122 protein-coding genes (2 of these 122 running past the window's edge) are annotated in these 112,182 nt (G+C 65.0%); 67 read left to right on the top strand and 55 right to left on the bottom strand.

From position 1 onward, the window contains the following. The 4 genes from CH283_RS13955 to CH283_RS13940 form a co-directional block, all read left to right on the top strand. On the top strand, positions 1-664 hold the 3' portion of the coding sequence (locus CH283_RS13955) for an NCS2 family permease (protein WP_068048478.1). The gene continues 779 nt to the left of window position 1, outside the view; only the last 664 of its 1,443 coding nucleotides appear in the window; its start codon lies beyond the left edge, outside the window; it ends in the stop codon at positions 662-664. Position 665: 1 nt separating this feature from the next. Then, a complete protein-coding gene (locus CH283_RS13950) occupies positions 666-1,748 on the top strand; it encodes an XdhC family protein (protein WP_217901107.1) in 1,083 nt (360 codons plus the stop codon). An 86-nt stretch (positions 1,749-1,834) separates the two neighbouring features. Continuing rightward, positions 1,835-2,164 (top strand): hypothetical protein, encoded by a 330-nt coding sequence (locus CH283_RS13945; protein ID WP_094640506.1) that lies wholly within the window; start codon positions 1,835-1,837, stop codon positions 2,162-2,164. A 147-nt stretch (positions 2,165-2,311) separates the two neighbouring features. After that, positions 2,312-4,630 (top strand): HNH endonuclease signature motif containing protein, encoded by a 2,319-nt coding sequence (locus CH283_RS13940; protein ID WP_094653727.1) that lies wholly within the window; start codon positions 2,312-2,314, stop codon positions 4,628-4,630. A gap of 4 nt (positions 4,631-4,634) precedes the next feature. On the opposite strand, the gene allB is transcribed toward CH283_RS13940, so the two are convergent. From allB to CH283_RS13905, 7 genes are read right to left on the bottom strand one after another with little or no spacing between them, the layout of a single operon-like run. Further along, on the bottom strand, positions 4,635-6,008 hold the full coding sequence (gene allB, locus CH283_RS13935) for an allantoinase AllB (protein ID WP_094638534.1): 1,374 nt from the start codon (positions 6,006-6,008) through the stop codon (positions 4,635-4,637). Beyond that, entirely contained in the window at positions 5,959-7,002 is a 1,044-nt protein-coding gene (gene alc / locus CH283_RS13930) for an allantoicase (RefSeq protein WP_094638276.1), read from the bottom strand. The genes allB and alc overlap by 50 nt, the downstream gene beginning before the upstream one ends. Beyond that, entirely contained in the window at positions 6,999-8,132 is a 1,134-nt protein-coding gene (locus CH283_RS13925) for a glycerate kinase (RefSeq protein ID WP_094638278.1), read from the bottom strand. Before CH283_RS13925 ends, alc begins: the two co-directional genes overlap by 4 nt. Before the next feature lie 2 nt (positions 8,133-8,134). Then, entirely contained in the window at positions 8,135-9,934 is a 1,800-nt protein-coding gene (gcl, locus tag CH283_RS13920; RefSeq protein WP_068049491.1) for a glyoxylate carboligase, read from the bottom strand. Between the two features lies 1 nt (position 9,935). Beyond that, the gene (locus CH283_RS13915) at positions 9,936-10,832 is read right to left on the bottom strand and encodes a 2-hydroxy-3-oxopropionate reductase (RefSeq protein ID WP_094638280.1); all 897 of its coding nucleotides are present in this window, start codon (positions 10,830-10,832) and stop codon (positions 9,936-9,938) included. Positions 10,833-10,841: 9 nt separating this feature from the next. Beyond that, entirely contained in the window at positions 10,842-11,666 is an 825-nt protein-coding gene (locus CH283_RS13910) for a hydroxypyruvate isomerase family protein (protein WP_094638281.1), read from the bottom strand. Positions 11,667-11,678: 12 nt separating this feature from the next. Continuing rightward, a complete protein-coding gene (locus CH283_RS13905; protein ID WP_032385160.1) occupies positions 11,679-12,074 on the bottom strand; it encodes an allophanate hydrolase-related protein in 396 nt (131 codons plus the stop codon). Positions 12,075-12,351: 277 nt separating this feature from the next. Here CH283_RS13905 and uraD point away from each other — a divergent pair, with 277 nt between their 5' ends. Genes uraD through CH283_RS13880 form a run of 5 tightly spaced genes read left to right on the top strand, consistent with a single transcriptional unit; the run spans position 12,352 to position 16,318 of the window. Further along, entirely contained in the window at positions 12,352-12,837 is a 486-nt protein-coding gene (uraD, locus tag CH283_RS13900) for a 2-oxo-4-hydroxy-4-carboxy-5-ureidoimidazoline decarboxylase (RefSeq protein ID WP_255183206.1), read from the top strand. Continuing rightward, positions 12,830-13,168, top strand: a complete 339-nt coding sequence (uraH, locus tag CH283_RS13895; protein ID WP_068049484.1) for a hydroxyisourate hydrolase — start codon at positions 12,830-12,832, stop codon at positions 13,166-13,168. The genes uraD and uraH overlap by 8 nt, the downstream gene beginning before the upstream one ends. Before the next feature lie 5 nt (positions 13,169-13,173). Then, on the top strand, positions 13,174-14,097 hold the full coding sequence (gene pucL, locus CH283_RS13890; RefSeq protein WP_094638285.1) for a factor-independent urate hydroxylase: 924 nt from the start codon (positions 13,174-13,176) through the stop codon (positions 14,095-14,097). Between the two features lie 12 nt (positions 14,098-14,109). Then, complete coding sequence (locus CH283_RS13885) at positions 14,110-15,510, top strand: nucleobase:cation symporter-2 family protein (RefSeq protein ID WP_094638287.1); 1,401 nt, start codon at positions 14,110-14,112, stop codon at positions 15,508-15,510. A gap of 31 nt (positions 15,511-15,541) precedes the next feature. Continuing rightward, complete coding sequence (locus CH283_RS13880; protein WP_176460452.1) at positions 15,542-16,318, top strand: IclR family transcriptional regulator; 777 nt, start codon at positions 15,542-15,544, stop codon at positions 16,316-16,318. On the opposite strand, the gene CH283_RS13875 is transcribed toward CH283_RS13880, so the two are convergent. From CH283_RS13875 to CH283_RS13860, 4 genes are read right to left on the bottom strand one after another with little or no spacing between them, the layout of a single operon-like run. Further along, positions 16,315-17,139, bottom strand: coding sequence for a spermidine synthase (locus CH283_RS13875; protein ID WP_094638291.1), 825 nt, complete (start codon positions 17,137-17,139; stop codon positions 16,315-16,317). The two genes, CH283_RS13880 and CH283_RS13875, sit on opposite strands and share 4 nt — an antisense overlap. Next, the gene (locus tag CH283_RS13870; protein WP_094638293.1) at positions 17,132-17,572 is read right to left on the bottom strand and encodes a cupin domain-containing protein; all 441 of its coding nucleotides are present in this window, start codon (positions 17,570-17,572) and stop codon (positions 17,132-17,134) included. Before CH283_RS13870 ends, CH283_RS13875 begins: the two co-directional genes overlap by 8 nt. Before the next feature lie 10 nt (positions 17,573-17,582). Further along, on the bottom strand, positions 17,583-18,248 hold the full coding sequence (locus CH283_RS13865; protein WP_094638295.1) for an SDR family NAD(P)-dependent oxidoreductase: 666 nt from the start codon (positions 18,246-18,248) through the stop codon (positions 17,583-17,585). Further along, positions 18,245-18,946, bottom strand: coding sequence for a TetR/AcrR family transcriptional regulator (locus CH283_RS13860; protein ID WP_094638297.1), 702 nt, complete (start codon positions 18,944-18,946; stop codon positions 18,245-18,247). The genes CH283_RS13865 and CH283_RS13860 overlap by 4 nt, the downstream gene beginning before the upstream one ends. A gap of 188 nt (positions 18,947-19,134) precedes the next feature. On the opposite strand from CH283_RS13860, the gene CH283_RS13855 reads away from it, so the two are divergent. From CH283_RS13855 to atzF, 5 genes are read left to right on the top strand one after another with little or no spacing between them, the layout of a single operon-like run. After that, entirely contained in the window at positions 19,135-20,682 is a 1,548-nt protein-coding gene (locus tag CH283_RS13855) for an amino acid permease (RefSeq protein ID WP_094638298.1), read from the top strand. A gap of 6 nt (positions 20,683-20,688) precedes the next feature. After that, complete coding sequence (locus tag CH283_RS13850; RefSeq protein WP_094638300.1) at positions 20,689-21,477, top strand: urea amidolyase associated protein UAAP1; 789 nt, start codon at positions 20,689-20,691, stop codon at positions 21,475-21,477. Further along, positions 21,474-22,115 carry an urea amidolyase associated protein UAAP2 gene (locus CH283_RS13845; protein WP_068049469.1) on the top strand — a complete coding sequence of 214 codons (642 nt, stop codon included), beginning with the start codon at positions 21,474-21,476 and terminating at the stop codon, positions 22,113-22,115. The genes CH283_RS13850 and CH283_RS13845 overlap by 4 nt, the downstream gene beginning before the upstream one ends. Further along, positions 22,112-24,124 (top strand): 5-oxoprolinase/urea amidolyase family protein, encoded by a 2,013-nt coding sequence (locus CH283_RS13840; RefSeq protein ID WP_094638301.1) that lies wholly within the window; start codon positions 22,112-22,114, stop codon positions 24,122-24,124. Before CH283_RS13845 ends, CH283_RS13840 begins: the two co-directional genes overlap by 4 nt. Then, positions 24,114-25,874: an allophanate hydrolase gene (atzF, locus tag CH283_RS13835; protein ID WP_094638302.1), complete on the top strand. Its 1,761-nt coding sequence runs from the start codon at positions 24,114-24,116 to the stop codon at positions 25,872-25,874. Before CH283_RS13840 ends, atzF begins: the two co-directional genes overlap by 11 nt. Here atzF and CH283_RS13830 read toward each other — a convergent pair. Then, positions 25,799-26,440: a LysE family translocator gene (locus tag CH283_RS13830; RefSeq protein ID WP_094638303.1), complete on the bottom strand. Its 642-nt coding sequence runs from the start codon at positions 26,438-26,440 to the stop codon at positions 25,799-25,801. The two genes, atzF and CH283_RS13830, sit on opposite strands and share 76 nt — an antisense overlap. Positions 26,441-26,503: 63 nt before the next feature. Further along, positions 26,504-27,397 carry an SGNH/GDSL hydrolase family protein gene (locus tag CH283_RS13825; protein ID WP_255183205.1) on the bottom strand — a complete coding sequence of 298 codons (894 nt, stop codon included), beginning with the start codon at positions 27,395-27,397 and terminating at the stop codon, positions 26,504-26,506. 254 nt (positions 27,398-27,651) lie between these two features. Between CH283_RS13825 and CH283_RS28295 the strand changes: the two genes are divergently transcribed. Then, positions 27,652-27,807, top strand: coding sequence for a hypothetical protein (locus tag CH283_RS28295; protein ID WP_176460451.1), 156 nt, complete (start codon positions 27,652-27,654; stop codon positions 27,805-27,807). Here the strand turns inward: CH283_RS28295 and CH283_RS13820 are convergent. After that, positions 27,804-28,046: a hypothetical protein gene (locus tag CH283_RS13820; protein ID WP_255183204.1), complete on the bottom strand. Its 243-nt coding sequence runs from the start codon at positions 28,044-28,046 to the stop codon at positions 27,804-27,806. The genes CH283_RS28295 and CH283_RS13820 overlap by 4 nt on opposite strands. A gap of 237 nt (positions 28,047-28,283) precedes the next feature. Between CH283_RS13820 and CH283_RS13815 the strand changes: the two genes are divergently transcribed. The 3 genes from CH283_RS13815 (at position 28,284) to ggt (ending at position 33,609) form a co-directional block, all read left to right on the top strand. After that, the gene (locus CH283_RS13815; protein ID WP_068049462.1) at positions 28,284-29,258 is read left to right on the top strand and encodes an NAD(P)/FAD-dependent oxidoreductase; all 975 of its coding nucleotides are present in this window, start codon (positions 28,284-28,286) and stop codon (positions 29,256-29,258) included. A gap of 166 nt (positions 29,259-29,424) precedes the next feature. Further along, positions 29,425-31,656 (top strand): putative bifunctional diguanylate cyclase/phosphodiesterase, encoded by a 2,232-nt coding sequence (locus CH283_RS13810; RefSeq protein WP_094638306.1) that lies wholly within the window; start codon positions 29,425-29,427, stop codon positions 31,654-31,656. Positions 31,657-31,677: 21 nt separating this feature from the next. Next, complete coding sequence (gene ggt, locus CH283_RS13805) at positions 31,678-33,609, top strand: gamma-glutamyltransferase (RefSeq protein WP_094638308.1); 1,932 nt, start codon at positions 31,678-31,680, stop codon at positions 33,607-33,609. 12 nt (positions 33,610-33,621) lie between these two features. On the opposite strand, the gene CH283_RS13800 is transcribed toward ggt, so the two are convergent. The 8 genes from CH283_RS13800 to CH283_RS13765 form a co-directional block, all read right to left on the bottom strand. Then, on the bottom strand, positions 33,622-34,299 hold the full coding sequence (locus tag CH283_RS13800) for a response regulator (protein WP_094638309.1): 678 nt from the start codon (positions 34,297-34,299) through the stop codon (positions 33,622-33,624). Continuing rightward, the gene (locus tag CH283_RS13795; protein WP_068049452.1) at positions 34,296-36,749 is read right to left on the bottom strand and encodes a sensor histidine kinase; all 2,454 of its coding nucleotides are present in this window, start codon (positions 36,747-36,749) and stop codon (positions 34,296-34,298) included. The genes CH283_RS13800 and CH283_RS13795 overlap by 4 nt, the downstream gene beginning before the upstream one ends. Beyond that, the gene (locus tag CH283_RS13790) at positions 36,733-37,389 is read right to left on the bottom strand and encodes a potassium-transporting ATPase subunit C (RefSeq protein WP_094638310.1); all 657 of its coding nucleotides are present in this window, start codon (positions 37,387-37,389) and stop codon (positions 36,733-36,735) included. Before CH283_RS13790 ends, CH283_RS13795 begins: the two co-directional genes overlap by 17 nt. A gap of 2 nt (positions 37,390-37,391) precedes the next feature. Beyond that, entirely contained in the window at positions 37,392-39,392 is a 2,001-nt protein-coding gene (kdpB, locus tag CH283_RS13785; RefSeq protein WP_094638311.1) for a potassium-transporting ATPase subunit KdpB, read from the bottom strand. Next, positions 39,389-41,053: a potassium-transporting ATPase subunit KdpA gene (gene kdpA, locus CH283_RS13780; RefSeq protein ID WP_094638312.1), complete on the bottom strand. Its 1,665-nt coding sequence runs from the start codon at positions 41,051-41,053 to the stop codon at positions 39,389-39,391. Before kdpA ends, kdpB begins: the two co-directional genes overlap by 4 nt. A gap of 7 nt (positions 41,054-41,060) precedes the next feature. Further along, positions 41,061-41,144, bottom strand: a complete 84-nt coding sequence (locus CH283_RS13775; RefSeq protein ID WP_082898670.1) for a potassium-transporting ATPase subunit F — start codon at positions 41,142-41,144, stop codon at positions 41,061-41,063. Positions 41,145-41,267: 123 nt separating this feature from the next. Beyond that, positions 41,268-41,726, bottom strand: coding sequence for a hypothetical protein (locus CH283_RS13770; RefSeq protein ID WP_068049445.1), 459 nt, complete (start codon positions 41,724-41,726; stop codon positions 41,268-41,270). Then, positions 41,711-42,298 (bottom strand): RNA polymerase sigma factor, encoded by a 588-nt coding sequence (locus CH283_RS13765; protein ID WP_082898669.1) that lies wholly within the window; start codon positions 42,296-42,298, stop codon positions 41,711-41,713. Before CH283_RS13765 ends, CH283_RS13770 begins: the two co-directional genes overlap by 16 nt. A 149-nt stretch (positions 42,299-42,447) precedes the next feature. On the opposite strand from CH283_RS13765, the gene CH283_RS13760 reads away from it, so the two are divergent. Genes CH283_RS13760 through CH283_RS13730 form a run of 7 tightly spaced genes read left to right on the top strand, consistent with a single transcriptional unit; the run spans position 42,448 to position 45,197 of the window. Continuing rightward, positions 42,448-42,939 (top strand): Asp23/Gls24 family envelope stress response protein, encoded by a 492-nt coding sequence (locus tag CH283_RS13760; RefSeq protein WP_068049443.1) that lies wholly within the window; start codon positions 42,448-42,450, stop codon positions 42,937-42,939. An 11-nt stretch (positions 42,940-42,950) separates the two neighbouring features. Further along, a complete protein-coding gene (locus tag CH283_RS13755; protein ID WP_068049455.1) occupies positions 42,951-43,226 on the top strand; it encodes an Asp23/Gls24 family envelope stress response protein in 276 nt (91 codons plus the stop codon). Positions 43,227-43,230: 4 nt separating this feature from the next. Further along, on the top strand, positions 43,231-43,515 hold the full coding sequence (locus tag CH283_RS13750) for a hypothetical protein (RefSeq protein ID WP_068049442.1): 285 nt from the start codon (positions 43,231-43,233) through the stop codon (positions 43,513-43,515). 15 nt (positions 43,516-43,530) lie between these two features. Continuing rightward, positions 43,531-43,710 (top strand): hypothetical protein, encoded by a 180-nt coding sequence (locus CH283_RS13745; RefSeq protein WP_027495126.1) that lies wholly within the window; start codon positions 43,531-43,533, stop codon positions 43,708-43,710. Beyond that, complete coding sequence (locus tag CH283_RS13740) at positions 43,703-44,083, top strand: Asp23/Gls24 family envelope stress response protein (RefSeq protein WP_068049453.1); 381 nt, start codon at positions 43,703-43,705, stop codon at positions 44,081-44,083. The genes CH283_RS13745 and CH283_RS13740 overlap by 8 nt, the downstream gene beginning before the upstream one ends. Then, positions 44,080-44,622, top strand: a complete 543-nt coding sequence (locus CH283_RS13735) for a DUF6286 domain-containing protein (protein ID WP_094638314.1) — start codon at positions 44,080-44,082, stop codon at positions 44,620-44,622. Before CH283_RS13740 ends, CH283_RS13735 begins: the two co-directional genes overlap by 4 nt. Beyond that, positions 44,619-45,197: a hypothetical protein gene (locus CH283_RS13730; RefSeq protein WP_094638315.1), complete on the top strand. Its 579-nt coding sequence runs from the start codon at positions 44,619-44,621 to the stop codon at positions 45,195-45,197. Before CH283_RS13735 ends, CH283_RS13730 begins: the two co-directional genes overlap by 4 nt. Before the next feature lie 15 nt (positions 45,198-45,212). On the opposite strand, the gene CH283_RS13725 is transcribed toward CH283_RS13730, so the two are convergent. From CH283_RS13725 to CH283_RS13715, 3 genes are read right to left on the bottom strand one after another with little or no spacing between them, the layout of a single operon-like run. After that, complete coding sequence (locus CH283_RS13725) at positions 45,213-46,184, bottom strand: endonuclease/exonuclease/phosphatase family protein (RefSeq protein WP_094638316.1); 972 nt, start codon at positions 46,182-46,184, stop codon at positions 45,213-45,215. Between the two features lie 14 nt (positions 46,185-46,198). After that, positions 46,199-47,497 carry a lipase family protein gene (locus tag CH283_RS13720; RefSeq protein WP_094638317.1) on the bottom strand — a complete coding sequence of 433 codons (1,299 nt, stop codon included), beginning with the start codon at positions 47,495-47,497 and terminating at the stop codon, positions 46,199-46,201. Positions 47,498-47,557: 60 nt separating this feature from the next. Then, a complete protein-coding gene (locus CH283_RS13715; RefSeq protein WP_176460450.1) occupies positions 47,558-48,841 on the bottom strand; it encodes an HNH endonuclease in 1,284 nt (427 codons plus the stop codon). A gap of 236 nt (positions 48,842-49,077) precedes the next feature. Between CH283_RS13715 and CH283_RS13710 the strand changes: the two genes are divergently transcribed. After that, a complete protein-coding gene (locus CH283_RS13710) occupies positions 49,078-50,322 on the top strand; it encodes a molybdopterin-dependent oxidoreductase (protein ID WP_094638320.1) in 1,245 nt (414 codons plus the stop codon). 96 nt (positions 50,323-50,418) lie between these two features. Continuing rightward, positions 50,419-51,045, top strand: a complete 627-nt coding sequence (gene lppU / locus CH283_RS28290) for an LppU family putative lipoprotein (protein ID WP_179275563.1) — start codon at positions 50,419-50,421, stop codon at positions 51,043-51,045. Here the strand turns inward: lppU and CH283_RS13700 are convergent. After that, positions 51,042-51,803, bottom strand: coding sequence for a class I SAM-dependent methyltransferase (locus CH283_RS13700; RefSeq protein ID WP_094638322.1), 762 nt, complete (start codon positions 51,801-51,803; stop codon positions 51,042-51,044). The two genes, lppU and CH283_RS13700, sit on opposite strands and share 4 nt — an antisense overlap. 97 nt (positions 51,804-51,900) lie before the next feature. On the opposite strand from CH283_RS13700, the gene CH283_RS13695 reads away from it, so the two are divergent. Further along, a complete protein-coding gene (locus CH283_RS13695; RefSeq protein WP_068049426.1) occupies positions 51,901-53,151 on the top strand; it encodes an Nramp family divalent metal transporter in 1,251 nt (416 codons plus the stop codon). Here CH283_RS13695 and CH283_RS13690 read toward each other — a convergent pair. Further along, entirely contained in the window at positions 53,148-53,591 is a 444-nt protein-coding gene (locus CH283_RS13690) for an SRPBCC family protein (RefSeq protein ID WP_082898666.1), read from the bottom strand. The two genes, CH283_RS13695 and CH283_RS13690, sit on opposite strands and share 4 nt — an antisense overlap. A 53-nt stretch (positions 53,592-53,644) precedes the next feature. Continuing rightward, on the bottom strand, positions 53,645-54,595 hold the full coding sequence (locus CH283_RS13685; RefSeq protein WP_094648576.1) for a D-2-hydroxyacid dehydrogenase: 951 nt from the start codon (positions 54,593-54,595) through the stop codon (positions 53,645-53,647). Between the two features lie 32 nt (positions 54,596-54,627). On the opposite strand from CH283_RS13685, the gene CH283_RS13680 reads away from it, so the two are divergent. Together CH283_RS13680 and CH283_RS13675 are read left to right on the top strand one after the other, a co-directional pair. Beyond that, positions 54,628-55,134, top strand: coding sequence for a GNAT family N-acetyltransferase (locus tag CH283_RS13680; protein ID WP_094638325.1), 507 nt, complete (start codon positions 54,628-54,630; stop codon positions 55,132-55,134). Positions 55,135-55,144: 10 nt separating this feature from the next. Continuing rightward, complete coding sequence (locus CH283_RS13675) at positions 55,145-55,705, top strand: sugar O-acetyltransferase (RefSeq protein ID WP_094638326.1); 561 nt, start codon at positions 55,145-55,147, stop codon at positions 55,703-55,705. On the opposite strand, the gene CH283_RS13670 is transcribed toward CH283_RS13675, so the two are convergent. Further along, the gene (locus CH283_RS13670) at positions 55,697-57,280 is read right to left on the bottom strand and encodes an ABC transporter permease (RefSeq protein ID WP_094638328.1); all 1,584 of its coding nucleotides are present in this window, start codon (positions 57,278-57,280) and stop codon (positions 55,697-55,699) included. The two genes, CH283_RS13675 and CH283_RS13670, sit on opposite strands and share 9 nt — an antisense overlap. Then, complete coding sequence (locus CH283_RS13665) at positions 57,277-58,077, bottom strand: ABC transporter ATP-binding protein (protein WP_094638329.1); 801 nt, start codon at positions 58,075-58,077, stop codon at positions 57,277-57,279. Before CH283_RS13665 ends, CH283_RS13670 begins: the two co-directional genes overlap by 4 nt. Before the next feature lie 35 nt (positions 58,078-58,112). Here CH283_RS13665 and CH283_RS13660 point away from each other — a divergent pair, with 35 nt between their 5' ends. Next, entirely contained in the window at positions 58,113-58,916 is an 804-nt protein-coding gene (locus CH283_RS13660) for an SDR family oxidoreductase (RefSeq protein WP_094638331.1), read from the top strand. A 6-nt stretch (positions 58,917-58,922) separates the two neighbouring features. On the opposite strand, the gene CH283_RS13655 is transcribed toward CH283_RS13660, so the two are convergent. Beyond that, positions 58,923-59,705, bottom strand: a complete 783-nt coding sequence (locus CH283_RS13655) for a pirin family protein (protein ID WP_094638333.1) — start codon at positions 59,703-59,705, stop codon at positions 58,923-58,925. 29 nt (positions 59,706-59,734) lie between these two features. After that, entirely contained in the window at positions 59,735-60,226 is a 492-nt protein-coding gene (locus CH283_RS13650; RefSeq protein WP_068049417.1) for a VOC family protein, read from the bottom strand. 85 nt (positions 60,227-60,311) lie between these two features. Between CH283_RS13650 and CH283_RS13645 the strand changes: the two genes are divergently transcribed. Genes CH283_RS13645 through CH283_RS13635 form a run of 3 tightly spaced genes read left to right on the top strand, consistent with a single transcriptional unit; the run spans position 60,312 to position 62,306 of the window. Further along, positions 60,312-60,764, top strand: a complete 453-nt coding sequence (locus CH283_RS13645) for a MarR family winged helix-turn-helix transcriptional regulator (protein ID WP_094638334.1) — start codon at positions 60,312-60,314, stop codon at positions 60,762-60,764. After that, the gene (locus CH283_RS13640; RefSeq protein WP_094638336.1) at positions 60,761-61,483 is read left to right on the top strand and encodes a pirin family protein; all 723 of its coding nucleotides are present in this window, start codon (positions 60,761-60,763) and stop codon (positions 61,481-61,483) included. The genes CH283_RS13645 and CH283_RS13640 overlap by 4 nt, the downstream gene beginning before the upstream one ends. 13 nt (positions 61,484-61,496) lie before the next feature. Next, a complete protein-coding gene (locus CH283_RS13635) occupies positions 61,497-62,306 on the top strand; it encodes an alpha/beta fold hydrolase (protein WP_094638337.1) in 810 nt (269 codons plus the stop codon). 2 nt (positions 62,307-62,308) lie between these two features. Here CH283_RS13635 and CH283_RS13630 read toward each other — a convergent pair whose 3' ends face one another. After that, the gene (locus tag CH283_RS13630) at positions 62,309-62,743 is read right to left on the bottom strand and encodes a MarR family winged helix-turn-helix transcriptional regulator (RefSeq protein ID WP_068049409.1); all 435 of its coding nucleotides are present in this window, start codon (positions 62,741-62,743) and stop codon (positions 62,309-62,311) included. 63 nt (positions 62,744-62,806) lie between these two features. Between CH283_RS13630 and CH283_RS13625 the strand changes: the two genes are divergently transcribed. The 3 genes from CH283_RS13625 (at position 62,807) to CH283_RS13615 (ending at position 64,035) form a co-directional block, all read left to right on the top strand. Beyond that, positions 62,807-63,178 carry a VOC family protein gene (locus tag CH283_RS13625; protein ID WP_094638338.1) on the top strand — a complete coding sequence of 124 codons (372 nt, stop codon included), beginning with the start codon at positions 62,807-62,809 and terminating at the stop codon, positions 63,176-63,178. 93 nt (positions 63,179-63,271) lie between these two features. Then, complete coding sequence (locus CH283_RS13620) at positions 63,272-63,814, top strand: ArsR/SmtB family transcription factor (protein ID WP_094638339.1); 543 nt, start codon at positions 63,272-63,274, stop codon at positions 63,812-63,814. Positions 63,815-63,822: 8 nt separating this feature from the next. Next, positions 63,823-64,035: a hypothetical protein gene (locus CH283_RS13615; protein WP_094638340.1), complete on the top strand. Its 213-nt coding sequence runs from the start codon at positions 63,823-63,825 to the stop codon at positions 64,033-64,035. 12 nt (positions 64,036-64,047) lie between these two features. Here CH283_RS13615 and CH283_RS13610 read toward each other — a convergent pair whose 3' ends face one another. The 4 genes from CH283_RS13610 to CH283_RS13595 form a co-directional block, all read right to left on the bottom strand. Next, on the bottom strand, positions 64,048-64,989 hold the full coding sequence (locus CH283_RS13610; protein WP_094638341.1) for a DUF808 domain-containing protein: 942 nt from the start codon (positions 64,987-64,989) through the stop codon (positions 64,048-64,050). Between the two features lie 110 nt (positions 64,990-65,099). Further along, a complete protein-coding gene (locus CH283_RS13605) occupies positions 65,100-66,263 on the bottom strand; it encodes an NADH:flavin oxidoreductase/NADH oxidase (RefSeq protein WP_094638342.1) in 1,164 nt (387 codons plus the stop codon). Positions 66,264-66,424: 161 nt separating this feature from the next. Next, positions 66,425-67,645, bottom strand: coding sequence for a pyridoxal phosphate-dependent aminotransferase (locus tag CH283_RS13600; RefSeq protein WP_094638343.1), 1,221 nt, complete (start codon positions 67,643-67,645; stop codon positions 66,425-66,427). Beyond that, entirely contained in the window at positions 67,642-68,583 is a 942-nt protein-coding gene (locus tag CH283_RS13595) for a DMT family transporter (RefSeq protein ID WP_176460448.1), read from the bottom strand. Before CH283_RS13595 ends, CH283_RS13600 begins: the two co-directional genes overlap by 4 nt. Between CH283_RS13595 and CH283_RS13590 the strand changes: the two genes are divergently transcribed. Next, a complete protein-coding gene (locus tag CH283_RS13590; RefSeq protein ID WP_094638344.1) occupies positions 68,582-69,976 on the top strand; it encodes an aminotransferase-like domain-containing protein in 1,395 nt (464 codons plus the stop codon). The genes CH283_RS13595 and CH283_RS13590 overlap by 2 nt on opposite strands. On the opposite strand, the gene CH283_RS13585 is transcribed toward CH283_RS13590, so the two are convergent. Then, positions 69,969-70,244, bottom strand: a complete 276-nt coding sequence (locus CH283_RS13585) for a PLD nuclease N-terminal domain-containing protein (protein WP_094638345.1) — start codon at positions 70,242-70,244, stop codon at positions 69,969-69,971. The two genes, CH283_RS13590 and CH283_RS13585, sit on opposite strands and share 8 nt — an antisense overlap. Positions 70,245-70,521: 277 nt before the next feature. Between CH283_RS13585 and CH283_RS13580 the strand changes: the two genes are divergently transcribed. The 3 genes from CH283_RS13580 to CH283_RS13570 all read left to right on the top strand — a co-directional run bounded on the left by CH283_RS13580 (position 70,522) and on the right by CH283_RS13570 (position 72,323). Next, on the top strand, positions 70,522-71,100 hold the full coding sequence (locus tag CH283_RS13580; protein ID WP_176460447.1) for a hypothetical protein: 579 nt from the start codon (positions 70,522-70,524) through the stop codon (positions 71,098-71,100). A 64-nt stretch (positions 71,101-71,164) separates the two neighbouring features. Next, entirely contained in the window at positions 71,165-71,788 is a 624-nt protein-coding gene (locus CH283_RS13575) for a luciferase domain-containing protein (protein WP_094638346.1), read from the top strand. A 76-nt stretch (positions 71,789-71,864) separates the two neighbouring features. After that, positions 71,865-72,323: a DUF6194 family protein gene (locus CH283_RS13570; protein ID WP_068049266.1), complete on the top strand. Its 459-nt coding sequence runs from the start codon at positions 71,865-71,867 to the stop codon at positions 72,321-72,323. Here the strand turns inward: CH283_RS13570 and CH283_RS13565 are convergent, their stop codons facing one another. Both CH283_RS13565 and CH283_RS13560 read right to left on the bottom strand, forming a co-directional pair. Then, positions 72,324-73,223 (bottom strand): transketolase family protein, encoded by a 900-nt coding sequence (locus CH283_RS13565; protein ID WP_094638347.1) that lies wholly within the window; start codon positions 73,221-73,223, stop codon positions 72,324-72,326. Beyond that, positions 73,223-73,903: a thiamine pyrophosphate-dependent enzyme gene (locus CH283_RS13560; RefSeq protein ID WP_094638348.1), complete on the bottom strand. Its 681-nt coding sequence runs from the start codon at positions 73,901-73,903 to the stop codon at positions 73,223-73,225. The genes CH283_RS13565 and CH283_RS13560 overlap by 1 nt, the downstream gene beginning before the upstream one ends. A gap of 148 nt (positions 73,904-74,051) precedes the next feature. Between CH283_RS13560 and CH283_RS13555 the strand changes: the two genes are divergently transcribed. From CH283_RS13555 to CH283_RS13530, 6 genes are all read left to right on the top strand, one after another. Further along, positions 74,052-74,423 (top strand): VOC family protein, encoded by a 372-nt coding sequence (locus tag CH283_RS13555; protein WP_094638349.1) that lies wholly within the window; start codon positions 74,052-74,054, stop codon positions 74,421-74,423. A 66-nt stretch (positions 74,424-74,489) separates the two neighbouring features. Then, positions 74,490-74,825: a hypothetical protein gene (locus tag CH283_RS13550; RefSeq protein WP_094638350.1), complete on the top strand. Its 336-nt coding sequence runs from the start codon at positions 74,490-74,492 to the stop codon at positions 74,823-74,825. A 14-nt stretch (positions 74,826-74,839) separates the two neighbouring features. Then, positions 74,840-75,313, top strand: coding sequence for a GNAT family N-acetyltransferase (locus CH283_RS13545; RefSeq protein WP_094638351.1), 474 nt, complete (start codon positions 74,840-74,842; stop codon positions 75,311-75,313). Positions 75,314-75,336: 23 nt separating this feature from the next. Continuing rightward, entirely contained in the window at positions 75,337-76,092 is a 756-nt protein-coding gene (locus tag CH283_RS13540; protein ID WP_094638352.1) for a class I SAM-dependent methyltransferase, read from the top strand. Positions 76,093-76,183: 91 nt separating this feature from the next. After that, on the top strand, positions 76,184-76,468 hold the full coding sequence (locus tag CH283_RS13535) for a DUF1490 family protein (RefSeq protein WP_068049254.1): 285 nt from the start codon (positions 76,184-76,186) through the stop codon (positions 76,466-76,468). Positions 76,469-76,487: 19 nt separating this feature from the next. Then, positions 76,488-78,668: a heavy metal translocating P-type ATPase gene (locus CH283_RS13530; protein ID WP_094638353.1), complete on the top strand. Its 2,181-nt coding sequence runs from the start codon at positions 76,488-76,490 to the stop codon at positions 78,666-78,668. A gap of 46 nt (positions 78,669-78,714) precedes the next feature. Here the strand turns inward: CH283_RS13530 and CH283_RS13525 are convergent, their stop codons facing one another. Next, entirely contained in the window at positions 78,715-78,972 is a 258-nt protein-coding gene (locus CH283_RS13525) for a DUF3297 family protein (protein WP_094638354.1), read from the bottom strand. A gap of 162 nt (positions 78,973-79,134) precedes the next feature. Beyond that, positions 79,135-79,365, bottom strand: coding sequence for a hypothetical protein (locus CH283_RS13520; RefSeq protein WP_094638355.1), 231 nt, complete (start codon positions 79,363-79,365; stop codon positions 79,135-79,137). 163 nt (positions 79,366-79,528) lie between these two features. Between CH283_RS13520 and CH283_RS13515 the strand changes: the two genes are divergently transcribed. Continuing rightward, positions 79,529-80,065 carry a hypothetical protein gene (locus CH283_RS13515; RefSeq protein ID WP_094638356.1) on the top strand — a complete coding sequence of 179 codons (537 nt, stop codon included), beginning with the start codon at positions 79,529-79,531 and terminating at the stop codon, positions 80,063-80,065. Here CH283_RS13515 and dnaB read toward each other — a convergent pair. From dnaB to rpsF, 6 genes are all read right to left on the bottom strand, one after another. Next, positions 80,062-81,456, bottom strand: coding sequence for a replicative DNA helicase (gene dnaB, locus CH283_RS13510; protein WP_032396923.1), 1,395 nt, complete (start codon positions 81,454-81,456; stop codon positions 80,062-80,064). The genes CH283_RS13515 and dnaB overlap by 4 nt on opposite strands. 521 nt (positions 81,457-81,977) lie before the next feature. Next, the gene (locus CH283_RS13505; RefSeq protein ID WP_068048787.1) at positions 81,978-84,257 is read right to left on the bottom strand and encodes a SulP family inorganic anion transporter; all 2,280 of its coding nucleotides are present in this window, start codon (positions 84,255-84,257) and stop codon (positions 81,978-81,980) included. A gap of 234 nt (positions 84,258-84,491) precedes the next feature. Next, the gene (rplI, locus tag CH283_RS13500) at positions 84,492-84,947 is read right to left on the bottom strand and encodes a 50S ribosomal protein L9 (protein ID WP_032378698.1); all 456 of its coding nucleotides are present in this window, start codon (positions 84,945-84,947) and stop codon (positions 84,492-84,494) included. 14 nt (positions 84,948-84,961) lie between these two features. Further along, positions 84,962-85,204 carry a 30S ribosomal protein S18 gene (rpsR, locus tag CH283_RS13495; protein WP_032396926.1) on the bottom strand — a complete coding sequence of 81 codons (243 nt, stop codon included), beginning with the start codon at positions 85,202-85,204 and terminating at the stop codon, positions 84,962-84,964. A gap of 42 nt (positions 85,205-85,246) precedes the next feature. Continuing rightward, a complete protein-coding gene (locus tag CH283_RS13490; protein WP_037195207.1) occupies positions 85,247-85,798 on the bottom strand; it encodes a single-stranded DNA-binding protein in 552 nt (183 codons plus the stop codon). 57 nt (positions 85,799-85,855) lie between these two features. Then, on the bottom strand, positions 85,856-86,143 hold the full coding sequence (gene rpsF, locus CH283_RS13485; protein WP_008711385.1) for a 30S ribosomal protein S6: 288 nt from the start codon (positions 86,141-86,143) through the stop codon (positions 85,856-85,858). 162 nt (positions 86,144-86,305) lie between these two features. On the opposite strand from rpsF, the gene CH283_RS13480 reads away from it, so the two are divergent. From CH283_RS13480 to CH283_RS13460, 5 genes are all read left to right on the top strand, one after another. Further along, a complete protein-coding gene (locus tag CH283_RS13480) occupies positions 86,306-87,709 on the top strand; it encodes a hypothetical protein (protein WP_082898661.1) in 1,404 nt (467 codons plus the stop codon). Between the two features lie 21 nt (positions 87,710-87,730). Beyond that, positions 87,731-88,429 carry a response regulator transcription factor gene (locus CH283_RS13475; protein ID WP_068048783.1) on the top strand — a complete coding sequence of 233 codons (699 nt, stop codon included), beginning with the start codon at positions 87,731-87,733 and terminating at the stop codon, positions 88,427-88,429. Beyond that, entirely contained in the window at positions 88,429-89,610 is a 1,182-nt protein-coding gene (locus CH283_RS13470) for a sensor histidine kinase (RefSeq protein ID WP_094638357.1), read from the top strand. The genes CH283_RS13475 and CH283_RS13470 overlap by 1 nt, the downstream gene beginning before the upstream one ends. Further along, positions 89,607-90,650, top strand: coding sequence for a hypothetical protein (locus tag CH283_RS13465; protein WP_094638358.1), 1,044 nt, complete (start codon positions 89,607-89,609; stop codon positions 90,648-90,650). The genes CH283_RS13470 and CH283_RS13465 overlap by 4 nt, the downstream gene beginning before the upstream one ends. A gap of 127 nt (positions 90,651-90,777) precedes the next feature. Beyond that, positions 90,778-91,143 (top strand): helix-turn-helix transcriptional regulator, encoded by a 366-nt coding sequence (locus CH283_RS13460; RefSeq protein ID WP_094638359.1) that lies wholly within the window; start codon positions 90,778-90,780, stop codon positions 91,141-91,143. A gap of 24 nt (positions 91,144-91,167) precedes the next feature. Here the strand turns inward: CH283_RS13460 and CH283_RS13455 are convergent, their stop codons facing one another. After that, entirely contained in the window at positions 91,168-92,265 is a 1,098-nt protein-coding gene (locus CH283_RS13455; protein WP_068048447.1) for a DUF475 domain-containing protein, read from the bottom strand. Between the two features lie 93 nt (positions 92,266-92,358). After that, complete coding sequence (locus CH283_RS13450; protein ID WP_032396932.1) at positions 92,359-92,934, bottom strand: TerD family protein; 576 nt, start codon at positions 92,932-92,934, stop codon at positions 92,359-92,361. A 219-nt stretch (positions 92,935-93,153) separates the two neighbouring features. On the opposite strand from CH283_RS13450, the gene CH283_RS13445 reads away from it, so the two are divergent. From CH283_RS13445 to CH283_RS13405, 9 genes are all read left to right on the top strand, one after another. Then, entirely contained in the window at positions 93,154-94,239 is a 1,086-nt protein-coding gene (locus CH283_RS13445; protein WP_068048460.1) for a hypothetical protein, read from the top strand. A 23-nt stretch (positions 94,240-94,262) separates the two neighbouring features. Continuing rightward, entirely contained in the window at positions 94,263-95,411 is a 1,149-nt protein-coding gene (locus CH283_RS13440) for an HpcH/HpaI aldolase/citrate lyase family protein (protein WP_094638539.1), read from the top strand. After that, positions 95,408-97,741, top strand: coding sequence for a phosphoribosyltransferase (locus CH283_RS13435; protein ID WP_094638360.1), 2,334 nt, complete (start codon positions 95,408-95,410; stop codon positions 97,739-97,741). The genes CH283_RS13440 and CH283_RS13435 overlap by 4 nt, the downstream gene beginning before the upstream one ends. Next, a complete protein-coding gene (locus CH283_RS13430; protein WP_094638361.1) occupies positions 97,738-98,541 on the top strand; it encodes an HAD family hydrolase in 804 nt (267 codons plus the stop codon). Before CH283_RS13435 ends, CH283_RS13430 begins: the two co-directional genes overlap by 4 nt. 39 nt (positions 98,542-98,580) lie before the next feature. Beyond that, complete coding sequence (locus CH283_RS28285; RefSeq protein ID WP_094638362.1) at positions 98,581-99,966, top strand: PPE domain-containing protein; 1,386 nt, start codon at positions 98,581-98,583, stop codon at positions 99,964-99,966. Positions 99,967-99,968: 2 nt separating this feature from the next. Beyond that, complete coding sequence (locus CH283_RS13420; RefSeq protein WP_094638363.1) at positions 99,969-100,715, top strand: ESX secretion-associated protein EspG; 747 nt, start codon at positions 99,969-99,971, stop codon at positions 100,713-100,715. Between the two features lie 84 nt (positions 100,716-100,799). Continuing rightward, positions 100,800-101,399 carry a DUF2975 domain-containing protein gene (locus tag CH283_RS13415; protein ID WP_255183203.1) on the top strand — a complete coding sequence of 200 codons (600 nt, stop codon included), beginning with the start codon at positions 100,800-100,802 and terminating at the stop codon, positions 101,397-101,399. Beyond that, positions 101,399-101,626 (top strand): helix-turn-helix domain-containing protein, encoded by a 228-nt coding sequence (locus tag CH283_RS13410; RefSeq protein ID WP_068047485.1) that lies wholly within the window; start codon positions 101,399-101,401, stop codon positions 101,624-101,626. Before CH283_RS13415 ends, CH283_RS13410 begins: the two co-directional genes overlap by 1 nt. A gap of 90 nt (positions 101,627-101,716) precedes the next feature. Then, positions 101,717-102,949, top strand: coding sequence for a TerD family protein (locus CH283_RS13405; protein WP_255183202.1), 1,233 nt, complete (start codon positions 101,717-101,719; stop codon positions 102,947-102,949). Here the strand turns inward: CH283_RS13405 and CH283_RS13400 are convergent. The 3 genes from CH283_RS13400 to CH283_RS13390 form a co-directional block, all read right to left on the bottom strand. Beyond that, complete coding sequence (locus CH283_RS13400; protein WP_068047521.1) at positions 102,924-104,375, bottom strand: glycosyltransferase family 87 protein; 1,452 nt, start codon at positions 104,373-104,375, stop codon at positions 102,924-102,926. The genes CH283_RS13405 and CH283_RS13400 overlap by 26 nt on opposite strands. A 112-nt stretch (positions 104,376-104,487) precedes the next feature. Continuing rightward, positions 104,488-107,055, bottom strand: coding sequence for a transglycosylase domain-containing protein (locus CH283_RS13395; protein WP_373557621.1), 2,568 nt, complete (start codon positions 107,053-107,055; stop codon positions 104,488-104,490). Positions 107,056-107,298: 243 nt separating this feature from the next. Continuing rightward, a complete protein-coding gene (locus CH283_RS13390) occupies positions 107,299-107,730 on the bottom strand; it encodes a DUF5318 domain-containing protein (RefSeq protein ID WP_170944655.1) in 432 nt (143 codons plus the stop codon). A gap of 191 nt (positions 107,731-107,921) precedes the next feature. On the opposite strand from CH283_RS13390, the gene CH283_RS13385 reads away from it, so the two are divergent. After that, positions 107,922-108,452, top strand: a complete 531-nt coding sequence (locus CH283_RS13385) for a GNAT family N-acetyltransferase (RefSeq protein ID WP_068047494.1) — start codon at positions 107,922-107,924, stop codon at positions 108,450-108,452. Positions 108,453-108,487: 35 nt separating this feature from the next. On the opposite strand, the gene CH283_RS13380 is transcribed toward CH283_RS13385, so the two are convergent. Then, entirely contained in the window at positions 108,488-108,895 is a 408-nt protein-coding gene (locus CH283_RS13380; RefSeq protein ID WP_094638365.1) for a hypothetical protein, read from the bottom strand. A 121-nt stretch (positions 108,896-109,016) separates the two neighbouring features. Between CH283_RS13380 and CH283_RS13375 the strand changes: the two genes are divergently transcribed. Continuing rightward, positions 109,017-109,607 carry a PadR family transcriptional regulator gene (locus CH283_RS13375; RefSeq protein ID WP_068047497.1) on the top strand — a complete coding sequence of 197 codons (591 nt, stop codon included), beginning with the start codon at positions 109,017-109,019 and terminating at the stop codon, positions 109,605-109,607. After that, positions 109,600-110,682: an inositol-3-phosphate synthase gene (locus tag CH283_RS13370; protein WP_032396939.1), complete on the top strand. Its 1,083-nt coding sequence runs from the start codon at positions 109,600-109,602 to the stop codon at positions 110,680-110,682. Before CH283_RS13375 ends, CH283_RS13370 begins: the two co-directional genes overlap by 8 nt. Before the next feature lie 141 nt (positions 110,683-110,823). On the opposite strand, the gene CH283_RS13365 is transcribed toward CH283_RS13370, so the two are convergent. Next, on the bottom strand, positions 110,824-111,174 hold the full coding sequence (locus CH283_RS13365) for a nuclear transport factor 2 family protein (protein ID WP_068047527.1): 351 nt from the start codon (positions 111,172-111,174) through the stop codon (positions 110,824-110,826). Between the two features lie 108 nt (positions 111,175-111,282). On the opposite strand from CH283_RS13365, the gene CH283_RS13360 reads away from it, so the two are divergent. Continuing rightward, positions 111,283-111,702, top strand: a complete 420-nt coding sequence (locus tag CH283_RS13360) for an MmcQ/YjbR family DNA-binding protein (protein WP_306437429.1) — start codon at positions 111,283-111,285, stop codon at positions 111,700-111,702. Beyond that, positions 111,693-112,182, top strand: the 5' portion of a protein-coding gene (locus CH283_RS13355; RefSeq protein ID WP_094638367.1) for a LysR family transcriptional regulator. Its footprint extends 398 nt past the window's final position; the window shows 490 of its 888 coding nt (coding positions 1-490); its start codon is at positions 111,693-111,695; its stop codon lies off the right edge, out of view. Before CH283_RS13360 ends, CH283_RS13355 begins: the two co-directional genes overlap by 10 nt.

Below are 112,182 nucleotides of genomic sequence, written 5' to 3'. Positions count from 1 at the left end.
ACAATTCGACCTGCTGTTCAACGTCGACCTGTTCGGCGGCTTCGCTCGGGCCGGAATCGTCACGGCGTCGGTCGTCCTGTTCACGCTCGTTCTCTCGGGCTTCTTCGACGCGATGGGCACCATCCTCGGAGTCGGCGAGGAAGCGGGTCTGGTCGACAAGCAAGGCAGGATGCCCGGACTGAGCCGCATCCTCACCGTCGACGGCATCGGTGCCATCGTCGGAGGCGCAATCAACGGCTCCGCCAACACCGCCGTGGTGGAATCTGCGGCCGGCGTCACCGAGGGTGCCCGAACCGGTCTCGCCAGCGTCGTCACAGGCGGGTTGCTGACCAGCTTGATCTTCTTCACTCCGTTGGCCGGGGTGGTTCCCGTCGGTGCAGCTGCGCCGGCCCTGGTTCTGGTGGGCGCGCTGATGATGACGCACGTACGCAAGATCGACTGGGAGAACACCGAAATCGCGATCCCCGCCTTCCTGACCATCGTGCTGATGCCCTTCACCTACTCCATCACCGTCGGTGTTGCGGCCGGTGTCATCTCGTACACCCTCGTTCGTCTGGCCAAAGGCAAAGCACGCCAGACGCATTGGCTGCTGTACCTGATGTCGGGTATATTCTTGGTCTACTTCGCCCTGCACCCGATCGAAGAAGCGTTGGGAATCTCGTAACGTGAAAGAGATCGTCGATCGTCTGTCCGCCTGGGACCGCGCTGGCATTCCCTATGCGGTAGCGACTGTCATTGCGGTATCCGGAAGTGCCCCAAGGCTTCCGGGTGCCGCGATGGCGGTCTGCGCCGACGGTGAAGCAGTGGGCAGCGTCTCCGGTGGCTGCGTCGAAGGCGCCGTGTACGAGCTGTGCCGCGAGGTTCTCGAGACCGGTGAGTCCAAGCGAGAATCGTTCGGCTACAGCGACGTCGACGCTTTCGCTGTCGGTCTGACCTGCGGGGGAGTGATCGAGGTGTTCGTCCGCCTCGGACCTCCGCGTGCCGTGCTCGCGGCCATCGCGTCGGACTCGGCGGTGGCCACGGTGACGATGCTCTCCGGGTCAGGGGAATCGCTTGCAGTGTCCTCCTCGGCCACTATCGGCAGCACCGGGTTCTCCGACGTCGACGCCGTGGTCGTCGGTGAGGCGCTGGCGATGCTGGACTCCGGCGGTACCGGTATCCGGTCGGTGCGGTGCCGGCCTGATCTCGACGTGTTCGTGCAGTCCTACGCCACGGCCCCGCGGCTGCTGATCTTCGGGGCAATCGACTACGCCGGCGCACTCGCCCGCGTGGGTAAGTTCCTCGGGTATCACGTGACGGTCTGTGACGCGAGACCGGTATTCGCCACTGCTGCACGGTTTCCCGACGCCGACGAGGTGGTCACCGAATGGCCGCACAGCTACCTGGCGCGGACGGCCGTCGATGCCCGCACGGTGATTTGCGTCCTGACGCACGACGCCAAATTCGATGTGCCGCTGCTCGAGGTGGCCCTACGACTGCCCGTCGCATTCGTCGGGGCGATGGGATCACGCAGGACTCACGACGATCGCGCCGTCCGGTTGCGTGACGTCGGGTTGACCGAGCAGGAGCTCGCACGCTTGAAGTCGCCGATCGGCTTGGACTTGGGAGCAAGAACTCCCGAGGAGACCGCGCTGGCCATCGCTGCGGAATTCGTCGCAGTGCGACGCGGGGGTAGCGCTCTGCCACTGACACATACAGCGGGTCCGATCCACCACGACGGGGCGGCGGGGGATGCGAAGTACGCGTAACTACCCTGGGTACGGGATGTCCACCTCTCTGCCGTGAAGGGATTCAGTTGATTCGCGACCTACCTCGGTATCGACGACTGAACCTGTTGAGCGTTGCCCTTCTCGGCACCATGGCTGCAGTCGCCACGACCCAGGTACTCGACCTGTCCAATTTCGGCCGGGGACTCGCGCACGCGGCAATTCTCATCTGTGCGGTTGCGGCCGTTGTGTACGGAGTCTTCCGCGCAGCCCGCAAGCCCACGTGGCTGCTTCCTCGCATGGCGCTCGTCTTCTTCACGCTCGGATCCGTGGCGTCACTCATCGGAGGGAGTTATCTCCCCGCAGCCAGCGGCGCGATCATGGCTGCCACTCTCCCGATGTTCTCGACTGATGAACGGTGGGACAGGCTCTTCGGGTACCGCGCGACCGCGAATTGAACCAAGACTTCGGGCAATCGATAGTCGCAGCGCAGACGGATTCACGCCGCCCTCGATTCCGTCCACGAGTTCTTGTCGGTGGGTCGAGATAGTCTTCATCTTGTTCGAACAGGCGTTCTTGTTTCGGCTCACCGGGGGGTGAAAAAAATGGGTGCAATACCGACCGTGTCGCTGGAGGCGTTGACCACTGCCGCGCGTGAAGAGAATCGACAGGCCGCCCGCAAGATCACCGCCTGCTACCGCGTGCACTGCGACTGGATCACCCGCGACACCAAACACAAGCATTACAGCCGGTACGGGCGCACCGAAATGTCCGTGGCGTTGGGCTGCTCGGCGACCGTCGCCGAAGCGTATGTCTCGGTCGGTGTTGCCCTGCACACCCGGATGCCGCTGCTGCGGGCAGCGTTCGAGACCGGTGAGATCGACCTTCCCCGCGTGCGGACGGTATGCCGGATCCTCGACAACCTCTCCGACGACATCGTCACCCGCGTCGAAGCCGAGGTCGTCGAGGCGGCGCGGAGATCGTCCCCGGGCCCGCTCGAACAGGCGATCTGGGACATCCTGCTGCGCGTCGCACCCGAGGAAGCCGCCGCGTTGCGGGAGTTCGCGAAGAAATTCCGCACCGTCACCTACAGTCCCGCCGGCGAACTCGCCCGCATCCGAGCCGAGCTGACCGCCCCCGAAGCCGCCGCCGCGTGGCAGCTCCTCGAGGAGATGGCCGATACTCTCTGCCCGAAAGATCCGCGCGGGAAGAAAGAACGCCTGTGCGATGCATTCATGGCCCGCATGCACGGCGAACCCCGACTGGCATGCCTGTGCCAACGCACCGACTGCCCGAAGAAAGACACAGCGTTGCCGGATCGACGGGTGCCGCTCACGATGATCACCGTCGACATCGCCACCCTCATCGGACTACTCGCCAACCCCGCCTATCTGGCCGGGCACGGTTCCATCGACCCCGACCTCGCGCGAGAGTTGGCACGCAACAGTCAGTGGCAGATCCTGCTCACCGAAGCAGTGACCCTGGCCGAGAAACTCGGACTCGCAGTGCAGAACCCGGAGACCGGACAATGGGAACGACGCCCGGACAGCGAGAAGACATCGGCTGCAACAGAACCCGAGACGGGAACAGCGACGGAGACAGACGCGGGCTTGGGCTTCGCTGCAGACTCGGCTGCGGATGCGGATGCGGATGCGGATGCGGGAACTGGGTCGGGCGCGGACTCGAGGCCTGCGACAGATTCCTCGACCGAACCGACCCCGGCCAGTTCACCTGCACCTGCACCTGCACCTGCACCTGCACCTGCACCTGCACCGGGAAATACCTCGACACCAGCACCGACGCCCGCAGCACCGGCAGATGAGGTCGACGAGACCGGGGAGACCGGCGAGACCGGCGATGCCGAGGAGAACGACGAATCCGCACCCGTACCTGCGACCGCCCTTCCAGCTCAAGCAACGTCGGCCACCGGCCCTGAAGTCGCGGCTTCGCCTGCACCGGCGTCAGCGTCAGCATCACCACCACCTGCGGAACAGACACCGCCGATGCCTGCTATCACACCGAACTGTTCGGAATCACGCTCTTCCACAACACCATCCGACTCCACGACATCCGGGACGACATCAGCCCGAGGCCCGGAACCAGGAACAGGACCGACTGACGCTGTCGCTGCCGCTGCCGCCAGCGACAACCCACGCCAGCGTCGCCTCGGATCACTGACCTCCGCCGCAGCCCTGTTCTGCACCCACACACCCCTCGCCCGGGGCACACGGCACAGCTCTGCCCTCGACCTGGACGACATCAGACACCCCGCCCACAACATGAGAGCACTCGACCTACGCTCGGCAATCCGGCTGGACAACCCAACGACCCCCACTGCAGGCCACACACCCGCAAACCGCACGTCCTCAGGCATCTACCTCGGAAACGCGTCCCTCGCCGCAGCGCTCGAAGCCGCCATCGCCGCCGACCCCACCCTCGGCACATCCATCCCCCGCGACCCACTCACCGACCGCGCCCTGATCTACCGACCCGACACCCTCACCACAGCAGCCGTCCGACTGCGCGACAAACACTGCCGATTCCCCGGCTGCCACCGACCCGCCGCACGCTGCCAACTCGACCACATCGTCCCCTTCGACCACGCCAACCCACGCGGCGGCGGCTGGACCACCGTCAACAACCTCCAATGCCTCTGCGACTATCACCACACCGTCAAAACCGCCGGCTACTGGACCGCCACCATGCTCCCCGGCGGAGCCATCCTCTGGAGATCCACCTCGAAAACCACACGAATCACCCTGCCCACCAACGCAACATCCGTACCCATCCTCGGCAACGACCTCAGACCACACATCCCCACCACACCGAAACGATCCGGCCACATCGCCTACCCCAACCCACCCGACAACCACGACCCCGAAACAAAACCCATAGCCGAAGACTCCGCAGAGCCACCGTTCTAGAAGGTCAGCGCTGAAGCCGCAACAACTGTCCGGTCGACGACTCCGAGCCCGCGATCCATGACCGTCGCACCACACCCGACAAGCCCACCCGGTCGTACGCAGTCACCGGGTTACGGTGGTACAGCTGCGCGACGTCGACGGTGAACTTCTCATCCGGAGCGAAGACCACGAGATCTGCAGCACAACCGATCTCGATGCGTCCACGATCTGCCATACCCACCTGGTCGGCGGTGTTGGTGGCCATCCACCGCACGATGTCGGTCAGTGCGAAGCCGCGAGAACGCGCCTCAGTCCACACCGCTGCAAGTGACACCTGCAGCGACGCAATCCCACCCCAGGCATCACCGAAGTCTCCGGTGTCGAACCTCTTCAGATCGGGAGTACAGGGGGAGTGGTCGGTGACAATCGTGTCGATGGTGCCGTCGGACAAACCCTGCCACAACAACTCGCGGTTGCCGGCCTCGCGGATCGGCGGGCAGCACTTGAACTGTGTCGCGCCAGCCGGCACGGCCTCGGCGTCGAAACACAGGTAGTGCGGACAGGTTTCGACGGTCACCCGCACACCGTCGCGCTTGGCCGCCGCAATCATCGGCAACGCATCGGCGCTCGACAGATGCAGAATGTGCACCCGACACCCCGTCCGCCGAGACAGCTCGATCACCTGCTCGATGGCCCGGTTCTCGGCCGCGCGTGGTCGCGATTCGAGAAACCCGCAGTACTCGCGGCCCGACGCCGACGGTGCCTCGGCGATGACCTCGGCGTTCTCCGCGTGGACGATCATCAGCCCGTCGAACGATGCGATCTCGATCAGAGCCTTCTCGAGCTCCGGAATCGTCAGCGGCGGAAACTCGTCCACGCCCGACGCCAGCAGGAAGCACTTGAAGCCGAAAACACCCGCATCGTGCAGTGGCCGCAGCTGATCGACGTTCCCCGGCACGGCACCGCCCCAGAACCCGACGTTCACGACCGACTGATCCGCTGCCACCCGCCGCTTGATCTCCAACGCCGCAACGTCCACCGTCGGCGGGATGCTGTTGAGCGGCATGTCGACGATGGTGGTGATGCCACCAGCCGCGGCAGCCCGGGTGGCGCTGGCGAACCCTTCCCACTCGGTGCGCCCCGGCTCGTTGACGTGAACATGCGTGTCCACCAAACCCGGCAGCAACACCTCGTCCGAGCCGAGCTCGACCACGGTGCCGGCGAGCACCGCACCACCAGCATCATAGGAGTCGATCGCCACGATCCGGCCGTCCACCACCGAGACCGAAGCGGCGACCTCCCGTCCGCCGATCACCGCCCGCGAAGCGCGAACGACCAGATCGATCGAATCAGATTGCACTGGAGGCACTCTGAAGCTCGGACGACTTCCATGCAACATCAGCCGCATCGAGAGCCTCGGCGTCGAGTTCACCGAACAATCTCAATCGGGACAGTCCGCCGTCGGGGTACACGTCCAGTCGCAGGTGCGTGTACGCATCGGCCTCGTTCAGCAGGAAGCGATGACGCGTGTCCGGCTGAACGGCGGTACGGGGCAGAATCTCGCTCCATGCGGTCGGGTCCGTGATGTGTCGGCGACGAGAATCGATGGCGCTGAGTCGAATCCACCCCGGCGCGTTTCCGACGTAGTAGCTGGTGTCGACCTCCACGTGTCGCGGAGCACCGGGTGAAGCGAGGGCGAAGACCGCGAAGTCGTTGCCGCCGTGGCGTCGTCGCGAGTTTTCCCAACCCTCGCCCATGTTGCGAGCCCGCCCGGGCAGGATGATGTTGGCCGGGGAGGAGTAGAACGCGTCGGAGCAGTCGATCAGCCGAGCTCCGTTCTCGGCGGCCAGCAGATCGACGGTGCCGGCGAGGAACCGCGGATCCTGAACCACCTGGCCGTGCACACGGAACCGGGCAACGCCGCCGTCGGGGTAGATCGACAGACGCACATGCGTCCACCGGTGCCGATCGTCCACCGCATACATGTTCGCAGTGTCACCGGCTGCGGGGGACTTGTCGACGATGCTGTGCCATTCCGCATTCTGCACGTCCTCGATGGACGGGTAGCCCTCGATCGACGCAGCCTCGACGGAGACGAACGGCGGGTAGTTGCCAGTGAAGTGAGCGGTGTCGACCACGACGCCGTGCACGATGCCAGGGGAACCCAACCGCACGATCGCCCAGTCGTGGCCACCCTCGTCACGGCGACGCCGAGTCTCCCAGCCGTCGTATACCTTTCCCTTGTGTCCGAAGTCCGCGGGATCGAACAGCGGAGCGTCCGGCTTGATCAGGTTCTCGCGCTGGGCGAACAGCTCGTCGTTCGCTGCGGAGACGCTGCCGCCGAGCGCCCGAGAGGCAAGGTCGGTCAGCGTGGTGAAATCGGTTCCGGTCATGAAGTTCCTTCCAAAATGTGTGTGGTGGCCAACGTTCGACCTACCTCGTGCAACAACCGAGCCGCGTCACGCATGGAGATCTGCGGGTCCGGCTCCAGGTCGGTCAGCGAATAGGAGGCGGTGATTCCGTAGGGGCGCAATCGATCCAAGCCGACGATGCTGCGTCCCGCCACGGTGATCACCGGGACCCCCGCCGCGCATGCTGCATGGGCGACTCCGATCGGTGCCTTGCCGTGCAGGCTCTGCTCGTCCAGCGAACCCTCACCGGTGACGACAAGGTCGGCCGACGCCAGAGCGCTGCCGAAGTCGATCAGCTCGAGCACGGTGTCGATCCCCGGCTTGGCCGCAGCACCGAGTACAGCCATGGCACCGAAGGCGGATCCGCCGGCCGCCCCGGTGCCGGCGAGACCGCTCAAGTCGCGGCCGATTGCGTTGCGTACCAGATGCGCCCACTGCCGCATCCCATGTTCCAGATACAGCAACTCCTGCGGTCCTGCACCCTTCTGTGGGCCGTAGACAGCCGCGGCTCCGGTGACACCGAGCAACGGATTGTCGACGTCGCAGGCCAGCTCGAACACCGCATTCCGGGCCGACTGCAACAGGCCGCTCAGGTCGAGTTGGACTGCACCCCGCAGCGGACCGCCGCCGAGCGCGACGTCGTTGCCTTCGGCATCGAGGATGCGGGCACCCAGCGCGCTGAGCATTCCTGCGCCGCCGTCGGTGGATGCGCTGCCCCCGAGTCCGACGACGAGACGCCGCGCACCTGCCTCCAGAGCGTGCCCGATGACGGTACCGAGACCGAACGTACTGGCCCCCAGCGCAGCCGGCTGTCCATTCGGCAGCAGCTCGAGCCCTACCGCCGAGGCCAACTCGACGACCGCCGTATCACCACGACGGGCATACGACGTATCGACCGGCTCACCGGTCGGTCCCGAGCAGGTCACTGCCACTCGATCCCACCCGGCGGTGACGGCAGCATCGACGGTGCCGTCACCGCCATCGGCGACGGGTAGGCATACCGTCTCGAGCGACGAGTCGACCGAGAGCATTCCCTCGGCCAGCGCCTGCGCGACCTCCGCTGCCGACAGCGAACCCTTGAACTTGTCGGGAGCGAGCAGAATCCGCGTCATCTCTAGTCCAGCAGGAGCAGCGCAGTGGGGGCGTCGGCCGACGTATTGGCCAGCTCCTCGAACTCGCCGACGTTGTCGATTTCGGTGCCCATCGAGATGTTGGTGACCCGCTCGAGGATGATCTCCACGACGACGGGAACCTTGTGCTCGGACGCCAACGTCCTGGCCCGCACCAACGTCTCGCCGATGAGGTCGGGCTCGGTGACTCGAAGCGCTTTGCAGCCCAGCCCTTCTGCCACCTGCACATGGTCGACGCCGTAGCCCTTGGGGATACCGGGCTGAGCGTCCAAGGTCTCCTGATGGTTGATGTTGTCGAATCCCAGCTGCACACAGAAATCCATGTCGAAGGCGCGCTGCGCCTGCCGAATCAGCCCGAGGTACGAGTTGTTCACCACCACATGCACGTACGGCAGATTGAACTGCGCACCGACGGCCAACTCCTCGATCATGAATTGGAAATCGTAATCACCGGACAGTGCAACGACATTCGCCGACGGATCGGCAGCCACCGCTCCCAGTGCCGCGGGAATGGTCCAGCCCAGCGGGCCGGCCTGACCGCAGTTGATCCAGTTGCGGGGAGAGTAGACGTGCAGGAACTGCCCGCCCGCGATCTGCGAAAGTCCGATGGTGCTGATGTAGCGGGTGTCGCGGTCGAAGACCTTGTTCATCTCCTCGTAGACGCGCTGCGGCTTGATCGGCACGTTGTCGAAGTGCGTGCGCCGATGCATCGTGCGCTTGCGCGTCGCGCAGTCCTCCACCCAGCCCGACAGATCACGCAGCGTGCCTGCCGCCCGGCGCTCCTCGGCGACGGCGACGAACTGCTCGAGGGCCGCCTTGGCGTCGGAGATGATGCCGTAGTCGGGTGCGAAGACACGTCCGATCTGGGTCGGCTCGATGTCGACGTGGACGAACTTGCGTCCCTTGCGGTAGGTCTCCAGCCCGCCGGTATGCCGATTGGCCCAACGGTTTCCGATGCCGAGAACGAAGTCCGAGGCCAACATCGTCGCGTTGCCGTAGCGGTGCGCGGTCTGCAAGCCGACCATGCCAGCGGCGAGACGGTGATCGTCGGGTATGGTGCCCCAGCCCATCAGGGTCGGGATGACCGGAACGTCGAGGATCTCGGCGAGCTGGACGAGCAGGTCGGAGGCGTCGGCGTTGATGATTCCGCCGCCGGCCACGATCAACGGGCGCTCGGCAGCCAGGAGCATGTCGATGGCCTTCTCGGCCTGAGCGCGCGAGGCAACGGGCTTGTGCACGGGCAGCGACTGGTAGGTGTCGGGATCGAAGTCGATCTCGGCCAGCTGCACGTCGATGGGCAGATCGATCAGCACCGGGCCGGGACGTCCGGAGCGCATCAGGTGGAACGCCTGCGCGAACGCACCGGGAACCTGGGCCGGTTCGAGCACGGTCATCGCCATCTTGGTCACCGGTGCGGCGATCGACGCGATGTCGACGGCCTGGAAGTCTTCCTTGTGCAGCCGCGCGACGGGGGCCTGGCCGGTGATGGCGAGGATCGGAATCGAGTCGGCCATGGCCGAATACAGCCCGGTGATCATGTCGGTGCCGGCCGGGCCGGAGGTTCCGATACAGATGCCGATGTTGCCCGGAGCAGCCCGCGTGAATCCCTCGGCCATGTGCGAGGCACCTTCGACGTGGCGGGCCAGCACGTGGCGGATGCCCCCGTGGTTGCGCATTGCGGCGTAGAACGGATTGATCGCGGCACCGGGCAGACCGAATGCAGTTGTTGCACCTTCGAGTTCGAGGATCTTCACTGCGGCATCGGCCGCGCGCATCTTGGCCATGTCAGTTGTCCTTGCTCGAGATCGGGGAGCCCGAGAGCCGAGCGACACCGCGGTACAGCGCCGAATGGTCGAGACCGCCATCGCCGTTGGCACGGGCCGAGGCCATCAGCTGCGCCAGCACGGCGCCCATGGGGATCACGACGCCCGCTTCACGTGCAGCGGAGGTGACGATGCCGAGATCCTTGTGGTGCAGGTCGATACGGAAGCCGGGCTCGAACGAGCGGTCCAGCATCTTCTGCGCCTTCTGGTTGAGCACGGCCGAACCGGCGAGGCCGCCGCCGAGAACCTCGACCGACGCTGCCAGATCGACGCCGTAGGCCTCGAGGAACGCGATCGCCTCGGCCAGCACCTGGATGTTGCCGGCCACGATCAGCTGGTTGGCTGCCTTGACCGTCTGCCCGGAGCCACTGGGACCCACGTGCGCGACGGTCTTGCCCACGACGTCGAGAATCGGCTTGGCCGCGGCGAAGTCGTCCGCGCTGCCACCGACCATGATCGACAGCGTCGCGTTCTCGGCACCGGCCTGCCCGCCGGAGACCGGGGCATCGAGGATACGGAAGCCGCGCGAGATTGCGTCGGCAGCCAACGTGGCGGTGACGTCGGGACGGATGCTGGAGAAGTCGATGATCAGCGCGTCGCGTCGAGCATTGTCGAACACCCCGCCCTCACCGGCGAGAACCTCCTGCACATCCGGAGAATCGGGGACCATGATCGCGATGACGTCGGCGTCGTGAACGGCCTTGGCGATGGAATCGGCTGCGGTGCCGCCTGCCTCGACCAAAGGACCTGTGCGATCTGGGGTCAGGTTGTAGCCGACCACCTGATGGCCCGCCTTGGCGAGATGAACGGACATGGGACTGCCCATGATTCCGAGGCCGATGAATGCAATGGTGCTCATGAGAAATCCCTACTTGGTAGTGGTGGCCAGTTCGAGCCACGCGAACGGGTCCGGCTGGGTGGCTTTGTATTCGAGTCCGACGTAACCGTCGTAACCCCGTGCGGCGAGGCCGGCGAGTTGTCCGCCGAGGTCGAGTGAGCCGGTGCCCGGTTCTCCGCGGCCCGGTGAGTCGGCGATCTGCACGTGCCCGATCAGATCGTGGTGGGCATCGAGCGCCGCGGGCACGTCGTCTCCGTTGACGGCGAGGTGGTACAGGTCGGCAAGCAGACGCAGGTTGTGTACGTTCTGCTCACGTGCGACGCGGCGGATGGTGGCGACGGCACCGGCAGCGGACTTGATCGGGTAGGCGGGCGCGCCGCTGACGGGTTCCACCAGCACGACGGCGCCGATGCTGGCTGCGGCCTTCCCGGCGGCGGCCAAGTTCTCGATCGCGACCTCGTCCTGGTCGAGCGGATCGACGCCGTCGATGCGATTTCCGTAGAGGGCGTTGAACGCTGTGGTGCCGAGTTGTTCGCCGATGCCGACGGTGGCGGCGATGTTGTCTCGGAAGGCCTGCTTCTGCGCTGGATCGGACAGAATCCCACGATCGCCTGCAGGCATGTCGCCGGCCGCGAAGTTCAGCCCGGTCAGCTGTACCCCGGCATCGCGAATGGCGGACACGAATGCGGTGACATCGGCGTCCGAGGGCACCGGGCCCCCGAACGGCCACCAGAATTCGACGGCGTCGAATCCGGCATCTCGCGCGCGCTGCGGTCGATCGAGCAGAGGCACGTCGGTGAAGAGGATGGAACAGTTGACGGTGTATCGGAGTCGAGAATCAGCAAAGATATTCATGCACAGTGCCTTTCAGTTCTGAGGTTGCGGCAGTCCGCGGTATCTACGCCAGCTGCCTGCGTAGGTGATGTCGGTCAGCTCGTCCGGTTGCGCATCGAGCACCCCTGGCCGCAGGCCGACGCCCAGGACCGAGCGCCCATCCTCGAGCGCCACCACGGTGAGCTCGAGCTCCGGCGGTTCGTCCGGCAGGAACGCCGTCCGGATGTCGTCGAGCGGAATGTCGTACAGCTCGCCTTCGATGGCCGCGCCGGCAGTGTGGTCGAGCAACAGTGCCGGGAACTCGTCACGCACCGAGAAGAAGCGGTAGTTCGGGGTGGTGCGCACTGTCCCCACGAACGGGTGGGACGAGACGTTGTGGTGCAGGCTGCCGCCACGCATCGCACCACCGTTGCAGAAGAGCTCCGTCATGAAGTCGTTCCTCTCGGGCTCGAAGGGTCGGACTCAAAGTCCGTATTGTGGAATATGTATTCCGTTTGATGAACCGAGTGTGGCGTGCGCCACGTGGATCTGTCAAGACCCGAGTGCACGGACCGCGCGACCGAAGTGCCCAATAGCGCAGTGCAGCAACGCCGAACGGATCGACATGGATGCCTCGAGATCGACCCTTGACACTGCATGTGATCGGTGTCACGCTCACTTGGTGGAATCAACATTTCGTATTGCGGAATCGGATACAGTCGTCGACTTGAACACGGCCTCCGAGGCCGACGCGGCACGCACACTCTCGCTGTGCCTCGACGTGCCTCGCTGGGTTCGGGAAGTTCTGAGCGCCCGGCCGTTCACCGACGTGCAGGCCCTGCGCCACGCCATCCATCGCGCTGCGGCACCACTGACAGCCGAGGAAGTGCACCGTGCACTCGCCGTGCACCCGCGCATCGGCGAGAGACCCGACGGAGACGATGCCAGCGCTCGGCACGCGAGTACCGAGCAATCCGGCGTCGACATCTCCGACGCCAGCGTCGAACAACGCCTGAGAGCGGGAAACGTGGCCTACGAGAGGCGGTTCGGCCAGGTGTTTCTGATCAGGGCCGCCGGCCGGGATGCTCACGCAGTTCTCGATGCTCTGCACAGCAGGCTCGGCAACGACCCCGAGACCGAGGCCGCCGTCGTCGAACACGAGCTGCGGGAGATCGCCGAGTTTCGTGCGACAGGAAGTCTCGGCAATGCCTGACGCGAAAAGTCAGGTGACCGCTCACGTGCTCGATGCGGCAAGAGGCGTTCCCGCACAGGGTGTCTCGATCGTGCTTGCCGATCACCACGGCACCCCGGTCGCCGACGCAATCACCGATGAGCAGGGCCGGGTCTCGTCGCTCGGTCCCACCGAACTCGAACCGGGCATCTACCGCCTCACCTTCGCAACCGGTGCGTACTTCGCGTCCCAACACACCGAATGCTTCCACCCGGAGGTCGTCGTCGCCTTCGAGATCACTGCACCAGACCAGCACTACCACATCCCACTTCTGTTGAGCCCGTTCGCTTTCACCACCTATCGAGGGAGCTAGAACCCATGACCATCGTGCTCGGAACAAACCAGTACGGCAAAGCCGAATGCAGACTCGTCCGCATCGACCGCGAGACTCCTCGCCACCGCATCACCGACGTCAGCGTCACCTCGCAGCTGCGCGGCGACCTCGAGGCCGTCCACACCGAGGGTGACAACGCCCACGTCGTCGCGACCGACACCCAGAAGAACACCGTGTACGCCTTCGCGCGGGACGGCATCGGCGCGATCGAGAACTTCGCGCTCCGGCTCGGAAAGCACTTCACCGGCAACTTCGACTGGATCACCGGTGGCCGCTGGGAAATCGAGCAGTACTCCTGGTCGCGGATCCCGAACGGAAGTGCAGGAGTGGAGCCTGCGGAACGACCCGGCCAGGAAGGCTACGACCACTCGTTCGTCAAGGCCGGCGACGAGAAGCGGAACACGATCGTCACGATCGACGGAGACGACATCTCCATCGTCTCGGGCATCAGCGACCTCGTGGTGCTCAATTCGACGGCGTCGGAATTCTGGGGCTACCCGAAGGACCGGTACACCACACTGAAGGAGACCACGGACCGCATCCTGGCCACGTCGGTCAGCGCCCGCTGGCGGTACCTCACCACCGAGCTGGACTTCGACAAGACCTTCGACGACGTCCGTTCCATCATGCTCGACGCCTTCGCGTCCACTCACTCTCTTGCGTTGCAGCAGAGCCTGTTCCAGATGGGTAAGCAGGTTCTCGAAGCCCACCCGGAGATCGGTGAGATCAAGTTCTCCATGCCCAACATCCATCACTTCCTCGTCGATCTCGAGCCGTTCGGACTCGATAACCCCGGTGAGGTCTTCTACGTCGCGGATCGTCCCTACGGCCTGATCGAGGCCACGGTGCAGCGCGACGATGCCCCGGACGCGGGCCGCGCCTGGGATACCGTGCCCGGATTCTGCTAGGAGCGAGCCGACATGAAGCTGACGAAGCGCAAGCCGAACAACAACCGTGCGCCGCATGACCCCGCCCGTCCCGAGGACGAGCGATTGTCGATCGGCAGGTCGTACGTCTATGGATTGCAGCACATCCTGACGATGTACGGCGGAGTCATCGCACCGCCCCTGATCGTTGGCGGCGCAGCGGGATTGACCGGAACCGAGATCGCGCTGCTGGTCTCGGCCGCGTTGTTCGTCAGTGGAGCGGCCACCTTGCTGCAAACCCTCGGAGTGCCGTACTTCGGGGCGAAGTTGCCGCTGGTGCAGGGAATTTCGTTCGCCTCGGTGTCGACGATGGTGGCCATCGCGAGCGGGCCGGGTGGCTTGAACTCGGTGTTCGGTGCCATCATCGCGGCCGGTGCCATCGGCATCCTCATCACCCCGTTCTTCAGCAAGATCGTGCGATTCTTCCCACCGGTGGTGACCGGCACGATCATCACCGTCATCGGTATATCGCTACTGCCCGTTGCGGTTCGGTGGGCGATGGGCGGTGATCAGCAGGCCGCCGACTGGGGCTCGATGTCCAACATCGGGCTCGCGGCCTTCAGCCTCGTGGTGGTGTTGCTGGTGAGCAGGCTGGTGCAGGGCACGCTCTCGCGCCTGTCGATCCTGATCGGCATCATCGTCGGCACGGTGTTCGCCGTTCTCGTCGGCAAGGCCGATTTCTCCGGCGTGGGCGACGGTGCCATCTTCAGCCTCCCCGAACCGTTCGCGTTCGGAGCCCCGACCTTCCAGATCGCGGCGATCTTGTCGATGGTGGTGGTCATTCTCGTCATCATGACCGAGACCACCGCGGACATCCTGGCCGTCGGCGAGATCGTCGGTACCGATGTCGATGCTCGACGCGTCGGCGACGGACTGCGCGCGGACATGGTCGCCACCACCATCGCTCCCGTGTTCGGCACCTTCCCGGCCAGTGCGTTCGCCCAGAACGTCGGTCTGGTGGCGGTCACCGGAATCAAGAGTCGCTACGTCGTCGCGGCCGGCGGCTCGGTACTGCTGTTCCTCGGGCTCTTCCCCGTCCTCGGACTGGTGGTCGCCTCGGTGCCGCTGCCGGTACTCGGCGGTGCGGGCATCGTGCTGTTCGGCTCGGTGGCGGCCAGCGGCATCCGGACACTGTCCAAAGTGGAGTTCGACGGCAACCTGAACCTCGTCATCGTGGCGGTGGCCATCGGCTTCGGCGTCATCCCCATCGCCGTGCCGGGCTTCTACGCGGCATTCCCGGACTGGGTCCACGTGGTGCTCGACTCCGGCATCAGCGCCGCGAGCATCGTCGCCGTCGTGCTGAACATCGCGTTCAACGTTGTCACGATCGGCCAGAAACCCTCGCCCTCGGTGGTCACCGCTGCACCGCCGGTGGCGACACGGCATCACCAGTAGTGTTCTATCGAGATCGGTAGAAGCTACGAGCATGCGAGGTGGGACTGTGGCGGCAGGTGGCGGGGTGCAGTCCGTGGAGCGTGCGTTCGAGTTGCTCGACATCATGGCTGCCTCGGGCGGATCCATCGGGATCAGCGAACTGGCCGAGGGTACCGATCTGCCGATGCCGACGGTGCACCGTCTGATCGGAACCCTCGTCTCGCTCGGCTACGTCCGCCGGCTGCCGTCCCGCCGATACGCACTGGGCACCAAGCTCATTCGTCTGGGCGACAGCGCTTCGAAGTTGATCGGCGGATGGGCCAAGCCGTATCTGGCGGAACTGGTCCGGATCACGCACGAGACGTCGAACATGGCGTTTCTCGAGGACGACATGGCGGTGTACGTCGCGCAGGTCCCGTCCGAACACGCGATGCGGATGTTCAACGAGGTGGGTCAGCGTGTGTTGCCGCATTCCACCGGCGTCGGCAAGGCGCTGCTCTCGCAGTTGGACGACGATGCCGTCCGCGCGATCGTCGGCAGGCTCGGCATGGCTCCCCGCACCGTCAACACCATCACCACGCTCGACGCGTTGCTCGAGGACCTCGCAGTGATCCGCGAACGCGGCTATGCCATCGACGACGGTGAGCAGGAAGTGGGCGTGCGCTGCTTCGCCGTACCGGTACTCGGTGCCCCGACGCTGACGGCGATGTCGATCGCCGGGCCCACTGCCCGGGTCACGCTGGAGTCGGCCGAGCAGTTCGTGCCCCTGCTGATCTCGGCCGCCGAGCGACTGGCGAAAGACCTCGCCGGGAATGCCCCAGCACCCTAGTCCCGCAACACCTTCGCATCACGTGCGAAAGTTGTGACCTCCTCGGTCAGCCACACGTGCGCCGGAACTGCCCCGCCGAGTAGCTCCCGAGCCAGCGAGGGCGAATCCCCGATCGGAACGTCGCTGCCCGCAATGATGATGTTGCCGTAGCGCCTGCCTTTGAGCATCGCCGGATCGGCGACGATCGCGAGGTGCGGAAAGACACTGCGAAGAGTCGACGCCTCCTGCTTCGCCAGCGAGAGATCGCGTCGATCACCGCAATTGACCACGTACATGCCGCCGGGGGAGAGGACGCGTCGAACATGCTCGGTGAACTCGGCCGTGAGCAGCGGGGCAGGAGTGACCGCTCCCGCGAACACATCTCGCACGATGAGGTCGCGACTGTTCTCGTTCAGCGTCTCGGTGACCGCCCGAGCTTCGCCGACGCGGATGCGCAGCAACGGTGCCCGCGGTAGGTCGAACCATTCGCGTACCAATTCCGAGAGCTTGCCGTCGAGCTCCACCACCACCTGACGCGCCCCGGGATATTCCGCGGTGAACGAGCGCGCCAGGGTGCACGCCCCGCCCCCGAGGTGCAGCGCCCGCAGCGGAAAGCTCGAATCCCATTGCGCACGAACGAGGCCCGAGATCCAGCGCATGTACTCGAACTCGAGCACGGTGGGGTCGTTCATGTCGATGTGCGAACTAGGGACGTCGTTGACGTTGACGACCCACCCGTCGTCGGAGAACGCGTCACGAACCAATTCACAGGTGCCCGAATCGATTTCGAACACTCCGGGCTGGAGGGAGCCGACCGGTGCCGACGCCCGTTTCCTACCCACGTTGGCCTTCGAGCCGGAAGTCCTCGAAATCGAAACCGGGGGTGACGGTGCAGCTGACCAGACTCGGTTCGTTACCCATCGGACGCGCCCGCTGCCACACCGACGGCGGCACGATCTGCTGCGGCGAATCGGGCCCGACCAGTAGCGAGGTCACCGCCCCCGGATCGGCCCCGGCACCGCCGAGCTCCAGCTGCACGGGACTACCCCGGTGGTACAACCACATCTCGGTGCCGCGGACGGTGTGCCACGCCGACTGCTGACCGGGCATGAGCAGGAACAGGATTGCCGTGCCCGCCGCGCGCGGGCCGGGGTAACCGTCGGGCAGGAACTCCTGCGGGATGGTGACCTCGCTGCGCCAAGTCTCGCGGAACCAACCACCCTCGGGGTGGGGTGCGAGGTCGAGGCTCAGGGCCCAGTCGGGCAGCGACGTCATGGACGCAACCCTAATCCGTGGCGACCTGAACCCGGAATTTGTCGCGTTCGGTGTGCAGGCTCCACAGCTGCTCGGCGAGCGCCTCGGGGCTCTTCCTCGGATCGCTACCGTCGATGGCGCCACCGATGATCAACTGCGACACCTGGATTCCCTCGGCGGCCGACTCCTCGTTGAGCAGCTGCGCGTAGGCGGCCTGGCCTGCGAACGCGATGGACGTACCGGTGACCGTACGCCCGGGCTTGACCGCGGAGCCGCCGTTGACGAACAGAATCGTGCCCTTGTTCTCGCCGAGGAACCGCATGCCCGGCAACACCTGGTGGACGGCGGCGATCGGTCCGTAGATGGAGAACTCGACCGGCCCGACCATGTCGGCCGGGGTGGTCTCGAGCACGGGTCGCATGAAGTCCTTCTGCGGAAGCGGGCTGTACTGCAGTACCTCGATGGGTCCGAGTGTTTCGGTGACCTGCTCCAACGCCGACGCGATCGAGGCCGGGTCGCGCACATCGGCGACGAAGCCCTTGGCGGAGATACCGTCGGCAGCGAGCTGATCGGCGAGAGCGTCGACACGGGCCTGATTGCGGGAGATGAGGCCGACCGAGAAGCCCTGCGCGCCGAACTTGCGCGCGACTGCTGCTCCGAGACCTGCACCTGCTCCGACTATTGCTATCGATGTCATGTCGAATGCAAGGACCGAGACTCGAAGACTATTCCGACGACCGTCCCGAGCAGGGCCTCCGCAGTCCGATGCAACGCGGTGACATCCCCGGTCCAGCCGAGTACTCGCAGAGCGGCCTCGGCGATTCCGGCCGCGTCCGCCGTCGCGTCCTGGCGGCCGTTCTCCCGATCGGCCCGCGCGTTCACCACGGTCTCCACCAGCCGAAACGGCAGGTCCTCGGTACCCGGCCTGCGCTCGGAATCGAGCTGGACCAACGTGTCCGACGCAATGGCCGCATACAGACTCATCAGCGTGTACCGATGGTCGCGGAAGGTCTCGAAGCGCTCGCTGCGCAGTTCGGGCAGTAGATAGAGCGCGCCGAGATTCCAGGTGGACGCGCCGAGCTGTCCGGCGTCGAAGTAGGCCAGTGCGTACATCTGGGTCGCCGCGTCGGCCGAGGAGTCCCGGATGCGCAGCGCGACGGCCAGCGGCGCATCGACCGTGCCGCTGAGCAGCGCGTCGAGTATGTCGTCCTTGGTGGCGAAGTGGTGATAGAGCGAGGCCTGACGCAAACCGACGGCGTCGGCTATGACGCGGGTGGAGGTGTTGGTGAATCCGCGAGTGGTGAAGAGCTCGGCCGAGGCGTCGAGAATTTCCTCGCGAGCGGTGTCGCCCGGCCGCTTCTTCGTGCTCAGCCTTGGCCTGCCTGCTCCGGTCATGACTGCATCTTGTCAGGTCTCCGTGACGGTGAGATTTCTGTCATCTGATCGAAATAGACGAAACGAGGTTGTTTCACGACGGACACCGCCAGGGAACGGCAGTGCCGAAAACTATCAACTGACAGAAACCCGCCTCGGCGATGCAGCGGGCGGTCACTCACCACCCACCTCGCCCGTAGGAGACTTCCATGAGCTCGACAACACTGCCGGCCCCGGGCTCGGGTTCGGAACCCTCGCCCACCACCGACCATTCCGATCTGGCTTCCCTCGGCTACGACCAGCAGCTGCACCGCAGCCTCGGCAAGTACGCGTCCTTCGCCGCCGGCTTCTCGTTCGTCTCGATTCTCACCACCATCTTCCAGCTCTTCGGACTCGGCTTCAGCTTCGGTGGCCCGGCCTTCTTCCTCACCTGGCCGCTCGTGTTTCTCGGGCAGTTCATGGTGGCCCTGAACTTCGCCGAACTCGCTGCCCGCTATCCCATCTCGGGCGCGATCTACCACTGGTCCAGGCGTATGGGCGGTGAGCTGGTCGGGTGGTTCGCCGGGTGGTTCATGATCATCGCGCAGATCGTCACCGCCTCCGCAGCCGCGATCGCACTGCAGGTCGTCCTCCCCAGCATCTGGGGCGGGTTCCAGCTGATCGGCGAGGACACCGCGCTCACCTCGCCGAGCGGAGCCGCGAATGCCGTTGTGCTGGGCTCGATTCTGCTGGTGCTCACCACCACGATCAACTGCATCGGCGTGAACTGGATGTCGCGCATCAACAGCATCGGCGTCACCTGTGAGATCGTCGGCGTCATCGCGCTGGTGCTGGTGTTCTTCACCCACGCCGAGCGCGGACCACAGGTGGTCTTCGATACCGGAAGTGCCGGAGCCGATCCCGGATACATCGGTGCCTGGATCGTCTCGGGCCTGATGGCGGCCTACGTCATGGTCGGCTTCGGCTCGGCAGGCGAACTCGCCGAGGAAACCCGCAATCCCCGACGCGTCGCGCCGCGCACCATCCGGCTCGCACTGTCGGCATCGGCACTGGGCGGTGGCCTGATGATCGTCGGCGCACTGATGGCCGCACCGAGCCTCACCGACGGCCAGCTCGCGACGCAGGGGCTTCCGTACGTCATCGACTCGATCCTCACCTCGCCGTGGGGCAAGGTCCTGCTGGTCGACGTCGCCATCGCGGTGTTCATCTGCACCCTCGCCATCCAGACCGCGGCATCGCGGCTGATGTTCTCCATGGCCCGCGACGGACGACTGCCCGCCTCGACGGCTCTCGCGAAGGTCAACTCGCGCAGCGGAACCCCCATCGCACCCTCGGTCCTTATCGGTCTGGCCTGCGTGGCGATCCTGGCCGTCAACGTCGGCAACTCCGCGATCTTCACCACGCTCTCCAGCGTCTGCATCGTGCTGATCTACCTCGCGTACATGATGGTCACCGTCCCGCTGCTGATCCAGCGACTCAAGGGCTGGCCGCACGGCGGCGTGCAGCACGACTCCGACGGCCAGAAGCTCTTCACCCTCGGCCGTCTCGGCCTGCCGGTCAACATCGCCGCCGTTCTCTACGGCGGCCTGATGGTGGTCAACCTGTCGTGGCCGCGAGCCGAGATCTTCGACCCCACCGGCGAATTCCCACTGCTGCGCTGGGCCGCACCCCTGACCGTCCTGGCCGTGATCGTCGTAGGTATCGCCTGCCTACCCCGCGGCAAAGCCCACCCCAAGCCCGTCACGATCGGAGCCTGAACCAGCATGACCACGGCAACTGCAACCACCCACTCCGCCAAGGAACACGCACGCTCCCAGGCGACGGTCGCACCGGCACCCACTGCACCGGAGGGCATCTCGGAGCTCACCTGGGCAGAATCGGTCCCCGGCGGCAGCTACACCACCAAGGTCCTCGCTCGCGGAACCCGGCTACGCCTCGTCGACGTCGACGGTGATGCCTGCGCCAACCTGCTGCTCTACCGCGCCGACGCCCCATGGGAGCGACTCAACACCGCCGACACCGTCAAGGTGCCGTGGCAGGCGTATCTGAGTGCCGGCCATCCTCTGCTCTCGGATCAGGGGCGCGTTCTGGCGACCATCGTCGACGACACCTCCGGCCACCACGACGCCCTGTGCGGCACCACCTCCGCTGCTACCAACACCGCGAAATACGGAGTCAGCGGACCACATTCGTCGGCTCCCGCAGGCCGCGAACTGTTCACTCTGGCCGCAGCAAAGCACGGACTGGAACCACGCGACGTCGCACCGTCCCTGTCCTTCTTTCACGGCGTGAGAGTCGACGCCGACGGGGCTCTGGTCGGCACCGGCTCGGCGGGCGCGGGGAAGTCGGTGGATCTGCTGATCCATCTGCCGGTGATCGTGTTGCTGGCCAACACCGCTCACCCGCTCGACCCGAGGTCCGAGTACCCCACAACGGCCCTCGACGTGCTGGCGTGGCGAGCACCCGAAGAGCTGCTCGCTCTCGGCAACACCGAACCCGAGTACCAGCGCGCAGTGCAGAACACCGAGGACGCATGGAAGGCAGCACAATGACCACAGGAACACTCGAGACCACGATCGTTCGTGACGAGATCGCCCCCGCATTCGGCCCGTGGTCCGCCGTCGTCGAAGCCGGTGACGTACTGACGATCGTCGATCTGTACGGCAATCAAGCCGTCGACACCCTGATGTACGGCGCGCACGATCACTCGATCCGTTACTCCGCCCCCGCCACCGTCACCGCACAGCAGAACTTGTTCCTGACCACCGGAACCGTTCTGCGCAGCGATGATTCGACTCCGATCATGACGATCGTCGACGACGAGGTCGGCAACCACGACACCGTCGGCGGTGCGTGCTCCAAGGAATCGAACACCCTGCGCTACGGCCACCACACCCAGCATCAGCACGCGTGCGTCGAGAACTTCCTCATCGAGGGATCCAAGTGGGGACTCGGCAAACGGGACCTGGTGCCCAACATCAACTTCTTCATGAACGTCCCCGTCGACGCCGACGGCACGCTCGGCATCGTCGACGGTCTGTCGGCTCCCGGAAAGAAGCTTTCCTTGCGTGCCGAGATCGACACGCTGGTCCTGGTGTCCAACTGCCCGCAGATCAACAACCCCTGCAACGGATTCGACCCCACCGCGGTGCGGATGATCGTGACGCGAGAGCCGGGCGGTCGAGCATGAACGCGACCAAGATGACCGTCCAGCGACCCGGCATGATCACCACCGTGCAGGACTGGCCGGGTCGCATCGGGTACTGGAAGGTGGGCGTACCGCCGTCGGGGCCGATGGACGACCTGTCGTTCCGGCTCGGCAACGTCGCGCTCGGCAACCCCGAGGGTGCCCCGGGCCTCGAATCCACCATGGCCGGGCCGGCATTGACGTTCGACGCCGACACCTACGTCTGCGTCACCGGCGCAGCGGTACCGGTGCGCATCGACGGCCGATCGGCCGCGCAGTGGAAGCCGGTGCTGGTTCCCGCCGGCGCCACCCTCGATGTCGGCACCACCACCGGGCACGGGCTACGGGTCTACGTTCTGATCCAGGGCAGCCTCGACGTCGACGACTATCTCGGCAGCGCAGCAACGTTCACTCTCGGTAAGTTCGGCGGACATCGTGGCGGCACCCTCGGTGAGGGCGACGTCATCGGCCTGGCCGGACGCTCGGACAACTCCCAGATCCTCGGTCCGATACCGATGGAACACCTGCCGGTGCTGACATCGAGCTGGGACATCGCCGTCACCGAGGGCCCCCACGGCGCGCCGGAGTTCTTCACCCGCGAGGACATCGACACCCTCTACGCCACCCGCTACGAGGTGCACTTCAACTCCGATCGCACCGGGGTCCGGCTCATCGGGCCGAAGCCGCAGTGGGCCAGGACCGACGGCGGCGAAGCCGGACTGCACCCGTCCAACATTCACGACAACGCCTACAGCGTCGGCGCACTGGACTTCACCGGCGACACCCCGATTCTGCTAGGACCGGACGGCCCGAGTCTGGGCGGATTCGTCTGCCCCGTCACCGTTGTCGCCGCCGAGCGGTGGAAGCTCGGCCAGCTCCGCCCCGGGGACACCATCCGCTTCGTTCCGGTGCGAGCCGCGGCCACCGCCCCACTGGGATCACTCGGTCTTTCCCGGCGCGCATCTCTGCCTGCAGTGTTCTCCGCAGGCGGCGACGGGGACGACGGCGTTCTTGCTCGACGCGACGCCGACACGTGCGTCACCTACCGGCGCTCGGGAGACGACAACGTCCTCGTCGAGTACGGCGACATGAAACTCGACCTGGCCCTGCGTGCGCGAGTCCACGCCCTGCACCAGCGCGTCGAGGCACTCGCCCCGCGCGGGTTGGTGGACCTGACCCCGGGCATCCGCTCGTTGCAGGTGAAGGTGAATCCCGATGTGCTGTCGATCGATTCGTTGATGGGTCTGCTGTCCGAGGTCGAGGACGATCTTCCCGCGGCCTCGGAGCTCGTGGTGCCCAGCCGCCGGGTTCGGCTCCCGCTCTCGTGGGACGACCCCTCGACCCGCGAGGCGATCCAGCGGTACATGCACGGTGTGCGCGCCGACGCTCCATGGTGCCCCTGGAACATCGAGTTCATCCGACGCATGAACGGACTCGACTCGGTGGCAGACGTGTTCGACACCGTCTTCGCCGCCGACTACATGGTGCTCGGACTCGGTGACGTGTATCTGGGCGCTCCGGTGGCGACACCACTCGACCCCCGACACCGCCTGGTGACAACCAAGTACAACCCGGCGCGAACCTGGACGCCGGAGAACGCCGTCGGCATCGGTGGGGCATATCTATGCATTTACGGCATGGAGGGTCCCGGCGGATACCAGTTCGTGGGTCGAACCACGCAGGTGTGGAACCACAGCGCCGCCTACAGTGACGGCCCCTTCGAGGAGGGCACCCCGTGGTTGCTCCGGTTCTTCGACCGAATCTCCTGGTACTCGGTCGAACCCGAGGAACTGATGGATCTGCGCGCAGATCTGGCAGCAGGCCGCGGCGGCGGAGTGGACATCACCGACGGTGAATTCTCGCTGGCCGAGCACGAGAACTTCCTCGAGACCAACGCGGACTCCATCGCCGAGTTCCGCGCGACGCAAGCCGTTGCCTTCGGTGCCGAGCGCGACGCGTGGTCGGCAGCAGGCGAATTCGATACGACGAAGGGCAAGACCGATGCAGCCTGAGGTACGAGAGCGAGTTCTGCAGGCCTACAAGCGGATCGCCGAGGTGGATCGGCCCGAGGTCTGGATCACCCTGCGTGACGAGAACGACGTGCTGGCCGAGGCAGTCGCCCTCGAGGAGGCACTCGCGGCCGGTGCCGATCTACCGCTCGCGGGCTCACTGGTCGCGGTCAAGGACAACATCGACGTGGCCGGGCTGCCCACCACCGCGGCCTGCCCCGAGTTCGCCTACACCCCCGAGGTATCCGCCGTCGCCATCGAACGACTGACCAGCCAGGGCGCACTGATACTGGGCAAGACCAACCTCGACCAGTTCGCCACCGGTTTGGTCGGCACTCGCAGCCCCTACGGCGCGGTGCGGTGTGCCTGGGATCCCACGCTGGTCTCGGGAGGCTCGAGTTCCGGGTCCGCCGTCGCGGTGGCACTGGGCATCGCGGACATCGGAATCGGAACCGACACAGCAGGATCGGGTCGAGTACCCGCAGCCTTCCACGGCATCGTGGGCATCAAGACCTCACTGGGTATCGTGCCGAACACCGGTGTCGTTCCCGCCTGCGCCGACTACGACTGCGTCACCGTTCTCGCCCGTGATCTCGACAGTGCCACTGCGGCCATGAAAGTCATGACCGGCCCGACCGCCACCGATCCACGCAGCCGGGCCTGGCCCGCCGACGCCCGACTGGCCGCATCCCCACAGCCCCGTGTCGCCGTCCCACGAGGTGAGGATCTGACGTCGCTCAGCCCGGCGTACCGTCGGGCATTCGAGGAGACGGTCGCCGGCCTGGCCGACAAGGGCATGTCCCACGCCGAGGTCGACATCTCGGCGCTGCTCGACGCTGCAACACTGCTGTACGACGGAGCGATTGTGGCGCAGCGCTATTCGGCCGTCGGAGAGTTCCTCGACACCGCGCCTGCCGGTGCCGATCCCACGGTGGCCGCGATCGTTCGATCGGCCGCAGGGCCGTCCGCGCATCGATACGTGGACGATCTCGACACCCTTGCGCGAGCGAAGACAGCAGCCCGCACACTCCTCAGCGAGTTCGACGGCCTGCTGTTACCCACCACCACCGAGCATCCCACTATTGCTGCGGTGCAGTCGGATCCGATGAGCATCAACCGGCGGCTGGGTACGTTCACCAACTTCTGCAACCTGCTCGACATGGCCGCGGTGGCCGTTCCCGGAGCCCCGACGCCGGATGGCACTCCGTTCGGGGTCATGGTCGTCGTACCTGCGTTCGAGGATCAGATCGCAATCGACCTGGCGGCACAGTTGAGCGGAATCGAGTCACCGTCGTTGATCGACGACGGCATCGAGGTACTGGCCGTCGGCGCACATCTGCGCGGTTTTCCGGTGCATCACCAGTTGACCGATCGCGGTGCGCGATTCAGCGGCGAGGTGACGACCACGGCGGACTACCGGCTGGTGGATCTGCACACCACCCCGCCCAAGCCCGGCCTGATACGGCGGGCTGGCGACGGCGCACCCATCTCCGGAGAGCTCTATCGCATGTCCGCTGCCGCGCTCGGAACCTTCCTCGCCGGGCTCCCGTCACCGATGGGTCTGGGTCCGGTCGAATTGTCCGACGGCCGCTGGGTCACCGGATTCTGCTGTGCGCACGACGCCGCCGAGTCGGGAACCGACATCACCGAATTCGGCGGCTGGCGCGCGTACAGAGCTCACGCCGGGACCGGTTTGCCCCCATCGGTCGCCACTCGCACCGCGAGGAGCCCGAGCACCGTGCCCATGACGTAGCGCTGCACCCGCAGCCACGTCGGGCGAACGGCGAGGAACTGCGCGATCGATCCGGCGAGCACCACGATCGCCAGGTTGACCGCTACGGCCACGGCGATCTGCACCCCGCCGAGCGTGAATCCATGCAGCAGAATGTGTCCCGCTGCAGGGTCGACGAACTGCGGGATGACCGAAATGTACATGATCGCGATCTTCGGGTTCAGCAGGTTGGTCGCCAAGCCCATCGTGAACAGCCGGCGGTTCGAATCCTGTTGCAGCTCGGTCGGTTCGAATGCCGACACCGTCCCCCGCACGGCCTGCACCGCCAACCAGGCGAGGTAGGCCGCGCCGGCGAGCTTGACCGCCGTGTACAGCGCGGGCACGGCCGTGAACACCGCGGCCAGGCCGAGATTGGTGGCCGTCAGATAGATCAGGAAGCCGATCGCGACTCCGGAAAGCGACACCATTCCCGCTCGTCGCCCCTGCGAAATGCTGCGCGAGACAAGGTAGATCATGTTGGGTCCCGGAGTCAGCACCAACGCGAGAGCCACTGCGAACACACCGAGAACTGCGGAATACGAGACCATGCGGTCAAGACTTCACGTCGACCGGCCCGCAGGAGAAGAGCCAGTTACGGTGTCGTGGTTCCCTTATCCGGCACGCACTGCCGAGGCCACCGCGGCACCGATCGCCGCCATTCCCGCCGCCGTCGGATGCAGGGGTGCGGCAGGATTCTGCGGGACGACCCCCTCGAAGTACCGCTGATCGGCAGCCACGCACACGTCGTGGCCTACACTCAGCGCCTCGGTGTCGACGAACTCTGCACCGTGCTCGTCCGCCTGCTGCTTCAGTGCCTCGTTCATGGCGGTGATGCTGCCCTGGATGTAGTCGGCGTCCTCCGGCAGCATCGGTTGCGTGGGGAAGCAGCCACCGTCGGGCAGATAGGTGCCGTAACCGACCACCAGAATCCGCGCGTCGGGCGCACGTTCGGCCACCGCGTCGAGCATCGCTCCCCAGCTCGGTGCAGCGTCCTCGACGGCCGCGGCCACGGAGTCGACGCCCCCTGCGGTGAGCCGGTCCCTGCAGACGTTGGTGGCCGAGGTGTCCGCGAACGTCAGGCACTGCACTGCCGTCGAGACCAGCCCGATGTCGTTGCCGCCGATCGTGACGGTCACCAGATCGGTCTCGGGGGTCAGCGCATCGAGTTGCACGGGCACCTCGCCGCTGGATGTTCCCTGCGCAGTGGAGACGATGTTCTCGGTGACCGCACCCGAGCAGGTGACGTCGACGAACGAGCCGACTGCCAAGTCCTCGGCGAGTACGTGTGGGTAGTTGGAATCGGACTGCTGGCATCCCGGTGCGCCGACCTGATCGGGGATCCGCGGGCCCGATGCGGCCGAGTCACCCAGCGCGACGTAATTCAGCGGAACGGACGCGTCCTCCGACGACCCAGCAGGCGCTTCCGACACCGACGAGTCCGACGAACAGCCCGCCAGTACGCAGGCGGACACAGCAAGACAGACGAGAATTCCCTGGCTCCTCACAGCTTCGACGCTACAGATGCCGGTAATCTCGACCGGGTTGTCCAGGACAGACGTCCATCGCATCGAACAGAGGAATTTTCATGATCACCGCGTTCATCAACCAGATCCTCAGCGGCTTCGGCTCCATTTCCGCTGGCAGCAGTGGCTTCGAGCTGGCACCGGGAACGCTGCCCTTCGGGCTGTAGAGACCACCGCATACTCACCCGCGCGGTGGCCGACGATTGCTTCTTCCGCCGCGCGGGTAGTCCGGCATCATGACTACCCACGACAACGACTCGAAGACCCCCGACGCCGAGAAGGACGTGACGTCCGATCCGGCCGCGGCTGCAGAAGACAACGATTGGTCGAGCGAAGGCGGAGCGATCGAAACCGGTCCCGCGACCGACGACGAGCGAACCGACAGCAACTAACCGATCAGACGGCGGGGAGCGGCCCGCAGCGTGCGGACGTCGCCGTCGGCGACGATGTGCTCCACAGTCTCACCTCGGGTGCGCGTCGAATCGCCGACGGTGAACCTCACGCGAGCGTCACCGAGCCAGTCGACTCCGACGACGATTCCCACGGTGCCCTTCGGTATCCCGCTGCGCCACCGCAGTTGCCCCAGATTGCGTACCGTGATCACGGTCTCGCCGATCTCGAAATGCCCCATACGCCCCCCCGGCTCGATTCTTACCGACCAGTAGACCTCGAGTGAACGCCCTGTTCAACCGGTAGATCCGCGCTTACTTCGCCCGCTGACAGCCTCGGTGCCAGTCGGCACGATCACAATTCGGCAATTGGCCCATTTGCGGCCATCAACCCGGACCTGGGGTATCTTCCGCTTCTACCATTTGCTGTCCTGGCAAGAATTATTGCCAACTTCCGGACCGTGTCGGACACTCTTCCAATGACTACAGACACCGATCGACACACTCCGGTCGACGCGATCATCGTCGGCGGCGGAGTCGCCGGACTCAGCGCCGCCGTGGCCCTCGGCCGTTCCCGACGATCCGTCGCGATCATCGACGCGGGCGATCCCCGCAACGCTCCGGCAGCGCATTCACACAACTACCTCACCCGCGACGGGGAATCGCCTCTCGAGCTGGTACGCCTCGGCCGAGACGAGGCGCGACACTACGGCGCACGCATCGTCGAGGGTGTCGCGACGTCCGCGAGTCGAACCGAAGCCGGGTTCGAGGTGACTCTCGCCGACGGTTCCGTCGTCCGCGGCCGCCGCCTCCTGGTCACCACCGGCCTCACCGATGTACTGCCCGACATCCCCGGCCTCGCCGATCGGTGGGGGCGCGACGTACTGCACTGCCCTTACTGCCACGGCTGGGAGGTACGCGATCGCAGGATCGGCATCATCGGCAGCGCCATGGTCGGGCATCAGGCACAGATGTGGCGTCAGCTCACCGAGCACGTCACGGTGTTCGCGCACACGGCACCGAATTCGGCCGAAGAGGACCTCGAACGACTCGCCGCACGTGGCATCGAGGTCGTCGACGGGGAGATCGCTCGGGTCGATGTCGACGGCGACGCAATCGTCGGAGTGACACTCGCGAGCGGCACGCAGATCCCGCTCGACGCGTTGGTCGTCGGACCCAACTTCACCTCCCGCGCAGACGTCCTGTTGTCGCTGGGGCTCGCCACGACCGAGATGGTCATGAACGACCACGTCCTCGGCACGTACGTCGAGGCCGATCCCGTCGGCGCCACCTCCGTTCCCGGCGTGTGGGTTGCAGGCAACGTGTCCGCACCGATGGACACCGTCGTGGCGGCGTCCGCGGCCGGAGTGAAGGCAGGCGCGGCTATCAACGGTGACCTGATCGAGGAGGAGGTTCGCATCGCCGTCGAACGGGCAAAGGCCATCGCTTCGTAGATGCCCGGAGACCGACACCCGTGAGCTGTCACAACATCTGTTGAGCTTTTCCCACCTACAGGCCGGCTTCGGCTCCGTGTGCGCTGCGCAAAGACGTATATTCACCCATGGAGGCGTCGCGAACAGCCATGCGAACGCTACGAGCGAGAAGGAAGTAGGTCCTTCGATGAATACGAAGGTCGCTGCGCCCTTCACCATGCACACCGTACGAACCGTCGGTCTGGGTGCCGTGGTCGTCGTCGCGAGCACCGTCTTCGTTCTCGGCGACGCCGGAATACGGGCCGGCGTGCTCGCCACCGTCGCAGTCGGATCGGTGCTGGCCATCAGCGCCGCTATCCGTCGATACCGTCCCGACGACTCTCGGTGCTGGTGGGCACTGTTCGGTGCCTCGGTGCTGTTCATGTTCGGGGTCTCGCTCCGCAGCGATCCCACCGCACTGAACCATTCGTTCCCGCTGCTGCCGGATCTGTTCACCCTGACCGGGTACGCCCTCGTAGGGTACGCACTGTCGCGGTGGATCCGAGATCGACAGTCGATCGACGACATCACTCCGCTCGTCGATGCAGGCCTGATCTTCCTCGGCACCCTGTTCCTGTCGTGGTTGCTGTTCATCTCCCCGGCCCTCGAATCTCCCCGGTCGTCGGCATCGACCGTGGTCAACGGGCTGTATCCGGCGATCGACGCAGCACTGATCACCCTGACCACCTACCTGCTGTTCTCGTCCAAACCCCGCACCCCCGCGCTGCAGTGGGCTCTGCTCGCGCTCGTCGCGACACTCGTCGGCGACATCTCGTACGCGTTCGCGGCCACAACCGACGACGCGCCGTCCTCGGGATTGCTCGACGGCATCTACCTGTTCGCGTATCTCGCCCTGGCGATGGCCGCCCTGGATCCGTCGATGCGTACCGTCTCCCAGCGGCAGACTCCTGCACCGGCGCACAGCAACCGCCGCGTCGTGTTCGTGGTGATGCTGCTGGTCGTCTGCGCCACGGTCCCGCTGCTGGGCTCGGCCGTGTCCACCGGAGATCTGATCGTCCGATCCCTGTTGCTCGCCTCGATTCTGGTGGGGGCCTTCCTGCGCGGCGAACGCGCGCTGACCCGCGTGCAGGTCGGTGAGGAGCACGCGAAATACCTGGCCGCTCACGATCTGTTGACCGGCCTACCGAACCGCACGATGCTCGACGAGGAATTCACCCGGCTCGAGCGCACCCAGACTCCGGGGCGCACGTGCGTCCTGTTCGTCGACCTCGACAACTTCAAGATGGTCAACGACTCGTACGGTCACCGCGTCGGTGACGAACTCATCGTGGCCGCAGCGCGACGCATCCGCGCCGCCGTCGGTGCCGCCGACACCGTGGTCAGGTACGCCGGTGACGAGTTCGTCGTGTTGACCCGCCGCGATCGCGGCGGAGCAGAAGCATTGGCCCGCCGCATCATCGATCGAACGAACGAGCCGTTCCCTCTGAGCGCCGCAACGGCATACGTCACGGCCTCGGTGGGAATCGCGGACGCGGACCGACTGCACGACGCCATCCGCGAGGCCGACACCGCGATGTATCACGCGAAATCTCTCGGCGCGGCGCGCTACGCGTTCTTCGACGAGTCCCTGCGTGCGCGAGCCACATCCGCGATCGAGACCGCCACCGCGCTGCGCGGTGCAATCAGACGCGGCGAGCTCGAGGTGTACTACCAGCCGATCATCGAGACCACCTCGCGCACCACCGTCGTCTACGAGGCACTTCTGCGCTGGAACTGGCAGGGGCGAGTGCGTACCCCCAACGAGTTCATCCCGATCGCCGAATCCACCAACCTCATCAAGGAAATCGGCGAATGGGTGCTGCGCACCGCGATGTCGGATCTGGTGACACTGCGTTCCGACGGGCAGGACGTCACCATGTCGGTGAACGTGTCCCCGATGCAGTTGCGTGACGATTCGTTGCCGGTGATCGTCGGGAGACTGCTCGACACGTACGGCCTCCAAGGAGCGGATCTGGCCCTCGAGATCACCGAGAGCGTGCTGATCGACGACATGGGTACGGCGAAAAGCGTTCTCGACCGACTCGCTGCGATGGGTGTGCTCATCGTTCTCGACGACTTCGGTATCGGCTACTCCTCGTTGAGCAGGCTGCGCGCGATGCCGATCGCACTGCTCAAGATCGACAAGTCGTTCGTCCACCAGATCGGCACTTCGGAATCCGACACGCAGCTGATTCGCGCGATCGTCGCCATGGCGTCGGCGCTGCCGGTGGCCACGGTGGCCGAGGGCGTCGAGACCGAGGAGCAGGCCGCGATCATCGAGGCTCTCGAATGCCGCTTCGCGCAGGGCTTTCTGTTCGGTAGACCGGCACCCGTCGCACATTGGCTTCTCGAATCTGCCGAGACCCGTGCCGGCAGGTGAGCCGGGTGTTAGCGTCGGGCGGTGTCTGTAATCGGAGTGCACCGCTCGACTGTCCTTGCGTGTGCCCTACTGCTGGTGCCGCTCGCCGCGTGCAGTAGCAGCGAGAGCACCGATCCCGACCCCGCGTCCGAGAACAGCTGTGTTCTCGGTGCCAGCGGCGGCACCCCGGTAGAGGGGACGCCGAATGCGAGTTCGGGTGACATCTCCACCAATCCCGAAGTGGCGACCGGGTATCGATCCGACATGGCTCCGGTGGAGACGGCCTCGTACTCCGTCTCGACGGCCAACCCGGTTTCCACCGAGGCCGCGTGCGCGGTCCTGCGTGACGGTGGCACCGCGGCCGACGCGCTGATCGTGGCGCAGACGATGCTCGGTCTCGTCGAGCCGCAGTCCTCCGGCATCGGCGGCGGGGCCTTCCTGATGTACTACGACGCGGCCACCGGTGAAGTACAGAGCTACGACGGCCGCGAGACCGCCCCGATGAGTGCGACCGGCGACTACCTGCGGTACATCGACGACGTCGATCGCACTCTGCCTCAACCCGATGCCCGTTCGAGCGGTCGATCGATCGGCGTCCCCGGGGTGCTGCGGATGCTCGAGCAAGCCCACGACGATCACGGCACCAAGCAGTGGGGGGAGCTGTTCGAACCCGCAATCGGTCTCGCCGACAACGGAATCGAGATCAGCCCGCGCATGGCATCGTCCATTGCCGACTCGGCCCCGAAGCTCGCCCTCGACCCCGCGTCCAAGGATTACTTCCTGCAGCCGGACGGCACCGGCAAGCCGGCCGGGACGGTGCTGAACAACCCGGCGATGTCGAAGACGCTGTCCGCCATCGCAACCGACGGGGCAGACGCCTTCTACACCGGTGACATCGCGCAGGCCATCGTCGACGCGACCGCGGACACCACCGCCGGCCGTACCCCCGGACAGATCACGCTGGAGGATCTCGCCGCGTACGAACCCAAGACCCGCACGGCCGTCTGCACCGAGTATCGCGATCACGACATCTGCGGTATGCCCGGCCCGTCCTCGGGCGGTATCGCGGTGGCGTCGGCGATGGGGATTCTGTCGAATTTCGATCTCGCGCAATACGCCCCGACGGGAATGGACGCCAACGGCGGAACCCCGACGGCCGAAGGCGTGCACCTGATCGCCGAGGCCGAGCGCCTGGCCTACGCCGACCGCGACAAGTACGTCGCCGATCCGGACTTCGTACCACTGCCCGGTGGATCCCCCGATGCACTGCTCGATCCCGAATATCTCAGTGAGCGAGCGGGACTGATCGACGAGGGCAGATCCATGGGCACAGCACAGCCCGGCGACTTCGGCCCGGTGCAGTTCGCGTCGTCCACCGATCCCGAGTTCGGCACCAGCCACATCTCCGTCGTAGACAGCCAGGGCAATGCCGCCTCGATGACGACGACCGTCGAGTCGGCTTTCGGCTCGTTCCACATGGTCGACGGCTTCCTGCTCAACAATCAGCTCACCGACTTCTCGGCATCGCCGGTGGCCGAGGACGGTACGCCGGTGGCCAATCGCGTCGAGCCGGGGAAGCGTCCACGCAGCTCGATGGCACCGACCCTGGTCTTCGACCGAAACGAAGACGGCACGCGCGGAGATCTGGCGCTCGTCGCCGGCTCTCCCGGCGGTTCGGTGATCATCCAGTTCGTCGTCAAAACACTGGTGGGACTGCTCGATTGGGGCATGGATCCGCAGCAGGCGGTGTCGATGGTCGACTTCGGTGCGGCCAACACCCCGTCGACCAACTACGGCGGCGAACACCCGAACGTGATGGGCGAGAACGATCCTGTGGTCGCGGCGCTCCGCGAGATGGGCCACCAGGTCTCGGTCGCCGACCAGTCCAGCGGCCTGAGTGCACTGCAACGAACCGACGGCGGTTGGATCGGGGGAGCGGACCCACGCCGCGAGGGTGAGGTACTCGGTGGATAGGTGCGAGCGCGGTCAACTCACAAACCGGTAGCCCATACCGGTTTCGGTGATCAGATGCACCGGGGAGGCCGGATCTCGTTCGAGCTTCTGTCGCAGTTGGCCGAGATAGATTCGCAGATAATGTGTTTCGCGCTCATGCCCGGGTCCCCAGACTGTGCGCAGTATGTCCTTCTGCGACACCAGCTTGCCCTCGTTGCGCACCAGTAGTTCGAGAACCCCCCATTCGGTACGGGTCAGGTGCACGCTCACACCATCTCGCACAACGGTTTTCGTGGCGAGGTCGACGGTGAAGTCCTCGGTGACAACAACGGGGTCGGCGACGGAGTGCGGTCCACGGCGCAGGGCGGCGCGCAATCGGGCCAGCAACTCGTCCATGCCGAAGGGCTTGGTGACGAAGTCGTCGGCACCGGCGTCGAGTGCCTCGACGGTATCGGCCGAATCGGTGCGAGCCGAGAGCACCAGGATCGGTACGTCGGTCCAGCCGCGCAGACCGGCGATGACGTCGATTCCGTCGATGTCGGGCAGCCCGAGGTCGAGAATCACGATGTCCGGGTGGAAGTTCGCGGCCACCCGCAGCGCCTCTCCGCCGCTCGCCGCGCTGACCACCTCGAACCCACGCACGTTGAGGTTGATTCGCAGCGCCCGCACGATCTGCGGCTCGTCGTCGACGACGAGCACCCGCACCTTCACCTACTCGCCGCCTTCAACTCGACCGTCATCGTCAGCCCGCCGCCCACGGTGTTCGATGCCGTGACGGTACCGCCCATCGCCCGTACGAATCCTCGCACCACCGACAACCCGAGCCCGACGCCCACCGAGTTGTCGCGATCCCCGAGGCGTTGGAACGCGTCGAACATCGTCTCCTCGGCTCCCTCGGAGATGCCGGGTCCGTGGTCGGCGACGGAGATACTCGCCCACTCGCCGTGCACCGCCGCACTGACGATGATGTCCCCGGTGGGAGCGTAGCGGGCACTGTTGTGCACCAGGTTCGCCAGTACCCGCTCGAGCAGTCCCGGGTCCGCCAGCACTTCTACATCGCCCACGTCCACACGAACCCGATCGTCGGCTCCGATCAATGCGCCGCCCAACACGTCGTCGACGAAAACGGGTCGCAGACTGGGCTGAACCACGCCGGCCTGCAGCCGCGAGGAGTCGAGCAAGTTACTCACCAACGCGGTCAGCTGATCGGCCGATTCGTCGATGGTGGCGAGCAATTCGTCGGTGTCCTCGGGCGAGAACTGAACGTCGGTGCTGCGCAGCGACGAGGACGCCGCCTTGACCGCCGACAGTGGCGTCCGCAGATCGTGGCTCACGGCCGAGAGCAATGCTCGACGCAACGCGTCGGCCTCGGCGAGCGCGTTGGCTCGGCTGGCTTCCTCGGCGAGACGCGCCTGACGGACCATGCCGGCCGCTTGGTTGGCCACCGCCGCGAGTACCCGCCGATCGTGCGCGCGGGTACGTTCGCCGACGAGCAGCAACGTGAAGTCGCCCGCGTCGACCTCGGTGTCGGCTGCGGCACGATCGACAGGAGCCTGCGCGCCGGCGCTGCCCACGATGGATCCGGACTGGTTGTCCCACAGCGCAACGCCCGTCTGCCGATAGGTCTCACGGGCGCGTTCGAGGAGTGCGGTCAGATCCGCTCCGCGGAGTACCGATCCGGCGAACAGCGTCAACAGCTCGGCTTCCTGGGTGGCCCGGCGTGCCTGACGCGTCCGCCGGGCGGCGGCGTCGACGAGGGCGGCGACGGCAACGGCGACGAGGAGCAGCACGACGGTGACGACGAAGTTGTCGGGCTCGGCGATCGTCAGGCTGTACCGGGGTGTGGTGAAGAAGTAGTTGAGCAGGAAGCCCGCGATCAATGCCGAGAGTGCTGCCGGCGCAACCCCTCCCAGCAGCGCGACGCACAGCACCACCATGAAGAACAGGGCGCTCTCACCGCTGGAGTCGAAGTCCGGTCCGACCGTGCTCAGTACGGCGGCGGCCAGGCACGGCACCAGGACGGCGGCGACCCACGCGATGATCCGTCGACGACCCGAATCGACCTGCATGCCCCTGCGGGTGGCTTGCTCGGCGTGGGTGACCATGTGTACGTCGATCTTTCCCGAGTTCTGCACCACCGCCGCGCCGATGCCCTCGTCGAGGATGCGGGCGGCACGTGACCGTCTCGAGGTGCCGATCACCAGCTGCGTCGCATTCACCCCGCGGGCGAAGTCGAGCAGCGTCGTCGGCACGTCGTCGCCGACGACACTGTGCACGCTGGCACCCAGCCCGGCGGCCAGCTTGCGCACCGAACCCATCTGCGGTGCCGAGACACCCATGAGCCCGTCGCCGCGGACGATGTGCAGCACCATCAGCTCGGCACTGGACTTCGAGGCGATGCGACTGGCGCGGCGCAGCAACGTTTCCGATTCCGGGCCACCGGTCACCGCCACCACCACGCGCTCGCGGGCCTCCCACGTGTCGGTGATGCGATTGTCCTTGCGGTACTTCACCAGTGCCGCGTCGACCTGATCGGCGATCCACAGCAGCGCCAGCTCGCGCAAGGCAGTGAGGTTGCCGCCGCGGAAGTAGTTGCTCAGTGCGGCGTCGACCTTCTCGGCGGCGTAGACGTTGCCGTGCCGCAATCTGCTGCGCAGCGCCTCGGGGGTGATGTCGACCAACTCGACCTCGTCAGCGGCTCGAACGACGCTGTCGGGCACAGTCTCTCGCTGCGGCACTCCGGTGATCTGCTGCACCACGTCGTTGAGCGATTCGAGATGCTGGACGTTGAGGGTGGAGATGACGTCGATGCCTGCGTCGAGCAGCACTTCGACGTCCTGCCACCGCTTGCCGTGCACGCTGCCCGGGGTGTTGGTGTGCGCCAGTTCGTCGACGAGCACCACCTGCGGCTTTCGGGCCAGGACGGCGTCGAGATCGAGTTCCTGCGCCGAGGACCCGCGGTACTCGACGGTCGCCATCGGCAGCACTTCGATGCCGTCGAGCGCGTCGATCGTTCGCGCTCGGCCGTGTGTCTCGACCACGGCCGCCACGACGTCGCAGCCCCGGCTGCGCAGTCGATGCGCCTCGCCGAGCATGGCGAAGGTCTTGCCGACGCCGGGTGCTGCGCCGAGGTAGATCCGCAGCTCACCCCTGTCCGCCACAGCCTGTCTCCTCACCCGGCCGGTATGTGTCCCGTAGTGCCAGGTTCAACTCCGGAACGTTCACCGCTTCGGCACCGAGTACACCGTACTGCGGCCCGTGCGTGTACTCGGCGACCAGAGCCTCGACGTCGCTCACCGAGGCTCCGTTCACCTGAGCGACTCGCGCGATCTGGATGGCCGCGTAGGCGGGACTGATGTCGGGATCGATCCCCGAACCGGACCCGGTGACGGCATCGGCCGGTACCGCAGCCGGATCGACGTTCTCCCGGGCCGCGATGGCAGCGCGGCGCTGCTCGACGAACGACGCCAGCACCTCGCTCGACGGCCCCTGGTTGGTCGGCAGGGCCGCGGCCGGATCCCCCGGAGCGAACGCGTCGTCGTCGGACACCGACCCGGTGACGCGGGTGTGGAAGAACGGATCCGGCTCTCCCTGAGCCACCTGCGGGTCGACGCCGATCAACGAGCTTCCGACGACGCAGCCCCGGGCGTCGCGCAGCGGCGAACCCTCGGCGGAGTCGGTCCCGATACGGCTGATGCCCCAGACCACGGCCGGGTAGCCGATGCCGAGCACGACCGTCAATGCCAGCAGCACTGCGAAGCCGGCAACAACCTGGCGAAGAAATCCCTGTACGAAGCGCATGATCAGCCAATCCCTGGAATGTGTCGAACGAGGAGGTCGATGAGCCAGATGCCGACGAACGGGCTGATGACGCCGCCGACGCCGTACACCAGCAGGTTCCGGCGCAGCAACGCTGCCGCCGGTGCCGGGGTGTAGCGAACACCTTTGAGCGCCAACGGGATCAGCGCGACGATCACCAGTGCATTGAAGATCACCGCAGACAGGATCGCCGATTCCGGCGTCGCCAGACGCATGATGTTCAGCCCACCGAACTGCGGATAGACGGTGGAGAACATCGCCGGCAGAATCGCGAAGTACTTCGCCAGATCGTTGGCCAGCGAGAACGTCGTCAGCGCGCCGCGGGTGATGAGGAGCTGCTTGCCGATCTCGACGATCTCGATCAACTTGGTCGGGTCGGAATCGAGGTCGACCATGTTGCCGGCTTCCTTGGCGGCCGAGGTGCCGGTGTTCATCGCGACACCGACGTCGGCCTGGGCGAGAGCCGGGGCGTCGTTGGTCCCGTCGCCTGTCATCGCGACCAGCCTGCCGCCCTCCTGTTCCTGCCGGATCAGCGTGAGCTTGTCCTCGGGCGTCGCCTCGGCGAGGTAATCGTCGACCCCGGCCTCGGCGGCGATGGCCTTGGCGGTGAGCGGGTTGTCGCCGGTCACCATGACCGTCCGAATTCCCATGGCGCGCAGCTGTGCGAACCGCTCGGCGATGCCCGGCTTGACCACGTCGGAGAGCTCCACGACACCGAGAGCACGAGCAGCAGAACCGGTTTCGCGTACCGCCACCACCAGCGGCGTACCGCCGTTCTGGGCGATGTCGTGCACGGTGGCGTCGAGATCCGCCGTGCCGCCGCCCTCACGGATCCAACTGTAGACCGAATCCGCTGCACCCTTACGGATCTCCATGCCCGGAAGGTCCAGCCCGCTCATCCGAGTCTGCGCCGTGAAGGCCACGAACTCGCCGCGCTCGGATTCGCCTTCTGCCATCGAAGATTCGAAGTCACGCTCGACCAGTTCGACGATGCTGCGGCCCTCGGGGGTGCCGTCGGCGAGTGAGGACAGTCGAGCTGCCCGAGCCAGTTCGACGGCGTCGACGCCTGTGGCCGGGTGCAGTCCGGTCGCGCGTCGATTTCCGAAGGTGATGGTGCCGGTCTTGTCCATCAGCAACGTGTCGATGTCGCCTGCCGCTTCCACTGCGCGTCCGGACATCGCCAGCACGTTGCGCTGCACCAGGCGGTCCATGCCCGCGATGCCGATCGCCGAGAGCAGCGCGCCGATCGTGGTGGGGATGAGGCAGACCAACAGTGCGATCAGCTGGATCGGATCCTGTTGCTGCCCCGCGTAGTTCGACATCGGACCGATGGCGACGACGGCGAAGAGGAACACGATCGTCAGGGACGCAAGAAGAATGTTGAGCGCGATCTCGTTCGGTGTCTTCTGCCGAGCCGCGCCCTCGACGAGTGCAATCATTCGATCGACGAAGGTCTCACCCTGCGCTGCAGTGATTTTCACGACGATCTCGTCCGAGAGCACGATGGTTCCGCCGGTCACCGCCGATCGGTCGCCGCCGGACTCGCGCACCACGGGAGCCGATTCTCCGGTGATCGCCGACTCGTCGACGGTGGCGATGCCCTCGATGACGTCGCCGTCACCGGGAATGACCTCACCTGCCGAGACGATCACCTCGTCGCCGACGAGCAATTCGGCACCGGCGACCTCTTCCACTCCGGATGCTGTGCGCCGTCGGGCAACAGTGTCCTGCTTGACCTTTCGCAGGCTGGCGGCCTGGGCCTTGCCGCGGCCCTCGGCCACGGATTCGGCGAGGTTGGCGAACAGCACCGTGAACCAGAGCCATCCGGTGACGAACCAGGCGAACACCGACGGCTGGGCGATCGAGAGGACGGTGGTGACGATGGAGCCGAGGAAGACGACGAACATGACCGGGTTGCGGGCCAGGTGCCGCGGGTCGAGTTTGCGGAACGCGCCGGGTACGGCCGTTCTCAGTGACAGGTTCATTGCATGGCCTCTGCTATGGGTCCGAGAGCAAGTGCGGGGAAGAACGTGAGGGCGGCGACGAGAATCGCGGTGCCGATCAGCAATGTGCCGAACAGCGGCCCGTCGGTGGGGAGGGTGCCTGCGTTGGGTGCGCTGCGTTTGGTCGTCGCCAGCGATCCGGCCAGGGCCAGCACGAAGACGATCGGCAGGAAGCGGCCGAGCAGCATCGCGACACCGAGGGAGATCTGGAACCAGTCGCTCGTCACCGTCAGTCCACCGAAGGCGCTGCCGTTGTTGTTGGAGGCCGACGCGTAGGCGTAGAGCACCTCGGTGAAGCCGTGGATGCCGGGATTGCCCTGATAGCTGGTCGTCGATTCGAGCATCACGGTGATGGACGTGCCGACGAGCACGAGGATCGGCATCACCAGTACCGACAGTGCGGCCATCGTGATGGCGCGTCGACCCAGCTTCTTGCCGAGGAACTCGGGAGTGCGGCCGACGAGCAGGCCACCGACGAACACGGCGATGACCGCGAGCACGAGCAATCCGTACAGGCCGGTGCCGACGCCGCCGGGTGCGATCTCGCCGAACAGCATGTTCAGCAGTACTGTTCCGCCGCCGAGTGCAGACATACTGTCGTGTGCGGAATTGACTGCACCGGTCGATGTTCCGGTGGTGGACACGGCGAACAGCGCCGACGCCGGAATGCCGAAGCGGACTTCCTTGCCTTCCATCATCGCGCCCGCAGCGGTGGCTGCGACGCCCCGGGTTCCGGACTCGGCGAACAGCGTGACCGTCAGCAGCGTGGCCCAGAGCGTCGCCATGACCGCCAGCAGCGTCAGGCCCTGCTTGCGGTTGCCGATCATGGTGCCGAACGTGCGGGTGAGCGCGACCGGGATCAACAGCAGCGAGATGATCTGCACGATGTTGGTCAGCGGGGTCGGGTTCTCGAACGGATGCGCCGAGTTGGCTGCGAGGATGCCGCCGCCGTTGGTGCCGATTTCCTTGATCGCCTCCTGAGAGGCAACGGGCGCAAGCGCATTGGTGACCGTCTGCCCGTCCAGTCCGGTGGAGGTGAATCCGGTCGAGAACGACATGATGGTGCCCTGAGTCAGCATGATCACGGCCACCAGCAGCGCCAGCGGCAACAGAATGCGCAGTGTTCCGCGAGTGAGGTCGATCCAGAAGTTGCCGAGCTCACCGCCGGTGGAGACACGCACGAAGCCACGGATGACGGCGATCGCAACCGCGAGACCGACTGCGGCAGAGACGAAGTTCTGCACCGCGAGACCCAGCGGCTGCGTCAGGTTGGACAGCGTGGTCTCGGGGACGTACGACTGCCAGTTGGTGTTGGTGACGAACGACGCGGCGGTGTTGAACGCCATCGCCGGGCTGACCCCGGACAGGCCCCCGTTCAGCGGCAGCACACCCTGAATTCGCTGCAGTACGAACAGGAACACGACGCCGGCGAACGAGAACCCCAGCAGACTGGTGGAGTAACCCACCCACGTCTGTTCGGAGGCGGAGTTCACCCGAGCCACCCGATAGAGCAGACGTTCGACGCGCGTGTCGTGGGACGAGTCGAACACTCGGGCCATGTAGTCGCCGAGCGGTACGTACGCCGCAGCCAGCACGACGATCACCACCGCGATCTGCAGGCCCGCGACAAGAGCAGGATTCATGGCGGCGTCAGAACCTCTCCGGATCGAGGAGAGCGACGAACAGGTACACCGCAACACATGCGGCAACCACGAGACAGAGCAATTCGGTCATTGCTCGATCCTGAATCCCGCGACCGAGCCGAACCGCGTTCCTTACGCTTTCTTACGCCGTCGACCAGCGGTCATGACGCAGTTTTTACGTCAGCGCCAGCGCTCCACCGACCATGGCGATCCGCTAGCGCTCCTCGATGTCGTCGACGCGGATCTCCACGACATCGCGTTCGAGGGTGGTGCCCAGCAGATCCGACACGGTATCGATCGCGATGGTCGCGAGCTCTTCTCCCGCGGCCTGCAGGTCGTCGCCGTACACCCCGATCACCGCGACGAACAGGCCGATACAGGCATGGTCGTCGAGGTCGAGGTCGATCTCGGTCGGTTGCGCGCCGCGTACACCTGCGAGTGCACGCCGGAGCGTCGTCTTGACGATGTGATCGCTGATCCGCAGCGAGTCCGCCGGTCCCGCCGTGGAGCCGAGCGGATACGCGCTGTCGATAGGCCACGTACGCCTGGTGGTGTTACGTACCTTCGTGAGGATGGACGCGCTGATGTCCACCCAATTCGGTTCCTGCGGTGCGTCCCGAAGTTCGGTGGCAGCACGCGCGAGAACCGAATCCGGCTCTACTGGGTTCGCCATGTTGCCAACCTTTCGCTCAATGTTGCTCGTGCTCTGGTCAACTGACCACGTACTGCGCCTGCGGACAACGTCATGATCGCGCCGATCTCGGGATGCGTCAGGCCCTCGACCTCGCGAAGCAACCAACAGGCCCGCTGGCGGTACGGCAGCTCCGACAGCGCGACGCCCAGCTCGGTCATGAAGCTGTCGGCCTCGACATCGGCCTCTGGATTGCTGCCCGCGCCGGTGCTCTTGCGCTCGAACAACCAATCTTCGGCGGGTGGAACGCTGCGCTTGCGGCGATGGTCGATCACCTTGTGCGAGACCAACGAGAACAACCATGTTCGCAGAGCCGAGTCCCCACGGAAATTGTCGAGGCCCTTCCACGCTGCCACAAAAGCGTCCTGCACCACCTCCTCGGCGGCACCTTGATCGGACAGCATGTTGCGCGCATAGCGGAACATCTCCGGGCCGTAGCGCCGGACGATCTCCTCGAACGCATCGGTCTCGCCCAGCGCCGCAGCGCCGACGAGAACGCGGTCCGACGCGTCAACCCACTCCATCGGGCCCCCAGTTCGCTTCATCGTGGTCATCGATCACGCAAGTCTTTCGATACCGGTTTACCAGTGGACGTAATCTATGACGTAGGTCACTTTATTCGGACGTGCGTTTCACCGATCGAGCTACGACCAACTCCTGTCACACACTCTGCACCGAAGACACACAACGAAGAGAGGCATTCATGAGCTCCACGACGGACACCAAGGCAACCGTATCCGCAGCAGGCGAAGGAAAGACCGACATCACCACCAAGTCGGACTCCGTGCTCGTCAGCTCGCAGGGCCGCACCACCATTGCCGATACCGTCGTCTCCAAGATCGCCGGCATCGCCACCCGTGAGGTCCAGGGAGTGCACGCCGTCGGCGGCGGAGCCAGCCGCGCAATCGGCGCTCTCCGCGAGCGCATCCCCGGTGCCCGCGTCAACCAGTCGCAGGGCGTGTCGGTCGAGGTCGGCGAGCGTCAGGCAGCGGTCGACATCGACATCGTCGCCGACTACGGCGTTTCCATCGCAGACCTCGCAGCGGGCATCCGTCGCAACGTCATCAACGCCGTCGAGCGCATGACCGGCCTCGAGGTCACCGAGGTCAACATCGTCGTTCACGACATCTACCTCGACGACGGCTCGGACGACGAAGACACCACCAGCGAGCCCGCCACCACCCGAGTGCAGTGACCGACCCGCACATGACGGAACGTGACAGGTCCGAGGACATCGCCGACGCCGTACTGGCGATCGACGGTGTCGTCGGGCTGCACGGCGGCATGTTCGGTGAGGCCGCTACGTATCTGCCCGGGCGTCGTATCGCCGGCATCCGAATCGGTGAGGACGGGACCGAGGTCCACGTATCGCTGGAGTTCGGAGTCGCAGTCCGCGAGACGGCCGATGCAGTACGACGCACAGTGGCGACGATGGTCGACGGGCCCGTGCACGTCACCGTCGAGGACATTGTGCGAGTCTGACCAGGTGAACCAGCACGCAGCGCACGACCGAGCCGCCGAGTACAAGGCGGCTCGGCGCGCTGTGGCACGCGAACACCACCCCGACATCGGCGGCGACCCGGCCCGGTACATGGCCGCACTCGCAGATGTCGACCGAAGATTCGCGGTGCTGCCCTCGGCCCCTGTCAACGCAGCGAGCACACCGACGGCATTCCGTGCATCCTCGATTCCGTCCCCGCTACGCACACTTCCCAAGCGGATCGCTCGTATCCGCAAACGCGTCACCAGGCGCAACTACTTCGAACTCTGAGTGGAGATCAAGACCATGACCACTGCAACCATCGGTTTGTTCGTGGGACTTCTGCTGGCCATCGCCGCAGCGGCAGGCGGCTTCACCGGCTTCCTCATCGCCATCGTTCTCGGCGGCCTCGGATTCTTCGTCGGCCGCTACATCGACGGCGAACTGGACCTGAACTCGATCATGCGTGGTCGCGGTCGTGACTGAGACAGCTGCGACCGACACCCCCGAGGACGCCGGCGAACGCGGATCACTCGAGATCAAGCACAAGGCCGTCGAGCGCCTGGCAGTACTCGCTGCCCGCAGCACCGACGCCGTTGCCGATCCTCAGCCGGGCCTGCGCGTCCTCGGTGGGCGTGACCTACCCAAGGCCGACGTGACGATCAACGGCTCCCGCGTTCGCGCCCAGGTCGCGGTGGCGGTCACCTGGCCATCGCCGCTGGCGAAGGTGGCCGCTGACGTTCGTGCCGCCGTGGCCCGGGATCTGTCCGAGCTGGGCATCTACACCGTCGATCGAGTCGACGTCACCGTCCAATGCGTACCCGCCGAAGCCACCGTCGAAGAAGGGAGAGTGCAATGACCGCGAAAGCGACGAAGAAGCCGGTAGCCAACCCCGCCGCCGCCGTACCCGCAATCCTGTTCGCACTCGTCCTCATCGGAGCCGGTGTGGTCCTCGGCCGAGAAGCGTTGCTGAACCTGGGTGCCATCGACGGCCCCGAGTGGGTCGGTCCCGCTGCCACGAACCTGGACGGGCTCACCGCGCAGAGTTGGATGCTGCCGGCCGGGATTGCCGCTGTCGTCGTCGGATTCATCCTCGTCCTGCTCGCCGTCAAGCCACGCCGGCGGACCCACCGTGCCCTCACCGAGCAGGACGTCTGGCTCCGCAAGGGTGACGTCGCCGCTGTTGCTCGCACCGCCGCTCTCGACAACGCCGGAGTCGACTCCGCGACGGCCAAGGCCGGCAACAAGAAGGTCACCGTCGCCGCGTCGACCGTGACGGGCACCGACACCGCAGCGCTGAAATCGTCGATCGCCACCTCCGTCGACGACGCTCTCCGCCCACTCGCGCCGGCACCGAAAGTCCGCACGCGAGTGCGAACGACAGGACAACCATCGTGAAACGCGCAACTGCCTCGGTCGACCGAACCAGTACGGCGGTCGTCGGACTCGCACTGATCGCCCTCGGCGGCGGAGCGATCGCGTGGGAACGTGGCCAGTTCCCTGGCCGCGAGCGCATCGATGCCGCGTTCGTCGACACCACCGTCGACGCCGGGTGGTGGCCCTGGGCTCTCGGAGCAGCCGCGATCGTTCTCGTTCTTCTCGGATTGTGGTGGTTGCTCGCGCACCTGCCCCGCCGTTCGGTCGGCACCGTCGCGTTTTCGTCCACTGCAGACTCGGATGTCGACGGCAGGCTCAGTGTCGATCTGACCACCGCCGCCAAGAGTGCTGCCAAGTCCCTGGCAGCCCACGAGGGCGTCGTGTCTGCACACGGCCGATCGGTGTCGGACCGCGGTCAGCGAGTCGTCGAGATCACCGCGACCATCGACCCGGCCGTGACGACACTCGACAAGGTCTCCGCGGTTGCGGCACAGACGCGCAACGACATCGTGACGTCACTGGACGGTACTCCCGCCGCAGTGCGGATCCTGTTGCAGTGCGGAAAGTCTCGAAAGCAGTCCGTTCGCGTGAGCTGACTTCCGCTCGAACGCTCAGGAGAACTCGATCTCCCCGATCAGGCCGTGATGGTCCGATCCGGGGAGATCGATTCTTTCCAGCGACCGCGCATGGCCGGAGTTGGTGAGGATGTGGTCGATCCCGACGACAGCGGGCGTGCCCTTGTCCGTGGGATAGGTCGGGATCAGGCCCTTGCCCAATTGCGCTGCGGCGTCCGAGTATCCGACGTCGAGCAGGTTGCGGAACTTCTTGTGCGAGTACGTGGTGTTGAAGTCCCCGCTGACGATCACCCGGCCGGTGCCTGCCACCGCCTCCAAATCGTTTCGCAGCGTGTCCAATTCAGCGGTCCAGATGTCCGCCGGGGTGATGTAGGCGGGACCGGGATGCACGGCCAGCAGCGTGACCGGCTCGGAACCGGGGACCTCGACCTCGGTGGCGAGATTGACCGGGCCGTATCCGTCGAGCTGCCGGTTGTCCGAGATCGGGAATCGGCTGTAGATTCCGGCTCCGCCGCCACCTGTCGCGTACGGCTCGAGGTAGCTGTAGGGGAAAAGTTCGTCCATACCGGCGTCACGGAGACCGACCACCGACGCGTCGGTCAGTTCCTGGATCGTGACGACATCGACGGCACTGTCGCGGGCCTGACCGACCACGGCATTGGGATCGGCCAGCCCGACCATCAGATTCGCCTGCATGACGCGCAACCGCACGCCCTCGCTGCCCGTCGCGTCCTCGGGTGCCGCGTCCGCCACGTAGAGCGGTGCGTAGGCCACTGCGCCTGCAGCGAGAACCAGGGCGGAGACTCCCGCCAGAACCCAGCGCCGACCGATCAACGCCACCAGGGCACCGACCACCACGGCGATGAACATCAGCGGAACGAACGACGCGAGCGCGATCAGAACGTTGACCCGGGTGTCGGTGTAGTAGACGCCCAGTGCCACGAGCCCGGTGGCGATGCCCAGAATGGCGATCGAGCCGATGAGTATTCGTATCCAGGTTCGCTGCATCCGCCCTAGAGTAGCTACGCTCGCACGCCGCCGACCAACGCTCGGATGGTCGTCCAGGTCATCGACAACAAACCGCGAACCGCCGCGAACGAGAACGCAATGGACCACACCGTTCGTGTCGACGGTTCTTCGACCGGCACTCCGGCGAATCGATCGGACAACCAGTCCAAGGTCAGCGGCGCACCGATCGGGTGCAGCGACAGGTGTTCGCTCAGCCGATCCCGCAGATAGGTCACGTGGGCTCCGGCCTCGATGTACCGATCCACCTGTCCGTCGACGTCGTCGACGGCGATGATCTGATCGTGCACCGATTGAATGACCAGCAGCGGTGCCGTCGGCGCGGTGCGCCCGGGCTGAATATCCAGGAACACCTGCACGATCTCGGGCAGTGCCAACAGATCGGCCAGCGGAACGTCGATGTAGTGGTCCAGGTCGTGCCTGGCCAGTTTGGTCACGGCGCGCACTGTCGTCATCGACTCCACGGAATCGAGAATGCGCATTCCGTCCTCGTTGACGTGCTGACGGATGACACGATCGAGCTCGGGGTAGGTCCGCCGCAGGCCGGCCACCACCAGTGTCGGCAATGCTGCGTGCAGCGTCGCATTGAGCCGGGTGAACGCCGAACCCGGATCTCCGACGGGGGAGCCGAGCGCGGCACCGACCAGCTCGATCTCCGGTGCGTATTCCGGTGCCATCTCCGCTGCCCAGGATGTTGCGAGCCCGCCTCCCGAGTAGCCCCACAGCGCGACCGGCGTGCTGTAGTTCAATTCGAGCGGCTCGAACGACAACGCCGCGCGGATGGCGTCGAGCGTGCAGAAACCGGGTTCCTGCGGCGAACCCCAGTGGCCGTCGGGTCCCTCGTGATCCGGGATCGAGATGGTCCACCCTCGGCGCAGGGCGTGCAGTACCAGCAGGAACTCGAACTGTGGGACCGCGCCGAAAGCCCGCGAGCCACGCCGAAGCGCGTAGGACGGGAAGCACGAGGACGCGACGCCGTCGATCGCACACTGATAAGACAGAAGTACCGGCTCCGCGTCCCGCGGGCGCAGCACCGTCGTGACGCTGGCCTGGGGATACCCGCCGAGATCAGCGGTGCGATAGAGCAGCTGCCACGCATCGACTCGCTGGCGCACACGACCGAACATCGCGACCTCGACCGGCCGCACCTTGAGAATCGTCCCCGGTGGAGCCGCTTCGTACCCATCGGGCGCGGCGTAGAAGGGGTCGTCCTCCGGCCTGGTCGCGTCGCTCCGGCTCGGTGCTCGTTCCACCGGCCAGGGCTGTTCGTCTTCTATCGATCTGTCGACGCTCATGTCCCACCGCTTCTTGTCCGAGTCTCGCCGTCACACTAACTTGCCCTCAACGACCCCATTTCATGCAGCCTGCTGCCAATTGGTGATCAGGACATCGGTCGCGTAGCTGAGGTCGAGGCCCTCCCCACCCCAGTTCGGGATTATGGCGTCGGGCGCGATGCCTTTGTGTCGCCGCCGGAGTTCGTCCGCGTCGCCGGACATCGTCGGTGCGTGAATCATCTCGATTCCCGAAGGATGGTGAAACGAGAAGCGTTGATCGTCGAGGGCTTCGATGAAGAAGTACCCGTCGTGCAGCGCTCGATGGTGTTCGCCGCACAGCAGGACCAGGTTGTCGAGCGTGGTCTTGCCTCCCCGTGAGCGGTAGGTGACGTGATGGGCATGCAGAAATCGAGTGCGCCCACATCCGGGCACCGTGCAGCATCGATCTCGAATGATCAACTGCCGCAATTGGGTTCGGCTCGGCGCTTTCGCAGTCGAACTCCACCGCACAGTCTTGCCGAGGCGGCCGTGGCCGACCGATCGCATGACCGCAGAACACAGCACCTGAGCCAACGTTTCGTCGTCCAGACCCGGGCCGTCGTCGAAATGGGCATGATCGTGACCCGCCTCGTCGATGCCGCCGAGGTGGACCAACACTTCCGCCGCCGGTGAGACAACCGGTGAATCCATTCCGGCACAGACCATCTCGGCCATGGCAATCATCGCCGGCACCGGATTGGACGGTGCCGGAGCCGCCCGGTCACCCTCGGATTCGCCCTCGGTTCGGGTGCGCTCGTACTCCGCCCTGGTCAATGCAGCCAGAAACCGCTTGCCATCCTCGGGCCGAAAACGCGCCGTCAGCACGAGCGAGCCGTCGTCCTCGTCCCAGCGCCACCGCCCCACGGACGGATCGGCATCGACTCCGTTTCCCCTGGTCGGACGCATCGCTTTCTTCAGGCCACGGCACAGACGCTCGATGTGGGCGGCGGGTGCATCGAGCGCCTTCTGCAGCAGCGACGCCTCGTTGTCGACCGTGGCCACCCTCGTCATCGCCCGAACCTTGGAGTACGAGACCGTGCCGCTCAGGTACGCCGAGGTGATCAGCGGCAACTCCCGCATCGCCTTGGCCACCCGCACCTGCTCACGAGCCGTGTGCAGGTCGACTCCCGCACGCCACGACAACCAGTGCGCACAGGATCGTACTTCCCATCCCGCCCATCCGCGTCGAGCATCGAACTCACCCACCAGAATCAGATACTGCGCTGACGCGGCAACGATCTGACCGGCCAGAGCGCAGATCTCGGTCTCGATTTCTCTCGTCTCGATCCGGCCCGCCTCGGATCCTGCTTCTTGCATGTCGCTCATGAACGCCCCCATTCATCGAATGCATGTTCGACGAAGCGTACGACGCGGTACCGACAAGAACTTCTCGACGAGGTCCGACGCGTCCCCGCGGGGACGTTCAGAGCTTGCTTTCTCGCTGTCCGGCCCGATACTGACACCGGATGCTGGTTCCGAGCGGAGGGCGGTAGGCGCACGTGAGCGACGACCCGCCGGTACCCGAGCAGGCCACGAGGCATCCGGCATCGACTGGGCAGCGAATGCACTACATGGCCGACGTCCGCAATCCTCTCGCGCGCTTTCGCAGTCCGCTGCGCAGCACGTGGCTGACGTCGCTGTTCGGTGCGGTACTGCTCGTCGCGCTGCCGATCATCACGGTGACGGGGCTGCTTTCGTACAGCGCCTACGGACCGCAGTTCGGCCAGGCCAGACCCGGAGCCGTCGGGTGGCTGCGGTTGCCGTACTTCGACTGGCCCACCAACCCTGCCTGGCTGTACCAACTCACCCAGGGCCTGCACGTCGGGCTCGGGCTGATCATCGTGCCGCTCGTCATCGCCAAACTGTGGTCGGTGATGCCCAAGCTGGTCGAACTACCACCGGTCCGATCGCCGGCACATGCGCTCGAACGACTGTCGCTGTTGGCACTGGTCGGTGGCCTGCTGTTCGAGATCGTCACCGGCGTTCTCAACATCCAGTACGACTACGTGTTCGGTTTCGACTTCTACGCCGCTCACTACTTCGGTGCCTGGGTGTTCATCTCCGGATTTCTCGTGCACCTCGGCCTCAAGGTTCCGCTGATGTGGCGCACCCTGAGGTCCGAGTCTCTGATGGACGTGTTGCGGGCTCGCAACGACGCTCCGGACCAGCAGAGCGACGACAGCCCCCCGTCGACCATGAGTCGACGCGGAGCCATCGGATTGGTCGCTGCCGGAATGGGTTTCGTCGCGATGTTGACCGTCGGCCAGACGCTCGGAGGAGTGCTGCGCAAGGCTGCGATTCTGCTGCCTCGCGGACGCTCGTACGGTGACGGCCCCAACGACTTCCAGATCAACCGAACCGCCGAAGCTGCGGGGATCACCGAGGCGCAGACCGGGCCCGACTGGCAACTGACGATCAGCAGCGCAGCCGACGACGCCGTCCCGGTGGTGCTGTCTCGGGGCAGGCTACTGTCGATGCCGCAGCGCACTGCCGAACTTCCGATCGCGTGCGTCGAAGGATGGTCGACCACGCAGACGTGGACCGGTGTCCCGTTGGCCGAACTCGCCGCGCTGGCAGGCGTACCCGCACCGCGATCGGCCGAGGTCACTTCGCTCGAGCAGAACGGCGCATTCACGCGTGCGGTACTACAGGGAAATCAAGCGAGCCATCCGGATTCGTTGCTCGCGTTGCAAGTCAACGGCGTGGATCTCTCGCTCGATCACGGATTTCCTGCGCGCGTGATCGTGCCTGCGCTGCCGGGCGTCCACAACACCAAATGGGTTGCCACCATCGTGTTCCGTTCGTGACTTCCGGCTGTGCGCTTTTCAAACCTCCGTGAATGGTAAAGAATCTTTCTTCGGTGGCCCGTGGGGCTGCCGACGAGGGTGTGTTCTCTCGCCTCGATGAGTTCCGAAGGTCATGCCACGATGCTTGCTTTCTCCAGAGGCCTCCTCGCCGCAGGTGCAGCGCTCACGCTGCTGTTCGCCGCAGGATGCTCGTCGTCCGAATCGGGCAATGCCGTTGCCGCAGACACCACCACCTCGTCCTCCACGTCCGCCGCGGCCGGCACCACCGATGACGTATCCGGCCAGGAAGGCATCGACGCCGGCGGCTCCACCGACATCGATGTCGAGATCGGTCAATGCGTCCAACTCGGCGGAACGATGACGGCCGCCACCATCGAGAACGCCGAATGCGGCAGCATGGAATCGAACTACAAGGTCATCGCCAAGGCCGAGCAGAACGAGCAGTGCCCCACCGACGTGAATCAGACCTACTACGAGACACTCGACGGTGTGGAGCAGGGGGCACTGTGCCTCGACGTCGACTGGGTCGTCGACGGCTGCATGAGCGTGCCCACCGTCGGTATGGATGAGCCCTCACGAGTCGACTGCAACGACCCCACCGCGACCGACGTCGAACAGGTCACCGAGATCAAGACCGGTACCGCCGATCCCAATGAATGCCCCGAGGGTGGATTCGCCTACGATTCAAGGCAATTCGTCGTCTGCACCACGACGATCTCCTAGTCGCGCTGCGCCGTCACCATCTGCGTGACGTAGCGGTAATCCACGTAGCTGTGGCGGGCGATGGCCGCGTGTACTGCGCCCAGGACCTCGCCGCGGCGCACGTCGTCCAGGGCGAGATGGCTCGAGTACGTGGCGGCCATGGCGCAGAATTCGTCTGCGGAGTAGCGCTGAACCCATTCGTATGTCGAGGTCGTCCACGGACCGAAGCCGGCAGCGCAGGGCACGTTCGACTCCGGTTGCGCACCGAGAGAACGCACCAACAGGTGGGCCACTGCCGACTCGGTTGCGTCGTAGGCCGCCCTGACCGCTTCCCATGCCGGGCCCTCTAGGTCGCCCGGCATGTTCCACCACAACCGAAGGGCACCGCCGGGGACCAACGCGCGGGCCGCCACCGCAGCTCCTTGCCCGTGGTTCACCCAATGCCAGGATTGGGCGGCCACCACTACATCGAACGCCGCTGCCGGGACTGCACAATCCTCGAACCGTGACACCTGCACTTCGACGTCGCGGTTCTCGGTGCGCCGCCGAACCAGCTCTGCCATAGCCGGATCCGGTTCCACCGCAACAACGGACGCGCCGAGTTCAGCCAAGGCAACGGTGGCTTTACCGGTACCTGCTCCCGCCTCGAGCACTCGCAGCCCGTCCCCGGTCACGATGTCCGCGTACAACTCGGCGGGGTAGCCGGGACGGGCCCGGTCGTAGTTCTCGGCAACCTTGCCGAAGCTCAGTGCACGCGATGACTGCTGTCCGTCGGTCACCGTATCGACGGTACCGAGCGCTGACTTGCCAGGAACCGTACGTTTCGTAAAGAGTGAGACAGGTCACTGAGCAACCCCCGGCGCACGAGGAGAATCGATGACCGAGACCACTGCACCTCCGAAATGGAAGGTGGTCGGCCCCGGACTCGTGGTCGCCGCAACCGGCATCGGGGCTGCCGACCTCGTCGCGACTCTGGTGGCCGGCTCGCGCTACGGCTACGCATTGCTCTGGGTCATCATCGTCGGCGTCGTCATGAAAGTCGTTCTGGTGGAGGGTGCCGGCCGCTACACGTTGGCGTCGGGCAACACGATCTTTCAGGGCTGGCGTTCGCTGGGTAAGTGGACGACGGTCTATTTCGCGCCGTACATCGTGATCTGGGGATTCGTCTACGGTGCTGCGGCGATGTCGTCGAGCGCGTTGCCGATCGTCGCGCTGTTCCCGGCCCTGGATCTGAAGGTTGTCGCCATCGCGTCCGGGCTCCTCGGGTTCGCGTTGATCTGGCTCGGTAGCTACGGGTTCTTCGAGAAGATCATCACCGTCTTCGTGGGCATCATGTTCGTGACCGTGATCGGCGCTGCGGTAGTGGCGGTTCCGAACGTTCCCGCCATCGTCAAAGGCATCGTCCCCACCATTCCCGACGGCTCCATCGTGTACGTCCTCGGTCTCGCAGGTGGCGTCGGCGGCACCATCACGCTCGCCGCATACGGCTACTGGCTGCGCGAGAAGGGCTGGATCACACCGAAATTCATGCGCGTCATGCGCATCGACAATTCGATGGCCTACGTCATCTCCGGCATCTTCGTCCTCGCCATGCTCATCGTCGGTGCCGAACTGCTGTACTCGTCGCAGATCGCGATCTCCACCGGCGATCAGGGCCTGATTCAACTCTCCGACGTGCTCGCCGAGCGCTACGGCACGGTGTTCGGGTACGTGTTCCTCATCGGATTCTGGTCGGCGTCGTTCTCGTCGCTGATCGGGGTGTGGAACGGTGTGAGCCTGATGTTCGCGGACTTCGTCGGCAATCTGAAGGGGCTCGAACAGGGCCACCCCGAAACACGCGTGGGCGGTAAGTACTTCCGCTGGTACGTCGCATGGTTGACGTTCCCGCCGATGGCGCTGCTGTGGCTGGACCAACCGATCGGGCTCGTGCTCGCGTACGGCGTCCTCGGGGCGGTGTTCATGCCGTTCCTGGCGGTGACACTGTTGATTCTGCTCAACAGCGATCGGGTGCCACAGCAATGGCGCAACGGCTGGTTCACCAACCTCACGCTGGGTATCTGCGCATTCCTGTTCGCGTGGCTCGCCGTCGACCAGGTCTTGGACGCACTCGACAAGTACGTGTACTAGTCGGCCGCCTCCAGGCGGGCGCGTAGCGTCGACTCCGTGTGCTTGATCGCCTGACCCACAACGGGTTCGACCACAGCGCCGAGCACCTTGCCTGCAATTCCGCCGGGAAGGCTGTAGCGGAACACCACATCCAGACGGGTACCGCCGTCTGCCGTGTCGGAGAACGACCACGTGGACGAGTTGGACAGGCCCTCGACCGATTCGAGCGTGAGCCTCTCGTTGTGGACCCATTCGGTCACGTGCACAACGGAGGTGAGAGCCTTCGGACCGATCTGCATCGTCGCGTCGTACGTGGCTCCGAGACCGGACAGGATGTCGCTCCTCGGCTCGAACCGGGTGATGCCGAACATCCACTGCGGGACGTTTCTGAAGTCGTCCATGTAGGCGAATGCCGCATCACGACTGGTCGATGCCACGGCCGAACGATTGATTTCACGCACTCGTGCACCTTAGTACATGCTACGGCGTGTTACGCATACTTTGGCGGTCCGTTTCAGCGGCGCACGTACCCCGCCTGCATATCCACCACGTTGACCAATTCCGAACCGCGGACGTACCGCTGCAGGTTGTCCTCGAACAGCGCCCACAGACGCTCCGCGAAATCGTCGGAGTCGCCCGCCAGATGCGCGGTCAGGATGACGTTGTCCATGTCCCACAGCGGGCTCGTGTCCGGCAATGGTTCGACCTCGAACACGTCCAACACGGCCCACCCGATCTCTCCGGATCCCAGGGCATCGCACAGGGCCCGCTCGTCGACGACGGGACCGCGGGCGATGTTGACCAGGCCTGCATCGGAACGCATGGCCCCCAGCACCGCCGCGTCGACGAGTCCGCGCGAGGCATCGGTCAGCGGTGTCGCCAGCACGATCACGTCGTATTCGCCTGCATACGAGGGCAATTCTCGAAAGTTTCGGATCCGCGAGAACTCCGAATCGCCCGGTCGCTCGGACGTTGCCGCGGCCTCGACGCGCATACCGAGCGCGCCGAGTACCCGGCCGATCTCGCGTCCGATCGAACCGGGACCGACGACGAGGGCGGCGCGACCGTGAATTCCGCCGGCAACTCTGTGTTCCCACACCCGCTCGCGCTGCCGAGCAAGCGCCCGGGGCAACTTCTTGACCGACGCCAGGATGCCGGCTGCGACGTACTCGGCGATGGCCCGGTCGAGGATGCCACCGGAATTGGTCAGCGTCCACGGACTCTCGCGCAGAACCGGGTCCAGCAGTCTGTCGACTCCGGCACTCGACGCGTGGATCCAGCGAAGATTCTCGGCATCGGGCCACACGCCCCGCAGATCGGCAGTCTCGAAGGTCCGAAACAGCAGCACCTCGGCCCACGACACCGCGTCGGCGAGTTCGTCCATCAGGCAGCTTCGGAACTCGACTCCATCGATCCCGGGGAAGGACATCCGGTCCGAACCGCTCTCGACCACAAGCACGTTCACCACAGAACTCGCCACCTCCGTACCATGGCACCGTGCTCACCGTGGAACCCGCAACTGCCGCCGACGCGGCAACGATACTCGGCCTCAGGCACGCAGCCGAGGACTGGCTCTCGGATCGAGGGATCGATCAGTGGACGCCACGCGAGGTGCCCCTCGGCACTGTCGCAGCGCAGATCGAGGCAGGAGAGTTCTACGTCGCCCGACGCGATCCCGGCGGCCCGATAGTCGGAGCACTGCGCTTGATCGGATCCGACCCGATCATCTGGTCCGAGCACGACGAACTGGCCTGCTACGTACACGGATTGGTGATCGACAGAAGCGAGGCCGGTACCGGCCTCGGCGCGTCGCTGCTCGAGTGGGCGTCGGAGCAGACTCGCCGGGAAGGACGCTCGCTGCTGCGTCTGGACTGCGCCGAGACCAACGGCGCGTTGCGCAGCTACTACCTCGATCAGGGTTTCCGCTACGTCGGCCGCCGCGAGTTCGCCGAGGGCAGTGCATGGTTCAGCGTTGCCCTGTTCGAGAAGTCGACCGATCGGTAGTGTCTCGCCCATGGGCGAGAACCGAGATCGTATGTTGCGTGGAGAGCTGTACCGAGACAGCGATCCCGAATTGGTGGCGTCTCGGATCGCGTGCGGCACGCTCCTGAGCCGATTCAACGCAACCGACGCAGACCGGAACGAAGAGCGTCGGGAGATTCTCGGCGAATTGCTCGGATCCTTCGGAGACGATTCGTGGATCATGCCCAGGTTCCAATGCGATTACGGCACAAACATTTCCATCGGATCGAACAGCTTCCTCAACTACGACGCGATCCTGTTGGACTGCGCGCCCATCACCATCGGCGACGATGTGTCGATCGGACCACGGGCACAACTGCTGACGCCGCTGCACCCCATGGAAGATCACGAGGCGCGCCGAACACGCTGGGAGAGTGCTCTTCCCATCGTCATCGGGAACAACGTCTGGCTGGGCGGCGGAGTCATCGTGTGCCCGGGCGTCACGATCGGCGACAACTCGGTGATCGGTGCAGGCAGCGTCGTCACCCGGGACGTGCCGTCGCACACCTTCGCTGCCGGAAACCCGTGTCGGACCATTCGCGCCCTACCGTGAGATCACCTCGTGCAAGATCTCGTCGGAGTCACCGACGAGCGTGTCGACGGCCATCCGGGCGCCCCACCAGATGCCCAGCCATCCGATAGCCGCGGCCACGGGAACGGACAGGTACGCGAACGCACCGGGCAGGAGCAGTGCCAGCAGCAGACCGGGCACCACCGACACTCCGAGTACGACCATCGACAGCAAGATCAATGCGAACGAACCTCCGTTGAACGACCCTCGGGTGTTCAGCGAAAAGGCCTTGGTGGGTTCGGGGACCGGGTAGGTGGCACGGACCGAGATCACGACGATGAGCCCGGCACTGACGCCGAGCATCGACAGCGTCACCGAGATGGGGACCGCCAACCGGTCGAGTCCGAGGTCGCCGAACACTCGGACCACCGTCGTCGACACGATCGCGAACGGTGCCGCAACCATCAGCCACGCGATCTGCCGACCACGGACGTCGTCGCGCAGAGCCTGCGGAATCATCACCAGATGCCACATCGAACCGCCGTCGAGGCCGTACAGATTCGACCCCGCGCCCATCGCCAAGTAGATCACCATCCACGCACCCCACGCTGCGCTGAACGGAATCGAGTCGGTCAGCAACGGGCCGACGCCTCCGAGCACCGTGAAGATCAGCACCGACAGCAACTGGCTTCGACGACGCACGTCGCCGCCCCACAGGGACAACTCCCGCATCACCACCGCGCCGACACGGGTAGCGCGCCAGCCGGTGTCGCTGTTGCGGCCGTTCGTTGCCGTCTGCTTCCGCGACGCGCCGTACGAGGCGGACACCCGCCCCTCGAAGAGCCGCAGCACAAGTCGCTGCCACGCCCACACCACTGCGACGTCGAGCAGCAGCAGGCCGGCCACTGCGCCGATCGCGAGAGGCCAGTTGCCGTCGAGCGCAGCGTCGACTCCGGTGATTCCCCAGCTGAACGGAATCGAATGTGCCAGCGTCAGAGGCCATGTCACTTCGCCCGACAGCACCCGAGAGAAGTTCTGGGTGATGGGGAACTGCAGGAAGTACAGGCCGCCGAACACCGCACCGAACGCCAGCAGAGCGAGCTCTCGACTACGCCGACTCTTCAGTAGCTGAGACATCGCCACGGTGACCACCCTGGACAGCGTCACGAAGAGTACGACGGTCGCAGGCCAGGCCACCAGGGCAAGCGGAAGTGCTGCGAGAGAACGGGACACGGCGTAGATCGGGATCGACGCGGTCGCGATGGCCGTCAACGGCACCAGCATCCCGTACGCCGAGGTGGCCAACAGGGCATGCGCCAGGCGTGAAGGTTTCACCGACAGCATCTGGAAGTGGCGGGGCTGGATGTTGTCGTCGGAGATCCCCGAGAGCACCGGGAACAGCACCCAGCTCAGACCGATCAGTGTCAGCCCGAGGCTCACGGTGCCGCCGACCAACACCTGCGAGGCTCCACTGCGCGCAGACAACACACAAGCCAATACCGCGAAGACCAGCCCCAGCAACCCGAACACGGTCTTCACCACTGCTTGGCCGCCCCTGAATTGCCTGCGGTAGAGCGTGATTCGCATCTGCAGGACGGTTCGACCGAGAGACGTCACGAGCGCATCCAGGACAGGCCGTCGGGGTTCTGTTCGCGAGTACCGACCAGGCGAACGAAGGCATCGTCCAGACTTCCGCCGTTGCGGACCTCGTCCACCGTTCCCGCAGCCACGACTCGGCCACCGGTGATGACGCCGACGTGGGTGCAGAGCTGCTCGACGAGCGCCATCACGTGACTCGACAGGATCACCGACCCGCCGGAGCGAACGAACTGGACCAGAATGGTGCGAATGGTGGTGGAGGAGATGGGGTCGACCGCCTCGAAGGGCTCGTCCAGCACCAACAGCCGGGGGCCGTGCAGCAGCGCCGAGGCCAGTCCGATCTTCTTGGTCATACCCGCCGAGTAGTCGGCGATGACGGTTCCCCCGGCGTCGGCAAGATCCAACGCGTCCAACAGCTCGTCCCGACGCTGCGCAATCACGTCCTCGGGCATCGCGCGCAGTCGTCCGAAGTAGGTCAGAAGCTCGTGGCCGGTGAACTGGGATGGCAGAGCGAGCCCGTCGGGCAGTACTCCGAGTAGCTCTTTCGCGGCGATGGGGTCGGCCCAGACGTCTCGTCCGAACACCAGACTTCGGCCGTACTGTGGCCTGAGCAGACCGACCGCCATGGACAGACACGTCGTCTTGCCTGCGCCGTTGGGGCCGACGAGTCCGAACGTCGAACCGGGTGGAACCATCAGCGACAGGTCGTCGACTGCAACTTTGGGGCCGAAAGCCATACAGAGGTGCTCGATCAGCAGGGCAGCAGAATTCGTTTGCACGGGTAACAGACTAACCGGTATGGGACGGTTCGTCATCCGGTATCGATCAGCCGTCCCGGTACCATCTGGGCATGAATCGCACGGCAGTGGTCACCGGAGCTTCGTCGGGTATCGGACACGCGGTTGCGCAGGCGCTCCTCGCCCGGGGGTATCGAGTGATCGGCACCTCCCGCAATCCGGACTCGATGACCGACGCGCAACGGGCCACCGGCGTCGAGTATCGCGCTCTCGACCTCACCGATGCCGAGTCGATCCGGAACTTCGTCGCCGATCTCGGTGTCGTCGACGTGTTGGTCAACAACGCCGGTGAGAGTCAGTCCGGGCCGTTCGAGGAGCTGCCGACCGATGCCATCGGGCGGTTGTTCCAGTTGAACGTCTTCGGTGCAGTGACGCTGTCCCAGGGCGTCATTCCCGGTATGCGCGAGCGTGGATACGGCCGCATCGTGATGATCGGATCGATGCTGGCCAGCTTCCCGCTCGCCTACCGCTCGTCCTACGCGTCGACGAAGGCCGCCATCAAGGGCTTCTCCGATGCCGCGCGCCTGGAACTTTCACCCTTCGGGGTGTGGATGACCACCGTCGAGCCGGGCTCGATCAACACCGGAATCAGTGAGCGACGAACCAAGTACATCGCACCGGATTCGGTCCACCGAGACGACTTCCACACCGCGATCTCGTCCCTGGACCGCAAGGAGGGAACCGGCATCTCCGCCGAGGACGTCGCGGAGGTGGTGTTGAAGGCCATCGAGGCCGACAAGCCGAAACCGTTGTACGCCAGAGGAAGCAACGCACCGATCGTGTTCATGGCGCGGCGGTTGCTCCCGGCGACCTTCATGGAGAAGACAATCGCGAAGATGTTCGGCCTGAAGCGGTAGCCGACGTCACCCGGCGATCGCCGCGTGCATTTCCCAGACGATCACTTCGGCTCCGGTTGCGGTGCTCAGTTTCTGCCCGCCGCCTCCGGAAATCCGCACGGCGTCGCCCTCGGCGAGTACGCCGACAACTTCGAGCATCGCTTCGCCCTCGGCTACGAAGATGTGCACGAACGGCGCGTCGGGAACGTCGACCGGGGCTTGTCCTGGCTGCAGACGTGCAGCGTGCATCGCGGCGTACTTGTTCTTGATTCGGATCGCCGCGTGATCGGCGTGGCGCGCCATCCCTGACGCCACCGGAACCAAACCGCCACTGAGCAATTCGCCGTCGATCTCGAGCTGTTCGTAGCCCGGGGTGATGCCCTGTTCGTCGGGCACAACCCACATCTGGACGAATCGAACGGGATCGCCGTGCTTGCCCGAGTACGAGCCGGCGGTCTCACCGAGTCGCCACGAGTCGTTCTTCTCGGAGTGCAGGATTCCTGTGCCCGCACTCATGCGCTGCGCGAGACCGGGATAGATGACGCCGGAGTGGCCCATCGAATCCTGGTGCACCAGCGATCCTTGCAGTACCCAGGTCACGATCTCCATGTCACGGTGCGGGTGGGTGTCGAATCCCTGCCCGGGGGTGACGATGTCGTCGTTGTTGACCATCAAGACGCCGTGGTGGGTGTTGCCACGATCGAAGTGGTGGCCGAAGGAGAAGGAGTGCTTGGAGTCTAGCCAGCCGATCTTGGTCTTGAATCGCTCGTCGGCCCGCCGGACGTCGAGTGTGGTTGCTGCAGAGGTCATGTCATTGCCTCGAATCTCGAAGTATGGGGTCAGAGGACGTGCGACCCGTACATCTCACCGAGTGGATCGGCGATCAGTTCGAGACGCGCACCGTCGGGGTCGCGGAAGTACAGCGAGACCTCGCTGTGCTCGATCAGTTCCACTCCGGCGTCGATCAGCTTGGTACGCAGGTGTTCCCACCTGGTGGGCTCGACGCTGATCGCCACGTGGTGGAGGCCGCCGAGCACCTCTGCATACGGTCCGACGTCGAGTCCGGGAAAGTCGAAGAACGCCAGCAGGTTGCTGTTGCCGATATCGAAGAAGAAGTGCGAGGAGCCTGGGTAGTCACGGTTCTCGATCAGTTCGGTGAGCGGGAACTCGAGAAGATCCTGGTAGAAGCGAACCGTGGCTTCGACGTCGCTGCTGACCAACGCGGTGTGATGCAGTCCCCGGGCCGACGACGCGGGCCGCTCGCCTGCAGGCTTCATGTGCTGGGCACGAATGCGGTCACGCTCGATGGTGTGCTGATCTGTCTCGGTCATCGCTCTACCCTTCGGTCAAGTAGTTGCTTCGTCAACTACTACGAACAGTACACCGAGTAGTTGCGTTGTCAACTAATATGGACCCATGGAATCTCCACGGTGGCTCAGCCAGGACGAACAGTCGGCCTGGCGCAAATACCTCGACGCGACTCGGCTGCTGCTTCGCGATCTCGACAACCAGCTCACTCGCGACTCCGGTATCTCGTTCACCGACTTCGAGCTGCTGGTGGTGCTCTCCGAAGCGCCCGATCGCCGACGCCGCATGAGCGAACTCGCCGACGCCGTCACCACTACTCGAAGCGGCGTGACGAGGGCCATCAGCCGGTTGGTCGAGTGCGGTTGGGTTCGACGCGTCAAATGCGACGACGACAAGCGGGGCATGTCCGCCGAACTCACCGAGTCCGGCCTCAGCACCCTCGCCGAGGCCAGTCCAGGGCACGCCGCAGCGGTGCGGGAGAACATGTTCGACCTGGTGAACCCAGAGGATCTCGCGGCCCTCACCCGCACTTTCTCGGCAATGCGGAACCACGCGTCGTGACCCTCACCCACATTCCCGGCGAACAGCGGCATCACTGGTGGAACGAATGGCTCGACTCCAAACAGTCCTTCCCCGCCACCGGCAATTACGACCTGGCGGCGAACGCGCACGGGCTGCTGATGGTGCACAACGAGGACACCGTCTTTCCCGGGGAAGGCTTCGACTCGCACGAGCACCGGAACATGGAGATCCTCACGTGGGTACTCGAGGGCACGCTCGCGCACACCGATTCCGAGGGCCATTCCGGGCTGATCCGCCCCGGGCTGATTCAAAGAATGAGTGCGGGCACCGGCATTCGCCACACCGAACGCAATGCGTCGAGCCTGACCAGCCGCGACAAGCTACGCGTCGTACAGATGTGGATCCCGCCGGATGCCGACGGACGAGTGCCCTCGTACGACGAACTGGACATGCGCGACGAGTTGGCATCCGGCGAGCTGGTCTGTGTGGCATCGGGAATGCCGAGCAGAAGTGGAATACACATCGGCAATCGCTTCGCGGCACTGCACGTTGCGCGGCTCCCGCCGGGGCAATCCATCACCGTTCCCGACGCGCCGTTCGGTCACGTCTTCGTCGCCGACGGTTCAGCGATGTTCGAGGACATCGGCGAGCTCGCCCAGGGTGACGCGGTGCGACTGACCTCCACCGGCGGACACCGTGTGACAGCATCGACCGCGAGCGAAATCATGATCTGGGAAATGCACGCCACCTTCGCCTGAGGGAGTGTCGACCATGCCGACCGTCATCACCGACGATGCCGTCACCCTGAACTATCTGGACGAGGGCACGGGCCCGGCCGTGGTGCTCATTGCCGGTTTCTGCGCGCCCGCGACGACGTGGGTGCTGCAGCAGAAAGCGTTGGTGGACGCCGGATATCGCGTTCTGGCGCTCGATCGACGAGGACACGGTGCCTCGGAGGCACCGACCCACGGGGCGTCCATGGAGCGGCACGGACGCGACGTGGCGAGCTTCTTGTCCGAGGTGGGCGTCGACGAGGCCGTCTTGATCGGCGGCTCCATGGGGGCGAGCACCATCTGGTCGTACATCTCGCAATTCGGCACCGAGCACGTACGAGCCGTCGTATCGGTGGATCAGACGCCGAAGATGGTGAACACCTCCGACTGGAAGAACGGCTTCTACGGTCTCACCGAGGACAACCGAACGACGTTCTTCGACAACGGAATACCTGATACCGGACACGGCCTGCCCAAGTGGAAGTCCGTGCCGTCGCTCCTGAAGCTCGTGCTCGCGCTACGTGCGGTTCCGAAGATGGCGTCGCCCGATACCCCGCCGATGCAGGCTCTGCTCGCAGACCACGCTGCCCGAGATTGGCGCGCGACCATCGCAGCAACGGATCGGCCGTACCTGATGGTCGCCGGGCGTGAGAGTCAGTTCTGGCCCGCTGCACACGCTTCCGAGTCCGTGGCAGGCAACTCACATGGCCGATCGGTAGTGCTGGACAAATGCGGCCACGCCGCGAACATGGACCGACCGAACGAATTCAACACGGCAATGCTGGAGTTCCTCGACTCGATCGAGTGAGGTCACGCGTGCGGGTGGCCGCCCAATGCCTCCGCGCACGCAACAAGATTGCGATGCAGCACTTCCCGCTCCTGCGCGGAGAGCGATTCGATCATGGTGCGTTCCACGTCTGCGACGGCGGCCGACGCTTGTCGTAGGCGTTCGATTCCCCGAGCCGTCACGTGCAGGCGTTGGTCTCGACCGGCACCTTCGATCTCCACCAAACCATCGCGCGTCAGCCCGGCCAGCAGCTGATGGGTTGCCTGCCGGCTGACGAACACCGCGCGGGCGAGCTCTGCGTTGGACAGCCCCGGCTTGTGTGCGAGGAGTTCGAGGCTCGAATACTGCGAGACCGTGATGTCGAGTTCGCGGAGGCGGTCGTCCATCGCCGAACGCAGTGCGGAGGTGGCCCGCTTGAGGGCGTAACCGATCGAGGTGTCGAGGTCCACTTGACTCATGTCAACATCTTGACATAAATTCCATTCGTCAAGAACTTGACGACCACCTCGAAAGGACCCCACATGACCACGGCTACCGTTTCCGGACCGAGCTTCCTCTCTCTGCAAGTACGCGACCTCGCCGTCAGCGCAGACTTCTACGAAAGCCTGCTCGGCTTGGTCCGCGCTCCCCAGGCACCCCCCGGCGCGGTGGTGTTCACGACCTCACCCATCCCGTTCGCCGTCCGAAACCCATCTCCCGGAACCGATCTCGACAGCGGGCGGGCCGGACTGGGGGTAGCCCTGTGGCTCTCCTGCGACGACGCCGAGGCGTTGCACGCGTCACTGGTCGCCGCCGACGTGCCCATCCTGACAGCACCCTTCGACGGCCCCTTCGGTAAGACCTTCGTCCTCTCCGACCCGGACGGATACGCGGTGACCGTGCACAGCACCTAGTTCCGAAAGAATTATTGCGAAATATTTATTTCGGGTTATGGTTGTCGTATGACCCCACCACCTCCGCATCGGACGCCACGGAAGCTGACGGACATGTCCGAGCTGAAGGCGCTGACGCATCCCATCCGGCTGCGACTGCTCTATGCGTTGCGCGCCAACAAGTCGATGACAGCGACCCAGCTCGGCGATCTGGTGGACGAGTCACCCGCCTCGGTGAGCTATCACCTACGGAAACTCGCCGAGCACGGGTTCGTGAAGGAGGTCGAGAACGGATCGGACAAGCGTCAGCGCTGGTGGTCGGAGGCCAACGAGGGAGGGTTCAGCTGGTCCGAGAACGACTTCTCGGACTCACCCGAATCGTTGTCGGTTGCCAAGGCATCCATGGATTCATGGCTGGCACACCAATGGTCACGTCTGCTCGACTTCGGCCGAACCTCGGAATCATGGGGCCAGGACTGGGTAAACGCGGCATTCAGCAGCGACGACGTTCTGCGGCTCACTGCGGAGGAAACGAAGACCATGGGCACGGAGATGCGCGCCGTTATCGACAAGTGGCGTCGACGTGGGGAAACCGCGACCTCGGGGGAGCGCGAACACGTCATGGTTCTGATGCACGGATTCCCCACGACACCATAGGAGTTGGCATGTATCCGTTCGATCCGCACACGTACCTGTTCATCGCCCGGCACGATCGCGAGTTGCATGCGCTTCGAGCCGAGCGCCGCAGACTGGCTGCCGCCCAGAAACGCCTGCGCCGCGACGAACTTCGCGTTCAGCGCGCATGGGACCAGTTGACGGCGTCGCTCGCCGATGTCTCCATGTCCGAGCGAAGGGTGCTCGAGCTGATTCATCGGTGAGGAATGCTGCCACTACTTCGCGGCAGCCCGCTTGGCGAGTACCTTCGAGATTCCCAGCTGCGCAGCGACGATGATGCCGCCCACGATCGCGCCGATGATCGCCGACGCGAGGGTGTTGACGATCCATGCCAGCACTCCGCCGATGCCGGCCACGCCGCGCACTGCGTCCTCGCCGTGGTGCACGAGTTCGTAGATCGGATGGAATCCGAGCTCGTCGATACCGACGAGCAGGATGTGTCCGCCGACCCACAGCATCGCCGCGGTGCCGACGACCGAGAGCACCGACATGACCTTCGGCATGCCCTTGACCAGGCCTCGGCCGAACTTCTCCACGAATCCGGTGGAGCCGTCGGCCAGTTTCAGACCGATGTCGTCCATCTTGACGATCAGCGCGACGACTCCGTAGACGACGATCGTGATGACCACGGCGACGACCGCCAGGATGATCAGGCGGCTCCAAAAATCCTCTGCAGCAATGGTGTCGAGCGCGATGACCATGATCTCGGCGGACAGAATGAGGTCGGTGCGCACTGCGCCGGAGACAACGGTGTCCTCGTCGCGCGGCTCGTCCTCGGCTGCGGCGTGATGGTCGCCGTGGCCGAACAGCGCGCCCCAGATCTTGTGCGCGGCCTCATAGCTGAGGTAGCAGCCGCCGAGCATCAGAATGGGTGTGAGCAGCCACGGCAGGAACTGACTGAGCAACAAGGCGATCGGCAGAATGATGAGCAGCTTGTTGCGCAGTGAGCCCACGGCGATGCGCTTGATGATGGGCAGTTCACGTTCGGCTGCGAGACCGCGAACGTACTGCGGCGTCACGGCGGCGTCGTCGATCACGACGCCGGCGGCCTTGGCCGTCGCCTTGCCCGTCGCCGCACCGACATCGTCGATGGACGCAGCTGCCAGACGAGCCAGCGCTGCCACGTCGTCGAGCAGGGCTACGAGTCCGCCGGCCATCACAAACCTCCGCTTCGATACGAGAACACCGCTGGGCTCCTCATGATGCGAGCCCTTGGAACCCTACCGTCCGCAGGTGGTCTGTGATCGCCGTCCGGCCCGCCTGGGTGCTACGCGATCTTGCGCTCCTGCTCGGCCTCGACGACCTTTGCCGGCGGCAATCCGATGCTCGGGTCGTGTCCTCGGAAATTCTTCAGCCACCAGCTCCAGTCCTCGGGCACCAGCGAGAACGGGTCACCATGGCCGAGCTCGCGTGCAGCCCACACCGGCCAGTGCGGGTTGGCCAACGCCGGACGACCGAGCAACACCACGTCGATCTTGCCGTCGCGGATCACGGCGTCCGCATTTTCCGGAACGCCCAGATTCCAGCTGCACGTCACCGGGATATCCAGCTCCCGCTTGACCCGCGCGGCCCGCTCGACCATGAACCCCATGTCGCCGAACGGTGGGTCCACCATGTCGTCGGTGTTGAAGCCGAGGCTGACATCCGCCATGTCGAGCCCGTGTTCCTTCATCCATCCGATGGCGATCATGGATTCGTCGAACTGAACTCCGTCGGGGTGGTGGTCGTCCGAGCCCAATCGCATGGTGAGCGGGTACTTCTCGGGCCACACCTCGCGCACTGCGTCGAGTGCCTCGAGGTGGAACCGGGCCCGGTTCTCCAGGCTTCCGCCGTACTGATCGGTGCGCTGGTTCGCCAGCGGGGAGAAGAAGCTGGCACCGAGATAGCCATGGGCGTAGTGCATTTCGAGCCACTCGTATCCGGCTTCCGCAGCTCGGACAGCTGCGTCGGCGTAGCTCTGGTGGATGGCCTTGATCTCGGGCACGGTGAGTTCGTGGACGGGGAACGAGTGGTCTCCGCCGTAGGGAATCGCCGACGGCGCAACGCACTCCCATCCGTCGGGATGGTCTGCCGGAAGCTGGTGCCCGCCTTGCCACGGTGGCACTTCACTGCCTTTGCGTCCGGTGTGGCCCAACTGAATGGCCGGGACCGAACCCATCTGCTTGATCATCGCCGTCACGCGAGCGTGACCCTCGATCTGGTCGTCCTCGTAGATTCCGGCGCAACCGGGAGTGGTGCGTCCGTCGGGCGTGATCGCAACCTGTTCCGGGAACACCATCCCGAAACCGCCGGCTGCGCGCGCACCGAGGTACATGAGGTGGAAGTCGTTCATCTTTCCGTCGACGGCGCGGTACATCGTCATCGGCGACATGGCGATGCGGTTTCGAAGCGTGACGCCTTTGAGCGTGAACGGACTGAAGAGATCGGGCATGGCAGTGGTCCTTTCCTCGGTAGAACCACCTCATCACCTGGCACGTTTCGACCGACTACACCGGTGGTGCAACTCGGTGACGGTTTTCTCACCGTCCAACTCACCCGAGTGTGAGGGCCGGTGTGCGGCTTCCTGTACGCGCACCGGTCCACGGTCGATCTTCACTGCCGGTACGAGCTCATGAAGTTGCCGAGCCGCTCGAGCGCCGTTGCGAGATCGTCCACGTTGGGCAACGTCACGAGCCTGAAGTGATCGGGCACATCCCAATTGAATGCGCGGCCGTGGCTGACGAGGATCTTCTCGGATTCGAGGAGGTCGAGTACGAATTTCTCGTCGTCGACGATCCCGAATCGGTCGGTGTCGAGTTTCGGGAACATGTACAGCGCACCCGCGGCCTGGACACAGCTGATTCCGTCGATGGAGTTGAGCATGCGATGCGCCAGGTCACGCTGCGCGGTCAGCCTGCCCGCCGGCAGTAGGAGATCCTCGATCGACTGCCGACCGCCGAGCGCGGTCTGTATTGCATGTTGCGCCGGCACATTCGCGCACATGCGCATGTTGGACAGCAGCGTGATGCCCTCGATGAAACTCGCCGCGCGTCGACGCGGGCCGGTGATCGCCAGCCGTCCGGCACGAAATCCGCACACCCGGTACGCTTTCGACAGACCCGAATAAGTCAGGCACAGAATGTCTTTCCCGGTCAAAGTGGCGAGGTTCGTCATCACCGACCCGTCGTAGACGATTTTCTCGTAGATCTCGTCGGCCAGCAGAATCAGATCGTGCTTGCGGGCCAGATCGACAAATCGCTCCAGTGCCTCACGCGGATACACCGCTCCCGTGGGGTTGTTGGGATTGATCACCACGATCGCGCGGGTGCGGGGGGTGATCTTGGCTTCGAGGTCCTCGAAGTCCGGAGCCCAGTCCTGGCTTTCGTCGGCCAGATAGTGGACGGGTACGCCCCCGGCGAGAGCCACCGAGCCCGTCCACAACGGATAGTCGGGCGACGGGATCAGGATTTCGTCTTCAGGGTTGCACAAGGCCTGCATCGTCATGGTGATCAATTCCGATACCCCGTTGCCGAGGTAGACGTCGCCGACGTCGAGATCGGTCAGGCCTTTGGTCTGGTAGTACTGGACCACCGCGGTGCGGGCAGAGAACAGGCCCCGGGAATCCGAATAGCCCTGTGCGGTAGGAAGGTTGCGGATCATCGCCATCATGATCTCGTCCGGTGCCTCGAAACCGAACGGGGCAGGATTGCCGACGTTGAGCCGCAGGATCGCGTGCCCCTGCTCCTCGAGTTCTTCGGTCTTGTCCAGAATGCGTCCGCGAATGTCGTACCGCACGTTCTCGAGCTTGCGCGCCTGATCGATCGATTTCGTCACTTCGAAAACTCCTCCTGCCGAACGGTCGGCGACATCCGGGTCCGGACCGCCACTGTTGCACACACGATGACCGCCGCTCCACCCACGAGCACCGGCCAGGTCACGCCCTCGCGCAGGATGATCGCGGCCCAGCAGATGGTGAGCACAGGTTGGATCAACTGGACCTGGCTGACGCTGGACATCGGACCGATCGCCAATCCCCGGTACCAAGCGAAGAACCCCAGGTACATGCTCACCACCGCCAGGTACCCGAAGGCTGCCCACTCGGGCGCACCTGCTGTCGAGGGTTGCTGCCACCACGCGAACGCGGCCGATGCGCCGGTGACCGGTACGGACACGACCAGCGCCCACGACACCGTCTGCCACGCACCGAGTTCTCGCGACAACAGGCCGCCCTCGGCGTATCCCACCGCCGCGGCGACCACTGCTCCGAGCAGCAGCAGATCCGACCACTGCACACCCGTCGACTGCCCGCCTTGCAGAGCAGCGAATCCGACTGCGACGGCAGCGCCCACGCCTGCGACCAACCAGAACATCGGCCGCACGGGTTGCCGTTCGCGAACGACAGCGACGACGGCGGTGGCGGCCGGCAGCAATGCGATGACAACGGCGCCGTGCCCGGCCGATGCAGTGGTGAGAGCGTACGAGGTGAGCACCGGGAAGCCGATGACGACACCGGCCGCGATCACCGCGAGCCGCATCCACTGCCGCCCCTGAGGGAGCCGTTGCCCAGTAGCGGCGAGCGCTACCGCAGCCAATGCGGCGGCGACCACAGCGCGTCCAGTTCCGACGAAAAGCGGGGACAGGCCCCCGGTGACGGCGACGCGGGTCAGCGGCACCGTGAACGAGAACGCTGTGACGCCTGCCAGGCCCCAGAGCAGTCCGGCGCGGGATAGCAGACCCGTCCCAGACCGAGTAGCGCTACTATGCTGTGTCATGTCCGACGATAGCAGTTCCCGGATCGTGTCTGCACTGAGAATATGGATTGCGACTGCGCCACCGGAAGCCCGGCTGCCGTCCACCCGCGCCTTGGTCGCCGAACATTCGGCAAGCCCGGTCACGGTTCAGAAGGCCCTCCGCACGCTCATCGCACAGGGCACCATCGAAAGCCGGCCTGGCGTCGGCACATTCGTCAAGACGGTGCGCACAGCCCGCCCCAACGATTACGGATGGCAGACTGCAGCTCTGGGAGCGCCGGACAATCGACTGCAACTGCCGGCGGCTCTGCAGTCGACCTCCAGCGACGTGATCGCTCTGCATTCTGGCTATCCTGCTCGAGAGTTGTTGCCGGAGCGGCTCGTTCACGCGGCATTCACCCGCGCCTCCCGCACCGACGCGGTGATCGCCCGACCGCCCACCGCGGGTCTACCGGAACTGCGGGCATGGTTCGCCGCCGAGTTGGGGGCGTCGACACCGTTGGGCATCACGCCACCGTCGGCCAGTGACGTCGTCATCATCCCCGGCAGCCAGACCGGACTCAGCACGGCATTTCGGGCCCTCGTCGGCGCTGGGCGGCCGTTGCTCATGGAGTCCCCGACGTACTGGGGCGCGATCCTTGCTGCCACGCAGGCAGGTGTCCGCGTCGTACCGATACCCAGCGGCGTCGACGGTCCGGACCCCGACGCGCTCGCTCGGGCATTCGCGCACACCGGCGCTCGGGCGTTCTATGCCCAACCCACGTTCGCCAGCCCCACCGGTGCACAGTGGTCGCCTGCATTGTCCGAACAGATCCTCGCCACTGTTCGACGCCACGGCGCGTTTCTGATCGAGGACGACTCTGCCCACGATTTCGGCATCACCTCGGAGCCGAGTCCGCTGGCCGCACGGGACGACGGCGGGCATGTCGTCTACCTTCGCTCACTCACCAAGACGGTGTCACCCTCGGTTCGCCTGGCAGGCCTGATTGCTCGCGGGCCCGCACACGAGCGCATCCTCGCCGATACGGGGGCCGAATCGATGTATGTCAGCGGGATTCTGCAGTCAGTCGCGCTCGACGTGGTGACGCAGCCTGCCTGGCGAACCCACCTGCGGCGGTTGCGTGCTCAGCTGGCTTCGCGTCGAGACTTGTTGGCGAACAGCCTCATCGAGTTCGCACCGCGTGGACATCTCGACGCGGTGCCCCGAGGTGGACTCAATCTCTGGATGCGACTGAGCGACGACGCAGATCTGGAAAGCGTTGTGCGCGAATGCAAGTCGGCGGGCGTCATCGTCGGGGCCGGCGACCACTACTTCCCCGCCGAACCAACCGGAAAGTACCTTCGACTCAACTACGCGGGCCCCAATCCCGGAGAGTTCGCCGACGCGGCGCGCACGATCGGCTCGATCATCTGAGACCGTTGGAGGCATCGACGGCGAACGTCGACTTCCGACCCCACACGAACCAGACCAGGGGACCGAGGAACGGGAACGCCAGTACGACGAAGATCCACACTGCGCGACCGGCGACGGTGTAGTTGGGCGAGCGGATGATGCTGACCAACGCAGCAACGAACAGCACGACCGCGCCGAGCACTGCCACCAGAACGATGGTTCCCAACCCCCACCCCAGCACCTGCTCGGTGGTGGACGGTTGCTGAGACAGAAGTGTTACGGCGTGCATGACGGTTCCTCCGATATAGCTGTTTCGTTGACCTGGTCAACGTTACGAACCAGCAGGCTGCGCCACATCGGTCTGCGTGGGTATTTCGTCGTACATCTCGAGATGTACGACGCGGTCGGGATCGGCTCCGTTGTTCAGTCGACCGAACGACACAAGTCTCTGGGGCACAGAGTATTTGGCTCCGAACGATCATCCGAACAAGGGATATCCGACGCAGTTCGGTTGTGTCACCATCGCTGAGACGGACAGCCCGTCCAGTACTTTCGGTGGAGGAATTGTGTCGAGCAAGAGTGGAATTCGTAAGAACCTGGCGCGCCGTTCGGTGGCGGTGGCCCTGACCGCCGCAGCGTTCACATTGGCCGCGCCCGCGTCGGCCCTGGCCCAGCCCGAACTCGGGCCGATCGTCGACAGCGGAAGCGCCATCGTCGACAGTGGCAGTGCGATTCTCGACGGCGGGAACATCATCGACAACGGTGTACGCATTCTCGGCAGCGGAAGTGCCATCGCCGGCGGCATCCTCGGGATCGACACGGGTTCGGCGAACGGAGGTATCGCGACCCAGCAGTGCAACGCCTCGACACTGTCGGGAGAAGAGGGCGTCACGGAGACCCTGCACGAGTTGGGTCGAACCGGACCGACGTCGTTCGTTCTCGGCTACGACACCGTCGACGTTCCCGATCAGATCGAGGTGTTCTACCAGGGCGCACTGATCCACAACACCGGCTATGTCGGCGGCAGCACCGGCGTCGGCTCGGTGGTGGTGGCAGTTCCGCCCGGCGCCGCAACCAATGTTCTGGTGCGCGTCACCGGACCGGTCGGCACCGTCTGGACCTACACCGTGAGCTGCCCGGCCTGAGAGAGCTACCCACGACAGGCCCCTCCGGCTACGTTGTCACTGAACGACGTGACCTGGGGGGACTGTGCAGAACGTCAAGAACGACTACGCCGCGTGGATGGAACTGGGGCCGGGCGGACTTCCCGCGAACGTGGGCGGCTGGCTGATCACCACTGCCCTGAGGCCACTTGCTCGACGCGATCCACTGACGGTCGCCGGCACATCGAGTCCTGGGCTGCACTGGTATCTCGAACAGCGCCCCGGGACTCGGCCGGCGATCGCGCCGCACCCCATTCCTCATCGCCAACTCACCGATCGAGGTACCCCTGCTTCGATCGAGCGTCTGACTGCCGCCGTCAACGAATACGCCGGATCGGAATCGCCGTTTCACATGGAGCGCAGTCGATTCGAGCGACGAGGCGACGCGCTGTACGTCTCGGACATCAACGCTGCCGCGCCGTGGATATCGCGAACGAAGGGCGAAGTTCTGCACGTACACGAGAGCGAAGGCTCGATGCACGTGGTGATGCAGCCGGACGACGCCCAGACCGTCATCTCCGCCGGGTGGGGTGAACTGCACCCCTTGGCCGGACGCCCGGTCCTCGGGTTACCCGAGACCTACGTCTTCCTCTACGCACCACGAGACTCCGACGACATCTACGGAATCGAACAGATCATCGGCCGCGCGGTCTCCACCGCGAAGGCCTGACTCTGCACTCGAGCGGGGTACCTACAAAGTGGGCTGAACTCTGGGCAGAAGCTGCCGAACATGTGACGATCGATGAATGACACTCGACGACATCGTGAACGTGGTCGCCAGCTTCGAGGGCACCGTGACGCAGCGCCCACGAGAGGGTGATGGAACTCCCGAACTTGCTTGGGGCGATGCGTTCTTCTACTACTCACCCGACGGGACGATCCCGACGACGCAGCCGTTCGCAACCATCGTGACCAAGAACTATCCGGGTGACGAATTGTCCCAACTGAACAGGCCGGGCGCGTTCCGCGTCAATATCGTTGCAGGAAAGCAGGATTTCGAGAGGATTCTGGGAATGCCGCCCCGCGACGCGGCCCACGCACCCCAGGCCGACAGCGACGACGTCATCGCCGCCCACCCTCAGTACGGCACCGCCGGTTGGCTTTCGGTGGTCAACCCGTCGGCGCAGACCGAGACACACGTTCGGGAACTACTGGACTCCGCCTACAACGTTGCCAAGAGCAGATACGAACGACGCCAGGGCTGATCAGCCGAAGAAGTCGTCCATCGATCGGGACAGCCCTTCGACGTCCAGGCCGTTGGCCCGATCGTGTTCGGCCACTGTGCCGTACTTGCGACGCTCTCCGGGCTCCACCCCGATTCCCGACACCCGATGACGCACATCGGCCAAGGCTCGATCAACCTGCAGCACAGACGTTCCCGCGAGATACGGCTCGACGATCATGATGTCCGGCGCCGTCAGCCTCTCTCGTAGAGTGGCACTGTCGAAGGGCCTGATCGTCGACGCATGCAGCACCGTCAGGTCGCGGCCTTCGGCCGCGTTCTGCACCCGATCGGTCATGGGCCCGACGGAGATGACGGTTCCCGAATTGCCCTGCTGCAGAACGGTGAACATCCCGTCGGACCGTCCGTAAGGGCGATCGTTGCACACCCCGTCGAGCCTGATGTACACGCGATCGTCGGTGGCCGCCGCGCTGTGCAGCATCCACTCGACCTCGTCTACGTGACCGGGGACGTGGACCGTCCACTCGCCCAGCGTGTCGAGGAGTGCGACATCTCGCTGACCGAAATGTGTCTCGCCGCCCTGCGGCCATCCGTAGGACCCGCCCGAGCTCACCAGGATGGCACCGACGCCCTGGTGCCCCAGATCGAGCTTCACCTGCTCGAAGGGTCGCTCGATCAGAAACGGCGGGAAGGTATGCACGATCGGCCGCATTCCGGCCAGGGCCAGACCACCGGCGACACCGATCATCGCCTGCTCTCGAATCCCGACGTTGATGACCCGCGATCGAATATCAGGGGTGAGGTGCGGTTCGAGATACCCGGCTCCGATCTCCGCCAGCACCAACGCTGTTCGCTCGTTATGCGCCAACAATTGGGGTACCAGACTGTAGAAGTACTCGCGTTGATCCAGCGATGCACTCATCAGCTCTCCTTCTTTTCGACGTGAGCGACCACCACGTGCGGACGGCCTGCGTGATCGGCGCGAAACGCCTGGCGAAGAGCACTGTGGTCTCGACCGTCGACGTCAGAGGTGAGCCACCCCTCGACGGCGAACCGCGAGGCGATACCTCCGGGCCAACCCAGACCGGCAGAATCGTTGTCGATCACCACGGCGGTCAGGTTGCCCAACTCGGACCGCGCAGCGAATTGGATGGCCTCCATATTGCTGCCCTCGTCGAGTTCCGCGTCGCCGATCAGTACGAAGACTCGGGCAATGCGCTTCTGAATCCGCAGCGCGACAGCAGTTCCAGCGGCCAGCGCCAGACCATGACCGAGCGATCCGGATCCGATGTCGACCCCGCGAATGAGCGTGCGGTCCGGATGATTACCCAGCGGAGAGTGGTAGCTGCCGAACGACGCGAGCTCGGTGGGCGTCAAGAATCCACGTGCCGCGAGCACGGCGTAGTACGCCATCGGGCCATGCCCCTTGGACAGATAGAACCGATCACGATTCGGGTCATCGGGATTCGTAGGATCGAGCCGCACTATGTCGGAGTACAGCACCCACAACACATCCAGCGTCGAAGTGGCACTGGTGCTGTGCTTTTCGTCGCCCGTCATCAATGTCATGAGTTGCGGCAACTCGTCGTAAGTCCTCTGCATGACCCCACCTTGCAACCTCGAGTGCACTCGAGGTCAAGGCAGAAGTGGGTGGTGCGGTGGGTGTCCAACATTTGTGCTCCGATGCGCTTTCCAGATTCTCGAGCAGAATCGTGGACACTGAGCGCACCGCCGCCCGTAGTCTCCAGACATGCCGCGAAAACACCTCGCTGTAGCGGGGACGTCCATCGACTGCGCCGAGCCGGCGGAGCTGGCTCGCTTCTACCTCGCCCTACTCGGTGGAGAGCTGTTGTGGGAGAACCCGTCGAGCTCGGGCATACGCACGCAGGCAGGCCTGAACATCGTTGCGCAGAAAGTAGCGAAATACATTCCGCCCGTGTGGCCGTCGACTTCGATCGTGCACTTCGACCTAAACGCGGGAGGGGACCTCGCGGGATCTGTTTCCTACGCAGTCGAATGCGGAGCGACCGAGGCGGCGGACCAGCCTGACCCCCGTTGGCGCGTTCTCCTCGACCCTGCCGGACACCCCTTCTGCATCACCACGGAGGTGTACGACGGTTGACGGGCGGTATCGAATTGCGACGCTGAGCCGTTGCCCATACCGGGGTGCGGTGACAGCATGAAAGGCATGAAGGCCGAAGAACGCCCCTGGAAGCGATACGGGCTTGCCGCGTTGCTGGCTGCGCTCGCGTTCATGACCATCAGCGACCTTGTGTCCGATCCTTCTGCCTGGAACTGGTCGAAGCTGGTTGTGCTGGCTGTAGCCGGTCCGTTCATCTGGTTCAGAGAGAGCCGGCCCCGGACGTCTCCGGAAAAGATCGGACCCGAGGCTGTACCCGCCGAGGATGTCGACGCGGTGGTCGCAGAATCCGGCAGAACTGTCCACGCCATCAAAGCGCTGCGAGAGATGCATCCCGGCCTCGGTCTGCTCGACGCCAAGAATCTCGTTCAACCGGATCACTGACGGGGGAGAAGTCGATGACATCGGTCAGCGGTACACGTGCCGTCCAGGATCCCGCCGAATTCATCGAGGCTGCGAAGCTGTTGATCGATTTCAATCGCGAGTACGACTACCCGGTGCCCGAGCCCGACTGGCTTGCAGCACATCTCGACACTCTGGTGAAGTCCGGCGACACCAGCGTGCTGACCTTCGGAATTCCTGCCATCGGTGTTGCGGTACTGCGCTTTCGGACCGGTACGCTGAGCGCAGACCTCGAGGCCTACCTCGCCGAGTTCTACATCCAGCCCGGTCTTCGCGGGAAGGGCTACGGCACAACCTTTCTCGATGACGTCATCCAGCACGCGCGCGGCAGGGGTGCCACCTACATGGACCTCAATACCTCAGAGGACGACGAGGCGGCGCGACACGTATACGAAAAGCGTGGGTTCGACTGCCACGAAGGCCGCGGCGAGGGACCGAAGGCTCTCTACTACGAACTCGAACTGAACTGACGCAGGAGATGTAACCTGGCTGTATGGTTAGCCGAGATAACAGCTCGACGTCGTTCGGGACCGTCGCCGACGTGTACGAATCTGCTCGCCCCGAATACCCGTCAGCCGCGGTCGAGTGGCTGTTGGAACCCGTTCTCGAGGTCGGCAGGCGTCCTCTTGTCGCCGACGTCGGAGCCGGCACCGGCAAGCTCACCCGCATCATCGTCGCTGCAGGGTGCGATGCCGTCGCCGTCGACCCTGATCACGCCATGCTCGACGCCCTGCGCGACGCAGTGCCCGGCGTTTCCGCCCACGTCGGCACTGCCGAGTCCCTCCCGTTGGAAGACGGAAGCGTGGATGCCGTCCTGCTCGGACAGGCCTGGCACTGGGTCGAGCCAGTGGCCGCGTCACGCGAGATCGGCCGGGTTCTTCGCCCTAGCGGCACCCTGGGACTGATCTGGAACCTTCGCGACGAATCGCAGCCGTGGGTTCGGCGACTGAACTCGGTGGTCTCGCGTGGTGGAGCCCTGACCATGTTCGACGACGGTCCACCGCCGATCGCAGAACCGTTCCATCAGCTCGACGAAAAGCGGTGGGCGTGGTCGCGGACTGTGACTCGGTCCCAGCTGACCGACCTGGTTCGGTCGCGCAGCTTCTACATCACTGCCACCGCCGATGAGCGCAACCGCATCGACCAGGAACTCGCCGCACTGTTCGACGAACTGGGCCTGAACGGCTCGACGACGATCGACCTTCCCTACGTGACCAGAGCGTTCCGCACCACGATGCCGATCCGATGATGCTTCCCGCGACCCCGGAAGTCGCCACAGCCGAACAAAACGAATACGATTCCCAATAAGTGGGTCAGGTTCGAATTCGAGGAGCTACAACATGGCGTTTCCGATCATCGTCGCGAAGGCAGTATCGACGGTCGTAACAGGCGCAGTCGGAGTCGCCGCATACAACGGTGCCAAGAAGCTGTACGACAAGGCTCCCGTCCGCAAGGCTGCGGTATCGGCAACCGAACTCGGTCTCCGCGCCGCACGAAAAGCCGAAATTCACGCCGAATCAGCGCGTTTGGCCGTGTCCGATGTCGTTGCGGAGGCACGCGACCGGCTCGGCGAAGAGGTACCACCACCCTCGGCCACCGAAGTCGGCCACGGCCACTCGCACTGACCGCGACAGCACGCCGATTATGACGACGCTCGTCGAACACTCGCTCGATGCGGTTCCCGACCGCGCGGATGGCATCGAAATCCTGTCCGACGCAGCCGGCCGCATGCGGCTCCGCGTCGACTGGCTGCGGTCCAGTCCGGGTCGCGCGGTCGCCGTCGAAGACCACGTCGACAAGATTCGCGGCGTGCGGGCCGTCCACGCGTATCCCCGCACCGCATCGGTTGTGGTCTGGTACTCCCGCACCCGCATCGACCGGGCCGAGTTGTTCGACGCAGTGAACGCCGGTCGCACCACCGACTGGGGACTCGTACCAGTCCGTAGCCCACGGTCTGCGGACGTCAACAACGGCGACGTCCTGCGCATGACCATCGGCGGAGCCGCGCTGGTCCTACTCGGCTTCCGTCGCTACGCCTTCCGGCGGCCACCCATCCTCGGCCCCACCAGCCGTGTCGTGGCCACCGGAGCCACCATCTTCACCGGCTATCCGTTCCTGAAGGGAGCGCTGCGCTCGCTGGCCGGAAACCGGTCCGCCGGCACCGACGCGCTCGTCAGCGCTGCCACTGTGGCAAGTCTCGTACTCCGCGAGAATGTCGTTGCCCTGACCGTGCTGTGGCTGCTCAACATCGGCGAATACCTGCAGGAGCTGACCCTCAAGCGCACTCGTCGGGCAATCTCCGATCTCCTGACCGGCACGCAGGACACCGCATGGATCCGGCTACCCGACGGTTCAGAGATCTCCGTGGACGTCGATCGGCTGGAGATCGGCGACGAGGTCGTCGTGCACGATCACGTCGGCGTTCCGGTGGACGGGACCGTCGTCGACGGGGACGCGGTGGTCGACCAGTCGGCGATCACCGGTGAGACACTGCCGGTATCGATCGTTGCAGGCGACCGCATCCACGCTGGATCCGTCGTGGTTCGTGGCCGCATCGTCATCCGAGCGTCTGCGGTAGGCCGCGATACGACGATCGGTCGAATCATTTCCCGTGTCGAGGAAGCGCAGGAAGACCGCGCCCCGATTCAGACTGTGGGAGAGAACTTCTCACGTCGGTTCGTACCCGCGTCGTTCATCCTGTCGGCTCTCACGCTCGTGGTCACCCGCGATGTCCGACGAGCGATGACCATGCTGCTCGTCGCATGTCCGTGCGCGGTGGGGTTGTCGACTCCGACGGCCATCAGCGCCGCTATCGGAAACGGTGCTCGCCGAGGCATTCTCATCAAGGGTGGATCGCATCTGGAACAAGCGGGCAGGGTCGACGCCTTCGTGTTCGACAAGACCGGAACCCTCACTGTCGGACGCCCCGTCGTCACCAATGTCGTGTCCTTTCAGGACGATTGGGAGCCGGAACAGGTGCTGGCGTATGCCGCGAGTTCCGAGATCCACTCTCGGCATCCGCTGGCCGAGGCCGTGATTCGCAGCACCGAAGAACGCCATATCGTCATTCCTCCGCACGAGGAGTGCGAGGTACTCGTCGGTCTCGGTATGCGCACCGTCGCTGACGGCCGGACGTTGCTGCTGGGCAGTCCTTCACTGCTGCGCGGCGAGAACGTCGCTGTGTCCGAGTATGCGGCCGACTGGGTTTCGCGACTTCAGCGTCAGGCCGAGACTCCATTGCTGCTCGCAGTCGACGGGGTGTTGGTCGGGTTGATCAGCCTGCGCGACGAGGTTCGGTCGAATGCCCTGGAAGTACTGAACGCCCTTCGCGCCGACGGTGTGGAACGCATCGTCATGCTCACCGGAGATCACCCCGAGACCGCTGCGGCCGTAGCCGCCGAACTGGGCATTGCCGAGTGGCGAGCCGAGGTGATGCCCGACGACAAACTCGAAGCCGTCCGCAAGCTACAAGAAGAGGGCTACGTCGTCGCGATGGTCGGAGACGGCACCAACGACGCTCCCGCCCTCGCCGTCGCGGATATCGGAATCGCAATGGGCTTGGCGGGCACCGATGTTGCCGTCGAGACGGCCGATGTAGCTCTGGCCAGCGACGACCTGACACGGTTGCTCGACGTTCGCGATCTCGGCCGACATTCGGTGTCGGTCATCCGGCAGAACTACGGAATGTCGATCGCTGTGAATGCACTGGGCCTCGTCGTCAGCGCCGGTGGAGCACTGTCTCCGGTGCTCGCCGCGATCCTGCACAACGCATCCTCGGTCGCGGTGGTGGGCAACAGCTCACGACTGATCCGATACCGAATCTGATCAGTAGCGCCCGAACGCGAGGGCGATGTGCTCGGTACCTAATCCGCTACTTCGCGCCGCGGAAGTACGGTTCGACCGTGCCCTTGAGCTTGACGAGCATGGGATTTCCGAAGCGATCCTTCGCGGTAGGGACTTCGACTCGCACCCAACCCTCGGACACGTTGTATTCGCGGACACTGGTCTTTTCGACGCCATTGAAGCGAATACCGACGTCCCGCTGAAGAACTTCTTCGTTGTAGAAGGGGCTCCGCGGATCGATCGAGAGGTGATTCGGTGGAACGTCTGTGTTCTGGTCCTCGGGCATGGATCACTTTCGTCGAATGCGGCGTCAGGTGCTCGGTTGATTCACAGCGAGAATACGCGACCCAGCGTTGGACCAGCGCCGTTGGTGTTGGTTCTCGACCTCAGAGATGCTGTCCGCGCAGGTGCACAGAGCGAGAGTTGTTCTCAGACATTGGAGCTCAGGTCAGCCGAGAAGTGCGGCGGGGGTGCTGCAACCGACACTTCCCATGACCGTGCAGTGGCCCGGCAGGAAGATTCGAATGATGTCGTCGACCTGCTCGACGGTCAGACCCGACGATCCGAACGTCGGTGGCGTCGGGTCGCTGGGAGCAGCCGATGCGGACGGGGCTGCGCTCAACATCGCCAAAGCGACGAAGCTGGATACGACCAGGGTGCGTACGCGGTTCGATTTCATGTTCGGCCTCTCATCGGATCGGTGGCGTCACCATAAACCGAACGATAGGTTTGTTCAACCCCTGTTCGCACAAGAGCGAAGGCTGATAGCTGCCGGTGTTGCACCGGACTGTGGGGTTGCAGACCGTTGACGGTCGACGCCGATCGAGCACAGACTCGGGTTCATGGATCTGGAGCACCTCGTCGTCGCCGTCGGCGACCTCGTTATCGGGCGAGGCACACTGGTGGCGGACTCCGATGGTTCGCTGTTCATCGAACCCGATACTCCCGATCGGGCAGCGGAATCCTCGAGTGTGGCGCGGCTACCGTTGAACGGCTCCGATCTCGATGCCTCCGCGGCCGGCAACCTGGTAGCCATTCGCGGAACCTTCCGGGCGGACGGAATTCATCTGCGCGACTTCAGGATTGTCGAGGCGACTCCGTTTCCCGGCGCGCCCACACTGAGAATTCCTGTACCACTCCGCACGAACTGGACTCGCGCGGACGTACTCGACACAGTCGAACATGACATGCCGGCAGAAAACGAACTGCTGGCCGGTAGCGGCGGGACAAGGAATCCCGACGGGTCGGACACGTTCACACTCTTCTTCCTCTGCATAGACGACGCGGCCGCCGCTTGGCTGCGCCGTCCTCACCCCGGCCCGATCGACGTGTGGACCGCACTGACCAAAGATCTGCGGTCGGCCGACCGATCCAACTAGCCCCGCGCCATGTCCACGAATCTGGACAGGTGAAGCTGGTGTGCCACGGTGATCGTCGCGGTCGGACCGTTACGGTGCTTGCCGAGAATCAAGTCGGCCTCACCGCCGCGGGGGTCGTCGCGCTCGATCGCGTCAGGGCGGTGCAGCAGAATCACCATGTCGGCGTCCTGCTCCAGTGAGCCGGACTCACGAAGGTCCGAGACCATCGGCTTCTTGTCGGTTCGCTGCTCCGGGCCACGGTTGAGCTGGCAGACCGCGACCACCGGGCATTCGAGTTCCTTCGCCAACAGCTTGAGCTGACGCGAGAAGTCCGAGACCTCCTGCTGACGAGATTCGACCTTCTTGCCGGACGACATCAGCTGAAGGTAGTCCACCACAATGAGTTTCAGGCCGTTGCGCTGTTTGAGGCGACGGGCCTTGGCGCGGATTTCCATCATCGTCAGGTTCGGAGAATCGTCGACGAACAACGGCGCTTCGCTGATCTCACTCATTCGGCGGGCCAGCTTGGTCCAGTCGTCGTCGGTCATCTTTCCCGAACGCATGTCGCCGAGCTTGATCTTCGCCTCGGCGGACAACAGTCGCATGACGATCTCGGTGCGACTCATCTCCAGAGAGAAGATGACACTGGGCATGCCGTGCTTGATGGAGCACGAACGCATGAAATCCATACTTAGGGTCGACTTACCCACGCCAGGCCTCGCCGCCACGATGATCATCTGACCCGGGTGCAAGCCGTTGGTGATTTCGTCGAGTTCGGCGAATCCTGTTGGTACGCCCAGGGATATGCCGCCGCGGCTGGCGATGGAGTCGATTTCGTCCATCGTGGGCTGCAGGAGTTCCTCGAGGGGGAGGAAGTCCTCGGAGGTGCGGCGCTCGGTGACCTCGTACACCTCGGCCTGCGCGCGGTCGACGACCTCGGCGACGTCCTGCCCGTCTGCTCCGGCGTAACCGAACTGCACGATGCGGGTACCGGCCTGTACGAGCCTGCGCAGAATCGACTTCTCCGCGACGATCTCGGCGTAGTACCCGGCATTGGCTGCCGTCGGCGTGGTCTGGGTGAGGGTGATCAAGTACGGCGGGCCGCCGATGCGCTTGAGTTCCCCGCGACGATCCAGCTCGGCCGATACGGTCACCGGGTCGGCAGGCTCACCGCGGCTGTAGAGGTCGAGGATCGCGTCGTACACGTTCTGGTGGGCCGGCCGGTAGAAATCGCCGGGACGAAGCACCTCTAGCACGTCTGCGATGGCGTCCTTGCTCAGCAGCATGCCGCCCAGAACGGACTGTTCCGCGGCCATGTCCTGTGGGGGCTGGCGACCGAAATCCTCGCCGGGCCCCTCGCTGGACGAGGGGCCGGAGTAGTCGGACTGTCCTCGATCGTCCACAACTGCCACGCGAACCGGCCGTCCTCTCCCCATTGTCGTCGGCATCGTCGGGTGTCACCCGGCGGTGCTGTGTAGCAAGTTCTACCCCCGGGCACCGACAAGCTTTTTCGGCACCGGATTCGCACTGTCCCGTCGCCGCTGCACGGCATCGAGAGAGACGCTGCACGGACGTTAAGCGCTATCGGCAGGAGTCACAACACGGCCTGTGGATGAACCTGTGCACGAAATGTGGATGGTCTTGAACAACCGTGTTGACCGTCTGGGGATAACCTGGGTATAACTTTCCAAGTTTGGGTCTTTTCGGCAGGTCAGGGCATGTACATAAAGTTTTCTTCCTGTGCATCGATTCTGGATCGGCGTGTCGGCCGAATTGACAGCTCGGGCGTGTTGAGTAAATACCAGGTGAACCCGGGGGTGAACCAGGTCACAGTGGCTGGGATGACTCACAGAAACAGACCAGTGTCCCGTTTGCGCGCGAGGGGCCCGATTCCACGCTGGGAATCGGGCCCCTCGACACTGTTGACGAAAGCTCAGCTACCGAGCTCCTGCGGGCACATCGCCGGGTCCAGCACGGTGACCTCCTTGGTACCGATCTGAAGCACTCGTGCCGTGGGAATGTCGAAGAACAGTCCGGTGATGCGCAACCGCCCCTCGGCATTGGCTCGGCCGACGACCCGGTGACGGGTGAGCGTCTGCAACTGCACCGCCACGTTCACCATCGCGAGTTGGTCCGCCTCCCCGAAGCCGAGCTCTGCCGCCTGACGGCCCACCACGTGCCCGCTGCGGTACGCATCCAGGCTCGTCATGGCATGACCCAGCCATTCCGCCACCGACTCGTCCGCGGCGTTCTCCGGTCCACTCAGCACCGCCTTCATGGCACCGCAGCCCGAGTGTCCGCACACCACCACCGACGAGGTACCCAGTTGATCGACACCGAAGGCCAGCGCTGCCTCCACCGAGCAGTCCTGCCCCTGGGCAGGAACGAGATTGCCCATGTTTCGGACCGTGAACAGATCGCCCGGTCCGCTACTGGTGATCGTGTTCGGCATCACGCGCGAATCCACGCAGCACAGAAACAGGGTGTCGGGATCCTGAGATTCGGTCAAACCCTCGAGGTGCGGTCGAATATTGGGGGCGTGGGTGCGGTGATACTCGGCTACGCCACTGAGGACCGCCCGCAGCGCTACGGGTGACTCATTCTGTGTCACATCGCTTTTCAGCTGCCATGCCCGCCACGGTGCCAACGAGCTGCGTACCGTCGCAGATCCGCGCTTGGGCGGCCCCTCGGCAGCAGCTGCCATCGACGCCGTGCCCACTTCCTCGACTCTCACCGTGCCGCCGCCGAGTTCGTGCTGACGGATCCACTCGTTCAGAGCGTCGTGCACCGCATGATCGAGGAAATCCACTCCCAGATGCACGGTGACGACGGTGCCTGCGGGGACGGTGGACAGTACGTGTGTCAATCGAGGGAGCGCAAGGAAGCTCAACGACCCCTCGGTCGTGACGCGCCAGGTGCCGTCGACCGTCTCCTCTGCGCGAACCTTTGCCCACACCACACGGCGCAGCACGAGAACGATCGACAGTGCCAAACCGATCAGCACACCCTCGAGCAGGTTGAGTGCCACCACGCCTACAACCGTCACTGTATAGACCGCGATGTCTCCGGTCTTGTTGGCGATCTTTATGTCTGCCAACTTGATCAGCTGCACACCGATCATCACCAGCAATCCGGCGAGTGCGGCGAACGGAACCAATTCGACGATCGAGATGAACAGCACCGAGAAGATCAGAATCCACACGCCGTGCAGAATCGCCGACGCACGGGACTTGGCACCGACCTTGACGTTGGTGGCACTGCGCACGATCACGCCGGTGATCGGCAGACCGCCGATGGCACCGGAGGCCATGTTGCCCGCGCCCTGAGCCATCAGTTCCCGGTCGAAGTTGGTGCGCTCACCGCTGTGCATCTTGTCGACTGCCACCGCGGAGAGCAGACTCTCGACGCTGGCGATCAACGCGATGGTGATGACGCCGGTCGCGAAAGCGCTCCACTGCCCGTCGGGCATGATCGGAAAGCTCAGCGATTCGATCAGGTTGCCGGGCAACTCGATTCGCTCGACATCCAGGGAGAAGAAGATCGAGACCGCGGTAGCGGTGACCACCGCGACCAGCGCAGCCGGCACCTTCGTGATCTTTGCCATCACGCCCGACACTCCAGCCAATCGCGGCCAGCCGAACATGAGCACGACCACGATTCCGCCGACGATGATCGACGGCCATTGGCCGTTGGCGACCGATGTGGGAATGGCGAGGACGTTCTGAACTGCGGAGCTTTCGGATTCACCGCCGAGAAGTACGTGAATCTGTTGCAGCGCAATGGTTATACCGATTCCTGCCAGCATGGCGTGCACCACCACGGGAGAGATGGCCAGCGCACTGCGGGCAATCCGGCTCATTCCCAGCAGTATCTGCACCGCACCGGCCAGCACCGTGATGGCACACGTTACGCCCCAACCGAATTGATTGACGAGCTCGGCAACCACCACGGTCAGTCCCGCGGCGGGCCCACTGACCTGCAACGGTGATCCGCCGAGTATGCCGGCGAGAATTCCGCCGACCACGGCGGCAATGAGGCCGGCCATGATCGGGGCACCGGAGGCGACGGCGATACCGATCGAAAGCGGTACTGCCACAAGGAAGACGACCAACGAGGCCGGTACGTCGTACTTCAGGATCGACCCGACGCGAGACTGCGGCTCGGGTCGGGTCTCGGGACTGGGGTCGGAATCGGGTTCCACGGTCGTGGTCACGGCAGCGTTCCTCCGGGCGTCTAGGCGTCAGGTCGGGTGGATCCAGTTGGTGATGATGTTCGATGTCGCCCCGCCTAAAGACTACGCAAAGCTTTGCTCACGAACCTTTGAAGAGAGATGCTTCACAAATCGGAACCCATTGCGACAGTTGATCTTTGTGAGAAGACACGAAAAAGCCCCACGAACCCAGGGTTCGTGGGGCTTTGTTCGACCGAAACGGGCCGAAAGCTGAAATCAGCTTCCGACGACCTCCAGCTTGAACTTCGCGGTCACGTCGGGGTGCAGGTTCACGACGATGTCGTGCTTGCCCGTGCTCTTGACGTGAGCCTTCGGCAGATCGATGCTGCGCTTGTCGACGACCGGGCCACCGGCAGCCTTCAGAGCAGAAGCGACGTCCGACGCGGTGACCGAGCCGAACAGCTTGCCCGAGTCGCCCGCGGTCTTCACGGACAGCGTGACGGCCTCGAGGCCTTCGATGGCCTGCTTGAGCTCGTTGGCGTGCTCGAGGCCGCGGACGGCACGAGCTTCCTGAGCGCGGCGGATGCCGTCGACCTGCTTCTGAGCGCCACGGGTGGCCTGGATGGCCAATCCGCGGGGCAGCAGGAAGTTACGGCCGTAGCCGTCCTTGACCTCTACGGTGTCGCCAGGCGCACCGAGGTTGTCCACATCAGCGGTGAGGATCAGTTTCATACCAATCGCCCTTTCTATCGAGCCGTCGCGGCGTAAGGCAGCAGTGCTACCTCACGCGAGTTCTTCACGGCAACGGCCACGTCACGCTGATGCTGGACGCAGTTGCCGGTGACACGGCGAGCGCGGATCTTTCCGCGATCGCTGACGTACTTACGCAGCAACGTCGTGTCCTTGTAATCGATCGACGTGTTCTTTTCCTTGCAGAAGGAACACGCTTTCTTCTTGAGCACCTTGTCGCGCAATGGCGGTTTGGGCATGGGTCTTTCTCCGTTACATCTGGTTGTTCTCGATCGAAGGATCTAGAACGGTGGCTCTTCGTCTCCGCCACGTCCGCCGAAGGAGCCCGACGCCGCCGGGGCACTGCCCCAGGGATCGTCTCCGCCGGAACCGGAGTTGGACGAGGAGTTCGAGCGGCCGCCGCCCGATCCGCCGGAGGAACCGGAGCCGGAGCCGGAGTTGAAGCCGCCTCCGCCGCCACCTCCACCGCGATTGGCCTTGTTGACCTTTGCGGTGGCGTAGCGAAGTGAAGGTCCGATCTCGTCGACTTCGAGCTCGACGACTGTCCGCTTCTCACCTTCACGCGTCTCGTACGAGCGCTGCCGCAGCCGTCCGCTCACGATCACTCGCGAGCCTCGGGTCAAGCTCTCGGCAACGTTCTCCGCTGCCTCGCGCCAGATGTTGCAGCGCATGAAGAGCGCGTCGCCGTCTTTCCACTCGTTCGTCTGACGATCGAATGTGCGCGGGGTGGATGCAACCGTGAAGTTGGCAACCGCCGCACCGGCGGGGGTGAATCGAAGTTCTGGATCAGCCGTCAAGTTTCCGATGACGGTGATGACGGTCTCGCCTGCCATGGTTCCTCTTTCAGTAGTAAGCGTTGTAGATGCCAGCCTAGAGGCGGGCAACGACAATTACTTGCCCTGTCGCAGGACCTTCGTGCGCAGAACGGACTCGTTGAGTCCGAGCTGACGATCCAGCTCGCTGACCGTGGCAGGCTCGGCGTTGAGGTTCACAACGGCGTAGATGCCCTCGGCATGCTTGAGGATTTCGTAGGCCAGACGACGCTTGCCCCACACATCGACCTTGTCGACGGTGCCGCCATCCTTGCGAACGACGTTGAGGAACGTATCGAGCGACGGAGCGACAGTGCGCTCGTCCAGATTGGGGTCGAGAATGACCATCAATTCGTAATGACGCATAAGACCTCATCACCTCCTGTGGACTAGTGAAAACGGCCACGGACTGTCCGTGGCAGGAGGGTCGTTGCGTCAGCAACCCCTCGAAGATACACGAGGCGGGCCCTGACCTGCTAATTCGCGTCGGGCGCACGGTCCGGCGTTCGCGCGTCATAGTCTTGCACCATGCGATCCGGGGTCCGCGCCAATCCGATGACGGTCGTCGTGGTCGTCGCGATGGCTGCGGTGGGATTGATTCTGGGTTACCTGAACAAGGCCCGATGCGCGGTCGCGCCGTTCGACGCCTCCGGTCGCAGCACGATGTTCGACGCCATCAAGGATTCCTCGGTCTGCTACTCCGACATCCAATTCCTGTGGCTCGGCCGAGACATCGACAATCACATCTTTCCGTACATTCACGGGGCCATCACCAGCGACGGAATCCTCACGGGCGGAACGGTGGAGTACCCGGTCCTCAGTGGATTGCTGATGTGGCTCGGAGCCATTCCGGCCCACACCGATGCACAGTTCCTGTTGACCTCGGCGTTGATTCTCGCGCCGTTCGGTCTGCTCACCGCCTGGATGCTCGGCCGGATGGCAGGCTGGCCCGCCTTGCTCTGGTCGATCGGCCCGCCTCTGGTGATGTACGCCTTCCACAACTGGGAGCTTCCCGTCGTGGCCACCGCCGTCGGCGCGATATTCGTCATGACGCTGCCGATGCCGCTGCGACGCAAGGCGATTCTCGCCTCGGTGCTGCTGGCCGTCGGCTTCTGCCTCAAGCTCTACCCGGGAGCATTCGTGTTGCCCCTGATCGCGTACGTCGTCACCGGCGGCATCGATGGACGTGAGTCCGCCGACACCGTCCGAGCTCGCTGGGACATCCGCGGCGGCCTGATGGTGGCCGGCGCTGCCATCGGCACGGTCGTCGCAGTGAATCTGCCGTTCGCGGTGCTCGGTTACGAAGGATGGCGGGCGTCCTTCACATTCCAGTCGCTGCGGCAGGCAGACCTGACGACCAACTCCATCTGGTACTGGGGATTGCGCCACTTCTACATCAACGACCAGATGAATCCCGATGCCTACGCCGAGGCCGAGGCCTCCTTCCAGAACGTGGTCGACGTGGCGTCGCCGCTGCTGGTGTTCGCCGCGTTCGCTCTCGCGCTGTGGCTCGGATGGCGTCGCGCGAAGGTCGTCGGGACGTACCCGTGGGTCGCGGTCAGCGGATCGATGCTGTGCGGTTTCATGCTGCTGCACAAAGTGCACTCGCCCCAGTACACGCTGTGGCTGCTGCCCTTTCTGGTGCTGCTTCGGGTCCCGTGGGGGCTCGTCGCCGCGTATCTGGTCGTCGATCTGTCGATGGGAATCGGCGTCTTCAAGTACTTCGCCGCGTTGGCCTCGGGGGCCGATGCCACCGACGAGGAGTTCTTCGTTCTCGTCGGAGTGTGGGGACGAGCGCTGCTGCTGGTGGTGTTCTTCGTACTGTTCCTCCGAGCTCGGATGCGGGTTCCGTTCCCGGGCGAAACCGACCAGGCGTCTGTATCATCGCCCCGACCAGCAACGATATCGCTGACAACATCACCGGGGCAGTAGCACGTAGGGCGGGGCGGGGACATGACACAGGTGTCGCAATCGCAGGAGAACACCGAGAAACGAACCACCGATGTACGACGCGTCGGCCTCGTCGAGGACCACGAATCGGTAGCGCTCGGACTCAAGGCCATGCTCGCAGACGAACCCGACCTGGAACTGGTGTCCACCGCCGCCACGGTCGCGGAGCTGCTCGCCCAACAGCCGACACTCGATCTGGTGGTGCTCGATCTTCGTCTGGGTGACGGTTCGTCACCCCGCTCGAACGTGGAGCAGTTGCACGCCGCCGGCGCGCGCGTCCTCGTCTACACCGGAGCCGAGAACGCCTTTCTCGTTCGTTCGGCAGCCCGTGCAGGTGTGCTCGGCGTGGTCCGAAAGTCCGCCCCGGCGGCGGCGATCGTCTCCGCGATCCGACGCGCAGCGAGCGGCGGGCAGGTCGTCACGACGGATTGGGCTGCGGCGATCGACGGTGATCCGCAGCTTCCCGACGTCGGACTCAGTCCGCGTCAGCGCGAGGTACTCGCCCTCTACGCGTCGGGCGAGAAGGCCGGACGCGTCGCCCGCCTCGCCGGATTGTCCGAGCAGACCGTCAACGACTATCTGGTGCGAATCCGCAACAAGTACGCCGAGGCCGGGCGTCCGGCACCGACGAAAACCGATCTGTACAAGCGAGCGGTCGAAGACGGCTGGCTGCCGATGCCCGAACTACCTCCGCAGGATTGATGCAGGGTCCGAGCGCAGAGGAACGCCTCTCGCGCTACATGGCTCGCTTCGCGAGTGCAGGCGCGTTCGCCTATCTGGTGTTGCTGGGACCGCAGATCCTGTCTCAGTTCGATCGGCTGCAACTCTGGTACACCCCACTGTTCGTGTGTTCGATCTTCGGCCCGGCTCTCTGCCTGTCGTTCGCCTCGTTCCGGTGGTGCATGCGCCGCATCCGCGCTCTCGTCACGGCGTTGGCCGTCGCGTATCTCGCCGGGCAGGTGCTCTGGCTTCCGGCCTTCGAGGGCCCGGCACTCGGATTGACCGAATCGGCCTGGATCGCAGTGTTCCCCGGTCTCATCTCGGTGACGACGGCGATCGCGTGGTCGAATCGTGCGATCTTCGCGTACCTACTGCTCGTCGCCTCCTTCGGGCAGGTCGTCAACTATTTCAGCCGAATCGACCACGGCAACGTTCCCTTGTTCTCGGACATCGTCTTCGGCATCGTCTTCTGCGGAATCTTTACTGTCACAGTGACATTGGTGGTCCGAACCGGTCGGCTGCTCGACACGACGCGAGTCGCCGCCGAATCTCAGGCCGCCACGGCAGCAGCGAGCGCTGCGAGATCGGTCGAGCGCGAACGGTTCGACGCACTGATCCACGACGACGTCATGTCGACGCTGCTCTCGGCCGCGCGCGTGGGCAACAGTCCGGCGCTGACCGCTCAGTCGACCACCGCACTCGCCCGAATGGATCGGTTGCGTGCGGGCATCTCCTCGACCGAACCCGTAGGCCCCGACAGCTTCCTCGCCTACGTCCGATCCGCGCTGACCGAAGTGGACGACGACGTGGTCATCGATGCCTACATCGATGCGGTGTCGCGGGATTCGACGCTGCCGATGGAGGCGGTGCGCGCGCTGTCGGCGAGCGCGGCAGAAGCGCTGCGAAACAGCGTCCGACATGCGGGTGATCGCGCGCAGCGCGCGGTGCGCGTTCGCGTCGACTCCGACTCTGTACGCATCGACGTCCGCGACGACGGGTACGGCTTCGACCCCGGGTCGGTCGCCCCGCACCGACTGGGTCTCGCTGTCAGCATCAGAGGCCGCATGCGTCAGCTGCAGGGCGGATCGGCCGAGGTGACGTCGACACCAGGCCACGGCACCAGGGTCACGCTGACGTACCGATCCCCGGTGGACGCGACATGACCGACGACCCCGCTGTCGACGCCGATCGCGACGTCCGAGCCTTCCTCGGAATGAACACCGCCAGCGCGTCCGGAGTCGCCGCGACCTTCTTCGCGACCTACTCGTTGATGAACTTCACCGCGTCCGAGGGCGTGCAGAGCGTCTGGGTGGTGCAAGCGGCGGTACTGCTGGTGGCATTCGCGGCGTTCGCACTGGCGGCCGTGCCAGGCGATCCGCTCGCGGCCGGGTGGGCGACGGCCATCAGCGCATCGGCTCCCGTTGCCACAGCCGTTGTGTTGTCACAGCTTTCGGTACCGGTCGCGAACGGGCTGCAGACCTGGCCGCTCAGCGCTGCGGTCGCCCTGTGCGGATTCGTCAGTGTCCGGGGGCGCACTGTCCTCGCGTGGATGGCGATGGCCGCGGTGGTCGCGGTGTGCACCGTCTGGTCGGCCGCCACCGGCCAGGGCCCGATGGCCGGTGTCGCGATGTCGGTCATCAGCTTCGCCCCACTGGTGATGGCGACGTTCTTCGCACTGTCGTTTCGCTCCACGGCCGCGGCGGTCTTCGAGCTCCGGGCTCAATCTCGTCGCCGCGCGGCAGAGGACGCCGCGACCTCGGCCGGCCTCGACGAGAGAGATCGCCAACTCGAGCAGTTGGATCATCTCGCCCGCCCGCTGCTGGAGAAGATCGCGAGCGGATCCGATCTCGATGCCGCGGAGCGTCAGGCCTGCGGACTTCTCGAGGCAGCTCTGCGGGATCGACTGAGGGCACCGGGACTGATGACGGACGAGGTCGCCGCGCAGGCGCGGGCTGCCCGGGCACGGGGAGTGCAGGTGGTTCTGCTCGACGACGGCGGACTTGCTGTGGTTCATCCCACAGTGTCGACGCGGGTGAGCACCGCGGTTTCCGACGCACTCAGGGGTTCGACGAGCGGAGTGGTGACCGCCCGGATACTGCCGCCCGGCCGCGCGAGGATCGTATCCATCCTGGCCAGCGACTCGAGCGCCGACGTGCGGATCGAACTCGATGCTGAAGGCCGGCAGTCTGTCGTAGCTTCGTGACACGCTTACCGGACGGTTGACGGTTCAATGCCCCCAATAGTCAGGGCAGAAAACCTGCGAATTACCTGTGAGAATCATTCCCATTGGTTTAGTTGGTCTCAACCCACTACGGCGTCCGGGAGAATTGATGTCTGCACTGCTCGAACCCTTGCCCTCCGCGGACGACGCGGGAGTCCCGACGACGCCTCGTTCACGTGGGCCCATCAGCTTGGTTCCGCCTGCGATGCAGATACACCCCGTCTCGGCCGCCCCGAGCCCGTTCCCGCCGCGACCGGATCTGACCGGCCGCGAGATCGAGGTGCTGCTCTGCTGGATTCGACACGACTCGAAGACCGAAGTGGCGAAGACACTGTTTCTCTCGCTCGGCACGGTCAACACACACCTCACCCGAATCCGGGCCAAGTACACCTCGGTGGGGCGCCCGGCACCGACCAAAGCCGCCCTCGTCGCACGGGCCCTGCAGGACGGGCTGGTCGACATCTCGGAGCTGTGAGTCTCGGAGCTGTGAACCCGCCGGTCAGACGCTGACTGCGGTCTCCACGCCTTCGTTCTCCAGACGCTTGTTGCGTCGGATGCTGCTCAGCAGGGCGGCTCCGATGAACAGAATTCCCACGAAACCGGTGATCAGCTCGTTGATGTGCACACCGATCGAGACCAGCAGGATGATGGACAACGCGCCGATCGCCCAGTGCGCACCGTGCTCGAGGTACACATAGTCGGACAACGTTCCCTTGCGGACCAGGAACACCGTGATCGAGCGGACGAACATCGCGCCGATGAAGCCGAGGCCGAGCGCGATGATGATGGGGTCGGCTGTGATGGCGAAGGCACCGATGACACCGTCGAACGAGAAGGACGCGTCGAGCACCTCGAGATAGAGGAACAGGAAGAATCCGGCCTTACCCGTCGCCTTCGCCAGTTCGCTCGGTCCGCCCGAGGACTCCTCGCCCTCTTCCTCGACGTGGAAGAGCTCGCCGAGTCCGTTGACCGAGATGTAGGTGATCATGCCCAGCACACCCGAGACCATGACGGTGGAGATCTTGTCGTCCTCGGCCAGGAACTCGGCGCTCAGTACCAACAGCAGGCCTGCGACGACCACGGAGAGCTGATCGAGGCGGCCGATCCGGGCGAGGGGCTTCTCGAGCCAGCTCAACCAGGTGATCTCGCGGTCCTCGAAAATGAAGCCGAGGAACAACATCAGCAGGAACATGCCACCGAACGCGGCGATCTGCGGATGCGCGTCGGTGAGCAGAGTTTCGTAACTCGGCGACCCGTCCGGGAAGGTCGCGGCACCGTCGGCGGGCGGGTTCAGTGCCAGATCGAGTGCCGCCACCGGGCCCAGACCGGACGCGGCCCAGACGATGACCAGCGGGAACAGCAACCGCATGCCGAACACCGCGATGATGATGCCGATGGTGAGGAAGATCTTCTGCCAGAACTCGCTCATGCGTCGCAGCACAGTGGCATTGATGACGGCGTTGTCGAAGGACAACGACACCTCGAGGACGCCGAGGATGAGCACGAGGATCATCGCCTCGATCCCGCCGTACAGGAAAGCCACGATCACGGACACGATGGTGACCGCGATCGACCATCCGAAGATCTTCACAACCACAGTCAGTGGCCTTTCTCGAGACTTGAGACGGAAAAACCCCCGCCCATCATGAATGACGAGGCGGGGGTACTCCCAATCTTGAGAGGGCCTTTACTACACGTTTACCCCGAAATCGCGCGCGATTCCGGCGAGTCCGGATGCGTAGCCCTGACCGACTGCGCGGAACTTCCACTCCGCGCCGTTGCGGTACAGCTCACCGAAGACCATGGCGGTCTCGGTGGAGGCATCCTCGCTGAGGTCGTAGCGAGCGAGCTCGGAGTTGTCGGCCTGGTTGATGACGCGGATGAACGCGTTGCGCACCTGACCGAACGACTGCGAGCGTGCGTCCGCATCGTAGATCGACACTGGGAAGACAATGGTCTCGATCTCCGGCGGTACCGCGGCGAGATCGACCTTGATCTGCTCGTCGTCTCCGTCGCCCTCACCCGTGGTGTTGTCGCCGGTGTGCTCGATGGAGCCGTCCGGAGACTTCAGGTTGTTGAAGAACACGAAGTGCCCGTCGCTCAAGGCCTTCTTCGTCGAGTTCAGAGCGATGGCGCTGGCGTCGAGATCGAAGTCGGTGCCGGTCGTCGTGCGGATGTCCCATCCGAGACCGACCACGACCGCGGTCAGGTTCGGAGCTGCCTTGGTGAGCGAGACATTGCCACCCTTGCTGAGGCTGACGCCCATTGAGAGGTCCTTTCGCAATTGGTTTCCCGTACGGGTTCAACCGTAGTGGGAATGTCCGGTTCTTGGACGTACTCCGCCAACGAGTACGACATCGCCAGGGTTCCCGTCAGTACTATCGAGCAGGTGACAAGTCGCTGGCCTGGGGTGTTCCGCCGGGGTGCCGAATCCGACGCCGCCGCGCGTCGTTCCCAGGACAACGCTGTCGCCGCGTTCCTCGACATGGACAAACGTCAGTCGATCGCCTCGGCGGGCGTCGAGGCCTCCACCGCACTGCGTCCTCAGGATCGACTCGCGAGCCGGTGGGCAGACACCGAGAAGCAATGTTTCGATGCCGGAGCTGCCTACCTCGCCGCCGTCGATCAGTTCGACGGAATCACCACTCCTGCCGCCAGATCGGCCTTCGACCGAGCGACCGCGCTTCTGCACGACGCCAGCTCGGCTGTGGATCGGTTCTACGAAGCCCACCGAGACACCCTCGAGCAGTCCTCCGCTCAGTTCGCCGCGACCCCGCGCTTGGTCCAGGACGCACTGGCCGAGGCCGACGCCGCCCGATCGACCGTCGACGAACAGTTTGCCGGCTACCCCTCACTCCGGCAGGCGTGGCGCGAACTCGATTCGGCAACAACGCAATTGCAGGCCGATCAGCGCGACCCCCTGCGCGCCCGAGAGCACGCCGCCCTGGTCCGCGATCGGGCGGCCGCACTGCGTGCAGCAGTGAACTCGGCTCCGGGCCGCCTTCAGGAGGCCCGAACGGCACTGGCCTCGGTGCGCACCCGAATCGAAGCCGTACGAACGAGATCCGAGGGCATTGCCCCGGCCTTCTCGAGCTTGCTGCGGGAGTTCAACGCCAAGAGCTCGGCGGACCTCTCTCGCAACGAACGGTCCAGTGCGCGCCACATCGAGCAGGCCGACGAGGATCTGAGCGCAGCTCGTTCTGCACTCGACGCGGGCAATCCCGAACACGCGTTGGATCTGGTGACCCAGGCACGCCAACACCTGAGCGATGCCGAACAACTGGTCGACGCCGTCACCGACCGAGTTCGTCTGCTGCGCGCGGTCAAAGCCGATCCGAAACAGACCGAGAACAAAGTGCGGTTCAAACTTCGTGACGCCCAACAACTCGCGGTCAACCGCGGTCTGGTTGCCGAATGGGGCTCGGTGTTGGATGCTCAGCTCGCCCGGATCGACAGGGCGAGCACAGCCCTGTCGGGTACCCACCCCGACTACTGGTCATATCTGCAGGATCTGGATACCATTTCGGACTTCATCGCAGGCGTGATCGACCGCATGCGTACCTCGCACTGATCACATTCACACGAAGGACAGTGGTGCAACACTTTCGCCATCTCGACGCAGACACCCGTGAACGAGTGTTCTTCCTGCAGCCGGAGGACATCGAGACGAGCGACGGAAACGACCTCGTGGCAACGGCTCTCGGAGCGACGCTGTACATCCCGGCGACGCGTCCCGACCTGACCGCGACGGTGAACAAACGCACCGACGAGGGGGTTCGGTCCATCGTCATCGATCTCGAAGACGCTGTGGCGGACCATAATCTGGAAGAAGCGCTGGCCAACACCGTGCGAACTCTGAACGAACTCTCGGGTTCGGGATCACTGGTGTTCGTTCGAGCTCGCACCGCCGCGCACATCCGCAGCATCTGCGCCGGCCTGAACCACGGTGCCGCCGGGCTCGCCGGATTCGTCGTACCGAAGTTCACGGCAGCACGCGGAGCCGAGTTCCTCGACGAGATCGTCGCCGCGTCCACGACACACGGCACCCGTCTGTTCGCCATGCCCGTCCTCGAATCCACGGAAGTGGTGCACCGGGAGACACGCGACGCGGAACTGGTTGCCATCCGTGAACTCCTCGGTGAGTACCGCGACACCGTGCTGGCGGTGCGAATCGGGGCCACCGACATGTGCGGCACCTTCGGCATCCGCCGCGACCGCGACCTGACGATCTACGACGTCCGCGTCGTCTCCGACGTCATCAGCGCTATCGTCAATCACCTGGGTCGTTACGACGGATCGGGTTTCGTCATCACCGGACCGGTGTGGGAGTACTTCGCAGACCACGAACGCATGTTCCGCCCGCTGCTGCGCCAGACGCCGTTCGTCGATCAGGAGGCCGTGCGCTTTCGCCAGCAACTGGTGAGCAGCGACCTCGACGCCCTCCTGCGCGAGGTGGCACTCGACCGCGCGAACGGCATTCAGGGCAAAACCGTCATCCACCCCTCGCACGTGCCTGCCGTGCACGCGCTGTCCGCGGTGACGCACGAGGAATACCACGACGCACTCGACATTCTCTCCTCCGACCAGGGCGGCGTCCAGGCATCCGGCTACCGCAACAAGATGAACGAGCTCGGCCCGCACCGCAATTGGGCGAAACAGACGGTGGTGCGCGCCAGGGCATTCGGTGTCACCAACGAGGGGATCACGTTCGTGGATCTACTGACCGCACTGGCACAGCGATGAACGCGAATCCGGCCGACGGAATCGTGCTCACCGACACCGGTTCGTCGTCGTCCTGGACGGCAACACAGTTGGTGCTGCCCGGTCTGCGTCGCAACCCTCGCCGCGCCCACCTGTTGGTCTCGACGGTGCTCGGCAAACACATACCCGTCGATCCGGACGTCGTCATCTCCGCCGGCAACGAACTGGCCGCCCTGGTGCAGACCGCGGTGGGCGGCTCCGATGTCGACGTGCTCGGATTTGCCGAAACTGCAACCGGATTGGGCCATACCGTCGCGACGGCTCTGGGCGCGCACTGCTACCTGCACTCGACGCGTCGCCACGTTCCCGGCATGAACGTGCACGGCGAGTTCGAGGAGGGTCACTCACACGCCACCGACCACCTGCTGATGCCCACCTCGGCCGACCTTCTCGCCGGCGACCTACCGTTGATCCTCGTCGACGACGAGATCTCGACCGGAGCGACCGCGCTCGATGCCCTTCGGCAGATTCACGCATCCGCCGGCCGCGCGCACTACGTCATCGCATCCCTGGTGGACATGCGCACCGCCGAGCATCTCGCTGCTGCTTCGGCGGTGGCAACAGAACTCGGCGTTCGGATCGACAACGTGAGCCTGGCGCAGGGATCGGTGGAGCTCGAGCCAGGCCTGGTGGAGACGGTGCTGGCCCTCCCCGATCCGGAGTTCGATCCGGTTGCTGCACAGCCTGGTTCGGTTCGCCGCGTCGATGCGCAGTGGCCGGCAACCCTGCCCGATGGCGGCCGGCACGGGTTCCTCCGATCCGACGCCGCCGGTTTCGACTCGGCGATCGATGCTCTTACAGCCACCGTCGACGCGTCGCTCCCCGGATCGGCACCGGTGGTCGTCATCGGCCACGAGGAGCTCATGTACCTGCCGCTCCGACTGGCGGCGGCATTGCAGGAGCGCGGGCACAGCGCACTGTTCCAGACCACCACTCGGTCACCGGCATACGTTCTCGACCTGCCCGGCTACCCCCTGCGCCGCGGCTTCGAGTTCACTGCGCCCGAGGACGAATCGGGACTGCGCTACCTCTACAACGCGTCCGGACCGGACGACGCGACACTGGTGCTCGTCGCCGACGCCCCCGCCGACACCGACGCTCTGGCAGCAGCCGCCGAGACCCTGGCCGCCTCGGGTACCGACGTGCTGCTGGTCGTCGTCACGGGCGCGGACCCGGTGGCTCTCGAAGTCTCGCGGCGGGCACGTCCGCTGCGGGGGCCGGATTTCGGCTCGTACGCAGCGGACGAAGTCACCTGGCTGCTCAAGGACCTCTCGTCGGTCTCACTCGAAGCAGGAATCGAGGAGCGGGAGAAGCGCATTCAAGCCGGCGAAGCCCACTACGCCGAATCGCTTCCGGTCGAGTATCAACCGGATCTCGCCTACCGCGAACTGTTCGAGAAAGTGCTGCAGGAGAGCGCGTCACGGCTGGCGGTCGCGGTCGGCACCGTCACCGAGGTCGTGCTGGCCGAGCGCGGACACGACATTGCACTGGCGTCCCTGGCCCGCGCGGGCACACCCGTCGGAATTCTGATGCGCCGCTGGGCATTCGCAGCCCACGGCATCGAGATTCCGCACTATGCCGTCTCGATCGTGCGCGATCGAGGCATCGACGCCGTGGCCCTGCGCTACCTGGCCGAGCATCACGATTCGCGCTCGGTGGTGTTCGTCGACGGCTGGACGGGCAAGGGCGCGATCGCCCGCGAACTCACCGCGGCGCTGCGCGAATTCCCCGGAGCCGAGTTCGACGACGACCTCGCCGTGCTCGCCGATCCGGGCAACTGCGCTCGCACCTACGGCACCCGCGACGACTTCCTCATCGCGTCTGCCTGCCTGAACTCGACTGTATCGGGCCTGGTTTCACGAACCGTGCTCAACGACAGTCTGATTCGTCCCGGGGACTTCCACGGCGCGAAGTACTACGCCGATCTCGCCCCCGACGACGTCTCGCGTCACCTGCTCGACACCGTCGCAGCCCGTTTCGAGGACGTCCGGGACGAGGTCGATGCCTCGGTAGCAGCGGTTCTCGGCTCCGACCGAACACCCACGTGGTCCGGCTGGGCATCGGTGGAGAAGGTCCGCGAGGAATACGGCATCTCGCACGTCAATTTCGTCAAGCCCGGCGTCGGTGAAACCACTCGGGTGCTGCTGCGCCGTGTCCCGTGGCGAGTACTGGTGCGCGAGGCCGATGCGCCCGAGCACGAACACATCAGGATGCTCGCTGCGGCCAGGGGAGTGCCGGTGGATGTGGTTCCCGACCTCGCATATTCGTGCATGGGGCTGATCAAGAACGTGTCGAACGGGGAGGCGTCGTGAGCGCTCTCGTCGCGGTGGATCTCGACCGTACGATGATCTTCTCCGAGGGCGCACTCGGTGTGCCCCTGGACGATTCGTTCGAGTGCGTGGAGATTTACGAGGGAAAACCACTGTCCTACATGTCTTCTCGATCGATCTCTCTGCTGCGCGAGTTGAGCGAGAATGTTGTGGTCGTGCCGACCACGACACGTACCATCGAGCAATTTCAGCGGATCGCACTCCCGGGTGCCCCGTGGCGGTACGCCATCACCAGCAACGGCGGAAACATTCTTGTCGACGGCGAGCCGGACATGCACTGGCGCAACGGGTTCGAGTTGAACCTGGCCGGCATCGGTGCCGAGTTGAGATCGAGGGTCTCCGAGGACTGGGTCCTCAAGTACCGCGAGGCCGACGGCCTGTTCTGCTACCTGGTGGTGAACACGGCGGCCGTGCCCGAGGGCTTCGTCGCGGAGTGGTCGCAGTGGTGCACCGCTCGGGAGTGGAACGTCTCGCAACAGGGGCGCAAGATCTACACGATGCCCAACGCGGTGTGCAAGAGCTCTGCGGTGGCCGAGGTTCGGACCAGGCTGATACAGGACGGCACCCTCGACGCCGATGCCCGAGTCCTCGCCGCAGGTGACGGTGCACTCGACGCCGAGATGCTCATCGCGGCCGACGCCGCGATCCGTCCGCGGCACGGCGAACTGGAGCTGCTCGGATTCACTCGGCCCGGGTTGACCGTCACCGACTCCTCCGGTGTCCGGGCCAGCGAGGAAATTCTCGAATGGCTGCGGAACCGAACCGCCGTGCGCCGCGTCTAACTGTTCGTCGGGGAGGCAGACGTAGGGCAAGGGGTGGGCATGACGGATCCGTACGAGGAACTCGCAGCGACGATCGACAACATCGTCACCAGTGCGTTCGTGACGCCGATCGGCCCCGAATTTCTCGGCTCCGTTCTGAATGCGGCATTCGAGAAGGCGAACGTGGCCCTCGACTACCGCGGCGAGTTCGAGCCGGCCGAAGTGGTCATCACGGAGGCGTTCGAGGTGATGCCGCACGAGCAGATCGTGACCATGGTGAAATCGCTGGGTACCGAAACCATCGGGGAATCGTCCAAGAACTGGAACGACTTGTCCGCTGCCGCGAACACCGGATCCGACGGCTTCCGGTCCGGCATCGAGGCGGCCATGACGTCGGGCTGGTCGGGACCTACAGCCGACGCCGTCCGCGGCGGTGTGGGCGACTACGTCTCGTCTGCGAACGCGCTGTCCACCTCCATGAGTCTGATCAGCAACAAGTTGCTCGAGGCGCACTCCGGTTTCACGCAGACGAAGTCGAGGATGCCGCCGGTGGTTGCGGGAGCCGTAAGCAGCTTGATCGATTCCCTGCTGCCCATTCCCTTCGCCGCGAAGGAGGTGGTGTCGGCCCGAGAGGAGCAGCAGGAGGAAGCACGGCGAATCATGCGCTCGGTCTACGTACCAGGGGTATTGCAGTCCGATTCCGAGGTCCCGGTGCTACCGGCAGCGCACAACCCGGTCGTTGACGGTGGCGGTTCCGACGGCAGCTGGGGACTCGTCAGTTCTGCCGGGGGCGGAGATGGGGGTATCGGGTCGACTTCGCCCGGCGGCTCCGGTACCGAGGGTGGGGCTGATACGGCAGCGCAGGCGCAGGCCAGCGGCACTGAGGCTGCCGAAGCGGGTCGGAGCGGTACTGCGGCGTCGGAGCAGCCCGGGTCGGGAGGTCCGGGTTCCCTGCCTCCGGCCGACAACTCAGGCGAAACTCGTGCCGCCTCGGCCACCGGGCCGGGCGCTTCCGGCAGTGGTGCGGGTTCTGGGGTCGGCGCAGGTCCCGGCGGGGGGTTCGGCGGAACAGGACCGGGCGGCAGCGGCTTCGCGGGATCCAATGGTTCGAGCTACGGCGGCGGTGCGGGATACGGGTCCGGATCCGGAGGCAGTTCCGGTGCCGGATCGGGTTACGGCGGCTCGATTCTCGGCTCTCCGATCGGCGGCGGCACGGGCGGGATCGGTGCGGGCGGCAGCGGTGCGGGCAGTGCAGCTGCGGCGTCGGCCGGCCGCGCGGGAGCACACGGCATGCCGGGAATGGGTGCCATGGGCGCAGCAGGCGCACGGGGAGCCGGCGACAACGACGGAGAGCACGCCGTTCCCGGCTACCTGGTCGACGTGAGCAACGGCAGCGAGCTGATCGGCGATCTACCCCTGGTCGCACCTCCGGTACTCGGCGGCTGACGATGACGAAATGGACCATGCCCGGCATCGACTTCATGATGCTGTGCAGTCGATTCGGACGCGACCGACTGCCGTACCCCCTGGCGGTCACCATCGACGTCGAGACCGTCGACGAACTCCGACAGTTGCGGAGCGAGGCGTCGGCGAGGATCGACGCGATAATGGACGAGAAGCTCGGCGCAGCTGTTCGGACCGTCGTCGACCCGATCGTTCGCATCGAATGTCGCGGCGAGACAACCGATTCTCGTCACGACATCGTGCGCAGCCACGCGGCGATTCGCCACGACACTGCCGCGGTGCTCACTCGAGAGCCCGGGCCCGACGCCTCCTCCGGCGGTGCCGTCACCGTCGAACTGACCGGCCCTGCCCATGCCCCCGCCGTCGTTCTCGGATCCGTACCGAACATCGCTGCAGGCCGTCGACCGGCCGAGCGACTCGAACGCGTCACTGCTGCAACGACTTCGGGTGGGTCGCATCTGTCCACCGCAACCCGGGGGGCGACGGCGGACGAGCGGTTCCGGTCGTTCTTCGACCGCCCACGGTCTGCAGTCGGCGAGATCATCGTCGCGCGCGGCCCGACCTACGACAACCGCCGCGACACCGATGCCGTCTCGTTCTTCTGGATGGACTTCGAACACGACGGCCGGTACATCGTCCATTCCGCGGAAACGATCGACATCGCGCCCGCCGATACGACCGGCCTGGCGTCGGAGATCGGACGGCACGTGGCAGTGGCGCTGAGGCGGTGAGGACGGCCCGCTCTTGACACCGTATCGATTTTCGATAGGTTATCGATATTCGTTGTTATCGACTATCGATATGGAGGCGGCGGGATGGCATACGGAGTGGGCTCGGCACGGGCGAACAAATGGACGATGGCCGTCTATGCGGCGGCAGCTGTGATCTGGACCGGTCGGAAGATGTGGGAATACCGCTCCTCGGACCACGTCAGCGCAACCGTCACGCCTCTGGAGGAGTCGCCGACGCTCGACCTGTTCGGCGGACAGTTGCAGCCAGGCAACGTCATCGAGCTCAGTGTCCCCAAAAGCGACGTCCAGCGGCTCATCGGGATGATCGACTTCATGAGGTACGGCGAGATCGTGGCCGGCGGAATCCTCATCCTGGTGGGAATCTTCTTCGCGTACCGATTCTTCGACAATGTCATCAAGGAGACCCCGTTCAGCGTCGGTGCCAGCATCGACCTGGTCGTGGTTGCTGCCTGCCTGGTCCTGTACCCGGTCATCACCGGAGGGCTTCGGGTGATGAGTACCAACGCCATCCAGGCCGCACTCGAAACAACCGAGGTCACCGATACTGCACGAAGCTTCGGCTCGGTCTGGCTGGCCTTGATCGTCGCTCTGGTCCTGCAATTCGTCTACGCAGTTCTCCGGCAAGGCTCCAAGCTCGCTCGCGATGCCGATGGTCTGGTCTGATGGCGGAGGAGTTCGTCGACCATCTCGTCGTCTGTCATCTGGGCGAGATTCTCGACGCCCGCGGTATGACGCTCGCGGAACTCTCCCGTCTCGCCGGGGTCAGCGTCGTCAATCTGTCGGTGCTCAAGAACGACCGCGCCAAGGCCATCCGATTCTCGACGCTCACCGCAGTCTGTCGCGTCCTCGGCTGCACACCCGGCGACCTGTTCACCCTCCGCGAGATCTGACGTCCGCCCGATCGCAGCCACACCAGTCGGACAAATCGAACAAGTACATTGGATGACGGTAACCAGCACTACGAGAGAGAGTCCATCACATTGTCTGCTCCGGCCGGTCAACCGTTGTCCAAGGGTCAGAACGGCCCCCTCACCGTCGGTGACGTCGTCGTCTCCATCTCGCTGGCCGTACCTGCGGACCTGTCCGCGCTACTGGTCACCGACGCCGGAAAAGTACGCACCGACGCCGACTTCGTGTTCTTCAACCAGCCCACCGGCCCCGGTGTTCGCCTCGAGCCCGGCCAGGGCGGACCGGCCCGGCTCGCCGTGTCGCTCGCGGCAGTGCCCGCCGACATCGAGCAGATTCGCGCGGTCATCACCCTCGACGACGCGTCGAGCAACTTCGGGCGATCCACCGCCCCCGTGGCGCGGGTGAGCGACTCAGCCGGAAATGTGTTGTACGAGTACACAATCGATGGCCTCAGCTCGGAGTCCATCGTGATCGCGCTGGAGATCTACCGCCGTCAGGGAAGTTGGAAGGTGCGAGCCGTCGGTCAGGGCTACGCGGGCGGGTTCGCCGCCCTGGTGACCGATCACGGTGTGTCCGTGGACGACGCCCCTGCTCCCACACCTCCCGCACCGACACCGCCTCCCGCTCCCGTCACTCCACCGCCGCCGGCTGCCCCGCCGGCACCACCCGCCGCCCCGGTCCCCACCGAGGCTCCGGAAGTCAGCCTCACCAAGTCCAAGCCCGTCAGCCTCACGAAGGGCCAGAAGGTCACCCTCCGCAAGGACGGCGGCGTGGCGCTGACGGTCATCCGGATGGGTCTCGGCTGGGACCCGGTGACCACTCCGAAGAAGGGCGGATTCTTCGGCGGCGGCGGCCGAGCCGCGAACATCGACCTGGACGCGTCGGCGATCATGCTCGCCGACCGCAACGTCAACGATGTCGTCTACTACGGTCAGCTCAATGCCAAGGACGGCTCGATCGTGCACCAGGGTGACAACCTCACCGGCGAAGGCGAGGGCGACGACGAGGTGATCGTGGTCGACCTGACGCGGGTACCCAAGCACGTGACCGGCATCGTCTTCACGGTCACGTCGTACCGCGGTCAGACGTTCGAGCAGGTCGCGAACGCATTCTGCCGTCTCGTCGACAACACCACCAACACCGAACTGGCCCGCTTCACCCTGCAGGGCGGCATGCCGTTCACCGGTCTGGTGATGGCGAAGGTGTACCGCCAGGGCAGCGAATGGAAGCTCCAGGCCATCGGCGACGGTATCCAGGCCAAGCATGCCGGTGAAGCCGTCAAACAGCTCGGCCGCTATATGTGACCTTGCGGGCAGTAGTCGTCCGATCTGCAGCGCCGTCGAGCACGCCACCGAGCGGGTCGACGGCGCTGCCGTTTCGAATGAGATCCTCGGCCGGGCGGTAGATCTGCCGAACGATCAACGCGCACAATCCGATCACGGCGACATCGCGTACCACGACGGTCGCGGTGAACCACTGTTCGGGTAGACCCTTGTTCTCCACACCCAGGTAGTAGTACATCCGCGGGAACCAGACGAAGGCGTCGATCGTCATCCACGCCAACAGAATTCGACGGTGCGGCAGCGCCAGTACAGCCAGCGGAACCAGCCACAGCGAGTACTGCGGACTCCACACCTTGTTGGTGAGCAGGAACCCGGCGACCACCAGGAACACCAGCTGCGCGAGCCGCGGCCGCGTCGGAGCCGTCGTGCCGATGTACGCGATCAGCGCACACACGATGGCGAACAACACGAGCGTCACGGCATTGAGAACCAACGGTTTGTCGCCCGGGTACAGCGGACCGTCGAAACCGGTCCAACCGGTGAACGAGGTGACGACGTTGTACAGCGAATCCGGGTCCGCGCCGCGCTCGGAATTGAGCCGGAAGAACTCGTACCATCCCGACGGATACAGCAGCGCCAGTGGAAGATTGACCGCCAACCAGGCACCGATCGCCGCACCGGCGGTGATGCCCCACTCGCGCATCTTTCCGGTGCGCCAGCACAGCACCAGCAGGGGCCCGAGGAACAGCAGGGGATAGAGCTTGGTGGCACCGCCGAGACCGATCAGAACTCCGGCCAGCACCGGCTTCTTCTTGGCCCATGCCAGCAAACCGGTGAGCGCGAAAGCCGTTGCGAGAGCGTCGAAATTGGTGAATCCGTGCACGATCACCAGAGGCGAAGCCGCCACGAGGGCCGCGTCCCAGATGCGGCGTCCGGCGGCTATGGCGGTGGCCCACACGGTGACCAACCAGGCGACGGCCAATCCCAGGGCAACCACGTTGAAGTAGACGACGACCGGCAACGCCTGCGGCAGGAAACTCAGTGAGTTCCATGCCTTTCCGACGACCATCGAGCCGTATTGGTAGAGCCCGGCGAGCACCGGGTACTCCATGTACCGAATCTGACTCGACCCGTCGGCCTTGGTTTCTTCCCAGGACTTCTTGTACGGGAACGCACCTTGATCCAGTCGCTCCGCCCCGTACAGCGGCACGGTATCGGAGTAACACATCGCCACGTACTGACGACTGCCACTCCAATCGAGTCCGAGCTCACCGCCCGGTCCCACCGGTGCCTGCTGGATACACGCGGCCTTGGCGAACCAACCGAAGCAGAGAAAGACCACCGCGAGCAGCAGAATCACCCGGAGCGCAGTGAACCAGCGCTGCCGACCGATGACCGCGTGCTTGCCGACCGGACCGCCGATGACCGAGGACAATTCCTCGGTCATCGGATCGGTACGACTGGGTAGATCGCGGTCCGCAGCGCTCGCCGAATCGAGGCGACCGGGGCTCGCCACGGCTCGACCCTTGCGGTCGGGTTCGGTCGTCACCGCCGCGTCGCTACTGCCCGGGCGCTGCCGGTTCGGGCGCTGCCGGTTCGGGTGCCGCCGGTTCGGGTTCCGCGGGCTGCGCCGGTGCCAGTCCGGGAAGCGGAATGGTCACGCCGGGCAGAATCTCGACCTGCCGCGGAGTGATGACTACCGGCGGCGAGATCTCCGTCGGAATCGGCAGGGTCACCTGCGGCGGAGCTGTCGATGGTGCCACCGTCGTCGCCGGAGCGGGTGCCGAGTACTGCGGCACACCGGCCTGACCCGCGATGGCCTCGGGCGTCGGGAAGGTCTCGTTCGAGGTGCCGTCCAACGTGCCGTCCATCGTGTCTTTCCAGATGTCCGACGGTAGGCCCGATCCGTAGATCGGTCCGCCGTAACTGTTCTCGAGCGGCAGACCCTGCTCGGTGCCCACCCAGACGGCAGTGGACAGCGACGGCGTGTAGCCGACCATCCAGGCATCCTTGTTCTGACCGGTGTCTCCGAGCTGAGCGGTACCGGTCTTGGCTGCCGACTGGCGACCGCCGGCGAGGTTGTGACCGTTGGAGTAGCCGGCGATCGGACGCATCGCCGAGGTCACGTTGTCCGCAACCGCAGCCGAGACGACCTGCTGGCCGGCTTCGGGAGCCCGGTCGAGCAGCACGGTGCCGTCGGCGGTGACGACCTTCTGCACGAAGTGCGGAGTGTGATAAACGCCGGACGCAGCCAATGTCGCGTAGGCCGAAGCCATGTCGATGACGCGAGACTGGTACTGGCCGAGCACGACTCCGTAGTTGGGGCCCGCGTTGTCGGGCTCGGTGAGGGTGGGTCCGACGCCCTCGATCTCCTGCGGGATGCCGAGCTTGTGTGCCATGTCCGCGATGGCCTGCGGACCGTTGTCCATGCTGAGCATCATCCGGTAGAAGCTGGTGTTCAGTGAACGCTTCAGCGCCTCGGCGATGGTGCACGTTCCACAGGAAGCGCCCTCGACATTGCTGATCTCGATGCCGTTGACGTCGAGCGGGGAGCTGTCGTACATCTTCGACAGCGGAATGCCCTGATCCAGCGCGGCGGCCAGACCGAACACCTTGAACGAGGATCCGGTCTGCAAGCCGGACTGGGCGAAGTCGAATCCTCGACCGTCCGCACCGCCGTAGTACGAGCGGACCGCGCCGGTGCGTGGATCGATCGACACCGACGCCGTCCTCAGCTCCGAGGGCTCGCCCTCCATGTTGCTGTTCACGGCCTCGACCGCGGCCGCCTGGGCGTTCGGGTCGATGGTCGTGGTGATCTGCAGCCCCTCGGTATTGAGGTCCTGGTCACTGATACCCACCGCCGACAACTCTCGCAGCACCTGGGCCTTGATCAAGCCGTCCGGCCCGGCATCCTGAGCATCACCGGTGTCGACCTGCGCGCTCGGGACCACCGCCGGGAACATCATCGACGCCCGCTGGGTCGCATCGAGCTGACCCTGGGAGACCATGCCGTCGAGCACGTAGTCCCAACGCGCTTGCGCGCCGGTGGGGTTGAACTCGGGATCGAGATTGGAGGGTTGCTGGATGACGGAGGCGAGAACGGCACCCTCCTCCACCGACAGCTGGTCGACGGACTTGCCGAAGTACGCCGTCGACGCGGCGGCGATGCCGTAGGCACCGCGACCGAAGTAGATGGTGTTCAGGTACGCCGCAAGAATGTCGTCCTTGGACCACTGCCGCGCCATCTTCGAGGAGATGACGAGCTCACGCATCTTTCGGGTCAGCGTCCGATCGTTGCCGACCAGCGCGTTCTTGACGTACTGCTGGGTGATGGTCGAGCCACCGCCGGCACTGTCGCGTCCGAGCACGTTGTCACGCAGAGCCCGGCCGAAACCGGTCACCGAGAATCCCGGATTGGAGTAGAAGTCGCGATCCTCGGCCGAGAGAACGGCGTTGCGCACGTGCTCCGGGATCTGATCGATCGTCACGTCGGTGCGGTTGCCCTCGGGTGGCACCACCTTGCCGAGCACACTCGAGCCGTCGGCCGCGAAGATCGTGGCGACCTGGTTGGTTCTGATGTCGCCGGGACGCGGCACGTCCTCGACGGTGTAGGCCACCATGAACGCCAGGATCGGCACGATCAGACCCAGGGCGATCAACGCATACATCGTGCGTCGAACGACCCGCCACTTGGACTTCTTCTTCGTTTTCGCGGCGGGACCTCTTTCGGGCGGCTCGGGCGGTTCGCTGCCCGAGGAAAGAACTGATGGATCGTTCGGTTCGTGGGGTGGTGGCACAGCGCCGGACCGAGTCACGCCCGTCGAGGCGGCGGATCGCACAAGAGGCGCGATGGGCGGCTCTCCGTACCGACGTTCGCCGTAGGGACGCTCACCCGCGGGACGTCCACTCACCGGATCCACCGGTGGCCTGCCCTGAGCGGGTCGGCCCTGCGGGGGCATGGGAGGGCGGCCCTGCGGGGGCATCGGACGCTGACCGGGAGGGGGACCGGGTCGCTGGCCGGGAGGAGGCATGGGAGGACGACCCTGCGGCGGCATCGGACGCTGACCGGGAGGAGGTCCCGGTCGCTGGCCGGGAGGGGGTACCGGTCGCTGGCCGGGCGGAGGCATCGGGGGACGGCCCTGCGGCGGCATCGGACGCTGGCCGGGAGGAGGTACCGGGCGACGCCCGGGTGGGTCGGAATGGCGGCTGCCGCGCGGCGGCCCGGGCACGTCGGGACGCCGTCCGGAGTCGCTACGGCCCGGTTCGTTGCTACCCGGATTGTTGTCGTAGGGGGAACTCACGTACGAATCTCCAGTAATTTCGGCGGCCGCGTCGAATTCTCGGTGGATGGGATCAGCTGAGCGATTGTGTCACTCACTCGCTGTTCGACGGTTCGGTTGACGGGAACCCGATCGCGGACGACGGGGTTGCTTGGGCGCGGGGACGGCCCCGAGGACATAGGACTGGACGAGGTGGTTCCAGCTGCACGACCTACACACCTCGACCACGTGGACCGAGAACTCCTCCTGGGTCGCCGCGAGACGGACGAGTTCGTCCGCCGTTCTCGCCGACCCGGACAGTGCCCCGAGCTTCTCACCGAACACCCAGGACACCAGCGTGAGCTGCTCCTTGCGGCAGATGGGGCACACCACATCGCTGCCACGTCCGTGGAACTTGGCGGCGCGAAGAAGGTACGGATCCGCATCACAGACCGCTGCGACGCCCGTCCTTCCGGAGTACACCTCGGCCAGCAGCGACCGACGCTGAAGGGCGTAGTCCACCACCTGTCGCTGAAGTCGCACGAGGACCAGAGTACGTGCGGCCCCTCCGATGCGGACCTGCGAACCCCGCCTCGACGGCGAGCAGGGCCCATTTCGGCCCTCGGAAACTACGCTCCACCTGTGCCGACGCGGTCTGCCCCTCGACGCAGGCGAGAGACGCAGATCGCACCGACGTCGATTCGGTGTGAGCTCCGGTCCCTACACTTGCTCGCATGTCGGCCACATCGGGAATCCACGTGCGCCCCCGACGACACGGCGACCTGACCACTCTCCTGCCCATCCTGCAACGTGCGCACGAATTACACCGTTATCCCGTGCGCGCAGCGGCGGTGCGAGCCGACTGGCTTGCCCCACCGAACGAACTCGCGGCCTGGGTGGCCGAGTCCGACGACGCCGTCGTCGGCCATGTCGCGCTGCACTCGACGGCAGCACCGGGAACCGATCCCGGCGCGGACGACGCAAGCGCGCAGTGGCGGCGAGCAACGGGGGTGGCTGCTGATCGACTCGCTGTGGTGTCGCGCTTGGTCACCGACGGTTCCGTACCGGGCAGTGGAACGACTCTGCTTGCACACGCGATCGATGCTGCGCGCGATGCAGGGCGCGTGGCGGTTCTGCTCGTCGAGCCGAGTAGCGCCGCCCTCGGCTTCTACCGCAGGCGAGGGTGGCAACAGATCGGGACGTCTGCGCAGCAGTGGGGCGAGTATCGAGTCGATGCCGTGCTGATGGTGGCACCGTCTCGCTGAGCCGACTGGCCACGTGCACGTTCACCCGCGCTCGGTCACGCCGACAGTGCAAAAAACGCACACACCACTGCACCGCAGAGACGTACGCGGTCCGCCGATCGCAGCCGACTCATCAGGTGTTCGTTGCGTCCCGCACGCCCCAGTTCGCCATGGGTGGGGGCAGCCACGAAGGCAGTCGCCGACGCCGAGACCGCCGCGCCGCCGATGCTCGTCAAGACAACCGCATCGATCGGCCCGGACACCAACACCCACAGACACGCAGCAGCGAGCAGTCCGTAGACCGGCCCGACGACGAGGGTTATCCGACGCGAGTGCGCGTCGTGGGCACGCGACCAGTCTTCGTCCGGAACCTCCGCCAGCGCCGGATAGACGACGCCGGTCACCACCATCTGAAAGCCCAGGTGGAGGGCCGCGGCGGCGAGAAGCGCGTCGACCGGGGTCATGTGTCGCACGATACGTGCACGGCCGAGTTGTCAGAATATGTATCGGCGCGATACATTCTTCGATAGTGCGGTCAATCGCATCGTCATGATGTGATCGTTGGATTCGAGAAGGGGGAGTTGCATGCTCGAGCTCGCAATTCTCGGACTGCTTCTCGAATCACCCATGCACGGTTACGAGCTCCGCAAGCGGCTGACCGGCCTGCTCGGAGCTTTTCGAGCGTTTTCGTACGGATCGCTGTACCCGGCACTCCGTCGACTACAAACCGACGGTCTCATCGCCGAGGACGCCGGTCCCGACTTGCTCGTGAAGAGACGAGCAAAACGGGTGTATCAGCTCACCCCGCTCGGCAGGGAACGATTTGCCGAACTGGTGGCCGACACCGGACCGCAGAACTACACCGACGACGGATTCGGCGTACATCTTGCCTTCTTCAGTCGGACTCCCGCGGAAGCTCGAGTCCGCATTCTCGAAGGCAGACGTCGCCAGGTCGAGGAGCGCCGAGAAGGCCTCCGCGACGCTGTGGCCAAGGCGAACGGGACACTCGACCGCTACACCCGGCAGCTACATCAGCTCGGTCTCGAATCGAGCGAACGCGAGGTGCGCTGGCTCAACGAAGTCATCGCAGCCGAGCAGGCCGACCCCAACCCAGCACCGTCCCGCACAGCACCAAACAGGACAGTCAAGACAGAAGGAGAACCCGACCATGGGTGAGAACAACAACGCAATCCGCGTGGCCATTGTGGGTGTGGGCAACTGCGCCTCATCCCTGGTCCAGGGTGTCGAGTACTACAAGGACGCGGACGAGAACGCCACCGTCCCCGGCCTCATGCACGTCATGTTCGGCAAGTACCACGTCCGCGACGTCGAGTTCGTCGCCGCGTTCGACGTGGACGCCAAGAAGGTCGGCTTCGATCTCTCCGAGGCCATCTTCTCCAGCGAGAACAACACCATCAAGATCGCCGACGTACCCCCGAAGGACGTCCACGTCCTCCGCGGACCGACCCTCGACGGCCTCGGCAAGTACTACCGCGAGACCATCACCGAGGCCGACGGCGACGCCGTCGACGTAGCGCAGGCCCTGCGCGACGCCAAGGTGGACGTGCTCGTGTCCTACCTCCCCGTCGGATCCGAAGAAGCCGACAAGTTCTACGCACAGGCCGCCATCGATGCAGGCGTCGCCTTCGTCAACGCGCTGCCCGTCTTCATCGCCTCGGATCCCGTCTGGGCCAAGAAGTTCGAGGACGCAGGCGTCCCCATCGTCGGCGACGACATCAAGAGCCAGGTCGGTGCCACCATCACCCACCGCGTCATGGCCAAGCTCTTCGAAGACCGCGGCGTGCAGCTCGACCGCACCATGCAGCTCAACGTCGGCGGCAACATGGACTTCCTCAACATGCTCGAGCGCACCCGCCTCGAGTCGAAGAAGATCTCCAAGACCCAGGCCGTCACGTCGAACCTGCAGAAGGAATTCAACGCCAAGGACGTCCACATCGGACCGTCCGACCACGTCGGCTGGCTCGACGACCGCAAGTGGGCCTACGTCCGCCTCGAAGGCCGCGCCTTCGGTGACGTTCCCCTGAGCCTCGAGTACAAGCTCGAAGTATGGGACTCGCCCAACTCCGCAGGCGTCATCATCGACGCAGTCCGCGCCGCGAAAATCGCCAAGGACCGCGGAATCGGTGGACCGGTCATCCCGGCTTCGGCCTACCTGATGAAGAGCCCCCCGAAGCAGCTGGCCGACGACGTCGCCCGCGAGCAGCTGGAAGCGTTCATCATCGACGCATAAATGCCTGCGGCAGTGGTGTGACTGAGTGCCTGCGACTGCACTCATCCGCGCCACTGCCCCCGCCCGCCGGTCCACTCGATGTGACATTGACCCCCGAAAAGGTCACTGAATGTCACATCGAGTGGACCGGTGGGCGTTCGTCTATCCGGCCGCGGTGATTTCTCGTGGATCAAATGTCACCCGGATTTCCCTGATTGTTCCGTCCTCGATTCGCTGCCAATTGGCGGTGCTTGCCGGGGAGGCGATCGACGTGTGCAGATCGAACCACGTCAGTACGTTGGGGCCGTCCACGAAGACGTGGGTGATATCGATGTCGGTGACGATCTCCGACATTCCTTTCAATCCCGCCACACATTCCGCGCCGTTGGCCGCTGTGCCCAGTGGTCCCCGGAATGTCGCGTCCTCGTGCAGGATCGACGCCAGAGTGTCGAAATCTTTGCTTTTCCAGGCCTCGAAGTAGGTTGCGGCAACTTCTTTCGGTGTCCGTGTCATGACCTCGAGTCTCGAGCGCACCGGGTCAGAAGTCCAACAGTTTCTTCCGATGACCATCAGAAGTTCTACTCATAGCCGCAGCTGAAGCTAGCGCGCTATCGTGTGCTGGTGGCCATCGATCCCACGTCCAAGCATCCGGTCCTCGAACGCGTCCGCGCGCTGGCCTTCGCCTATCCCGAGGTGTCCGAGAAGATCTCCCATGGACGGCCTACCTTCCGCACGTCCTCGGTCTTCGTGTACTTCGGCGGTGGCGTCAAAGGCGGCGACCAACACGACCTCTCGATCCTGGTCAAATGCGAGAGCGCCGAGGAACAGCGTGCCTGCGAGCTCGAACCCCGGTACTTCCACCCCGCCTACCTCGGACCGGCCGGCTGGGTGGGCTTCGACCTCTCCGACGCCGACGACGACGTCTGGGCCGAGGCCGCCGAACTGATCGACTGCAGCTACCGCTTGACTGCCCCGAAGCGCAACGTCGCCAGACTCGATGCCGGTGAGGGTCCGAATCTGGGTGTCCAGCAGTGGAACTGAGGCAGCTGGAGTACTTCGTCGCGGTGGCCGAGGAAGCGAACTTCACCCGCGCCGCTGCCCGAGTTCACATCAGCCAATCCGGCGTCAGCGCCCAGATCCGCGCGCTCGAACGAGAACTCGGTGCCGAACTGATCGACAGATCCGGCGGTACAGCAACATTGACCACCGCAGGCCAGGCCGCGCTGACACACGCCCGTGCGACTCTGGCCGCCGCCGACTCGGTTCGGCAATCCATCGACGATGTTGCCGGACTTCTACGCGGATCGGTACGGATCGGCATGGTGACCGCGTGCACCGTCCCACAACTGTTCGACGCGTTGGCCCGCTTCCGTTCGGCGTATCCCGGCGTCGAACTTGCTCTGCAGGAGGGGAATTCGGATCGTTTGGTAGCCGATGTGCGCTCAGGGGAACTGGATCTCGCACTGGTCGGCGTCGCGGCTCGGGCCCCCGACGGACTGGAATCGATGGTGATCATCGAGG

It is taken from the genome of Rhodococcus sp. 05-2254-2, assembly GCF_002259095.1.
Lineage (GTDB): Bacteria > Actinomycetota > Actinomycetes > Mycobacteriales > Mycobacteriaceae > Rhodococcoides.
Note: the sequence above shows the minus strand (reverse complement) of the source record. Positions and strands in the feature narration are given on the sequence as shown.

Excerpts from the sequence above, each read along its gene's own strand:
- CH283_RS13940 (WP_094653727.1), top strand. The coding sequence starts at position 2,312 with ATGGGTGCAATACCGACCGTGTCGCTGGAGGCGTTGACCACTGCCGCG.
- allB (WP_094638534.1), bottom strand. The coding sequence starts at position 6,008 with ATGTTGCATGGAAGTCGTCCGAGCTTCAGAGTGCCTCCAGTGCAATCT.
- alc (WP_094638276.1), bottom strand. The coding sequence starts at position 7,002 with ATGACCGGAACCGATTTCACCACGCTGACCGACCTTGCCTCTCGGGCG.
- CH283_RS13925 (WP_094638278.1), bottom strand. The coding sequence starts at position 8,132 with ATGACGCGGATTCTGCTCGCTCCCGACAAGTTCAAGGGTTCGCTGTCG.
- gcl (WP_068049491.1), bottom strand. The coding sequence starts at position 9,934 with ATGGCCAAGATGCGCGCGGCCGATGCCGCAGTGAAGATCCTCGAACTC.
- CH283_RS13915 (WP_094638280.1), bottom strand. The coding sequence starts at position 10,832 with ATGAGCACCATTGCATTCATCGGCCTCGGAATCATGGGCAGTCCCATG.
- CH283_RS13910 (WP_094638281.1), bottom strand. The coding sequence starts at position 11,666 with ATGAATATCTTTGCTGATTCTCGACTCCGATACACCGTCAACTGTTCC.
- CH283_RS13905 (WP_032385160.1), bottom strand. The coding sequence starts at position 12,074 with ATGACGGAGCTCTTCTGCAACGGTGGTGCGATGCGTGGCGGCAGCCTG.
- uraH (WP_068049484.1), top strand. The coding sequence starts at position 12,830 with ATGCCTGACGCGAAAAGTCAGGTGACCGCTCACGTGCTCGATGCGGCA.
- pucL (WP_094638285.1), top strand. The coding sequence starts at position 13,174 with ATGACCATCGTGCTCGGAACAAACCAGTACGGCAAAGCCGAATGCAGA.
- CH283_RS13885 (WP_094638287.1), top strand. The coding sequence starts at position 14,110 with ATGAAGCTGACGAAGCGCAAGCCGAACAACAACCGTGCGCCGCATGAC.
- CH283_RS13880 (WP_176460452.1), top strand. The coding sequence starts at position 15,542 with ATGCGAGGTGGGACTGTGGCGGCAGGTGGCGGGGTGCAGTCCGTGGAG.
- CH283_RS13870 (WP_094638293.1), bottom strand. The coding sequence starts at position 17,572 with ATGACGTCGCTGCCCGACTGGGCCCTGAGCCTCGACCTCGCACCCCAC.
- CH283_RS13865 (WP_094638295.1), bottom strand. The coding sequence starts at position 18,248 with ATGACATCGATAGCAATAGTCGGAGCAGGTGCAGGTCTCGGAGCAGCA.
- CH283_RS13860 (WP_094638297.1), bottom strand. The coding sequence starts at position 18,946 with ATGACCGGAGCAGGCAGGCCAAGGCTGAGCACGAAGAAGCGGCCGGGC.
- CH283_RS13855 (WP_094638298.1), top strand. The coding sequence starts at position 19,135 with ATGAGCTCGACAACACTGCCGGCCCCGGGCTCGGGTTCGGAACCCTCG.
- CH283_RS13850 (WP_094638300.1), top strand. The coding sequence starts at position 20,689 with ATGACCACGGCAACTGCAACCACCCACTCCGCCAAGGAACACGCACGC.
- CH283_RS13845 (WP_068049469.1), top strand. The coding sequence starts at position 21,474 with ATGACCACAGGAACACTCGAGACCACGATCGTTCGTGACGAGATCGCC.
- CH283_RS13840 (WP_094638301.1), top strand. The coding sequence starts at position 22,112 with ATGAACGCGACCAAGATGACCGTCCAGCGACCCGGCATGATCACCACC.
- atzF (WP_094638302.1), top strand. The coding sequence starts at position 24,114 with ATGCAGCCTGAGGTACGAGAGCGAGTTCTGCAGGCCTACAAGCGGATC.
- CH283_RS13830 (WP_094638303.1), bottom strand. The coding sequence starts at position 26,440 with ATGGTCTCGTATTCCGCAGTTCTCGGTGTGTTCGCAGTGGCTCTCGCG.
- CH283_RS28295 (WP_176460451.1), top strand. The coding sequence starts at position 27,652 with ATGACTACCCACGACAACGACTCGAAGACCCCCGACGCCGAGAAGGAC.
- CH283_RS13820 (WP_255183204.1), bottom strand. The coding sequence starts at position 28,046 with ATGGGGCATTTCGAGATCGGCGAGACCGTGATCACGGTACGCAATCTG.
- CH283_RS13815 (WP_068049462.1), top strand. The coding sequence starts at position 28,284 with ATGACTACAGACACCGATCGACACACTCCGGTCGACGCGATCATCGTC.
- CH283_RS13810 (WP_094638306.1), top strand. The coding sequence starts at position 29,425 with ATGAATACGAAGGTCGCTGCGCCCTTCACCATGCACACCGTACGAACC.
- CH283_RS13790 (WP_094638310.1), bottom strand. The coding sequence starts at position 37,389 with ATGCGCTTCGTACAGGGATTTCTTCGCCAGGTTGTTGCCGGCTTCGCA.
- kdpB (WP_094638311.1), bottom strand. The coding sequence starts at position 39,392 with ATGAACCTGTCACTGAGAACGGCCGTACCCGGCGCGTTCCGCAAACTC.
- kdpA (WP_094638312.1), bottom strand. The coding sequence starts at position 41,053 with ATGAATCCTGCTCTTGTCGCGGGCCTGCAGATCGCGGTGGTGATCGTC.
- CH283_RS13775 (WP_082898670.1), bottom strand. The coding sequence starts at position 41,144 with ATGACCGAATTGCTCTGTCTCGTGGTTGCCGCATGTGTTGCGGTGTAC.
- CH283_RS13770 (WP_068049445.1), bottom strand. The coding sequence starts at position 41,726 with ATGGCGAACCCAGTAGAGCCGGATTCGGTTCTCGCGCGTGCTGCCACC.
- CH283_RS13765 (WP_082898669.1), bottom strand. The coding sequence starts at position 42,298 with ATGACCACGATGAAGCGAACTGGGGGCCCGATGGAGTGGGTTGACGCG.
- CH283_RS13760 (WP_068049443.1), top strand. The coding sequence starts at position 42,448 with ATGAGCTCCACGACGGACACCAAGGCAACCGTATCCGCAGCAGGCGAA.
- CH283_RS13755 (WP_068049455.1), top strand. The coding sequence starts at position 42,951 with ATGACGGAACGTGACAGGTCCGAGGACATCGCCGACGCCGTACTGGCG.
- CH283_RS13745 (WP_027495126.1), top strand. The coding sequence starts at position 43,531 with ATGACCACTGCAACCATCGGTTTGTTCGTGGGACTTCTGCTGGCCATC.
- CH283_RS13735 (WP_094638314.1), top strand. The coding sequence starts at position 44,080 with ATGACCGCGAAAGCGACGAAGAAGCCGGTAGCCAACCCCGCCGCCGCC.
- CH283_RS13725 (WP_094638316.1), bottom strand. The coding sequence starts at position 46,184 with ATGCAGCGAACCTGGATACGAATACTCATCGGCTCGATCGCCATTCTG.
- CH283_RS13720 (WP_094638317.1), bottom strand. The coding sequence starts at position 47,497 with ATGAGCGTCGACAGATCGATAGAAGACGAACAGCCCTGGCCGGTGGAA.
- CH283_RS13715 (WP_176460450.1), bottom strand. The coding sequence starts at position 48,841 with ATGAGCGACATGCAAGAAGCAGGATCCGAGGCGGGCCGGATCGAGACG.
- CH283_RS13710 (WP_094638320.1), top strand. The coding sequence starts at position 49,078 with ATGCACTACATGGCCGACGTCCGCAATCCTCTCGCGCGCTTTCGCAGT.
- lppU (WP_179275563.1), top strand. The coding sequence starts at position 50,419 with ATGAGTTCCGAAGGTCATGCCACGATGCTTGCTTTCTCCAGAGGCCTC.
- CH283_RS13695 (WP_068049426.1), top strand. The coding sequence starts at position 51,901 with ATGACCGAGACCACTGCACCTCCGAAATGGAAGGTGGTCGGCCCCGGA.
- CH283_RS13675 (WP_094638326.1), top strand. The coding sequence starts at position 55,145 with ATGGGCGAGAACCGAGATCGTATGTTGCGTGGAGAGCTGTACCGAGAC.
- CH283_RS13665 (WP_094638329.1), bottom strand. The coding sequence starts at position 58,077 with ATGACGAACCGTCCCATACCGGTTAGTCTGTTACCCGTGCAAACGAAT.
- CH283_RS13660 (WP_094638331.1), top strand. The coding sequence starts at position 58,113 with ATGAATCGCACGGCAGTGGTCACCGGAGCTTCGTCGGGTATCGGACAC.
- CH283_RS13655 (WP_094638333.1), bottom strand. The coding sequence starts at position 59,705 with ATGACCTCTGCAGCAACCACACTCGACGTCCGGCGGGCCGACGAGCGA.
- CH283_RS13650 (WP_068049417.1), bottom strand. The coding sequence starts at position 60,226 with ATGACCGAGACAGATCAGCACACCATCGAGCGTGACCGCATTCGTGCC.
- CH283_RS13645 (WP_094638334.1), top strand. The coding sequence starts at position 60,312 with ATGGAATCTCCACGGTGGCTCAGCCAGGACGAACAGTCGGCCTGGCGC.
- CH283_RS13635 (WP_094638337.1), top strand. The coding sequence starts at position 61,497 with ATGCCGACCGTCATCACCGACGATGCCGTCACCCTGAACTATCTGGAC.
- CH283_RS13630 (WP_068049409.1), bottom strand. The coding sequence starts at position 62,743 with ATGAGTCAAGTGGACCTCGACACCTCGATCGGTTACGCCCTCAAGCGG.
- CH283_RS13625 (WP_094638338.1), top strand. The coding sequence starts at position 62,807 with ATGACCACGGCTACCGTTTCCGGACCGAGCTTCCTCTCTCTGCAAGTA.
- CH283_RS13620 (WP_094638339.1), top strand. The coding sequence starts at position 63,272 with ATGTCCGAGCTGAAGGCGCTGACGCATCCCATCCGGCTGCGACTGCTC.
- CH283_RS13615 (WP_094638340.1), top strand. The coding sequence starts at position 63,823 with ATGTATCCGTTCGATCCGCACACGTACCTGTTCATCGCCCGGCACGAT.
- CH283_RS13610 (WP_094638341.1), bottom strand. The coding sequence starts at position 64,989 with ATGGCCGGCGGACTCGTAGCCCTGCTCGACGACGTGGCAGCGCTGGCT.
- CH283_RS13605 (WP_094638342.1), bottom strand. The coding sequence starts at position 66,263 with ATGCCCGATCTCTTCAGTCCGTTCACGCTCAAAGGCGTCACGCTTCGA.
- CH283_RS13590 (WP_094638344.1), top strand. The coding sequence starts at position 68,582 with ATGTCCGACGATAGCAGTTCCCGGATCGTGTCTGCACTGAGAATATGG.
- CH283_RS13595 (WP_176460448.1), bottom strand. The coding sequence starts at position 68,583 with ATGACACAGCATAGTAGCGCTACTCGGTCTGGGACGGGTCTGCTATCC.
- CH283_RS13585 (WP_094638345.1), bottom strand. The coding sequence starts at position 70,244 with ATGCACGCCGTAACACTTCTGTCTCAGCAACCGTCCACCACCGAGCAG.
- CH283_RS13570 (WP_068049266.1), top strand. The coding sequence starts at position 71,865 with ATGACACTCGACGACATCGTGAACGTGGTCGCCAGCTTCGAGGGCACC.
- CH283_RS13565 (WP_094638347.1), bottom strand. The coding sequence starts at position 73,223 with ATGAGTGCATCGCTGGATCAACGCGAGTACTTCTACAGTCTGGTACCC.
- CH283_RS13560 (WP_094638348.1), bottom strand. The coding sequence starts at position 73,903 with ATGCAGAGGACTTACGACGAGTTGCCGCAACTCATGACATTGATGACG.
- CH283_RS13555 (WP_094638349.1), top strand. The coding sequence starts at position 74,052 with ATGCCGCGAAAACACCTCGCTGTAGCGGGGACGTCCATCGACTGCGCC.
- CH283_RS13550 (WP_094638350.1), top strand. The coding sequence starts at position 74,490 with ATGAAGGCCGAAGAACGCCCCTGGAAGCGATACGGGCTTGCCGCGTTG.
- CH283_RS13545 (WP_094638351.1), top strand. The coding sequence starts at position 74,840 with ATGACATCGGTCAGCGGTACACGTGCCGTCCAGGATCCCGCCGAATTC.
- CH283_RS13540 (WP_094638352.1), top strand. The coding sequence starts at position 75,337 with ATGGTTAGCCGAGATAACAGCTCGACGTCGTTCGGGACCGTCGCCGAC.
- CH283_RS13535 (WP_068049254.1), top strand. The coding sequence starts at position 76,184 with ATGGCGTTTCCGATCATCGTCGCGAAGGCAGTATCGACGGTCGTAACA.
- CH283_RS13530 (WP_094638353.1), top strand. The coding sequence starts at position 76,488 with ATGACGACGCTCGTCGAACACTCGCTCGATGCGGTTCCCGACCGCGCG.
- CH283_RS13525 (WP_094638354.1), bottom strand. The coding sequence starts at position 78,972 with ATGCCCGAGGACCAGAACACAGACGTTCCACCGAATCACCTCTCGATC.
- CH283_RS13520 (WP_094638355.1), bottom strand. The coding sequence starts at position 79,365 with ATGAAATCGAACCGCGTACGCACCCTGGTCGTATCCAGCTTCGTCGCT.
- CH283_RS13515 (WP_094638356.1), top strand. The coding sequence starts at position 79,529 with ATGGATCTGGAGCACCTCGTCGTCGCCGTCGGCGACCTCGTTATCGGG.
- rplI (WP_032378698.1), bottom strand. The coding sequence starts at position 84,947 with ATGAAACTGATCCTCACCGCTGATGTGGACAACCTCGGTGCGCCTGGC.
- rpsR (WP_032396926.1), bottom strand. The coding sequence starts at position 85,204 with ATGCCCAAACCGCCATTGCGCGACAAGGTGCTCAAGAAGAAAGCGTGT.
- CH283_RS13490 (WP_037195207.1), bottom strand. The coding sequence starts at position 85,798 with ATGGCAGGCGAGACCGTCATCACCGTCATCGGAAACTTGACGGCTGAT.
- rpsF (WP_008711385.1), bottom strand. The coding sequence starts at position 86,143 with ATGCGTCATTACGAATTGATGGTCATTCTCGACCCCAATCTGGACGAG.
- CH283_RS13480 (WP_082898661.1), top strand. The coding sequence starts at position 86,306 with ATGCGATCCGGGGTCCGCGCCAATCCGATGACGGTCGTCGTGGTCGTC.
- CH283_RS13475 (WP_068048783.1), top strand. The coding sequence starts at position 87,731 with ATGACACAGGTGTCGCAATCGCAGGAGAACACCGAGAAACGAACCACC.
- CH283_RS13470 (WP_094638357.1), top strand. The coding sequence starts at position 88,429 with ATGCAGGGTCCGAGCGCAGAGGAACGCCTCTCGCGCTACATGGCTCGC.
- CH283_RS13465 (WP_094638358.1), top strand. The coding sequence starts at position 89,607 with ATGACCGACGACCCCGCTGTCGACGCCGATCGCGACGTCCGAGCCTTC.
- CH283_RS13460 (WP_094638359.1), top strand. The coding sequence starts at position 90,778 with ATGTCTGCACTGCTCGAACCCTTGCCCTCCGCGGACGACGCGGGAGTC.
- CH283_RS13450 (WP_032396932.1), bottom strand. The coding sequence starts at position 92,934 with ATGGGCGTCAGCCTCAGCAAGGGTGGCAATGTCTCGCTCACCAAGGCA.
- CH283_RS13445 (WP_068048460.1), top strand. The coding sequence starts at position 93,154 with ATGGACAAACGTCAGTCGATCGCCTCGGCGGGCGTCGAGGCCTCCACC.
- CH283_RS13435 (WP_094638360.1), top strand. The coding sequence starts at position 95,408 with ATGAACGCGAATCCGGCCGACGGAATCGTGCTCACCGACACCGGTTCG.
- CH283_RS28285 (WP_094638362.1), top strand. The coding sequence starts at position 98,581 with ATGACGGATCCGTACGAGGAACTCGCAGCGACGATCGACAACATCGTC.
- CH283_RS13420 (WP_094638363.1), top strand. The coding sequence starts at position 99,969 with ATGACGAAATGGACCATGCCCGGCATCGACTTCATGATGCTGTGCAGT.
- CH283_RS13415 (WP_255183203.1), top strand. The coding sequence starts at position 100,800 with ATGGCATACGGAGTGGGCTCGGCACGGGCGAACAAATGGACGATGGCC.
- CH283_RS13410 (WP_068047485.1), top strand. The coding sequence starts at position 101,399 with ATGGCGGAGGAGTTCGTCGACCATCTCGTCGTCTGTCATCTGGGCGAG.
- CH283_RS13400 (WP_068047521.1), bottom strand. The coding sequence starts at position 104,375 with ATGACCGAGGAATTGTCCTCGGTCATCGGCGGTCCGGTCGGCAAGCAC.
- CH283_RS13395 (WP_373557621.1), bottom strand. The coding sequence starts at position 107,055 with ATGCCTCCGCCCGGCCAGCGACCGGTACCCCCTCCCGGCCAGCGACCG.
- CH283_RS13385 (WP_068047494.1), top strand. The coding sequence starts at position 107,922 with ATGTCGGCCACATCGGGAATCCACGTGCGCCCCCGACGACACGGCGAC.
- CH283_RS13380 (WP_094638365.1), bottom strand. The coding sequence starts at position 108,895 with ATGACCCCGGTCGACGCGCTTCTCGCCGCCGCGGCCCTCCACCTGGGC.
- CH283_RS13375 (WP_068047497.1), top strand. The coding sequence starts at position 109,017 with ATGCTCGAGCTCGCAATTCTCGGACTGCTTCTCGAATCACCCATGCAC.
- CH283_RS13370 (WP_032396939.1), top strand. The coding sequence starts at position 109,600 with ATGGGTGAGAACAACAACGCAATCCGCGTGGCCATTGTGGGTGTGGGC.
- CH283_RS13365 (WP_068047527.1), bottom strand. The coding sequence starts at position 111,174 with ATGACACGGACACCGAAAGAAGTTGCCGCAACCTACTTCGAGGCCTGG.